The organism is Avibacterium sp. 20-126, assembly GCF_044358625.1.
Taxonomy (GTDB): Bacteria; Pseudomonadota; Gammaproteobacteria; order Enterobacterales; family Pasteurellaceae; genus Avibacterium.
The window spans coordinates 2,241,453-2,356,795 of record NZ_CP091457.1; the positions used below are offsets into that span (position 1 = coordinate 2,241,453).

General features: G+C 39.7%; 111 protein-coding genes, 7 tRNA genes, 1 pseudogene and 1 CRISPR repeat array (2 of these 120 cut by a window edge). Of the genes and pseudogenes, 61 read left to right on the forward strand and 58 right to left on the reverse strand.

Going from position 1 to position 115,343, the window contains the following annotated elements; genetic code table 11:
• The 6 genes from L4F91_RS10600 to yiaK all read right to left on the reverse strand — a co-directional run.
• Positions 1–581 carry the beginning of an FGGY-family carbohydrate kinase gene (locus L4F91_RS10600; RefSeq protein WP_395896390.1) on the reverse strand. It extends 871 nt beyond the left edge of the window, so 581 of the gene's 1,452 nt are visible here — the first part of the coding sequence; its start codon is at positions 579–581; the stop codon falls past the left edge of the window.
• A gap of 123 nt (positions 582–704) precedes the next feature.
• On the reverse strand, positions 705–1,691 hold the full coding sequence (locus L4F91_RS10605; RefSeq protein ID WP_265777602.1) for a TRAP transporter substrate-binding protein: 987 nt from the start codon (positions 1,689–1,691) through the stop codon (positions 705–707).
• Between the two features lie 16 nt (positions 1,692–1,707).
• Positions 1,708–2,988, reverse strand: a complete 1,281-nt coding sequence (locus tag L4F91_RS10610; RefSeq protein ID WP_250351380.1) for a TRAP transporter large permease subunit — start codon at positions 2,986–2,988, stop codon at positions 1,708–1,710.
• Positions 2,985–3,467, reverse strand: a complete 483-nt coding sequence (locus L4F91_RS10615; protein WP_250363905.1) for a TRAP transporter small permease — start codon at positions 3,465–3,467, stop codon at positions 2,985–2,987. The genes L4F91_RS10610 and L4F91_RS10615 overlap by 4 nt, the downstream gene beginning before the upstream one ends.
• 8 nt (positions 3,468–3,475) lie before the next feature.
• Positions 3,476–3,940: a YhcH/YjgK/YiaL family protein gene (locus tag L4F91_RS10620; RefSeq protein WP_395896393.1), complete on the reverse strand. Its 465-nt coding sequence runs from the start codon at positions 3,938–3,940 to the stop codon at positions 3,476–3,478.
• A gap of 23 nt (positions 3,941–3,963) precedes the next feature.
• Positions 3,964–4,962 carry a 3-dehydro-L-gulonate 2-dehydrogenase gene (gene yiaK, locus L4F91_RS10625; protein WP_250351377.1) on the reverse strand — a complete coding sequence of 333 codons (999 nt, stop codon included), beginning with the start codon at positions 4,960–4,962 and terminating at the stop codon, positions 3,964–3,966.
• A 234-nt stretch (positions 4,963–5,196) separates the two neighbouring features.
• Between yiaK and L4F91_RS10630 the strand changes: the two genes are divergently transcribed.
• Entirely contained in the window at positions 5,197–6,012 is an 816-nt protein-coding gene (locus tag L4F91_RS10630; RefSeq protein WP_250351376.1) for an IclR family transcriptional regulator, read from the forward strand.
• Between the two features lie 214 nt (positions 6,013–6,226).
• Here L4F91_RS10630 and L4F91_RS10635 read toward each other — a convergent pair whose 3' ends face one another.
• The 3 genes from L4F91_RS10635 to carA all read right to left on the reverse strand — a co-directional run bounded on the left by L4F91_RS10635 (position 6,227) and on the right by carA (position 12,379).
• On the reverse strand, positions 6,227–7,522 hold the full coding sequence (locus L4F91_RS10635; protein ID WP_265762409.1) for an ammonium transporter: 1,296 nt from the start codon (positions 7,520–7,522) through the stop codon (positions 6,227–6,229).
• Positions 7,523–7,966: 444 nt separating this feature from the next.
• Positions 7,967–11,179, reverse strand: a complete 3,213-nt coding sequence (gene carB / locus L4F91_RS10640; protein WP_395896396.1) for a carbamoyl-phosphate synthase large subunit — start codon at positions 11,177–11,179, stop codon at positions 7,967–7,969.
• A gap of 75 nt (positions 11,180–11,254) precedes the next feature.
• Entirely contained in the window at positions 11,255–12,379 is a 1,125-nt protein-coding gene (carA, locus tag L4F91_RS10645; RefSeq protein ID WP_395896398.1) for a glutamine-hydrolyzing carbamoyl-phosphate synthase small subunit, read from the reverse strand.
• A gap of 312 nt (positions 12,380–12,691) precedes the next feature.
• On the opposite strand from carA, the gene L4F91_RS10650 reads away from it, so the two are divergent.
• Both L4F91_RS10650 and L4F91_RS10655 read left to right on the forward strand, forming a co-directional pair.
• The gene (locus L4F91_RS10650; protein WP_250351372.1) at positions 12,692–13,432 is read left to right on the forward strand and encodes a VacJ family lipoprotein; all 741 of its coding nucleotides are present in this window, start codon (positions 12,692–12,694) and stop codon (positions 13,430–13,432) included.
• A 17-nt stretch (positions 13,433–13,449) separates the two neighbouring features.
• Entirely contained in the window at positions 13,450–13,944 is a 495-nt protein-coding gene (locus tag L4F91_RS10655) for a YfbU family protein (RefSeq protein ID WP_395896400.1), read from the forward strand.
• A gap of 314 nt (positions 13,945–14,258) precedes the next feature.
• Here the strand turns inward: L4F91_RS10655 and asnA are convergent, their stop codons facing one another.
• On the reverse strand, positions 14,259–15,251 hold the full coding sequence (gene asnA, locus L4F91_RS10660) for an aspartate--ammonia ligase (RefSeq protein WP_250351370.1): 993 nt from the start codon (positions 15,249–15,251) through the stop codon (positions 14,259–14,261).
• A 160-nt stretch (positions 15,252–15,411) separates the two neighbouring features.
• Between asnA and asnC the strand changes: the two genes are divergently transcribed.
• The 5 genes from asnC (at position 15,412) to L4F91_RS10685 (ending at position 18,782) form a co-directional block, all read left to right on the forward strand.
• Positions 15,412–15,864 carry a transcriptional regulator AsnC gene (asnC, locus tag L4F91_RS10665; RefSeq protein WP_250351369.1) on the forward strand — a complete coding sequence of 151 codons (453 nt, stop codon included), beginning with the start codon at positions 15,412–15,414 and terminating at the stop codon, positions 15,862–15,864.
• A 32-nt stretch (positions 15,865–15,896) separates the two neighbouring features.
• The gene (udp, locus tag L4F91_RS10670) at positions 15,897–16,655 is read left to right on the forward strand and encodes a uridine phosphorylase (protein WP_265778555.1); all 759 of its coding nucleotides are present in this window, start codon (positions 15,897–15,899) and stop codon (positions 16,653–16,655) included.
• A 402-nt stretch (positions 16,656–17,057) separates the two neighbouring features.
• The gene (locus tag L4F91_RS10675) at positions 17,058–18,161 is read left to right on the forward strand and encodes a transglutaminase-like domain-containing protein (protein ID WP_395896404.1); all 1,104 of its coding nucleotides are present in this window, start codon (positions 17,058–17,060) and stop codon (positions 18,159–18,161) included.
• Positions 18,136–18,513, forward strand: a complete 378-nt coding sequence (locus L4F91_RS10680) for a mercuric transporter MerT family protein (protein WP_265762412.1) — start codon at positions 18,136–18,138, stop codon at positions 18,511–18,513. Before L4F91_RS10675 ends, L4F91_RS10680 begins: the two co-directional genes overlap by 26 nt.
• Positions 18,510–18,782, forward strand: a complete 273-nt coding sequence (locus L4F91_RS10685) for a heavy-metal-associated domain-containing protein (RefSeq protein WP_395896407.1) — start codon at positions 18,510–18,512, stop codon at positions 18,780–18,782. Before L4F91_RS10680 ends, L4F91_RS10685 begins: the two co-directional genes overlap by 4 nt.
• A gap of 96 nt (positions 18,783–18,878) precedes the next feature.
• On the opposite strand, the gene L4F91_RS10690 is transcribed toward L4F91_RS10685, so the two are convergent.
• On the reverse strand, positions 18,879–20,378 hold the full coding sequence (locus L4F91_RS10690) for a helicase HerA-like C-terminal domain-containing protein (RefSeq protein ID WP_395896409.1): 1,500 nt from the start codon (positions 20,376–20,378) through the stop codon (positions 18,879–18,881).
• A gap of 177 nt (positions 20,379–20,555) precedes the next feature.
• Here L4F91_RS10690 and L4F91_RS10695 point away from each other — a divergent pair, with 177 nt between their 5' ends.
• From L4F91_RS10695 to dtd, 3 genes are read left to right on the forward strand one after another with little or no spacing between them, the layout of a single operon-like run.
• Positions 20,556–21,053, forward strand: coding sequence for a YchJ family protein (locus L4F91_RS10695; RefSeq protein WP_250351364.1), 498 nt, complete (start codon positions 20,556–20,558; stop codon positions 21,051–21,053).
• The gene (locus L4F91_RS10700; RefSeq protein WP_395896411.1) at positions 21,029–21,892 is read left to right on the forward strand and encodes a virulence factor BrkB family protein; all 864 of its coding nucleotides are present in this window, start codon (positions 21,029–21,031) and stop codon (positions 21,890–21,892) included. The genes L4F91_RS10695 and L4F91_RS10700 overlap by 25 nt, the downstream gene beginning before the upstream one ends.
• Entirely contained in the window at positions 21,892–22,326 is a 435-nt protein-coding gene (gene dtd / locus L4F91_RS10705) for a D-aminoacyl-tRNA deacylase (RefSeq protein ID WP_395896413.1), read from the forward strand. Before L4F91_RS10700 ends, dtd begins: the two co-directional genes overlap by 1 nt.
• Positions 22,327–22,720: 394 nt before the next feature.
• Here the strand turns inward: dtd and tuf are convergent, their stop codons facing one another.
• From tuf to L4F91_RS10730, 5 genes are all read right to left on the reverse strand, one after another.
• A complete protein-coding gene (gene tuf, locus L4F91_RS10710) occupies positions 22,721–23,905 on the reverse strand; it encodes an elongation factor Tu (protein ID WP_046097610.1) in 1,185 nt (394 codons plus the stop codon).
• 102 nt (positions 23,906–24,007) lie between these two features.
• Positions 24,008–24,083, reverse strand: a tRNA-Thr gene (locus tag L4F91_RS10715).
• Positions 24,084–24,087: 4 nt separating this feature from the next.
• Positions 24,088–24,162: transfer RNA gene (locus L4F91_RS10720), tRNA-Gly, on the reverse strand.
• A gap of 41 nt (positions 24,163–24,203) precedes the next feature.
• A tRNA-Tyr gene (locus L4F91_RS10725) sits at positions 24,204–24,288 on the reverse strand.
• 34 nt (positions 24,289–24,322) lie between these two features.
• A tRNA-Thr gene (locus L4F91_RS10730) sits at positions 24,323–24,398 on the reverse strand.
• 215 nt (positions 24,399–24,613) lie between these two features.
• On the opposite strand from L4F91_RS10730, the gene coaA reads away from it, so the two are divergent.
• On the forward strand, positions 24,614–25,567 hold the full coding sequence (coaA, locus tag L4F91_RS10735; RefSeq protein WP_250351361.1) for a type I pantothenate kinase: 954 nt from the start codon (positions 24,614–24,616) through the stop codon (positions 25,565–25,567).
• 63 nt (positions 25,568–25,630) lie between these two features.
• On the opposite strand, the gene gltS is transcribed toward coaA, so the two are convergent.
• Positions 25,631–26,839: a sodium/glutamate symporter gene (gene gltS, locus L4F91_RS10740; protein WP_250351360.1), complete on the reverse strand. Its 1,209-nt coding sequence runs from the start codon at positions 26,837–26,839 to the stop codon at positions 25,631–25,633.
• Between the two features lie 232 nt (positions 26,840–27,071).
• On the opposite strand from gltS, the gene L4F91_RS10745 reads away from it, so the two are divergent.
• Positions 27,072–27,221 carry an IS630 transposase-related protein gene (locus tag L4F91_RS10745; protein WP_395896416.1) on the forward strand — a complete coding sequence of 50 codons (150 nt, stop codon included), beginning with the start codon at positions 27,072–27,074 and terminating at the stop codon, positions 27,219–27,221.
• Between the two features lie 474 nt (positions 27,222–27,695).
• Positions 27,696–28,624: direct repeats of the CRISPR family, unit length 28 nt; unit sequence TTTCTAAGCCATCTATGCGATGGATAAC.
• Positions 28,625–28,772: 148 nt separating this feature from the next.
• On the opposite strand, the gene cas6f is transcribed toward L4F91_RS10745, so the two are convergent.
• The 6 genes and pseudogenes from cas6f to L4F91_RS10775 all read right to left on the reverse strand — a co-directional run bounded on the left by cas6f (position 28,773) and on the right by L4F91_RS10775 (position 35,605).
• The gene (cas6f, locus tag L4F91_RS10750) at positions 28,773–29,369 is read right to left on the reverse strand and encodes a type I-F CRISPR-associated endoribonuclease Cas6/Csy4 (RefSeq protein ID WP_265762419.1); all 597 of its coding nucleotides are present in this window, start codon (positions 29,367–29,369) and stop codon (positions 28,773–28,775) included.
• Between the two features lie 10 nt (positions 29,370–29,379).
• Positions 29,380–30,393, reverse strand: a complete 1,014-nt coding sequence (gene cas5fv, locus L4F91_RS10755) for a type I-Fv CRISPR-associated protein Cas5fv (RefSeq protein ID WP_250363893.1) — start codon at positions 30,391–30,393, stop codon at positions 29,380–29,382.
• Positions 30,394–30,403: 10 nt separating this feature from the next.
• Positions 30,404–31,369: a type I-Fv CRISPR-associated protein Cas7fv gene (gene cas7fv / locus L4F91_RS10760; RefSeq protein WP_395896419.1), complete on the reverse strand. Its 966-nt coding sequence runs from the start codon at positions 31,367–31,369 to the stop codon at positions 30,404–30,406.
• A 29-nt stretch (positions 31,370–31,398) separates the two neighbouring features.
• Complete coding sequence (gene cas3 / locus L4F91_RS10765) at positions 31,399–34,053, reverse strand: CRISPR-associated helicase Cas3' (RefSeq protein WP_395896421.1); 2,655 nt, start codon at positions 34,051–34,053, stop codon at positions 31,399–31,401.
• A gap of 139 nt (positions 34,054–34,192) precedes the next feature.
• Positions 34,193–34,429: pseudogene (locus L4F91_RS10770) on the reverse strand (subtype I-F CRISPR-associated endonuclease Cas1); the annotation flags it as partial.
• 234 nt (positions 34,430–34,663) lie between these two features.
• Complete coding sequence (locus L4F91_RS10775; protein ID WP_250363884.1) at positions 34,664–35,605, reverse strand: GlxA family transcriptional regulator; 942 nt, start codon at positions 35,603–35,605, stop codon at positions 34,664–34,666.
• 182 nt (positions 35,606–35,787) lie between these two features.
• Here L4F91_RS10775 and L4F91_RS10780 point away from each other — a divergent pair, with 182 nt between their 5' ends.
• The 9 genes from L4F91_RS10780 (at position 35,788) to L4F91_RS10820 (ending at position 43,719) form a co-directional block, all read left to right on the forward strand.
• Positions 35,788–36,639 (forward strand): MBL fold metallo-hydrolase, encoded by an 852-nt coding sequence (locus L4F91_RS10780; RefSeq protein WP_250363883.1) that lies wholly within the window; start codon positions 35,788–35,790, stop codon positions 36,637–36,639.
• A 326-nt stretch (positions 36,640–36,965) separates the two neighbouring features.
• Complete coding sequence (locus L4F91_RS10785; protein WP_395896423.1) at positions 36,966–38,834, forward strand: monovalent cation:proton antiporter-2 (CPA2) family protein; 1,869 nt, start codon at positions 36,966–36,968, stop codon at positions 38,832–38,834.
• 211 nt (positions 38,835–39,045) lie between these two features.
• Positions 39,046–39,591, forward strand: a complete 546-nt coding sequence (locus L4F91_RS10790; protein ID WP_250351333.1) for a PTS glucitol/sorbitol transporter subunit IIC — start codon at positions 39,046–39,048, stop codon at positions 39,589–39,591.
• A 15-nt stretch (positions 39,592–39,606) separates the two neighbouring features.
• Positions 39,607–40,590 (forward strand): PTS glucitol/sorbitol transporter subunit IIB, encoded by a 984-nt coding sequence (locus L4F91_RS10795; protein ID WP_395896426.1) that lies wholly within the window; start codon positions 39,607–39,609, stop codon positions 40,588–40,590.
• Between the two features lie 57 nt (positions 40,591–40,647).
• Positions 40,648–41,013: a PTS glucitol/sorbitol transporter subunit IIA gene (srlB, locus tag L4F91_RS10800; RefSeq protein WP_395896428.1), complete on the forward strand. Its 366-nt coding sequence runs from the start codon at positions 40,648–40,650 to the stop codon at positions 41,011–41,013.
• An 11-nt stretch (positions 41,014–41,024) separates the two neighbouring features.
• Positions 41,025–41,807, forward strand: a complete 783-nt coding sequence (srlD, locus tag L4F91_RS10805) for a sorbitol-6-phosphate dehydrogenase (RefSeq protein ID WP_395896430.1) — start codon at positions 41,025–41,027, stop codon at positions 41,805–41,807.
• A gap of 42 nt (positions 41,808–41,849) precedes the next feature.
• Positions 41,850–42,518: a transaldolase family protein gene (locus tag L4F91_RS10810; RefSeq protein WP_395896431.1), complete on the forward strand. Its 669-nt coding sequence runs from the start codon at positions 41,850–41,852 to the stop codon at positions 42,516–42,518.
• A gap of 53 nt (positions 42,519–42,571) precedes the next feature.
• Positions 42,572–42,925: a transcriptional regulator GutM gene (gene gutM, locus L4F91_RS10815; protein ID WP_250351338.1), complete on the forward strand. Its 354-nt coding sequence runs from the start codon at positions 42,572–42,574 to the stop codon at positions 42,923–42,925.
• Positions 42,926–42,945: 20 nt separating this feature from the next.
• Positions 42,946–43,719 carry a DNA-binding transcriptional repressor gene (locus L4F91_RS10820; RefSeq protein WP_395896433.1) on the forward strand — a complete coding sequence of 258 codons (774 nt, stop codon included), beginning with the start codon at positions 42,946–42,948 and terminating at the stop codon, positions 43,717–43,719.
• A gap of 38 nt (positions 43,720–43,757) precedes the next feature.
• Here L4F91_RS10820 and L4F91_RS10825 read toward each other — a convergent pair whose 3' ends face one another.
• Positions 43,758–44,162, reverse strand: a complete 405-nt coding sequence (locus tag L4F91_RS10825) for a copper chaperone PCu(A)C (RefSeq protein WP_395896435.1) — start codon at positions 44,160–44,162, stop codon at positions 43,758–43,760.
• A gap of 159 nt (positions 44,163–44,321) precedes the next feature.
• On the opposite strand from L4F91_RS10825, the gene hflD reads away from it, so the two are divergent.
• From hflD to L4F91_RS10865, 8 genes are all read left to right on the forward strand, one after another.
• Complete coding sequence (hflD, locus tag L4F91_RS10830; protein WP_250351341.1) at positions 44,322–44,933, forward strand: high frequency lysogenization protein HflD; 612 nt, start codon at positions 44,322–44,324, stop codon at positions 44,931–44,933.
• Between the two features lie 12 nt (positions 44,934–44,945).
• A complete protein-coding gene (gene purB / locus L4F91_RS10835; protein ID WP_395896437.1) occupies positions 44,946–46,313 on the forward strand; it encodes an adenylosuccinate lyase in 1,368 nt (455 codons plus the stop codon).
• Between the two features lie 166 nt (positions 46,314–46,479).
• Positions 46,480–47,598, forward strand: a complete 1,119-nt coding sequence (mutY, locus tag L4F91_RS10840; RefSeq protein WP_395896439.1) for an A/G-specific adenine glycosylase — start codon at positions 46,480–46,482, stop codon at positions 47,596–47,598.
• The gene (locus L4F91_RS10845; RefSeq protein WP_395896441.1) at positions 47,598–47,879 is read left to right on the forward strand and encodes an oxidative damage protection protein; all 282 of its coding nucleotides are present in this window, start codon (positions 47,598–47,600) and stop codon (positions 47,877–47,879) included. Before mutY ends, L4F91_RS10845 begins: the two co-directional genes overlap by 1 nt.
• Entirely contained in the window at positions 47,876–48,949 is a 1,074-nt protein-coding gene (gene mltC / locus L4F91_RS10850; protein ID WP_395896443.1) for a membrane-bound lytic murein transglycosylase MltC, read from the forward strand. The genes L4F91_RS10845 and mltC overlap by 4 nt, the downstream gene beginning before the upstream one ends.
• A 156-nt stretch (positions 48,950–49,105) precedes the next feature.
• Positions 49,106–49,181 (forward strand) — tRNA-Phe (locus tag L4F91_RS10855).
• 4 nt (positions 49,182–49,185) lie between these two features.
• Positions 49,186–49,261, forward strand: a tRNA-Asn gene (locus tag L4F91_RS10860).
• 152 nt (positions 49,262–49,413) lie between these two features.
• Positions 49,414–49,490 (forward strand) — tRNA-Arg (locus L4F91_RS10865).
• A gap of 122 nt (positions 49,491–49,612) precedes the next feature.
• On the opposite strand, the gene L4F91_RS10870 is transcribed toward L4F91_RS10865, so the two are convergent.
• A complete protein-coding gene (locus L4F91_RS10870) occupies positions 49,613–50,215 on the reverse strand; it encodes a YajG family lipoprotein (RefSeq protein ID WP_395896445.1) in 603 nt (200 codons plus the stop codon).
• A gap of 147 nt (positions 50,216–50,362) precedes the next feature.
• Here L4F91_RS10870 and L4F91_RS10875 point away from each other — a divergent pair, with 147 nt between their 5' ends.
• The 14 genes from L4F91_RS10875 to L4F91_RS10940 all read left to right on the forward strand — a co-directional run bounded on the left by L4F91_RS10875 (position 50,363) and on the right by L4F91_RS10940 (position 64,625).
• Positions 50,363–50,674, forward strand: coding sequence for a BolA family protein (locus L4F91_RS10875; RefSeq protein WP_395896447.1), 312 nt, complete (start codon positions 50,363–50,365; stop codon positions 50,672–50,674).
• A gap of 380 nt (positions 50,675–51,054) precedes the next feature.
• Positions 51,055–52,395, forward strand: coding sequence for a Na(+)-translocating NADH-quinone reductase subunit A (locus tag L4F91_RS10880; RefSeq protein ID WP_395896449.1), 1,341 nt, complete (start codon positions 51,055–51,057; stop codon positions 52,393–52,395).
• Positions 52,396–52,397: 2 nt separating this feature from the next.
• Positions 52,398–53,636 carry an NADH:ubiquinone reductase (Na(+)-transporting) subunit B gene (locus L4F91_RS10885; protein ID WP_250363872.1) on the forward strand — a complete coding sequence of 413 codons (1,239 nt, stop codon included), beginning with the start codon at positions 52,398–52,400 and terminating at the stop codon, positions 53,634–53,636.
• Positions 53,629–54,405, forward strand: a complete 777-nt coding sequence (locus L4F91_RS10890; RefSeq protein ID WP_395896452.1) for a Na(+)-translocating NADH-quinone reductase subunit C — start codon at positions 53,629–53,631, stop codon at positions 54,403–54,405. Before L4F91_RS10885 ends, L4F91_RS10890 begins: the two co-directional genes overlap by 8 nt.
• Positions 54,405–55,028, forward strand: a complete 624-nt coding sequence (locus L4F91_RS10895; RefSeq protein ID WP_250351351.1) for an NADH:ubiquinone reductase (Na(+)-transporting) subunit D — start codon at positions 54,405–54,407, stop codon at positions 55,026–55,028. Before L4F91_RS10890 ends, L4F91_RS10895 begins: the two co-directional genes overlap by 1 nt.
• Before the next feature lie 3 nt (positions 55,029–55,031).
• On the forward strand, positions 55,032–55,628 hold the full coding sequence (gene nqrE / locus L4F91_RS10900) for an NADH:ubiquinone reductase (Na(+)-transporting) subunit E (protein ID WP_250351352.1): 597 nt from the start codon (positions 55,032–55,034) through the stop codon (positions 55,626–55,628).
• 14 nt (positions 55,629–55,642) lie between these two features.
• Entirely contained in the window at positions 55,643–56,866 is a 1,224-nt protein-coding gene (gene nqrF / locus L4F91_RS10905) for an NADH:ubiquinone reductase (Na(+)-transporting) subunit F (protein ID WP_250351353.1), read from the forward strand.
• A 121-nt stretch (positions 56,867–56,987) separates the two neighbouring features.
• Positions 56,988–57,995 carry an FAD:protein FMN transferase gene (locus L4F91_RS10910; protein WP_395897899.1) on the forward strand — a complete coding sequence of 336 codons (1,008 nt, stop codon included), beginning with the start codon at positions 56,988–56,990 and terminating at the stop codon, positions 57,993–57,995.
• Between the two features lie 9 nt (positions 57,996–58,004).
• Entirely contained in the window at positions 58,005–58,253 is a 249-nt protein-coding gene (nqrM, locus tag L4F91_RS10915) for a (Na+)-NQR maturation NqrM (RefSeq protein WP_250351355.1), read from the forward strand.
• A gap of 50 nt (positions 58,254–58,303) precedes the next feature.
• Complete coding sequence (gene mnmA, locus L4F91_RS10920) at positions 58,304–59,455, forward strand: tRNA 2-thiouridine(34) synthase MnmA (RefSeq protein WP_395897901.1); 1,152 nt, start codon at positions 58,304–58,306, stop codon at positions 59,453–59,455.
• 92 nt (positions 59,456–59,547) lie between these two features.
• Positions 59,548–60,831 (forward strand): lipid IV(A) 3-deoxy-D-manno-octulosonic acid transferase, encoded by a 1,284-nt coding sequence (waaA, locus tag L4F91_RS10925; protein WP_395896455.1) that lies wholly within the window; start codon positions 59,548–59,550, stop codon positions 60,829–60,831.
• 47 nt (positions 60,832–60,878) lie between these two features.
• Positions 60,879–61,370 (forward strand): pantetheine-phosphate adenylyltransferase, encoded by a 492-nt coding sequence (coaD, locus tag L4F91_RS10930; RefSeq protein ID WP_395896457.1) that lies wholly within the window; start codon positions 60,879–60,881, stop codon positions 61,368–61,370.
• Positions 61,371–61,541: 171 nt separating this feature from the next.
• Complete coding sequence (locus tag L4F91_RS10935; RefSeq protein WP_395896459.1) at positions 61,542–63,005, forward strand: sodium:solute symporter; 1,464 nt, start codon at positions 61,542–61,544, stop codon at positions 63,003–63,005.
• Positions 63,006–63,143: 138 nt separating this feature from the next.
• Entirely contained in the window at positions 63,144–64,625 is a 1,482-nt protein-coding gene (locus L4F91_RS10940) for a sulfatase-like hydrolase/transferase (RefSeq protein ID WP_395896461.1), read from the forward strand.
• Positions 64,626–64,693: 68 nt separating this feature from the next.
• Here the strand turns inward: L4F91_RS10940 and L4F91_RS10945 are convergent, their stop codons facing one another.
• Together L4F91_RS10945 and tpiA are read right to left on the reverse strand one after the other, a co-directional pair.
• Complete coding sequence (locus L4F91_RS10945) at positions 64,694–65,644, reverse strand: ROK family protein (RefSeq protein ID WP_395896463.1); 951 nt, start codon at positions 65,642–65,644, stop codon at positions 64,694–64,696.
• Positions 65,645–65,877: 233 nt separating this feature from the next.
• Positions 65,878–66,645 carry a triose-phosphate isomerase gene (gene tpiA / locus L4F91_RS10950; protein WP_395896465.1) on the reverse strand — a complete coding sequence of 256 codons (768 nt, stop codon included), beginning with the start codon at positions 66,643–66,645 and terminating at the stop codon, positions 65,878–65,880.
• Between the two features lie 167 nt (positions 66,646–66,812).
• On the opposite strand from tpiA, the gene L4F91_RS10955 reads away from it, so the two are divergent.
• Together L4F91_RS10955 and L4F91_RS10960 are read left to right on the forward strand one after the other, a co-directional pair.
• Positions 66,813–67,247 (forward strand): GNAT family N-acetyltransferase, encoded by a 435-nt coding sequence (locus L4F91_RS10955; RefSeq protein WP_250351303.1) that lies wholly within the window; start codon positions 66,813–66,815, stop codon positions 67,245–67,247.
• A gap of 48 nt (positions 67,248–67,295) precedes the next feature.
• Entirely contained in the window at positions 67,296–67,676 is a 381-nt protein-coding gene (locus tag L4F91_RS10960; RefSeq protein WP_250351302.1) for a hypothetical protein, read from the forward strand.
• A 68-nt stretch (positions 67,677–67,744) separates the two neighbouring features.
• Here L4F91_RS10960 and L4F91_RS10965 read toward each other — a convergent pair whose 3' ends face one another.
• From L4F91_RS10965 to L4F91_RS10980, 4 genes are read right to left on the reverse strand one after another with little or no spacing between them, the layout of a single operon-like run.
• Positions 67,745–68,587, reverse strand: a complete 843-nt coding sequence (locus tag L4F91_RS10965) for a cysteine ABC transporter substrate-binding protein (protein WP_395896467.1) — start codon at positions 68,585–68,587, stop codon at positions 67,745–67,747.
• Positions 68,571–69,335 carry an amino acid ABC transporter ATP-binding protein gene (locus L4F91_RS10970; RefSeq protein ID WP_250351300.1) on the reverse strand — a complete coding sequence of 255 codons (765 nt, stop codon included), beginning with the start codon at positions 69,333–69,335 and terminating at the stop codon, positions 68,571–68,573. Before L4F91_RS10970 ends, L4F91_RS10965 begins: the two co-directional genes overlap by 17 nt.
• Positions 69,336–69,347: 12 nt before the next feature.
• Entirely contained in the window at positions 69,348–70,016 is a 669-nt protein-coding gene (locus tag L4F91_RS10975) for an amino acid ABC transporter permease (protein ID WP_250351299.1), read from the reverse strand.
• Entirely contained in the window at positions 70,016–70,678 is a 663-nt protein-coding gene (locus L4F91_RS10980; RefSeq protein WP_265762445.1) for an amino acid ABC transporter permease, read from the reverse strand. Before L4F91_RS10980 ends, L4F91_RS10975 begins: the two co-directional genes overlap by 1 nt.
• Positions 70,679–71,068: 390 nt before the next feature.
• Between L4F91_RS10980 and L4F91_RS10985 the strand changes: the two genes are divergently transcribed.
• On the forward strand, positions 71,069–74,389 hold the full coding sequence (locus L4F91_RS10985; RefSeq protein ID WP_395896470.1) for a polysaccharide lyase 8 family protein: 3,321 nt from the start codon (positions 71,069–71,071) through the stop codon (positions 74,387–74,389).
• Between the two features lie 15 nt (positions 74,390–74,404).
• Here the strand turns inward: L4F91_RS10985 and yggU are convergent, their stop codons facing one another.
• From yggU to srmB, 7 genes are all read right to left on the reverse strand, one after another.
• Entirely contained in the window at positions 74,405–74,716 is a 312-nt protein-coding gene (yggU, locus tag L4F91_RS10990) for a DUF167 family protein YggU (RefSeq protein ID WP_395897903.1), read from the reverse strand.
• Positions 74,716–75,279 (reverse strand): YggT family protein, encoded by a 564-nt coding sequence (locus tag L4F91_RS10995; protein ID WP_250351296.1) that lies wholly within the window; start codon positions 75,277–75,279, stop codon positions 74,716–74,718. Before L4F91_RS10995 ends, yggU begins: the two co-directional genes overlap by 1 nt.
• Before the next feature lie 17 nt (positions 75,280–75,296).
• Positions 75,297–76,244 carry a magnesium/cobalt transporter CorA gene (gene corA / locus L4F91_RS11000; protein WP_250351295.1) on the reverse strand — a complete coding sequence of 316 codons (948 nt, stop codon included), beginning with the start codon at positions 76,242–76,244 and terminating at the stop codon, positions 75,297–75,299.
• A gap of 245 nt (positions 76,245–76,489) precedes the next feature.
• Complete coding sequence (locus tag L4F91_RS11005) at positions 76,490–76,618, reverse strand: hypothetical protein (RefSeq protein ID WP_395896473.1); 129 nt, start codon at positions 76,616–76,618, stop codon at positions 76,490–76,492.
• The gene (locus tag L4F91_RS11010; RefSeq protein ID WP_395896475.1) at positions 76,594–76,815 is read right to left on the reverse strand and encodes a sulfurtransferase TusA family protein; all 222 of its coding nucleotides are present in this window, start codon (positions 76,813–76,815) and stop codon (positions 76,594–76,596) included. Before L4F91_RS11010 ends, L4F91_RS11005 begins: the two co-directional genes overlap by 25 nt.
• 27 nt (positions 76,816–76,842) lie before the next feature.
• Positions 76,843–77,898, reverse strand: coding sequence for a YeeE/YedE thiosulfate transporter family protein (locus L4F91_RS11015; RefSeq protein WP_395896477.1), 1,056 nt, complete (start codon positions 77,896–77,898; stop codon positions 76,843–76,845).
• 170 nt (positions 77,899–78,068) lie between these two features.
• Positions 78,069–79,388 carry an ATP-dependent RNA helicase SrmB gene (gene srmB, locus L4F91_RS11020; RefSeq protein ID WP_395896479.1) on the reverse strand — a complete coding sequence of 440 codons (1,320 nt, stop codon included), beginning with the start codon at positions 79,386–79,388 and terminating at the stop codon, positions 78,069–78,071.
• Positions 79,389–79,469: 81 nt separating this feature from the next.
• On the opposite strand from srmB, the gene L4F91_RS11025 reads away from it, so the two are divergent.
• The gene (locus tag L4F91_RS11025; RefSeq protein WP_395896481.1) at positions 79,470–80,183 is read left to right on the forward strand and encodes a tRNA1(Val) (adenine(37)-N6)-methyltransferase; all 714 of its coding nucleotides are present in this window, start codon (positions 79,470–79,472) and stop codon (positions 80,181–80,183) included.
• Between the two features lie 91 nt (positions 80,184–80,274).
• Here the strand turns inward: L4F91_RS11025 and L4F91_RS11030 are convergent, their stop codons facing one another.
• The 3 genes from L4F91_RS11030 to L4F91_RS11040 are packed head-to-tail and all read right to left on the reverse strand — an operon-like array spanning position 80,275 to position 82,904.
• On the reverse strand, positions 80,275–81,192 hold the full coding sequence (locus L4F91_RS11030) for a Dyp-type peroxidase (RefSeq protein WP_250351289.1): 918 nt from the start codon (positions 81,190–81,192) through the stop codon (positions 80,275–80,277).
• 44 nt (positions 81,193–81,236) lie between these two features.
• A complete protein-coding gene (locus tag L4F91_RS11035; protein WP_395896483.1) occupies positions 81,237–82,079 on the reverse strand; it encodes a hypothetical protein in 843 nt (280 codons plus the stop codon).
• A gap of 12 nt (positions 82,080–82,091) precedes the next feature.
• Positions 82,092–82,904, reverse strand: coding sequence for a Cof-type HAD-IIB family hydrolase (locus L4F91_RS11040; RefSeq protein ID WP_395896485.1), 813 nt, complete (start codon positions 82,902–82,904; stop codon positions 82,092–82,094).
• A 141-nt stretch (positions 82,905–83,045) separates the two neighbouring features.
• Between L4F91_RS11040 and L4F91_RS11045 the strand changes: the two genes are divergently transcribed.
• Together L4F91_RS11045 and nfuA are read left to right on the forward strand one after the other, a co-directional pair.
• The gene (locus L4F91_RS11045) at positions 83,046–83,738 is read left to right on the forward strand and encodes an amidophosphoribosyltransferase (protein ID WP_395897905.1); all 693 of its coding nucleotides are present in this window, start codon (positions 83,046–83,048) and stop codon (positions 83,736–83,738) included.
• 105 nt (positions 83,739–83,843) lie between these two features.
• Positions 83,844–84,428: a Fe-S biogenesis protein NfuA gene (nfuA, locus tag L4F91_RS11050; RefSeq protein WP_250351286.1), complete on the forward strand. Its 585-nt coding sequence runs from the start codon at positions 83,844–83,846 to the stop codon at positions 84,426–84,428.
• Between the two features lie 47 nt (positions 84,429–84,475).
• On the opposite strand, the gene trmL is transcribed toward nfuA, so the two are convergent.
• The 7 genes from trmL to uspA form a co-directional block, all read right to left on the reverse strand.
• Positions 84,476–84,955: a tRNA (uridine(34)/cytosine(34)/5-carboxymethylaminomethyluridine(34)-2'-O)-methyltransferase TrmL gene (gene trmL, locus L4F91_RS11055; protein WP_250351623.1), complete on the reverse strand. Its 480-nt coding sequence runs from the start codon at positions 84,953–84,955 to the stop codon at positions 84,476–84,478.
• Positions 84,956–85,070: 115 nt separating this feature from the next.
• Positions 85,071–86,372 (reverse strand): branched-chain amino acid transport system II carrier protein, encoded by a 1,302-nt coding sequence (brnQ, locus tag L4F91_RS11060; protein ID WP_250351285.1) that lies wholly within the window; start codon positions 86,370–86,372, stop codon positions 85,071–85,073.
• 266 nt (positions 86,373–86,638) lie between these two features.
• The gene (gene galU / locus L4F91_RS11065; protein WP_250363826.1) at positions 86,639–87,526 is read right to left on the reverse strand and encodes a UTP--glucose-1-phosphate uridylyltransferase GalU; all 888 of its coding nucleotides are present in this window, start codon (positions 87,524–87,526) and stop codon (positions 86,639–86,641) included.
• Positions 87,527–87,665: 139 nt separating this feature from the next.
• Positions 87,666–89,030, reverse strand: coding sequence for a phosphomannomutase CpsG (locus tag L4F91_RS11070; RefSeq protein ID WP_265778501.1), 1,365 nt, complete (start codon positions 89,028–89,030; stop codon positions 87,666–87,668).
• 22 nt (positions 89,031–89,052) lie between these two features.
• Positions 89,053–89,235 carry a carbon storage regulator CsrA gene (gene csrA, locus L4F91_RS11075; protein WP_103854347.1) on the reverse strand — a complete coding sequence of 61 codons (183 nt, stop codon included), beginning with the start codon at positions 89,233–89,235 and terminating at the stop codon, positions 89,053–89,055.
• 149 nt (positions 89,236–89,384) lie between these two features.
• On the reverse strand, positions 89,385–92,009 hold the full coding sequence (alaS, locus tag L4F91_RS11080; RefSeq protein WP_395896489.1) for an alanine--tRNA ligase: 2,625 nt from the start codon (positions 92,007–92,009) through the stop codon (positions 89,385–89,387).
• 177 nt (positions 92,010–92,186) lie between these two features.
• On the reverse strand, positions 92,187–92,612 hold the full coding sequence (uspA, locus tag L4F91_RS11085) for a universal stress protein UspA (RefSeq protein WP_250351281.1): 426 nt from the start codon (positions 92,610–92,612) through the stop codon (positions 92,187–92,189).
• Positions 92,613–92,834: 222 nt separating this feature from the next.
• On the opposite strand from uspA, the gene mazG reads away from it, so the two are divergent.
• Complete coding sequence (gene mazG / locus L4F91_RS11090; RefSeq protein ID WP_395896491.1) at positions 92,835–93,626, forward strand: nucleoside triphosphate pyrophosphohydrolase; 792 nt, start codon at positions 92,835–92,837, stop codon at positions 93,624–93,626.
• Between the two features lie 139 nt (positions 93,627–93,765).
• Here the strand turns inward: mazG and L4F91_RS11095 are convergent, their stop codons facing one another.
• From L4F91_RS11095 to recX, 6 genes are all read right to left on the reverse strand, one after another.
• A complete protein-coding gene (locus L4F91_RS11095) occupies positions 93,766–94,398 on the reverse strand; it encodes a tellurite resistance TerB family protein (protein WP_395896493.1) in 633 nt (210 codons plus the stop codon).
• 156 nt (positions 94,399–94,554) lie between these two features.
• The gene (gene ilvC, locus L4F91_RS11100; RefSeq protein WP_395896495.1) at positions 94,555–96,036 is read right to left on the reverse strand and encodes a ketol-acid reductoisomerase; all 1,482 of its coding nucleotides are present in this window, start codon (positions 96,034–96,036) and stop codon (positions 94,555–94,557) included.
• A 546-nt stretch (positions 96,037–96,582) separates the two neighbouring features.
• Positions 96,583–96,921, reverse strand: a complete 339-nt coding sequence (locus L4F91_RS11105) for a YggL family protein (RefSeq protein WP_250351277.1) — start codon at positions 96,919–96,921, stop codon at positions 96,583–96,585.
• A gap of 29 nt (positions 96,922–96,950) precedes the next feature.
• Entirely contained in the window at positions 96,951–97,703 is a 753-nt protein-coding gene (trmB, locus tag L4F91_RS11110; protein ID WP_395896497.1) for a tRNA (guanosine(46)-N7)-methyltransferase TrmB, read from the reverse strand.
• A 173-nt stretch (positions 97,704–97,876) separates the two neighbouring features.
• On the reverse strand, positions 97,877–99,592 hold the full coding sequence (proS, locus tag L4F91_RS11115) for a proline--tRNA ligase (RefSeq protein WP_250363822.1): 1,716 nt from the start codon (positions 99,590–99,592) through the stop codon (positions 97,877–97,879).
• 136 nt (positions 99,593–99,728) lie between these two features.
• Entirely contained in the window at positions 99,729–100,187 is a 459-nt protein-coding gene (recX, locus tag L4F91_RS11120; protein ID WP_395896500.1) for a recombination regulator RecX, read from the reverse strand.
• A gap of 307 nt (positions 100,188–100,494) precedes the next feature.
• Between recX and L4F91_RS11125 the strand changes: the two genes are divergently transcribed.
• A complete protein-coding gene (locus L4F91_RS11125) occupies positions 100,495–100,692 on the forward strand; it encodes a hypothetical protein (RefSeq protein WP_395896502.1) in 198 nt (65 codons plus the stop codon).
• 108 nt (positions 100,693–100,800) lie between these two features.
• Here L4F91_RS11125 and recA read toward each other — a convergent pair whose 3' ends face one another.
• Entirely contained in the window at positions 100,801–101,868 is a 1,068-nt protein-coding gene (gene recA / locus L4F91_RS11130) for a recombinase RecA (protein ID WP_250351622.1), read from the reverse strand.
• A 307-nt stretch (positions 101,869–102,175) separates the two neighbouring features.
• Here recA and mutS point away from each other — a divergent pair, with 307 nt between their 5' ends.
• Complete coding sequence (gene mutS / locus L4F91_RS11135; protein ID WP_395896504.1) at positions 102,176–104,749, forward strand: DNA mismatch repair protein MutS; 2,574 nt, start codon at positions 102,176–102,178, stop codon at positions 104,747–104,749.
• 146 nt (positions 104,750–104,895) lie between these two features.
• Here the strand turns inward: mutS and L4F91_RS11140 are convergent, their stop codons facing one another.
• Complete coding sequence (locus L4F91_RS11140; RefSeq protein WP_395896506.1) at positions 104,896–105,447, reverse strand: TIGR00645 family protein; 552 nt, start codon at positions 105,445–105,447, stop codon at positions 104,896–104,898.
• Between the two features lie 68 nt (positions 105,448–105,515).
• Entirely contained in the window at positions 105,516–107,135 is a 1,620-nt protein-coding gene (gene rmuC, locus L4F91_RS11145) for a DNA recombination protein RmuC (protein WP_395896508.1), read from the reverse strand.
• Between the two features lie 154 nt (positions 107,136–107,289).
• Here rmuC and L4F91_RS11150 point away from each other — a divergent pair, with 154 nt between their 5' ends.
• From L4F91_RS11150 to L4F91_RS11185, 8 genes are all read left to right on the forward strand, one after another.
• Positions 107,290–107,913 carry a Maf family protein gene (locus L4F91_RS11150; protein WP_395896510.1) on the forward strand — a complete coding sequence of 208 codons (624 nt, stop codon included), beginning with the start codon at positions 107,290–107,292 and terminating at the stop codon, positions 107,911–107,913.
• Positions 107,906–108,469: a topoisomerase DNA-binding C4 zinc finger domain-containing protein gene (locus L4F91_RS11155; RefSeq protein ID WP_395896512.1), complete on the forward strand. Its 564-nt coding sequence runs from the start codon at positions 107,906–107,908 to the stop codon at positions 108,467–108,469. Before L4F91_RS11150 ends, L4F91_RS11155 begins: the two co-directional genes overlap by 8 nt.
• Complete coding sequence (locus L4F91_RS11160) at positions 108,462–109,025, forward strand: Sua5/YciO/YrdC/YwlC family protein (protein ID WP_395896514.1); 564 nt, start codon at positions 108,462–108,464, stop codon at positions 109,023–109,025. The genes L4F91_RS11155 and L4F91_RS11160 overlap by 8 nt, the downstream gene beginning before the upstream one ends.
• Before the next feature lie 11 nt (positions 109,026–109,036).
• On the forward strand, positions 109,037–109,840 hold the full coding sequence (aroE, locus tag L4F91_RS11165; RefSeq protein WP_395896516.1) for a shikimate dehydrogenase: 804 nt from the start codon (positions 109,037–109,039) through the stop codon (positions 109,838–109,840).
• Positions 109,841–110,179: 339 nt separating this feature from the next.
• Complete coding sequence (locus L4F91_RS11170) at positions 110,180–111,712, forward strand: sodium-dependent transporter (RefSeq protein ID WP_395896518.1); 1,533 nt, start codon at positions 110,180–110,182, stop codon at positions 111,710–111,712.
• Positions 111,702–111,797, forward strand: coding sequence for a methionine/alanine import family NSS transporter small subunit (locus tag L4F91_RS11175; protein WP_265756063.1), 96 nt, complete (start codon positions 111,702–111,704; stop codon positions 111,795–111,797). The genes L4F91_RS11170 and L4F91_RS11175 overlap by 11 nt, the downstream gene beginning before the upstream one ends.
• Positions 111,798–111,876: 79 nt before the next feature.
• Entirely contained in the window at positions 111,877–112,131 is a 255-nt protein-coding gene (locus L4F91_RS11180) for a helix-turn-helix domain-containing protein (RefSeq protein WP_395896520.1), read from the forward strand.
• Between the two features lie 250 nt (positions 112,132–112,381).
• Positions 112,382–113,800, forward strand: coding sequence for a cytochrome-c peroxidase (locus tag L4F91_RS11185; RefSeq protein ID WP_395896522.1), 1,419 nt, complete (start codon positions 112,382–112,384; stop codon positions 113,798–113,800).
• A gap of 65 nt (positions 113,801–113,865) precedes the next feature.
• Here the strand turns inward: L4F91_RS11185 and L4F91_RS11190 are convergent, their stop codons facing one another.
• Positions 113,866–115,343, reverse strand: the 3' portion of a protein-coding gene (locus tag L4F91_RS11190; protein WP_395896524.1) for an amino acid ABC transporter ATP-binding/permease protein. 181 nt of this gene lie beyond the right edge of the window; only the last 1,478 of its 1,659 coding nucleotides appear in the window; the start codon falls outside the window, past its right edge; the stop codon is at positions 113,866–113,868.

A 115,343-nucleotide genomic window follows, 5' to 3' on the forward strand; every position in this document is an offset into this window, starting at 1 on the left:
AACTGAGGATCATAGTGTTGCGTCTGCATATTGTATAAATTGGATTCTGAAATATTGGTTTCTTCACAAGCCAATTCCCCCGTTAAACAAAAACGCAGGTAATCGTGCGACATCAAGATTGCACCGATATTGTGATAACGCTCAGGTTCATAGTCTTTAAGCCAGCGTAAAATCGAAACAGGGTGTCCGGTCCATAATGTCTGCCGTGTGTGAGGATATAATTTTTCAGGAATCCCAGCTTGTTGCCATTGCCGTACAATTTCTAATGCGCGTTGATCTGAGGAAAGAATGGCTCGTCCAAGCGGGGCATTTTGTTGATCAAGTAAAAAAACACCTTTACCTTGAGCAGAAATGCCAACCCCTTTAATATGTGTCGGGCAGATCTCACTTTGCGTAATGGTCTTTTTGATGACGTTAGCACAAACTTGCCATAAATGCGTCATATCACGCTCCGCATAGCCGGCTTGCTCACTAATGACTGGCACATTTTCTCGTATGCAGGCAAACATTTTGCCCTTTGCATCAAATAATGCGGCTTTGATAAAGGTACCACCGCAATCAATGCCTAAATAGTAATCCATTCTTTCTACTCCAAACTGCAATTCATCAGGCAACCTCTTTTATTCTTCAATCAAAAAGTGGCGGTGTTCTATACAAAATGCGTAAAAATTACACCGCACTTTCTCTAATGATTGACCGATGAATTATTGTGCTAACGCATCAATTTCTTTTACTAAGGTATCGCCGTGTTTATCAATAAACGATTTGCGTACGTCCGCTTCAATCACCGCTTTAAATGGGGTGGTATCGACTTTTTCAATCACTTCTACCCCTGCTTTGCGTAAATTCGCGATAATCTCTTGTTCATTTTTTACATTGAGATCACGCTGATATTGCCCCGCTTCTTTTGCTGCAGAAACAATTGCTTGTTGTAATGCTGGGCTAAGCCCATCAAATTTGGCTTTGTTCATCACAACAATTAATGGCGTATAACCGTGATTGGTTTGGCTTAAATATTTTTGTACTTCATACAATTTTGCTGACCAGAAAATGCCAATGGGATGTTCTTGTGCATCCACCGCACGGGTTTCAAGCGCGGTATAAAGCTCTGAAAGTGGCATTGGAACGGGGTTTGCACCTAATAGGCTAAAGGCTTGAATGTACATTGGATTTTGGTTTGTACGCACTTTCAATCCTTTAATGTCTTCAGGTTTAGTTACGGGGTGTTTAGAATTAGAAAAGGCACGGAATCCGACGTCCCAAAATGCTAAGCCTTTTAATCCTTGTGCTTCAAGATCTTTCAATAACCCTTGCCCAATCTCACCGTCTAGCACTTTATACACGTGTTCACGATCTTTAAAAATAAATGGAATATCAATCACATTTAATTTCGGTTCTAACCCAGTGAAATTTGGTGAACCAGACATTTCAATATCAATAGTGCCGCCGCGTACTGCACTAATCATCGTTTGTGCATTGCCTAAGGTGCTATCTGGAAATAAGCTGAGCTTTAATTCTCCTTTGGTTTTTTCTTTTAACAATTCATTAAATTTTTTCGCGGCAATGTGTTGTGTATCACTACGAGGAGCTTCATAACCAAAACGTAATGTGGTTGCTGCATTAGCGGTTGAAGCTAGCATAAACGCACTGGTTACTAAGGTTGCTAAGGTTTTTAGATTGAATAGTTTCATAGTTCTCTCCTTGGGTTTAAGGTTGCATCCACGAAAGTGGCGTTAAAATTAACGAAGGGACAAAGATGAAAGCAAAGAGCAAAATAATCATCATTAACATATAAGGTAAAATGCCTTTTGCGGCTTCATCAAATGGTAGTTTTGACACGCCCGTAATCACATTTAATACATTACCGACAGGTGGGGTAATTAACCCAATCGACGTATTTAAAATAAATAGCACGCCGAAATACACGGGATCAATGCCCGCTTCTTCAACTAGTGGCATTAACACAGGGGTTAAAATCAACACGGTTGGGGTTAAATCCATTACCATACCCACAATAAATACCACCAGCATAATGACAATCAGCAATAAGGTTGGTGAGTTAATCAAAGGTTCTAATAACTCTGTAATCATTTGAGGCAACTCTGCAACGGTAATTAGCCACCCCGTTACATTCGCAGCTGCCACTAAAAACATTACCACGCCGGTTGTTTTTGCTGCGGAAAATAACACTTTATATAACGCGCTGATCTTTAGTTCGCGATAGATAAATACTGCCACAAACAGGGCATAGAACGTTGCAACTGCCCCGGCTTCTGTTGGGGTGAAGATGCCTAAACGGAATCCCCCAATAATAATGACAGGTAATAACAACGCCCATACACTGTTTTTAAAGGAAATACATAGTTCTTGTTTTGTCGCTTTAGAAAATGTCATTAAATTAAGCCGTTTTGCTTGCCACCACCACAGTGCGGCTAGGCAACAGCCCATTAATACGCCGGGGAAGATACCTGCTAAGAAGAGTTTTGTAATGGATACCCCGCTCGCCACGCCAAACACAATAAACGGAATTGAAGGGGGAATGATCGGGGCAATAATACCCGCCGTACCAATTAATCCCGCAGAACGCCCTAAAGGGTAGCCTGTGGTTTTCATCATTGGTAATAACATTGCTGCCACTGCCGCGGTATCCGCCACCGCCGAGCCGGATAAACTTGCCATAATCATTGCGGCTAAAATAGCAACAAATCCTAGCCCACCACGCTTATGTCCGACCAATTTCATTGGCAAATCAATAATGCGTTTGGACAACCCGCCCTCATTCATAATTTCGCCGGCAAGAATAAAAAAGGGAATAGCCATTAATGAAAAGCTATCTGCACCACTCACAATTTGTTGTGCCAAAATTTGAGCATCAAATAAATCCAAATGGATCATCAAGGCAATCCCACAAATTAAGAGTGAGAAAGCAACGGGAATACCTAAAATAATCGCACCGAGTAAAACAGAAAGGAAAATAATAACGGTCATTGAATGCCCCCTTTCAATAATAAACGAAGGTTTGCAACTAAACGTATGCTTAGCAGTAAGCCAATAAAGACACCAGCAACAACACTTGCTAAGTAGGTAATCCCCTGTGGTAATCCAGAAATGGGTGCATAATTGGTTAAATTAAGCTCAAATTGTGTCCAGCCACCGCGAATAATCAAATAGCAACAGAACAACATAAGTCCGTCAGTCAATAGACTGAGAAGATGACGCTGATAAGCAGAAAGCTTATGGGTTAAAATCGTTACGTGAACGTGTTGATCATCATTAAAGGCTAAAATTGCGCCAAGGAAAGTCAGCCACACAAATAAATAGCGAGAGACTTCCTCGGTGATGTTAATACTACTGTTGAAGCCATAACGTAACACCACATTGAGAAAAACTAAGCACGACATCGTAGCAAGAATGCTCACCACGGTAATGCTGAGTGTTTTTTGAATAAAATTGACAAGAGATTTCATTTTTCACCTCAAATCTCACTGATTGCAATTTTGACGACAACCTTACGAATATTGCTAGATTGCAGATCAATACACGCAGGGCGATGAATGTCTTCAGGAAAGAAAATCGCAAAATTCCCTTTTCGCATAATCAATTCACTTTCATTTTCTGCATCTTGGTAAAACAGGATGTCTCTTTCCGCATTGTACGCTTGTGCAATCTGGTTATTGCCAAGATCTGGTGCAATACCGATACGTTCTTGCCCTGAATGTAGGTATTGCACATCAAGGTAACGACGATGAACTTCGGGCAAAATCTCAGATTTAGGCTTTGTTTCGAGATCTAAAACTTGGGCAAAAATCAACCGCTCTTTAATTTCATAACAGCCCGCAGGCAGGGTGTCAAAATCGGTATTTGTTAGATAAGCCAAGGCAATGTTAATCGCGTCGGGAAACCCATTATTATTTACATTAGAAATATGTCCAAAGTACATCCTGTCACTCCTTCTATTTCAGCTTATAAGGCTTTGAGTTTTGCCCATACCGTATCATCAACGGGAATGCCATTTGCTTTATTCTCCGCTAAAATCGTGGTAAATTCGTGTCCCGGCAGACGTATCGCCACCTCAGGATCAGCACGTTCCGCAGTACGGACATAATCCATAATACGTGTGAGTTTCTCTTCTTTGGTTTTTCCATCAATAAGACGATCTACTTCGATAGCAATAAACACTTGTGAAACACAGTATTCATCATCTTTATCTTCTGTCACGGCAGCGGTGGATAGCCCATTAGAAAGCAAGGTGGCGATCATATCTAGTACGATAGATAATCCCGACCCTTTCCAAAATCCCATTGGTAATAAACGACGATTATTTTCTACTGTGGCAGGATCGCGCGTTAAGTTGCCTTCATCATCAAATCCGGCATCAACAAATGTTTGTCGTCCAGCTAAACGGTGAACTTCTAACATTCCGTAGGAATACATCGAACAAGACATATCTACCATTGTAATTGGCGTAGTTGGGACAGCAACAATCAAAGGATTTGTGCCAATTCGACATTCTTTTGCTCCCCAAGGCGGCATTACTGCCAGTGCATTGGTCCAGCAAATGCCGATATAACCTTTCTCTGCAGCTTGCCAGCCGTAACTTCCTCCGCGCATCCAGTGGTTTGCGTTACGCAATGCCACCACGCCGATACCATATTGATCGGCAATTTCCATTGCACGATCCATCATTTTTTTAGCGGTTAAATTCCCCATTGCCTGATGGGCATCCCACTGTTCAACCGCCCCTAAAGAAAGCACTTTGGTCGGCACGGCTTCTGGCACAATGTCGCCATTTTCTAGTTGTTGAATAAAACGCGGAAAACGATTCACGCCGTGAGAATAAGCCCCCGCCTGCGTGGTATCTGCAAAGGCCGTTGCGCATTCTTCGGCAATCTCTTCACGGACATTACGTGCAAGCAACACGCGTTTAAATTCAGCTTTTAACTCATTATAAGAAACTAACATACTCACCTCTTATTTCATATTGTGAAATTATGTTTCATAAGTTACATTATGGCTATGTAGAAAGTCAATCTTAAAGAGAAAATAAAACCCATTAAAAATCAATATGTTAAAAACATTTTTCTAGAATTGTGATCTACATCTCAATTAATCGAAATAATATTTCACAATGTGAAATAGAAAAGGAAGTAAAAATTCATTATACTTCTGGCTAACAGAAAAGAGAGGAGCAACCTTATGTCAGACGATAAATCCAATGGAAATCAGAGCTTAAGTCGTGGTTTAAGATTACTTGAAATTTTGAGCAATTACCCGAATGGCTGCCCATTAGCAAAATTATCAGAGATTGCGCAGCTCAATAAAAGTACCGTACATAGATTATTACAAGGCTTACAAAGTGAAGGTTATGTACAGCCTACGGCAACCGCTGGCAATTATCGTTTAACTACAAAATGCTTGAGTATTGGGCAAAAAATCTTAATGTCGTTAAATATTATTAATATTGCCGCTCCTTATTTAGAAGCGCTGAATTTAACCTTAGGCGAAACTGTGAATTTTTCTAAACGGGAAAACGACTATGCCATTATGATCTATAAATTAGAACCTACAACAGGAATGCTGAGAACACAGGCCTATATTGGGCAACGTTTACCCCTTTATTGTTCCGCGATGGGTAAACTTTATCTCGCCTATGAAAAAAATAAAGATTATCTGCCACATTATTGGCAAAGCCAAGCCGAAAATATCAAACCACTCACGGCAAATACCGTAACTCATCTTCCTTTAATGGAAAAAGAACTGAATGATATTCGACAAGAGCAATTTGCAATGGATCGTGAAGAAAATGAAATTGGCGTTGTTTGCGTTGCCTGCCCGATTTTTAATTATCAAGGAAATGTGGATTATGCCGTTTCGGTGTCAATGTCGTCTTATAAATTAAAACAATTAGGCATTCCCTATCTGTTGAATGAAATTCAAAAAACAGCGCTGCTTATTTCACAAGAATTAGGGTATAAGCCAGATCACGCTCTGCCACAGCCGAAAAAACAATAGAAAAAAGCACCGCACTTTGATTTGTCCATAAAAGTGAAACCATATCTCAATGGATTAAGGGCTGATAGGGGTGTTTCTGTTAGCTGTATCCCTTGCTAATATTAAGCGTGAATACACGGAAAAGGAAATAAATTATCTCCTCAAGTCAGAAAGGAGAATTTCAACGTTAAACGCATAACAAAAATCAGGAGCTACGCTCCTGATAAATCCCTGATTATTCCAAACGTTCGCCGTGAGAAATCAGATCTAAACCTTGGCGTTCTTCATCTAAGGTGACACGAAGATCCATACATTTATTCATTATCCATAATAGAAGCAGTGAGATAATACTGCTATACACTAAAGTAATAATGACACTTTCAATTTGTAACCAAAGGCTTGCGTTATTATTTCCTGTCACTTCACTCGAAACAAAAATCCCCGTTAAGATTGCTCCAGCAATGCCGCCCATTCCGTGAATACCAAAGGCATCAAGAGAATCATCGTAGCCTAATTTGTATTTCAGTTTGGTAACAGTAAAGAAACAAATTACACTGGTAATCGCACCAATCCATACCGCACTTTGTGGTAGTACAAAGCCAGCAGCAGGGGTTATCCCCACTAATCCTGCTATTGCCCCTGAGGCAAGACCTAATGCAGAGGGCTTATATTTACTGACAACTTCGCAAAGCACCCAAGTTAATGCCCCTACGGCAGCAGAAATTTGTGTGGTTGCAAGCGCCATTCCCGCACGGCTATCTGCGGCTAAGGCAGATCCCGCATTAAAACCGAACCAGCCAACCCATAACATCGCACAACCAATGAGGGTTAAGGTGAGGTTATGCGGCGCCATAACTTCTTTTCCATAGCCATAACGCTTTCCGATGAAAACTGCCGCACATAACCCGGCTACGCCCGCATTGATATGAATGACTGTTCCACCGGCATAATCGAGTACGCCATCTTCAGCCAACCAACCGCCAATCCCCCATACCCAGTGCGCCGTTGGAACATAAACCAGCAATGTCCATAAACCGACAAAAATTAGCACCGCACTAAATTTCATTCGCTCGGCAAATGCCCCTGTCATAATGGCGCCTGCAATGATGGCAAAGGCCATCTGAAATAGCATAAAAACAGACTCTGGAATTGTACTTGCTCCGGGATAGACAGTGAGTTTTTCTTCTGAGGTAAGTACATTTAACCCTTGCAAAAAGAGACGATCAAATCCACCAATAAAGGCATTATTTGGGGTGAAGGCTAGGCTATAACCACATACAAACCAAATTACCGCAATCAAACTACAGGCAGCAAAACTTTGCACCATAACGGATAAAATATTCTTTTTGCGTACCATTCCGGCATAAAATAATGCCAAGCCCGGGATCGTCATAAATAACACTAAAATCGTCGATAGCATCATCCAAGCGGTATCGCCAGTATTGATGACCGAAAAAGGTTGTAGCCAATCAACGGCTTTTGCTGTCAGGGGAAAGCATAAAAGCATTAATAACCCACTATATTTTTTCATTTTAATATCCTCTCATTGCGTTAAATCGCCGTTTTATTGCTTGCTTTTGGAGGGATAAGTTTTTATCACCCTTTCCACAAATGCCATTACCAAACAGGTAAATCATAAATAACAAAATAATGAAAAATAAAGATTCCGTCAAACAAAAAAGAGAAAAAGATGAAAATAAATTAAAAATAGAATGGCGTTTTAATATGAAATCCAATTTTATTTATTTTGTATTCATCTCGTAGATAAAAATTTACTGATGCCATAAAACAGAGGCTTAATTTTATAAGCCGTTTCATTGCAAACTAAGATAAGACTTTCTTAATCCCTATCCTTCACCTTACCCAGATCCCATTGGCTCGTTATACTGTCTTCTCTTATTGCCGCCTTAAAGCACAATAATAGGCACTTTGAGTAAAGTGCCTTATTTTTGAATTTAAACGACCAGTAAATGATTTACTGTCTTTTTAGCTTAGTCTGTAAGGATTGTAAGGAATACACCTCGTAATTTTGCAAATTGCCGATACTTTGCACTAAGGCTTCTGCCGCGGCCAAGGTGGTTTGAATAAAGACTTTTTGTTGCAACGCACTACGACGGATAGAATGGCTATCTTCAATGCTTTCAGGCAAACTACCTACCGTATTAATGATCATCGCAATCTCGCCATTTTTTATTGCATCAACAATATGTGGACGCCCTTCACGAACTTTATTTACCGTTTGGGCAAAAATACCGTTTTCACGTAAGAAATTGGCTGTCCCAAGGGTTGCACATAAGCCATATCCCTGTTCTTGTAATCCTTTCGCAATCGGCAATAAGCGTGGCTTATCCTTGTCATCAACAGAAATAAACACTTTTCCTGTTTTAGCGATTTGTTCGCCCGCGCCAAGCTGAGCTTTAATGAATGCTTCTGCGAATGTTTCGCCCACGCCCATCACTTCTCCTGTTGAACGCATTTCAGGGCCTAAAATGGTATCTACCCCCGGGAATTTTATAAACGGGAACACTGCTTCTTTCACAGAATAAAAGTGCGGTTGAATTTCACCTTGAATTTGTTGAGCTTGCAAACTGATGCCAGCCATTACACGCGCCGCAATTTTGGCTAATGGACGTCCTGTGGCTTTACTCACAAATGGCACAGTACGACTTGCCCGAGGGTTTACTTCTAAGACATAGATCACGCCCTCTTGCACGGCAAATTGAACATTCATTAATCCCACCACATTTAATGCTTTTGCCATCGCTGCAGTTTGCCGGCGGATTTCATCTTGAATCTCTGCACTTAAGGAATAAGGTGGCAGAGAACACGCACTATCTCCACTATGAATCCCCGCTTGTTCAATATGTTGCATAATCCCGCCGATGACCACCTGTTCACCATCACAAATGCAATCCACATCCACTTCAATGGCATTATTTAAGAAATGATCAAGCAGAATTGGGCTATCTTCGGAAACTTGCACCGCTTCACGCATATATTTGTTGAGTTCGTCCACGTTATACACGATTTGCATTGCACGTCCGCCTAGCACATAAGAAGGACGAACCACGAGTGGATAGCCCACTTCATCAGCCAATTTGACTGCTTCTATGGCATTTCTTGCGGTACGGTTATTCGGTTGTTTTAAGCCGAGTTGTTGTAGGATTTGTTGGAAGCGTTCACGATCTTCTGCGGCATCAATACTGTCCGCTGATGTACCAATAATGTTCACGCCATTTTCGGCAAGGGCGTTCGCGAGTTTTAGCGGTGTTTGACCACCATAATGCACAATGACGCCATCAGGCTGTTCAAGGTGAATGATTTCTAACACATCTTCAAGGGTAAGCGGTTCAAAATAAAGGCGATCTGAGGTATCGAAATCGGTAGAAACCGTTTCAGGGTTACAGTTCACCATAATGGTTTCAAAACCGCTTTCACGCAAGGCAAGTGCGGCATGGACACAACAATAGTCAAATTCAATGCCTTGCCCAATTCGGTTTGGTCCACCACCTAAAATCATAATTTTCTTACGATCAGAGGGTTTCGCCTCGCATTCTTCTTCATAAGTAGAATAAAGATAAGCCGTATCCGATTTAAATTCCCCAGCACAGGTATCAACTCGTTTATAGACAGGGTGCAGATTGAATGATTTACGCAAATTTCGCACCGCACTTTCATTACTTTTCACTAATTGGGCAATACGTTTATCTGAAAAACCTTTACGTTTTAAACGGCGAAGCTCTGCATAGTCTAATTGTTCAAGTGTTTTTTGCTCTAAGGCTAATTCTTCTTTCACTAAATCTTGGATCTGTACTAAAAACCAAGGATCAATTTTTGAGTAATGATGTACTTCTTCCAAGCTAAACCCTGCGCCAAAGGCATCGGCAACATAAAGAATGCGGTTAGGCCCGGGGTTACCAAGTTCGGTGCGTATTTTTTCAGGCGCTTCAGACAGCAAATTGAAACCGCAAATACCCGTTTCTAATCCTCGTAACGCTTTTTGCAAGCTTTCTTGGAACGTACGCCCCATTGCCATTACTTCGCCCACGGATTTCATCTGCGTGGTTAAACGATCGTCTGCTTGAGGGAATTTCTCAAAGGCAAAACGTGGCACTTTAGTCACCACATAGTCAATAGACGGTTCAAAAGACGCAGGAATAAGTCCACCGGTGATGTCGTTACGCAATTCATTGAGCGTATAACCCACGGCTAATTTGGCTGCCACTTTTGCAATAGGGAAACCTGTCGCTTTAGACGCCAGTGCAGAAGAACGGCTCACGCGTGGATTCATTTCAATCACAATCATTTCACCATTGGCTGGATTAATGGCAAATTGCACGTTTGAACCGCCTGTATCCACCCCAATTTCACGCAACACAGCAAGGCTGGCATTACGCATAATTTGATATTCTTTATCAGTGAGGGTTTGCGCGGGTGCAACGGTGATAGAATCGCCCGTATGTACGCCCATTGGATCAAAATTTTCAATGGAGCAAACGATAATGCAGTTATCTGCTTTATCACGCACCACTTCCATTTCGTATTCTTTCCAGCCTAACACCGATTGTTCGATGAGTAATTCGTGGGTTGGCGAGGCATCAAATCCGCGTTCGCAAATGGCGACAAATTCATCACGGTTATAGGCGATCCCACCGCCTGAACCGCCCATTGTGAAAGACGGACGAATAAGCGTTGGAAAGCCCACTTCGGCTTGTGCTGCCCAAGCTTCATCGAAAGTATGGCAAACAAATGATTTTGGCGTATTTAAGCCGATTTTTTCCATTGCTTCTTTAAAGCGACCACGATCTTCTGCTTTATCAATAGCATCTTCCGTTGCCCCAATCAGTTCGACAGCGTATTTTTTCAACACGCCATTTTTAGAAAGATCTAAGGCACAATTCAAGGCAGTTTGCCCGCCCATTGTGGGTAAAATCGCATCGGGACGCTCTTTTTCAATAATCTTTTCGACCGTTTGCCAAGTAATTGGCTCAATGTAGGTTACATCTGCCATATCAGGATCAGTCATAATGGTGGCGGGGTTAGAATTGACTAACACCACTTTATAACCCTCTTCACGCAACGCCTTACACGCCTGCGCCCCTGAATAGTCAAATTCACACGCCTGTCCAATCACAATTGGGCCTGCACCGATAATTAATATAGTGTTTATGTCTGTACGTTTTGGCATTTTGGTTTCTCTTATAATCTTTTTTAACGTTGTTTATGGAGTGTTGGTGTAACTTTAGTTACTATGAGGTTATTTCTATTTACTTTGTTCCAATGCAGCCACAAACTTATCAAACAAATACGCCACATCATTTGGACCGGGGCTAGCTTCAGGGTGGCCTTGGAAAGAAAATGCCACTTGGTCTGTTAGCTCAATGCCTTGCACCGAATTATCAAATAAAGAGCGGTGGGTAATTTTCACATTTTTTGGCAAGCTGTGTTCGTCCACTTCAAAGCCGTGATTTTGGCTAGTAATAAAAACTTTTTGTGTTGCTAAATCTTGCACTGGGTGGTTTGCACCGTGATGACCGAATGGCATTTTTTTGGTTTTGCCCCCTACGGCAAGCCCTAATAATTGATGTCCTAAGCAAATACCAAAAATCGGCTTTTTGCTTGCCAATAAGGTTTGAATATTTTGAATCGCATAATCGCAAGGTTCAGGATCGCCGGGGCCGTTGGATAAGAAAATGCCATCAGGCTGATAAGCTAACACTTGCTCCGCGGTTGTGTGAGCGGGTACAACGGTAATTTTACAGCCGCGTTCAGCAAGCATTCGTAAAATATTGTGCTTCACGCCAAAATCATAAGCAACAATATGATATTTCTGTTCAGGCTGTGAATGATAACCTTTACCTAGCACCCATTCTCCCTGTGTCCATTCATAAGGCGCTTGGCAAGTTACCTGTTGGGCAAGATCTTTGCCCGCCATAGAACCGAAACCTTGTGCCAGTGTAAGGGCTTTTTGTTCATCGCTCTCTCCTGCCATAATACAGCCAGCCATCGCCCCTTTATCTCGTAAAAGACGGGTAAGACGACGCGTGTCAATATCGGCAATGGCGACCACATTATTTGCTTTTAGGTAATCGGTAAGGCTTTGATTGGCACGGAAATTACTGTGTAACAAAGGCAAATCACGAATGATTAATCCACTAGCATAGACTTTATTGCTTTCTTGATCTTCATTATTGGTGCCAGTATTGCCAATATGGGGATAGGTCAGGGTAACAATTTGTTGAAAATAGGAAGGATCGGTGAGAATTTCTTGATAACCCGTGATAGCGGTATTAAAAACCACTTCTCCCGTTGTTGAGCCAGACACCCCAATAGATGTGCCGTGGAAAACGCTGCCGTCAGCCAATACTAAAATTGCTGGACTAGACATAAAAAACTCCTTAATTGTAGGTGAACACTTGCAAATGCTCATTAACCGAAATTTAGCGAAAAAAACACCGCACTTTTATTTTGCAGTTGTACTAAATTGCATTGGTGGTTAGCTCACAGGCTAAACGGGCTAATTCTAAAAGACAATAGCACGATATTCAAGCAAATTCGCAAGGAATAAGAAATATATTTATTCATTAATATTGCATAAATAATCAATGTAATGCAAGCAATTTATTTTTCTCTGATTTATTTTGTAGATTTTCACCAAGTTGTTTACAATGTATCTTATTTTTTAGTCACAGGGCATATTATGAAAAAATCCGTTTTCGTCGTCTCACTCGTACTTGGTTCAGCTTTACTCACAGGCTGTGCCACAATCGATCCACAAACGGGAGAACGTAAAGATCCATTGGAAGGATTTAACCGAGCAATGTGGGATTTCAACTATAAGGTTGCCGATCCCTATGTGCTGAAACCAGTTGCCAAAGGTTGGAAAAATTATGTGCCACAGCCTATTAAAACAGGAATTATCAATGTTGCGAATAACCTTGATGAACCAGCCAGTTTTGTAAACCGCTTATTGCAAGGTGAATTTAAAAAAGCAATGGTGCATTTCAATCGCTTCTGGATCAACAGTATTTTCGGTTTAGGCGGTTTAATTGACTGGGCAAGTGCCAGCCCGCCATTACGCGTAGAAGAAAAACGCCGTTTTGGTGATACCTTAGGGGCTTATGGTGTCGAAACAGGTACTTATGTAATGTTGCCGATGTACGGACCGGCAACCCCTCGTCAAGATCTAGGTAATTTAGTGGATACCACTTACCCAATGCTGTCTTTACTAGGTCCTTGGGGATTATTAAAATGGGGTATTCAAGGTATTGATAGTCGCGCAAAAATGCTTGATAAAGACGCATTATTAGAGCAATCGCAAGATCCTTATGTTACTTTCCGCGAAGCCTATTTCCAAAACTTAGAATATCACGTTAAAGACGGCAATGTGGAAACCAAAGGCAATACCCTTTCACAAGATGAACTTAAAGAAATTGATTAATGATAGGAATAAATACTATGGAAATGACCTCAACTCAGCGCTTAATTTTAGCTAATCAATATAAATTAATGGGCTTATTAGATCCAAATAACGCCGTGAAATATGCCCGTTTAGAAACGATTGTAAAAGGGGGATTTGGACTAGAATTGAAAGAATTAGATAAAGAATTTTCTAATCTTTCAGAACAAGAATGCCAAACTGTTCGAGATACGCTTGAAATGTATCACGCTTTACACGTTTCTTATAACAACTTAGGCGACACAACCACCGTAACCCCACACCGCTTACAATTTGCTGGTTATTGTGCTGTGCGTGAGAAAAAATATCTTCACTACTTACGTTTTATCACCACCACAGAAGGGAAATACGCAGAATTTATGCAATGCGAACACGGCTGTGATTCACAAACGCCAATGTGGGACAAATACATTAAAATGCTTGAAGTTTGGCGTAGCTGCCCACACGAATATCATTTAAGTATGGCGGAAATTCAGAAAATTTTGAATGCTTAATTGCCAAAAACCACCGTATAATTAAGTGCGGTGGTTTTTTATAAAGTGTTTGACCTAGCTAAAATAATATACTCAAGCAAAAATTGTATTTTTCACGCACTGATTGCCCAAAATAGCCTAAAACCTATGGTATAAGATAATACTTTTTACTAATACGTTAGTCATTACGCCACTATATTCATTACTGTACCCAGATGTATTCAAGTAAAATTAAAAGGACTTGGTACAACACAGACCCAAGTCCTTAGATTTAATACCCCTAAGTTTTTAACGGCAATTCAAAAAACTTAGATGTTTTCTTCACTTGTAACCTATTAAAGAATATTTTTAAATTCTTCCATTACTGATTTTGGCCACACGCTAGATTGCACTTCACCAATGTGTTTTTTATGTAGCAACAACATTGCTAGGCGAGATTGCCCAATTCCGCCACCAATTGAAAGAGGTAATTTGCCATTGACAAGATCTTGATGCCAATCAAATTTTAAGCGATCTTCATCACCTGTAATGGCAAGTTGTTTGCGTAAAGCCGTTTCATCTACGCGGATTCCCATTGATGACACCTCAAATGCGCGCTCTAGTGTTGGATTCCATACTAAAATATCACCATTTAAGCCTTTGTATTCACCTTCAGAAATCGTTGTCCAGTCATCATAGTCTGGGGCGCGTTTGTCGTGTGGTTTGCCGTCGGATAATTCACCGCCAATTCCAATTAAGAACACAGCGCCGTATTCTTTACAAATAGCATTTTCACGCTCTTTGTCGTTCATTCCCGGATAGCGTTGAACTAAATCTTCACTATGAATGAAGGTAATGTCCTGCGGTAAAAAACGGGTTAAACCAAATTTTTCACTCACTGCGGCTTCTGTTTCTAATATCGCTTGATAAATAGAACGCACGGTTTCTTTTAAATAAGCAAGGTTGCGACGACCTGCGGGGATTACTTTTTCCCAATCCCATTGATCCACATAGACAGAGTGAGTTTGATCGAGGCTATCTTCATCTGGACGTAACGCTTTCATATGTACAAATAACCCTTCACCTTCGGCAAAACCGAAACGCGCAAGGGTATGGCGTTTCCATTTGGCTAAAGAATGAACGACCTCGAAGGTAGCATCTGTGATCTGCTTCACATTTACTTGAACTGCTTTTTCTGTACCTGAAAGATTATCTTGAATACCATTGCCAACTTGGCTTAGGATAGGACCTTGAACTTCTACAAGCCCTAAATGTTCCAAAAGTTTTTGGGTAAAGGTGTTTTTAGCAAAGCTAATTTCTTGTTGTTGTAAAATAAATGATTTTTCCATTGTATGAACCTTATTTATTATTGGTTTTGATTTTCGTTGCATATTATTTAATGATACGGGATCAAAATTCAATACCTATAAACAAAAATAAGATTGAAAATGGTTTTTCCATAAAAAAATAGCTATAATTTTAAATTAAATTTAATTTTGGGAAAAGAAAATGCACAATATTGATAACTTAGATAAACAAATCCTCCGTGTGTTAATCAAAGATGCGCGTACGCCATATGCAGAAATGGCAAAAAATTTTGGGGTAAGCCCCGGAACAATTCACGTTCGTGTCGAAAAAATGCGTCAGGCGGGCATTATTCAAGGGACGAAAATCCGTATTGATCAACGTAAATTAGGCTATGATGTATGCTGCTTCATTGGCATTATTCTTAAAAGTGCGAAAGATTACGATAAAGTCATTGAGAAATTAGAAAAATTTGAAGAAGTGGTGGAGGCTTATTACACCACGGGGAATTATTCTATTTTTATTAAGGTGATGACCCATACCATTGCGGAGCTTCATTCCGTGCTCGCAACCAAAATTCAGTTGATTGATGAAATTCAATCTACCGAAACCTTAATTTCAATGCAAAACCCGATTTTGCGTGATATTACTCCATAACTTATTCATTTATAACAAAAATAGGAGTCATTATGTCTGATGTTTTTCACTTAGGTTTAACCAAAGCAATGTTAGATGGGGCGAAACTTGCCATTGTTCCGGGCGCGCCAGAACGCGTTGAGCGGATTGCTCGTTTATTGGAAAATCCAAAATTTTTAGCGGCAACAAGGGAGTTTACTTCGTGGCTTGGCTATCTTAATGGTAAAGCGGTGGTGGTGTGTTCCACAGGAATTGGTGGCCCTTCTGTTTCCATTGCTGTGGAAGAGTTAGCGCAATTAGGCGTGCGTACTTTCTTACGCATTGGCACAACAGGGGCGATCCAACCACATATTAATGTAGGTGATATTTTGATCACCACCGGCGCGGTGCGCTTAGATGGTGCAAGCCGTCATTTTGCTCCATTGGAATATCCTGCCGTAGCCGACTTCACTTGCACCTCAATGCTTCACAAAGCTGCATTAGAAAATCAGAACGCCAAAGTGCATATCGGTATCACCGCGTCATCCGATACATTCTACCCGGGGCAAGAACGCTACGACACTTACACGGGCAAAATTTACCGCCACTATCAAGGTTCATTAAAACAATGGCAAGAACTCAATGTGATGAACTATGAAATGGAAAGTGCAACCTTATTTACAATGTGTTCAGCCTTAGGGTTGCGTGCGGGAATGGTGGCAGGTGCTATTGTAAACCGTACCCAGCAAGAAATTCCAAACGAGGAAACCATTCACCAAACGGAACAAAACGCCATTGATATTGTGGTGAAAGCCGCCGCATTATTAGTTTAATTAAAAAATAAAGTGCGGTGGAATTTTTACCCATTTTTTACCGCACTTTCTTAAATGACGTATCATAATTATGATGAATTTCAGGCTTTCTTATCTGGTTATTGCCCCACCGTACTCAATAAAAGATTGCAATTTCAGCCATAGATCGTAAAATCCCTTTGTTCGTTGAACAGCTATATCGCAAGTATTGTGTATAGGAAATGATCAAACTGTTTTCAATTCTGGTTTTCATCGTTATACCATTCTTGCCGTTTTCAATTTCTCTTAAGGATTTAAGGAAGGTTAGAAATTTGGCAATTCTTTAACGCAATGCGTTTTCTCTCGCCTAATTCCTATAAGGTAGCCCATTTTTAATCGCGAATGGCATAACCTTGCAATCCCTTTTGTAAACAGGAGTTTTTTATGAAAAAAACGATTTTTACTACCGCACTTTTCGCGGCGGCTACGTTGGCAAATGCCACAACGATGCCAAACCCCAATACCACTACGCATACTTATGAATTCACCCAAACCTATGCGTTGCAAGTTCCCAAAGGCTCATCAGGCACCACCAATTTATGGGTGCCATTGCCTTTTAGCAACGATTATCAAAAAGTAAAATCCATTACATTTGACGGCAATTATCAACAAGCGTACATCACTGAAAATAATCAATATAGTGCAAGTACCTTATTCGCCAGTTGGGCGCCAGATGCCCAAAAACGTGATTTAACAATTACCTTGGTGGTGGAAACGCAAGATCGTGAACCAAAGCAACAAGGGTTACTGAAAGACTATCAAGCCCCACAAAACATAGAATATGGCGTTGATGTGCAACCTTATTTACAGCCAACAAAGCATATTAAAATTGACGGAATCGTAAAAGAATATGCCGATAAAATTGTAGGCAATGAAACCAATCCGCTCAAAAAAGCAGAACGCATTCATCAGTGGATTGTGGCGAATATGGAGCGAGATAATTCGGTGTTAGGCTGCGGTGACGGCGATGTAGAAAAAATCTTAACCACAGGTATATTAAAAGGAAAATGCACAGATATTAATTCTGTATTTGTTGCCTTAGCCCGTGCTTCTGGCATTCCTGCTCGTGAAGTGTTTGGCATCCGTTTAGGTAAAGCCGTGAAAATGGGGAAATATTCTCAGTCTGCGTTTGGCAGTGCCAAAAATAATATAGCCAATGAAAACGGTGGGCAACATTGCCGTGCAGAATTTTACCTTGCCGGCTTTGGTTGGGTGCCTGTTGATTCAGCCGACGTAGCAAAATATCGCCTAACAGAGAAAAAAGACGTGGCGGATACAAATACCCAAGCCGTTTCAGATTATTTATTTGGAAATTGGGAGGGGAATTGGATGGGCTTTAATCACGCACGGGATTTCACCCTTTACCCAACGCCAGAACTCGCACCAATCAACAATTTTGGCTATCCTTATGCCGAAGTGGGTGGCGATCCGTTAAATTCATTTGATGCAAAAGAATTTGGTTATGAATTTATCTCACAACAACGTTAATCCGAAAAACGCCAATACCAAATTTTGGGCGATATGTACCACCGCAGTGAGTGCTGCGGTGGCATCAACACTATGCTGCATTGCTCCGTTATTTTATTTACTCTTCGGCATTTCCAGCACTTGGTTGGTGAGCTTAAATCAGCTTGCATTTTTACAAATTCCAATGCTTGTGATTTCTCTCTTTGCCTTTGGTTATGGCTTTTGGCTATTGAATTTCTCAGGGAAAATCATTTGTAGCAAATATTTATCACGCCGTATGTTACAAATTTTATATTGGTTAATGGCGCTGATTATTCTCTTTTTCTTAACCTATCCTTATGTTTTACCTTATATTTTGGATTATTTAGAATGAAAAAAATATTACTTTTTTTTACCGCACTTAGTTTTTCACTATCAAGTCTTGGCGCAGAACGAAAGGTGACATTGCATATTGAAGAAATGAATTGCCAGCTTTGTGTCTATTTAGTCAATAAAGTATTACGTAATATTGATGGCGTACAATCCACTAAAGCGAATTTTAACTCACGCTCAGTGAATGTGGTTGCAGAGGAGAACGTCAGCGATGAAATGCTGATTCAAGCCATTGATAGCTTGCATTATCACGCAGTAGTACAAAAATAAATCCCCTGTTGCCATCAACTAAAATAGAAAAATGCAATAAAAAAGGCTTAAAACCTTATCATTGGTTTTAAGCCTTTCGCTATGCAATTTAAAACATTATTTCTTTAACGCACCTAAAATTCCGCGCATAATTTGCTTGGTGATTTGGTTACGAATGTTGCGTCCTACGGATTTAGCCACGCCACTAACCACTTGTTCCGTTACGCTCAGTTGCTCGCCACGTTTTTTCTTACCAAACAACATTCTGCTTAAGCTACTCATAAAGCCATTTTCTTCTTCCTCTTGCGCTTGTTCTGCTTGTTTTTGTGCAACAGCGGCAAGATCAGCTCGTTCTTGCAACATTTCAAAAGCCGAAATATTATCCACATAATTATGGTAATAAGGATAAAGATCATCGTCTTTCACCCATTGGCTACGCTGTTCAAGAGAAATCGGTTTAAGCTGGCTTTTCGGTGGATAAATATACGCCACTTCCACGGGGGTTGGCATTCCTTTCTCATCAAGGAAAGACACTAATGCTTGCCCAACACCGAGGGTAGAAATCGTTTCTACCACATTTACATTTGGATTTGTGCGGAAGGTTTCAGCCGCAGATTTAACAGCTTTTTGATCGCGAGGCGTAAAGGCGCGCAAGGCGTGTTGTACACGATTCCCTAACTGTCCTAGCACGGTATCGGGTAAATCTAATGGATTTTGTGTAACAAAATAAATCCCTACCCCTTTAGAACGAATGAGGCGCACCACTTGCTCCACTTTATCCACCAATACGGCTGGCGCGCCATCAAATAATAAATGGGCTTCATCAAAGAACATCACAAATTTAGGTTTCTCTGGATCGCCCACTTCAGGCAATTGCTCAAATAATTCTGCCATCAGCCAAAGTAAAAAGGCGCTGTACATACGAGGGGAGTTAATTAATTTTTCTGAATTCAATACATTAATCACACCACGCCCATCACGAGTTTGTAGCCAGTCATCAAGATTTAATGCGGGTTCACCAAAAAGGTTAGTTGCCCCTTCATTCTCTAATGTGAGTAAGGCACGCTGAATTGCCCCTACGCTAGCGGCTGAAACATTGCCATATTCCACTTGGAAGGTTTTTGCATTTTCTGCCACATATTTGAGCATTGCGCGTAAATCTTTTAGATCAATAAGTAACAACCCTTTATCATCTGCCACACGGAATACCAAATTGAGTAAGCCTTCTTGCGTGGCGTTAAGATTGAGTAAACGAGAAAGTAACAATGGTCCCATTTCTGAAATGGTAGTACGCAATGGAATACCTGTTTCACCAAATACGTCCCAGAAAGAAACGGGATAGCCTTGCAAATAGCTTTCCCCACCTAAATGAAATTGCGCAATTCGTTCTGCTACTTTGCCTTGAAATTCACCCGCTTTAACTAAGCCCGATAAATCGCCTTTGACATCCACTAAAAACACTGGCACACCGTCATCGCTGAATGCTTCTGCCATTTTACGCAAGGTAACGGTTTTTCCCGTTCCAGTTGCGCCCGCGATTAAACCGTGGCGGTTTGCCATTTTGGCGGTTAAACCTAAAACCTCGCCTTGTCCTGTTTGTGCTAATGAATATTGCATATAAGCCTCTAAAATCGATCAAAATGTGGGGGCATAATAAAAAAAAAATAAAGTGCGGTCAAAAATTATCACCAATTTTCTGGATCTGTCGTTTTTATTTTTGACAAATGAAATCATTAAATTGATGTGGTATGCTTAGGCTAATTTGCTAAATCTTTGAAGAATTATTGTTGAAAAATGAACGAAAAAAGCACCGCACTTTGTCCTTGCCAATCGGGTAACACATATCAAGATTGTTGCCAACCATTACATCAACAGCGCAAAATGGCACAAAATGCCGAGCAGCTAATGCGTTCACGTTATGCCGCTTTTGTTCTGCAACAGATTGATTATATTGTGGAAACCACCGTACCAAGCCAACAAAACCTTTTGGACTATCAGGCCTTAAAGCAATGGGCGGCGCAAACACAATGGCTTGGTTTAGAAATCATAAAGCACGAACCTGAATTAGATAAAAAGCACAGTGCGGTGGAATTTAACGCACAATTTGCTAGCCCTGAGGGGAAGCAAATTCATCACGAAAAATCGCTATTTGTCAAAGTAGATGAACGCTGGTATTTTGCTGATCCTACGGTTAGCCTGCCGGCGATGAAACAGCCTTGCATTTGCGGTTCAGGAAAAAAATTTAAACATTGTTGTGGAGTGATGTTATGTCAGTTTTATGGCGAAAACTAAGCCTCTTTCTCAACGTATTTTGGTTACGTTTCAACCAAAATAAACTTACCCAAGCAGCGGGGTATCTCACGTACAGCACGATGTTGGCGCTTGTTCCGCTAATTATGGTGATTTTTTCTATTTTCTCTGCCTTTCCAGTATTTAACGAAGTAACTGGGGAGCTAAAGCACTTTATTTTTACCAACTTTGCGCCTGCTGCCAGTGATACGGTTGGCGAATATATTGACCAATTTGTTGCTAATTCTAAACAAATGAGTGCGGTAGGTATCATCAGTTTAATTGTGGTGGCATTATTACTCATCAATTCGATTGACCGCACCTTAAATAGTATTTGGCACGATGGCAGTGTGCGCCCAACCATTTTTTCATTTGCAATTTATTGGTTAATTCTCACGCTTGGCCCTATCATCATTGCAACCAGTATTGGCGTGAGTACTTATGTAACCAATCTTGCGAGCAATTTTCTCCAATCAGATCTGAGCCTACCCTTTGGCTTAAAAATACTCAGTTTTATCCCCTTTATACTGACGTGGTTTATTTTCACCTTAATTTATAAAATTGTGCCGAATAAATCTGTTAGCATAAAACATTCTGCCGTAGGGGCATTGGTCGCCGCAATTTTCTTTACCTTAGGCAAACAGGCCTTTGCGTGGTATATCACTAACTTTCCTTCTTACCAGCTTATTTATGGTGCAATGGCAACACTGCCCATTATGTTACTGTGGATTCAATTAAGCTGGATTGCCATTTTACTCGGCGCACAACTTGCCGCCGTTCTTGGTGATATGCGTTTATTAAAAAACGGTGAGATTGAATTACAACAAATTGAGGAACAATAATGATCGCATTAATTCAACGCGTAACCCAAGCCAAAGTAGAAATCAATGGCGAAATAACAGGGCAAATTCAACAGGGTTTGCTCGTGTTACTTGGCGTACAAAAAGAAGATGACGAAAACAAAGCAGATCGCTTAATGGAAAAAGTACTGAACTACCGAGTATTCAGCGATGAACAAGGTAAAATGAATTTAAATGTCCAACAAGTGAACGGTGAATTGCTTGTCGTTTCCCAATTCACTCTTGTCGCAGACACACAAAAAGGGCTACGCCCCAGTTTCTCTAATGGTGCTGCCCCACAGAAAGCCGAGCAGCTTTATGATTATTTTGTCCAGAAATGCAGTGAACGCATTTCAACCGCAACGGGAAGATTTGCTGCGGATATGCAAGTTAGCCTGACCAATGATGGCCCTGTGACTTTTTGGCTGGAGATGTAAAGATTACATAAATAGGAAGAGAGATAAAAAAGTGCGGTACTTTTTCGCTAAGTTTTTATGATCTTCATTGAAATAATCAATCAATGGAAGATAACCCATCACTAAATAAAGAATAGATTTAAAGAAAAAGAATATAAAAGAGAAAAATGAATAGAAACATTCAAAGTAAAAAAGAGAAATCATCCTGATTAAGCTATTACTTAAATTTAGTTCTTTAATAAATGACATTTTTAGCTGGCTTTATATCATTCAGCTTCACTTAATTTAGCTTACTATTACTTTTATTTCATCCTTCTTTATAGCCTCATCCTTAAATCAAAAAAAAACAAAAGGGCATCTTTCGATGCCCTCTTTCGCTTTCTGATAGCTTTCTAGTGTTACCTAGCAATAATCATTATTTGATGATTTTCGCTACAACACCCGCACCTACTGTACGGCCACCTTCACGGATCGCAAAGCGTAAACCTTGGTCCATTGCGATTGGGTGAATTAAGCTTACTGTCATTTTGATGTTATCGCCCGGCATTACCATTTCTACACCTTCTGGTAACTCGATTGTTCCTGTTACGTCAGTGGTACGGAAATAGAATTGTGGACGGTAACCTTTGAAGAATGGGGTATGACGTCCACCTTCTTCTTTTGATAACACGTAAACTTCTGATTCAAAGTCGGTGTGTGGCGTGATTGAACCCGGTTTCGCTAATACTTGACCACGTTCGATTTCTTCACGTTTTGTACCACGTAATAATGCACCGATGTTTTCCCCTGCACGACCTTCGTCAAGTAATTTACGGAACATTTCTACACCAGTTACAGTTGTTTTTGCTGTTTCTTTGATACCAACGATTTCTACTTCATCACCTGTGCGGATGATACCACGCTCTACACGGCCTGTTACTACGGTACCACGACCTGAGATTGAGAATACGTCTTCGATTGGTAATAAGAACGGTTGGTCAATCGCACGCTCTGGCTCTGGGATGTAAGTATCTAAGTGGTTTGCTAACTCAAGGATTTTTTCTTCCCATTGTGCATCGCCTTCTAACGCTTTTAATGCTGAACCACGTACGATTGGGGTATCATCACCCGGGAAGTCATATTGAGAAAGAAGTTCACGCACTTCCATTTCAACTAGTTCTAATAACTCTTCGTCATCTACCATATCGCATTTGTTTAAGAATACGATGATGTATGGTACACCTACTTGGCGACCTAATAAGATGTGTTCACGAGTTTGTGGCATTGGACCGTCTGTTGCTGCTACTACTAAGATTGCTCCGTCCATTTGCGCCGCACCTGTAATCATATTTTTTACATAGTCCGCGTGTCCCGGGCAGTCAACGTGTGCGTAGTGGCGAGTTGGGGTATCGTATTCAACGTGTGAGGTGTTGATGGTGATACCACGCGCTTTTTCTTCTGGCGCGTTATCAATTTGGTCAAATGCGCGTGCCGCACCACCGTAGTGTTTTGCTAATACGGTTGTGATCGCTGCTGTTAAAGTTGTTTTACCATGGTCAACGTGGCCGATTGTACCCACGTTTACGTGCGGTTTTGTACGTTCAAATTTTTCTTTAGACATTAAGAGTCCCTCTAGATAAACACGGTTATCGATGGTTCAAAATACCACATTAACCAATTGAATAAGTTTAAGCTATTAATAAGAGAAAGGTGAAATTAAGGCTGGTGCTGATAGGCGGATTTGAACCGCCGACCTCACCCTTACCAAGGGTGCGCTCTACCAACTGAGCTATATCAGCGCTTTGGAGCGGGCAGCGGGAATCGAACCCGCATCATCAGCTTGGAAGGCTGAGGTAATAGCCATTATACGATGCCCGCAGTCCTAAATTCATCTGTCCCATCAGAATTCATCTAAAAAATGGTGGAGGGAGAAGGATTCGAACCTTCGAAGGCTGAGCCGGCAGATTTACAGTCTGCTCCCTTTGGCCGCTCGGGAATCCCTCCGCACTAAATGAATGAACTTGGCTACGCTTGGTTATGGTGCCGACTACCGGAATCGAACTGGTGACCTACTGATTACAAGTCAGTTGCTCTACCTACTGAGCTAAGTCGGCGTCGTAAGCAAGTGAGGCGTATTATAGGGAAATTTTTATTGCTGACAAGCGTTTTTTTGAAAAAAAATTAATTTTTTTTATTGTTCGGCTATTTCTCACTCAAAATGCACAAAATTTATAAAAAAAGTGCCAATTTATTCTAAATTTTACTAATCAGAAGCCAATTTATAGGGTATATTTCTATTCATCATTCTATAAATTATGAAGACAACATTGTGGCCTTTTCTGATTCAACGTTATTAAATGAGCAATTAACGCCTTTTCTTTCTTTTGATCGCCAGCAATGGGCAGAATTACGCAAATCCGTTCCATTAAAACTGACCGAGCAAGATCTCAAACCTTTGTTAGGTTTCAATGAGGATCTTTCATTAAATGAAGTAAGTACCATTTATCTGCCTTTGGCACGTTTAATTAATTACTATATTGAAGAAAATTTACGCCGCCAAACCGTATTAAAACGATTTTTAGCTGGTGATACCCCAAAAGTACCTTATATTATTAGCATTGCAGGCAGTGTCGCGGTGGGGAAAAGCACTTCAGCACGCATTTTGCAATCGCTCCTATCAAACTGGCCGCAAGTGCGTAATGTGGATCTTATCACCACCGACGGCTTTCTTTACCCCTTAGAAAAACTTAAAAAAGACAATCTGTTACAAAAGAAAGGCTTTCCTGTTTCTTATGACACCCAACGCCTAATCCATTTTTTGGCAGAAATAAAATCAGGTAAACGCAATGTAAGCGCACCGATTTATTCTCACTTAACTTACGACATTGTACCTGACCAATTTGATTATGTGGATCAACCTGACATTCTTATTTTGGAAGGATTAAATGTACTACAACGTGGCAATAGCAATACAAATCAAGTTTTTGTTTCTGATTTTGTGGATTTTTCTATTTTTGTTGATGCCGAAGAACACTTATTAAAAGAATGGTACATTCGCCGTTTTCTCAAATTCCGCCAAAGTGCATTTAATAATCCTCATTCTTACTTTAAGCACTATGCCAGCCTTTCCGAACAAGAAGCCATTGCCACCGCGAGTAAAATTTGGGAGGAAATCAACGGCAAAAACCTCCGAGAGAATATTTTACCGACCCGAGAGCGGGCTAATTTAATTTTGACCAAAGGCGCCAATCACGCGGTTGAAAAGATTAAATTGAAAAGATAGATATGAAAAATCGTTGTTAAGTTTGATTAACAACGATTTTTTATTATATCAATCGGCTCCTGTTTAATGGAATATCGCGACCACTTCCACAAAAAGCTTCAGTAAACTCGCATTAAGAATATCAATAAAAAATGCCCCCACCATTGGCACAATCAAAAAAGCTTTGTGAGAAGGCCCATAGTGAGACGTTACCGCCTGCATATTCGCAACAGCAGTTGGCGTTGCCCCTAAACCAAAGCCACAATGCCCCGCACTCAATACCACAGCATCATAATCTTTCCCCATCACTCGGAAAGTAACAAGAATAGCATATAACGCCATTACTGCCACTTGAATGAGCAAGATCACTAAAATTGGCAATGCTAAGCCGACTAATTCCCACAATTTGAGCGACATCAATGCAATGGCTAAAAAAATCGAAAGTCCGACACTTCCCAAAATATCAATGGCCTCTTCCGCCACTTTAAATTTAAACAGATGAGATAAAGAATTACGCACAATCACCCCAGTAAACAAACACCATACAAAAGTTGGAAGTTGAAATGCGGTGCCTTTCGCCAATAAATCTAATTGTTGTCCAATAAACAAACAAATCGATAACATCGTAATTGTTTCAATAATTGAACGCGTATTGACTTTACGGCGATACACCGGTTTTTCAAACGCTTCTTCCACATCATCTAAATTTTCATCTTCAGGAATTTCTTTGCGGTGTAAACGCTTAAGTAAAAAGCTCGCCACCGGCCCGCCGATAACCCCACCAAAAATTAAACCGAAAGTTGCACAAGCCATTGCTAATTCTGTCGCACTTTGAATACCAAAACGTGCTGCCAACGCATCGGCCCAAGCCGCCCCCGTACCGTGTCCTCCGGTTAAGGTCACGGAACTGGCTAACAAACCATAAGCGGGATCTAAGCCTAATGCCATTGCACTGAAAATGCCTACCGTGTTTTGTAATGCAATTAATCCCGCTGCAACAAAAAGGAACATTACTAACGGCATTCCGCCTTTGATTAAGCGAGAAAAATTCGCACTCAAACCGATAGAAGTAAAGAAAGTCAGCATCATTGTACGTTGTAAATCCGTATCAAAACTGAAACTTAATCCCCAGAATTGATGAACGCCTGTTAAAACGATTGCAACTACAAAACCGCCTACAACCGGCTCAGGAATATTATAGTGATTCAATAAACGAACACGTTTGACTAAAAAATACCCCAACAATAAAACTAAACAGGCTAACGCCAATGTTTCATAAGTATCAAAAACCATATCCTTCTCTTTTTATTTCTTTGTCTTCTACTCCTTTAGGAGTAAAAGCATACCCTATGGAAAATCAAAGTGGGTTAATATAGCAAAAAAACCTTTATTAATGTAGGCTCACTGCGTTATTTGCCTGTTTTTCTCATTTCATATTGTTGCCGCAAATTGAATTTTACTCCCTGTAATCGTTCTCACAAATTTTCTTTTTCATCCGCACTTTTCGCAAAAATTCGCGTATATTTTGTACATTGATAACAACCTTCTTAAAGCGGATGTTGAAGATTATCCCAATGATTATCAATGGCAACGAGTACAGCGTTTAGGCAGCAGTCAAAATGCCATTCGATTTGCTTTAACAAGGTTAGGGATAACACGTAAAAAAAGACGTTAACCCATCCTCAAGAAAGTGCTGAGAAACGTGCCTCTTTTGTTAATAAATTTGAATTATTTGAAAAAATGGAAGAAAGATCATTTAGTTAGATCAAAGTGGTTTCAAAATGTAGGACAATAAACCATATGGCAACACTCAAAGAGTGTCAGCCTTGACTGAGTCACGAAAACTGACAACGTAAACATCAGAGTAATGCCATTGAAGCAGTGCTCAATCAACAGCTTTTTGCTGTAGGCTTTATGATTGTGGTATCAATAATGATGTTTTTCATCACTGGTCAAACAGCGATTGCTTCCGCAACTTCGCGGTACTAAAGTCATTGCGATGGATAACTCGGATTTTCACAAACGTTCAGACGCAAAAGCATTGATAAAACCACGGGGCACACGATTCTCTGACTCCCGTCTTACAGCCCTAGCCTTAATCCGATTGAACGCACTTGGGCTTGGAGTTACAGAAGAATAATAATTATGACTTCTAAGCCATCTATGCGATGGATAACGGTTGCACTTCGCGCGGACAAGCACATCGTACTTTCTAAGCCATCTATGCGATGGATAACGATTTTGCCGGCTGGTAGCACGGTGATATAGCTTTCTAAGCCATCTATGCGATGGATAACGCCTTACTCAAAAAGCGCAGCATTCCGTTTTATTTTCTAAGCCATCTATGCGATGGATAACCTGCCCTTGCTTATCTGCCTCACGCCCTATCATTTCTAAGCCATCTATGCGATGGATAACAGTGGCAATATTGTCATTGATTCGCCTGATGTTTTCTAAGCCATCTATGCGATGGATAACATTATGCTGCAAAAACCAAACTTAAATTACGTTTTCTAAGCCATCTATGCGATGGATAACGCTTTGACTAATTCAGATAATGCCCACTCATATTTCTAAGCCATCTATGCGATGGATAACGCCTCCACTTTTTGACGCTCACCGCCACGTTTTTTCTAAGCCATCTATGCGATGGATAACTTTCTAGGTTACAGTTACTGACACAAGTCCAATTTCTAAGCCATCTATGCGATGGATAACTGCCAAGGTGTGCGAGAGATCTTCTCTTATTTTTTCTAAGCCATCTATGCGATGGATAACGTGAAGAAGTGGAAATCGCCATTAAGGAAATCTTTCTAAGCCATCTATGCGATGGATAACGATGACCAAGTAGGCTTATTCCGCAATATGATTTTCTAAGCCATCTATGCGATGGATAACATTATAGCGATGGAGTAATGCAAGATGCTATATTTCTAAGCCATCTATGCGATGGATAACTAAAGCATTTTAATCCACATTTGCCACATGTTTTTCTAAGCCATCTATGCGATGGATAACAAAGGATTAAAAATGTTTGATGTAATGCAAATTTTCTAAGCCATCTATGCGATGGATAACCTTAATTTTATCTAGAAAATTTAGTTATAACAATGTGTTATAGTAAATTTTGTAATTTACCCCATCATTTGTTTATTATTTATAACCTATTGTTTTTAATAAAATTATTAAAACGCCTTTGAAAAAGGGTATTTTAATTTTTAAGATCTCACCAAGAGGGTACCGTGCTGCTTTTATGGCTTAATCCATAGGTACTATAACCCCCCTTTACGGAATTATCTGCTCGTGTTTGCAGAATCACAAGCGGATAAGATTGTGCATTGCTCTCGCTTTTCATTCTGATAAAGGGCGGGTGAAGCTCTGCTCTGCGGTGAGTCTTGCAATGCGTCAGTGCCTCTTCATAGCTGATTTGGTGCCGTTTTGCGTGGGCTTTGGCCTGCTGGTCAATCGGGCGGAAGCGGTAGCGTTTAACCATAACTGGCACCGCATAGTCAGGCACGGCAGCTGGCTTTTTGATGTGGATATAGTCCGTCAATCTTGCCAGCCATTTTTCTACATTCAGCGTTGAAAGAGTGGCTTCATCTGGGGCGATGAGGCGAATTTTATTTCCAAGAGTTGCAAAGTGTTTATTATTTTTCTGCTCGTATTGATAATGAGGAAAACTTACACCAATAGGATTAGTCTTATGCTGATTATAAAGGTCAGCAAAAGCAATATGCAGCTGCTGATACAGTTTTTCCCAAAGAACCCTAATACTATAATCTTCATTATCTATTAAGGTAATCTCTTGATAAAACTTGGTCATCTTATCTCCTTTAAATAAATCGTATCGCTGACACATATGCCAAGCCTTTTTTTCCTAACGGAAAAGGACTAACACCTGCATTCTCTATCATACTTTTAAGTTCTTGAGCTTTATCTATATCAATATCAAGTTTGATGCTAAGTTGCCCACTTGCTTTGGTCAGGGAGTATTTAACCTCCCCTTCACCCTTCTTAAATTCACTTCTTATATAGGGATTGCCGTAAATAATTTTTTTATTTCCCGTTGTGTATTTTTCCATAAAATCTTTGGTCGTATGACCATTTTTAGAGATACCGCTAATACCGCCCCTTGCTGATTTAGCCGTTGCCATATCATATTTTTTTTCCAGCCGTTCAAGCTGTAAATATAAAGCTGAGCAATATAAAGGAAGAATGAGCAATTTACCTGCAGTATTGACTGACTTATACTCTTCTAGAAATTTCTTTTTTAATATTTCTGCTGCTTGCTGGGGTTTTCCTTCAAAAGGTATTGGCTTTTCTTTCTTAAGTAAATCAAGCCTTCCGATGATATGCACGGGATTAAGCGGTATTTCTGCTTTAACCTGAGTATCATTTAAAATAAATTCACACAACTCTTCTACAGAAAGTGCAAGCACACCCCAAAATGCTTGAGAATAATCCGATTGAAAGATGGGATCATTTGATTTAATCATACCAGTAAAGGCATTTTGATCAGTACTACCCTTGATGTTTCGGATATAGACAACTTCTTGGTTGACTGTTTGTATGTTGTCTTCAAAGCTGATTTTATCTTCAAGACTACGAAAATAATAGCAGCCACTTTGCTTTGCCTGATAAAGTTTTCTTTGATCGCCAATCAGGCGGCATAGCACACCCAAAACGGTATTTTGGGTGATTTCTCGCTGATGATAATTCTCCGCTTTCTTTAACTCAGTCATTGAAGCGATAAAATCTCTGCCTTTTTTCGGTAAAGACTCATCGTTACTGCCATTAAGGAAAGAATTTCGCCAACTGGCTTCATAGTCAATCATAATTTCTAACATAGCAATACTCTTATTTGGTCTCTTTCGCTTCAAAATAAATAGCGTATGCTGATGTAGGCTGTGGATTGATTTCTTCAGGACTGCGCTTGATACGCATCATTTTATTGCTATCGTTGTAATCCACTTCAATTTTATCCACATACATATAGCCCTTAGCTTGACGGATAGATAGCTCACGAATCATTTCTAGTGTCGTCTCGACTAAGATGGCAATCGCATCTTGGTTTAACAGAATACCAACTTCCCCTTCTTGATAAATGGTACCCTGACGGACATAATTAGGGTGGAATATGGCTTGAGGGTTGCGATGAGAGTCAGCATTTAGCGTCTTGATAAAATTGGTAATGGCTTGGGCGACTTTCTCTCCCTCAGTTTCTTTAATGACCATGGCACAACGGTCAAATTTTTTATCTAAAGAAATAAATTCCAATTGTTCGATGCTAAGCGATCCATAAGCAATATATTGGGTATCGCCAAAAGTGGTTTTGGAAAAAAACGAAGAACTATCGCGCTCCCCTGCTTGGGCAAATTGCTCAAAATTGCCATTACCCAGCTGATCAATAAAATCTTCAATCAATAGCGGACTGGTACGCTTACATTGGCTTGCGGGTACAACATAACCACGAATTAAGCCTGTAAGAGAAGCCAATAGGGGGAGCAAATCTTTCTCTTTTGCAGAGGCAAAATGTAAGTCATAAGCTTGTTCACGAAAAAGATGGTGGCGGATACAATTCTGGCTGATATAAAGCGGTGTTTCTTTAAAATCGATATCAGTCGCTTCTTTTTTGTATTTATATCCCGTTTCATCTTTTATTCTTCCCGTTAGGTTGCTGTAACCGCGCAGTTTAGGTAAGGTATGATTATCTACAGAACGCCCTTCGTTGCTCAATGTTGTAGGTCCGTTCCAATTGACAACACCATGCCCATAAGCAGTAATTTTAAAATCAACAGATTTAATGCCTTCAATTTTTTTCATTATCTATCTCCTTATTAATAAATGATATTTTATTTTTCATATGCCGACTTTATATTGTCAATATTCATGATGCCAACAGGCTGCTTCGTGGTTTTGACGTAATAAATTGCTAAACTATGAGGGTCTCCCCCAATAGCCCTTAAATCATCAGGGGTATAACTTAAATAGATGGGGGACTCTGGTGAGCGTGCTTGATTGAGTAAGATAAAGTCTTTATAAATTTTTTTACCGCCTTTAATATTGTGATGCTTTTGCTGCATAAAAGCCAATAAGTTCTTACCGCTATCACCATATCCTTCAATACGCTCTCTGTTTTCAGTCAACGAAGCGTCAATTGCTGCTTCTACGTTATCTTCTTCATAAGCGTATTCATTGCAAATATGCGGGTTAAGCTGTTCATCAACAAAACACACTGCCATTTGCACAAAGCGATTATCACCACGCAGTGAATTTTTTGCGATTTTCGGTGCGGTTGGCTGCTTACGTTTTGGTGCAATGCTAATGGGATCTAAAACCTTTTGATTAATAAGCGACACGCTATGTTTTAATAATTTTTCTATATCTTGTTCAATTTCTGATTGTATCTTTTCATTTTGGTAGAAAGAAGCATACAGTGCATAAAGCTCGTTGAGTGAATAGTCTTTTCCCTCATCTAAATTGTTTTTGAGGTAGTTTAGCCAGCAGTAGGCACTACGCCAAGTATGTAATTGGTTTAAGAATTTAGCTGTTTGACTGGTTTGTTTACCGTTCTCACTGCTTTTAGGTATCACGGTGATATAGGGATTGGGGGTGTTATTTTTTCCAAAGCGATCTAACCGACCAAGGCGTTGCAGCCAATTTTCTGCCGTTGTTATTTCAGTCAGCATTTTATTACAACTGATATTCAGTGAGGCTTGTACAATAGGACCGCTTCTTAAAGTTTGATATTTTTTAGAGCCATTTTCTTTAAAATTTTTAAAGGTCTCATCAAACCAATAAGCTTTATCAGTTTTGCTATATTTTGAATGTAAAAGGATATTGTTTTCATCACATTGATGATGAAGAAATCCGTATTGTGCATCTTTAGCAGTATTGGTAATAACAAAGGTTTCTGTTTCATCCTGTTTTCTACTAATAAGCGGATTTGCTTCATTGGCATCATCATAGCTTTCAAAAAGAATTTGATAACGTGATAGATTAAAACTTGGTATAGATACCATTTTATGCTCAGGAATACCAAGAAATTCTTTGATAAAAAAATAATTTGGAGTCGCAGAAATAAGCAGAGTATCACTGTTTGTTCCAGTCGCTTTTTTGGCTTCTATGAGCTCGGCAAATAGAAGATTAAATGCGGGCAGTGTCATTATTTCATGAAATTCATCAAAAATAATATGCTGCTTCATAAAGTTAAAGATGGAAGTAATTTTATTATGAGAAATAATATTATTAACAATTTGATCAATGGTTGTAATAACAATATCACCACTAAAGTAACTGTCTTCTGGGGTATCTGGACTGTCGATAATATTGCCGTTACCTGTCAGAATCTTTTTGTACTCGCCAGTAAAGAGTTCAATTTGGGCATTAGGAAGATAATCAGCTTGGGTTAGGTCATGTACCAAGCCAAGGCACACTTGTACACGTGGACAAATCCAAATAATTTGTTTTGCATCCGTTTTCAATGCCCACTCCAAGGCAATTTTGGTTTTGCCACAGCCAGCTGGGCCTTGTAGCACAGCGATGTTACCTTCTTCGTTAAATAGTGCACGCTTTTTAATTTCTATTAGTTTATTAACAGCTTCACTTTGAGAGAGATTGCGTTGGCTATTTGGAAAACGGCGTTCAAATTGAGTCAAACAACTATGGATATGATCTTTTAATATGGTCTCACTTTCGATATCAATTAAAGTGTCTAAGCTATTTTCAGCAATGCATTCGGCAAGTTCTTCTGCGCTTTGTGCTGAAATAATCCGATCTGCACTAATGACCGCAGTTCGGATTAAATTATTATGTGCGTTTATCTTAACATCTTGGCGGTATTCTTCTAGCTTATCAGCCAAATCATCATAGCTTTTATAAGGCGGTAAGGATATTTGCTGTAAATCGTAGTTTTTCTGCCAATGGATGGGAAAGTATTGACTGCCGATTGACTCCATGTCTTTTAATAATTGTAGTGTCTGCTGATAAAGTGCATTGATACCATCTGGCAGATTTTTATTCAGTATTTTTTCAATGCCTCTTGGCTGTTCAAATAATTTTCCTTCTTTGCGAAATGGCCGTGTGTGATGCCAGTAAACGGTATGCATAATTTGATTTTTTTGACTGTCATTCAATGTTAATGCGTCAGTATTTAAAAGACTTTGGGTTAAAAGCCAAGATATTTCATTATGCCGTGGGTGTTTTTCAAAACTAAATGCACTAAATCCTTTATGACTGGCATCAATATGCTCACCATCTTCAGAAATAATAAACTCATCTCGGCTATCTTCATCTAAAGATTTAATCTTTTCCGTTACCCATCTCTGAAATTTTTGGTCAAGTTTGCCAATATCATGTAACAATCCCGCATAAAAGGCAGCCTCAATCAGTTTAGGCTGTTTTAACCCCATCATTTCCACTAGCTTAGCAGCGAGATAACCTACAGCATAAAGATGGTGGCTGAGTAATTGTCCTTTGGTGTTAGCGTAAGCTTGATTAGCAGACATAGTTATTTTCTCCATAATAACGGGTTGATTGGTGTAATTAACAGGAACAATGCCTAATTCATTAAATTTACGTCTGTTGCCAATAATAAAAAGCAGTTCTGTGGTATGACTGGCGCGGTTGCGGTGTCAGCCAGCTGATTTCCGTGCCTGCAAAGAGCGGAGTGCCGCCACCGCCGCAAAAACCGACCAAAGCACCAGCCTGAGCCAATACACGCATAGCGACTTGTGTGATAGAGGTGCCTGTCCCCAGTAAGATAACGGTTGTATTGGCAATGGGAATATTGTAATAGAGATTGGCGCGCTTGCTATGTAGAATGGTTTTGAGATCGGAAGCATTGAATCCAGATGCCTGATAGGGGCTTAGTGTATGAGGCATAAAGGCTCCTTTTTAATTTTTGACAACCCTATTTTCTGTTAATACTTGTTCTTTATACAACATATTTTGCCGTAACTCACGGAGCTGGCGAAGAATACCGACTAAAACCTTTTGATGTCACTTTAGTCTATCAAAGTGCTAATTTCCCCAAAAAATAGATTAAGACTTTCGCCATTCCATATTTAGCATAGTTATTTTATGATGTACTGCTTTAACGCTCAAATCATTCTCATCTCACCCCAACCCCCTCCGCCACGCTCTCGGGCTTACGCGGTGCTTTTTTCTAAAATGCTGGCGAAAGGCGGTGGCAGAGTGAAAGCCGATTTCGCTTGCAATGTGTTCAATGCCCAAATCCGTACTTTCTAACAGCTCCCGTCCACGCTGAAGACGCTGGGCAATCAGCCACTCGGTCAAAGACACACCTGTGGCTTGGCGAAAATGGCGGGTAAAGGTGCTTCGGCTCATATTCAGACGCCTTGCCAGTGCGTCAATACGGTAATCCTGCTTAAGGTTTTGCTGCATTTGTGCCAGCAGTTCGCTCATGTTTTCGCTTGGGCTTAGGCGGGCGATGGGCTGCTCGATAAATTGTGCCTGTCCGCCTTCACGGTGCGGTGAAACCACCAGTATGCGGGCGATTTGGTTGGCGATTTTCACCCCGTACGTTCTGCGAATGATGGCAAGACAGCAGTCAAGGGCGGCCGCCGTGCCAGCAGAGGTCATCAGGCTACCTTGCTCAATGTAGATGGCTTCAATACTCAGTTTAACGGCAGGAAAACGCTTGGCAAAATCCGCTTCACCCAGCCAATGAGTGGTCGCCTCTTTGCCGTTTAGCAGTCCGCTGTACGCCAACAAATAAGCACCGTAACAAAGCCCTGCAACCAAAGCCCCACGTTGATTGGCTCGGATAAGTGCCTGTTTTAAGGCATCGCTGGGCATTTTTTCAGGCTGCCAGCCAAAGGCAATCACCATATCGGCCTGCTCAAGCAGGCGTAAATCGCCGTCAGCAGGCACATAAATGTCGTTTTCTCCATAACAGCAGTCGGGATTTTCTGCAACAATTTTCAGATGAAACAGTGGCTTATCATCAACATTGAGCGAAAAAACACGGTGCGGTATGGCAAATTGAAAGGGGTTAAAATCAGGATACAGCAGCAGGGCAACAATCGGTGCGGTCATTTTTTTCTCACTTTTTGAGCCAATTCTTTCGGTTTTTGAAAGATTGGTCAATATTTTTGTTTTTCAAGAAGATGGATAATGCTCGTTCTTGAAAAAGATGGCATTTCACCTGCCATTTTGATGATTTTTCACCGCCTAATGCTTTAATTTTCAAGCATGGGCAATCGATTTAAGGAATCACGATGCGTACCAAAACTTTACTTGCCACTGCCCTTTTGGGGGCGTTATTGAGCGTTCAGGCTTACGCCAGCGACAGCTATCAGCATATCCGCAACGCCACCGCAAAAGTCAGCTATGCAGGACAGACGTTTTTGATTGACCCGATGCTTGCCAAAAAAGGGGCGTATGAAGGCTTTGCCAACACGCTAAACAGTCAGCTGCGTAACCCTTTGACCGAACTGCCGATGCCGATGAATGAGGCTTGGCAAGGGGTAACGGCGGTTGTGGTTACCCATACCCATCTTGACCACTGGGACGAGGCAGCACAAAAATATCTGCCTAAAGATTTGCCAATTATCGTGCAAAATCAAGATGATGCGAAACTGATTCGTGAACAGGGATTTAATGATGTGCGGGTGTTAAACGAGACCTTGAAAATTGGCGATGTCAGCCTGCACAAAACAGGCGGTGCTCATGGCACCAAAGAGATGTATGCGGTCGCACCGCTTGGGCAATTGCTGGGCGATGCGATGGGCGTGGTGCTGCGTGCCAAAGACCGTAAGACGCTTTATATCATGGGCGATACGCTCTGGACGGCTGATGTCAATAAGGCACTCATCAAATATAAGCCCGATGTTTTGGTGATGAATACGGGGGCGGCAAGGGTCAATGGCTTTAATGAAGGCATTATCATGGGTAAAGAAGACGTCGCCCACGCCCATCAGTCCATGCCCAAGGCAAAAATCATTGCCGTGCATATGGACGCGGTCAATCACGGTGCGGTGAGCCGTCAAGCAATGCGTGCTTTTGTGCAAAAATCTGGGCTGAAAGATTGGGTTACCGTGCCAGAAGATGGGGAAAGTGTGAAGTTTTAAAATAGGGGCGTTTAAGGGTGAAATAAGGCAAGACGGTTTGACGCAGCAAGTTGAGCCAATACTGCCGTATTTCAAAAGCAAGAACTTCTAATTTTGTACTGATATACTTTGATTTTTTCAAACGAAGGCTATCTGAATATATTTTGATGTTGAGATAGCCTTTTATTATAGATAGATTTTGTGTTGATCATCAAAGGTAAATTTTAATGAATGGGGTAGAAGAAAGAGATCGATAATTTTTGTTTAAAATATCTCGTGATATTTGAAGTAAAACTGATTACTATGCTAAACCTATATTTCTATTTGATTAGGTAAATAAGACCCTTATGACATCACTATTAACTTCCGCTTTTATCTATCTTTTTGCTGCCGTAGTTGCGGTACCCATTTCTAAACGTTTAGGGCTTGGCTCTGTATTGGGATACCTTCTAGCAGGCGTGGCAATTGGCCCTATTCTGGGACTAGTTGGACAAGAAACGGAAAGTATTCAACACGTTGCGGAGTTTGGGGTAGTGATGATGCTCTTTCTAATCGGGTTAGAGCTAGATCCGAAATTGTTATGGAAATTACGCAATAAATTATTCGGATTAGGAAGTTTACAAGTCATTCTGACTGTGGGGGCAATAGCAGGTATTGCACATTTATGTGGATTAAGTTGGTCTATGAGCCTTGCAATGGGTTGTGTACTGGCTGTTTCGTCAACCGCAATTGTATTACAGACCTTAGGAGAGAAACGCTTATTAAATAGTCCCGGTGGACAAAGTAGTTTTTCAGTTTTGCTCTTCCAAGATATTGCGATCATTCCTATTTTAGCATTGCTACCTATTCTGGCTTCCCCTGAATTATTAACGAGTTTACAAAGTGCAGAGCAACATAGCGGAAATTTATTAGAAGGTGTAAATAATTATGTTAAAACCTTAATAACCCTAAGTGTGATTAGCTCTATCGTCTTTGGTGGTTATTTTCTCGCACGGCCTATTTTTCGCTATATTGCTGCCTCAAGAATGCGAGAAATTTTCACTGCATTTGCTCTAGCTTTAGTCATTGGGATTGCCGCAATGATGTCAGCTATTGGGCTTTCTCCTGCTTTAGGCACATTTTTAGCTGGGGTTGTTTTAGCAAACAGTGAATACCGGCACGAATTAGAGAGTAATCTTGAGCCTTTTAAAGGATTGTTATTAGGGCTATTTTTTATTACTGTTGGGGCGGATATTAACTTTCGTCTATTTTTTGATGATTTTGCTGTTATTTTGGCTATTACTTTAAGCTTTATTTTAGTGAAAGCGATCGTACTATGGGGGTTAGGTTTTATTTTTCGGCTTGATCGCCTAAACCGTTATTTATTTGCTTTAAGCCTTGCACCCGCTGGAGAATTTGGCTTTGTCCTACTGTCTTTTAGCCAGCAAAATGGGATCTTACCTCAAGAGCTTACCGATAAACTCTTACTTGCTGTCGCCATTTCAATGTTACTGACCCCTTTCTTATTTATTGCTTATGATAAGTTGATTGTCGCAAGGGCAAGCCATCAACAAAGAGAAAATGATGCCATTGAAGATCAAAATGATGTGATTATCATCGGACATGGTCGTTACGGGCAAATTATTAGTGGAATGTTGATAAGTTGTGGTTATAAGCCAACGGTTATTGATTATGATGCAACCTTAGTAGAAGGGCTTTCACGTTTCGGCTTAAAAACCTATTTTGGAGATGGAGCTCGCTCTGATTTGCTCGAAACAGCAGGTATTGATAAAGCCAGCCTTTTGGTTATCGCCTTAGATGATAAAGAACAAGCAATAAAAATTGCACACTTTGCACATCATTTTTATCCTCATTTACCTATTATTACTCGCGCCTATGATCGTTTGCATGTTTATGATCTATACCGTGCAGGCGCGCGAAATATTGTGCGTGAAACATTTGATTCTGCCATTCGTAGCGGACGCCTTGCACTTGAAGAACTGGGAATGGATAAAGATAAAGCCAAGCAAGTTGCCGAATTTTATTATCATCGCGATCGCCATAGTCTCGCTGAAATGGCGAGTCTTTATGATCCCGAAATGTCGGTTTTTAGCAATGAACGTATGATTGCTCGTGCGAAAGAATTGGAACTCGAAACAAAAGAAATGATGCAAACGCTTCTTCAAGGCGGTGAAGTTGATTGGCAACCCGGAGAGGAAAATCGTTCCGATAAATAATATCTTACTTGTCGCTAATGTTGAAATTAGCGACTTCATTCCCACCTCCACTTCCTTTCTTTATAAAATAAATTTCTTTTATTTTGAAATTTATTTTTAAAAATGAGACCTTTATCACAAAAACATTTTTCAAAATGAAATATTATTACTTTCGATGATTAAGTTATTAATCAGAAACAAATCTAAAAACTTTCATTTTGAGAGGTGTGCAATGGAACTTATTACACATAGCGCGGAATGGTTTATTGGGCTATTCCAAAAAGGGGGTGAAGTTTTTGTTAGTATGGTAACAGGGATTTTACCGTTACTCATTTCTTTACTCGTTGTAATGAATGCGTTGATTAAATTTATTGGTCAACAACGAATAGAACGTCTTGCACAACGAAGTGCAGGTAATCCTATTTCTCGTTATTTAATCCTGCCTGTTTTTGGTACTTTTGTATTTTGTAACCCAATGACATTGAGTTTAGGCAAGTTTTTACCAGAACGTTATAAGCCAAGCTATTATGCGGCAGCATCTTATAGTTGTCACTCAATGAATGGGTTATTCCCTCATATTAATCCCGGGGAACTATTCGTTTACTTAGGAATTGCTAATGGTTTAACTACGCTAGGTTTGCCATTGGGACCATTGGCTGTGAGTTATTTATTAGTGGGTATGGTAACGAATTTCTTTCGAGGCTGGATTACCGATTTTACAACAGCAATCTTTGAAAAGCGTATGGGAATTCAATTAGATCGAGAAGTCCATCTCTAATGGAGGAAACAAATTATGGTAAAAGCACTTTATATTGAAAAAGGTGATAGTGGTTGGGGTGGTCCTTTAACTATTCCGCTAGAAGAAGGAAAAAAAATTCTCTATATGACAGCGGGAACACGTCCCAGTATTGTTGATCACCTTGTGGCATTAACCGGTTGGGATGCGGTTGATGGTTTTAAAGAAGGTGAGCCTGATAATGAACAAATTGGGATCGCAATTATCGATTGTGGCGGAGTATTACGTTGTGGGCTATATCCTAAACGCCGCATTCCAACGATTAATATCCATGCAACAGGGAAATCTGGGCCGCTTGCTGAATTTATCGTTGAAGATATTTATGTTTCAGCGGTAAAAGAAATGAATATTAAATTAATTGACATTGATGCGCCAAATGCCGCTATAGCCCCAAAAAATCCGCATAACCCAATAACAAAAGAGTATGACACATCGAAAAAAATTACTGAGCAAAGTGATGGATTACTTGCCAAAATCGGGATGGGGATGGGATCTGTTGTGGCTGTATTTTTTCAAGCTGGGCGAGACACAATTGATACTGTCTTGAAAACGATCTTGCCATTTATGGCATTTGTTTCCGCGTTAATCGGCATCATTATTGCTTCAGGGTTAGGTGATTGGATTGCGCATGGTTTAACCCCTTTAGCAAATAGTCCTATTGGATTGGTCACGTTAGCATTAATTTGTTCTTTTCCTTTCTTATCGCCCTTCTTAGGACCGGGAGCAGTGATCGCACAGGTTATAGGAGTGTTAGTGGGGGTTCAAATTGGTTTAGGTAATATTCCGCCTCATTTAGCCCTTCCAGCCTTGTTTGCTATTAATGCACAAGCAGCATGTGATTTTATTCCTGTGGGATTATCCCTTGCTGAAGCAAAACAAGATACGGTTCGAGTTGGTGTGCCATCAGTCCTTGTTAGCCGTTTTTTAACGGGCGCGCCAACCGTACTGATTGCTTGGTTTGTATCTGCATTTATTTATTAATTTGTGTAGTAAAAGTGCGGGAAAAATTTACCGCACTTTTAAAAATAAGGAAAAAGAATGACTGTTATTTACCAAACAAAATTTACCAAAATTGGGCAATTTGCACCTGATGCTTTATTAGAGAATATGCTCATTACCTTTAAACAAGATGTGCCATCTGATTTAGAAGATTATTGCTTTGTTCATTGTCATGGCGATCTCTCAGCAGAAGTATGCCGTGGTGATGTATTAATGATCAATGATAACTGTTTTAAAATTACAGCAGTTGGTGAGGTTGCAAATTTTAATTTAAAAGAATTGGGTCATATTACCTTTCGTTTTGATAGCAATCTTAAGGCTGAGTATCCCGGTACGATCCACTTGGCGGGTGAAGTACCAACAGCTATAAAGATTGGTGATATATTAACTATTATTAAAAATTAAGGAGTCGTATTATGGGAAATAAAGTTGCTGTGATTATTGGTGGGGGACAAACCTTAGGGGCTTTTTTGTCTTCTGGGTTGGCGGAAAATGGTTATGCTGTTGCGATTGCTGATTTGAATCAGGCAAATGCAGAAAAAATTGCTCAAGAAATTAATTTAAAAATGTCCTGTAATGTTGCTCGAGGTTTTTATGTAGATGCAACGGATGAGCAAAGTGTTATTAAACTTGCAAATACGGTTGATACTGTATTTGGACGTGTCGATTTATTGGTTTATAGCGCAGGCATAGCAAAAGCCGCACCAATTACTGAGTTTAAGGCGCAAGATTTTGATTTATCCTTACAAGTAAATCTTGTTGGCTATTTCCTTTGTGCAAGAGAATTTTCTAAATTAATGATTAGAGAAGGTATTGCTGGGCGTATCATTCAAATTAATTCTAAATCAGGAAAAGTTGGTAGTAAGCACAATACAGGTTATAGCGCAGCTAAATTTGGTGGCGTTGGCTTAACTCAATCTTTAGCACTAGATCTTGCTGAGTATGGCATTACTGTACATTCTTTAATGTTAGGTAATTTGCTTAAATCTCCTATGTTTCAGTCGTTAATTCCGCAATATGCTGAAAAATTAGGGATTCCGGCGGAAAAAGTTGAACAAACGTATATTGATAAAGTGCCACTGAAACGGGGTTGTGAGTATCAAGATGTATTAAATGTTCTACTGTTTTATGCCAGTGAAAAAGCAGAATATTGTACCGGACAATCCATTAACATTACTGGCGGGCAAGTTATGTTTTAATATCGGGGGCGTAGTGATTACGCCCTATATCAAAGGAGAAAAATGATGGAGTTTTATCTTGATACCGCAGACCCAAAACTTGTTAAGCAATTTATTCATTTGCTTCCTATTGATGGGGTAACGACAAATCCAAGTTTAATCGCACAAGTGGGGCGTCCACTTTCCGATGTATTGAGTGAATTACGCAATATATTAGGAGAAACGCCACATTTATTTGTTCAAGTATTAGCAAGGGATACGAATGAAATTGTTGAGGAAGCATTAAAGTTAAGTGAGAGATATTCTAATTTGGTTATCAAGATTCCAGCAACATTACAAGGCATCGCTGCAATAAAGCAACTTTCTGCTTTACAGATCCCCACACTCGGTACAGCAGTGTACAGTGCGGGGCAAGGGCTGTTAGCGGCTTTATCTGGCGCAAATTATATTGCACCTTATGTTAGCAGAATTGATAATCAAGGAGGAAATGGAATAAAAGTAACAGAAGAATTACAAAAATTATTTACCCTGCATAGCATCAATACAAAGGTAATGGCGGCGAGTTTTAAAACGACAAGACAGGTTGTTGATTGTTTATTAACAGGGTGTCAAGCTGTAACTGTTGCGCCAGAGATTGTACACAAATTTTTGTCAGATCCTGCAGTCTGTGCCGCAATAGCACAGTTTGAAGATGATTGGAAATTAGCATTTAATCAATCTTTCATTGAATAAGTTTTTATAATCAATAAAAAAGATCTACAATAGGGGAAAAATCGATGCACAGTATGATAAATTCACTTATTATTGTTGCCATTATCGCGTGGATATTGCAAATTATATTGGGGTGGTGGCAAATTTCGCAATTTAATAAGGCATTCGAAATATTGTGTAAACAAGGGAATGTGGGAATCGGTCGAACATCTGGTCGTTTTAACCCCAAAGTTGTCATTGCCATTGCTTTTGATCATAACCATTGTGTGGTTAATTCAATTATTTTGAAAGGTGTGAGTGTATTTTCTCGCCCTAAACCAATAACAAATTTAACAGGATTATTGCATAGCGAAATTGACCCAGAAGCCATTTTCCCGAAAGATAAATCAAGTCAAGATGCTTTAAGGGAGGCCATTCGATTGCGATAAATCCTAATAATGGATTTACTATGAAACCCAAAGAAAGACAGCTTGCTATTCTAGACTACTTACATACAAATGGAAAAACGCCTGTTGAGCAACTTGCCAATTATTTTGCCACAACAGGAACAACAATTCGCAAAGATCTCACCGCACTTGAAAAACAGCAGAAAGTTCTCCGTACCTATGGTGGTGTTGTGTTGGCGGGGCAAGAAAAAGCAGCCGACATTGAGTTACCTATGACAAATAAAACCCATATTAACTTATTGCAAAAGAAAAAAATTGCAAAAGCCGCAATTAGTTTTTTGAAAGATGGCGATTCGATTATCATTGATTCAGGGAGTACCGTATTGCAAATGATCCCACACCTAGCGGAATTTAATGACCTGACAATTATGACGAATAGTTTACATATAATGAATAGCTTAGCCACCTTAGAAAAAGCACATCAATTGCTAATGTGTGGTGGAACTTTTCGCGCAAGATCAGCATCCTTACATGGAATTTTAGCCGAATCTACATTTGAAAAATTCTCTTTTGATAAACTATTCATTGGCACGGATGGGCTTGATTTGGAATTAGGATTAACAACATTTAATGAGGTTCATGGCGTAAGTAAAGCAATGACCAACGCAGCGAAACAAATTATTGTCCTTGCTGATTCTTCCAAATTTGGGCGACGTAGCCCAAATATTGTTTGTCCGTTAGAAAAAATTGATGTGATTATCACAGATAATTTGCTTGACGAAAAAACACATAATGCGTTACTTGATAAAGGTATTTCTGTCGTTATCGCTGATTAAAGAACAAGAAAGAAAGAGCGCTTTCTTTCCTCAGGCGATTATTGCACGGCAACTTGCACCTTTACCACTTCCCCATCATCAAAATACAAGGTAAGCGGGAAGGGGCTACCTTGTTTGATTGGGGTGAGTAAATCAAATACCATAATATGTAAGCCGCCACGTTTCAAGCTAATGGTTTGTTTAGCGGGGATTTCTATCCCATCAAGATCGATCATCTTACCATTTTGCATACCGTGTAAGGCTAGTCGAGAAGGTTGCTCACTTTCAAGTAAGGCAAGATGTACTGCCTTATCACCCGTGTTTTGTAATTGCATAAAAATAGCACTAGGCTCACCAGCTTTGTCTGTTGCAAACATTGTTGCCTGAGAAACAAGCATATCCGCTTGACTGATGAGAGGGAAAAGTGCGGTACAAATTAACAAGGATTTTTTTATCCACTGCATTTTTTTCTCCGTTGAAAGGAATAAAGGCTATCGCACTAGTATAGCAAGAATTTGTTTCACTGGGGGAATTTTGCTGCTTAGCTTTCAATAACCTATGAAAAATGCTATATTGCCCACACTTTTTAATATTTCTTTCCACATAATGGTTTTTATCTCCTTATGGCTGATTATTACCCCATCACGCTTGCCTTAGCGGGTGTGTGCCAAGCGGCAAAATTAGTTCAACAATTTGCGCATAATGGTCGTGCAGATTCAGATGCATTCAAGGCGAGTTTAGATTCTTTGTTACAAACTTCACCAGAAAATACCTTAGCCGTTTATGGGGGAAATGAAGCTCATCTTAAGCTTGGGTTACAAATATTAATGGAGCAGTTGAATGGCAGAGATGCGGAGCTAACGCGTTATTGGGTGAGCTTATTGGCGTTAGAAGGGAAGTTAAATAAATCCGCGCAGGCAAAACAACAACTTGCTCAACGTATTGCCTATTTGCCGTCACAACTTAATTTCTATCATCTGCTTGATGAACAGATGATCAGTAATCTAGCAAGTATTTATGTCGATGTAATAAGCCCTCTGGGTAATCGTATTCAAGTATTAGGCTCACCAGATTATTTACAGCAACAAGGCATACAGCACCGTATTCGGGCGTGTTTATTAGCTGGAATTCGTTCAGCAGTACTTTGGCGACAAGTGGGCGGTAAAAAATATCAGCTTCTTTTTTCCCGCAGCAAAATCGCTACAACAGCACAACAAATTTATTCAACCTTTTAGGAGTTTTTTATTATGCAATTAAATGCGCTTACTGCAATATCTCCCCTTGATGGTCGTTATCAGGATAAAACAACGGCATTACGTCATATTTTTAGTGAGTTTGGTTTGCTCAAGTTTCGGGTGGAGGTTGAGGTTCGTTGGTTGCAAAAACTAGCGGCAACAGCACAAATTCAAGAAGTTCCTTCTTTATCAAAAAAAGCAAACGATTACTTAAATCAAATTGTTGCAAATTTCAGTTTAGCAGATGCCGAGCGCATTAAAGAAATTGAGCGAACCACAAATCACGATGTGAAAGCGGTAGAGTATTTTTTGAAAGAAAAAACGACCGCACTTGATGAATTAGCCGCAGTAAGTGAATTTATCCATTTTGCTTGTACCTCCGAGGATATCAACAATCTTTCTCACGCATTAATGTTAAAAACCGCGCGTGAAGAAGTGATTTTACCCGAATGGCAAAAATTGATTGATGAAATTAGTCGATTAGCTCAAGCATATAAGGCGATTCCGTTACTTTCTCGTACACACGGACAGCCAGCCTCCCCTTCTACCGTTGGAAAAGAAATGGCAAATGTGGTATATCGCCTAAAACGTCAATTTGAACAGCTACAACGTATTGATATTCTAGGTAAAATCAATGGTGCTGTGGGGAACTATAATGCGCATTTATCGGCTTATCCTGAACTGGACTGGCACAAATTTAGCGAAGAGTTTGTTACCTCTTTAGGGATTAAATGGAATCCTTATACAACTCAAATTGAGCCTCATGATTATATTGCCGAATTGTTTGATAACATCACACGTTTTAATACCATTATTATCGATTTTGATCGTGATTTATGGGGCTATATCGCATTAAACCATTTCAAACAACGAACAATTGCGGGAGAAATTGGTTCATCAACAATGCCACATAAAGTAAACCCGATTGATTTTGAGAATTCTGAAGGAAATTTAGGACTGGCAAATGCAGTAATGGCGCATTTGGGAGCAAAATTACCGATTTCTCGCTGGCAGCGTGATCTAACTGATTCGACGGTGTTACGTAACCTCGGGGTAGGCTTAGGCTATTGTTTAATTGCGTATGCGGCAACCAGAAAAGGGATCAGTAAATTAGAGGTCAATGAACAACACTTACGTGATGAACTTGATCAAAATTGGGAAGTGCTTGCAGAGCCAATTCAAACGGTAATGCGTCGTTATGGCATTGAAAAACCTTATGAAAAACTGAAAGAATTGACGCGTGGTAAGCGAGTTGATGAGCAAGCTATGCGTGAGTTTATTGAAAAATTAGACATTCCAGTAGCAGAAAAACAACGCTTACAACAACTTACCCCAGCCACCTATATTGGGGCAGCCGTGGCGTTAGTGGAGAAACTTTAATTGCTCAATCATTCATAACCTAAGTGCGGTGGAAAATTAAGAAATTTTCACCGCACTTTTGTTTTAGGCAAATTTTTCTTCTATGGCATTTCCTTCGCAATTCTTTTGCAAGATAAATTTTGCCTATGATACACTTCGTTTTTTCATTCTTTTATCTATTATATTTATGCTATTAGCTCAATCTTCCACCACGTCTCCTTTTGCAAAATCTGTACTTACTTGGTATGAGCAATTTGGACGTAAGCATTTGCCTTGGCAGAAAAATAAAACCCTTTATGGTGTATGGCTGTCAGAGGTGATGTTGCAACAAACCCAAGTTGCCACTGTGATTCCCTATTTTGAACGTTTTATGCAAACTTTTCCCACGATTACTGCGCTGGCGAATGCGCCTCTTGATGAAGTATTACATTTGTGGACAGGTTTAGGTTATTACGCAAGAGCAAGAAATTTGCACCAATCCGCACAATATATTCGAGATCATTATCAAGGTAATTTTCCCACTGAATTTGAGCAAGTGCAGGCATTAAAAGGGATTGGGCGTAGTACTGCGGGGGCGATTTTATCTTCTTGTTTAAATGCCCCTTACCCAATTTTAGATGGTAACGTGAAACGGGTATTATCACGTTATTTTACCGTGCAAGGTTGGGCTGGAGAGAAGAAAGTAGAAAATCAGCTTTGGCAGTTAAGTGCAGAAGTTACACCAAAACAGCGTGTGGCGGATTTTAATCAAGCGATGATGGATATTGGCGCAATGGTTTGTACACGCACAAAACCCAAATGCGAACTTTGTCCTTTAGCTACAAAGTGCGGTGCAAATTTACAACAAAATTGGCAAGCTTATCCAGCTAAAAAGCCGAAAAAAACCTTACCTGGGCGACAAAGTTATTTTTTGATTTGGCAAGAACAGGGAAAAGTTGTCTTAGAACAGCGTGAACAATCAGGATTGTGGGGCGGTTTGTATTGTTTTCCGCAATTTGATAGTAAGCAGGATTTACTGGCGTATTTAGCCCGTCAAAATGTGGCTTTTTACCAAGAATGGCCGGCTTTTCGTCATACGTTTAGCCATTTTCATTTAATGATTCATCCTATTTATGTGAAACAGGAATATCGGGGTGAGGATAGCAATCGCTCTGATTGGAAAAAGGTGGGTGAAAATCACGGGAAGTATGAATCTTCTATACAAAGTGCGGTCAAATATTGGTATGATCCGCAAAATCCAGATCAAATTGGGCTGGCAACACCAGTTAAAAATCTTTTATTACAGTTAGCAAAAGGAAAAGAATAATGGCAAGAACGGTATTTTGTGCCTATTTAAAACAAGACGCAGATGGCTTAGATTTTCAACTCTATCCGGGGGAGTTAGGTAAACGTATTTTTGATCATATCAGTAAACAAGCGTGGGGCGAGTGGATGAAAAAGCAAACTATGCTCGTTAATGAGAAGAAATTAAATATGATGAATGCTGAACATCGTCAATTATTAGAGCAAGAAATGGTGAACTTTTTGTTTGAAGGCAAAGAGGTTCACATTGAAGGTTATGTTCCACCAGCAGAAAAAACACTATGAAAAAATATGTTGTTGCGTTGATTATTCCTTTTTTATTTGCTTGTAGTGGATCAAGCCATAAAAGGATTGATTATGATGAGGCCTTTGCAAAAGATACACAAGGGCTAGATATTTTAACTGGACAATTTTCCCATAATATTGATCAAATTTGGGGCGTTAATGAGTTATTGGTTGCTAGCCGTAAAGATTATGTGAAATATACGGATAGTTATTATACGCGTAGCCACGTGAGTTTTGATGAAGGGAGCATTACGGTTGAAACATTAAGTGATGTAAATCGCTTACATAATGCCATTGTACATACATTATTAATGGGATCTGATGCTAAAGGCATTGATCTATTTGCTTCTGGTGATGTACCGATTAGCTCACGCCCGTTCCTCTTAGGGCAGGTTGTGGATAATTTGGGTGGACAAATTGCGAATGTAACGACAGCAAGTAATTTTGCCAATTATTTATTGCAAAATAAATTACAGACGCGTCGTTTGAGTAATGGCAGAATGGTGCAATTTGTGGTGATTCCAATGATTGCGAATCACGTTGCAGTGCGCGCGCAAAAATATTTACCTATGGTACGTCGTGCTGCAAGACGTTATAACCTTGATGAAAGTTTAATCCTTGGCATTATGCAAACAGAATCAAGTTTTAACCCTTATGCAATTAGCTATGCCAATGCCGTAGGATTAATGCAAGTTGTGCCACATACGGCAGGACGTGATGTATTCCAAATGAAAGGGCGTGGTGGGCAACCATCAAAAAGTTATTTATTTGATCCTGAAAAGAATATTGATACAGGCGCGTCTTATTTATGGTTATTACAAAATAAATATTTAGATGGTATTACCAATCCGACATCTAAACGTTTTGCAATGATCTCAGCTTATAACAGTGGTGCTGGCGCAGTATTACGCGTGTTTCACGAAGATAAAGAGATGGCAATTGAACAGATTAATCGCTTGTATCCTGAGCAAGTGTACCGTATTTTAACGACGGCACATCCTTCTTCACAGGCAAGAAATTATCTCATTAAGGTGGATAAAGCACAAAAGAGTTATCGTGTTAGACGATAAGCATTAAAAGTGGTTTCGTTTTTTTACACAATTTTTGCTGTATTTCTATGCGTTTCGTCTGTTAAATATTCAAACGAATAAAAAAATGTAAAAAAGTTAAAATTAATGATTGACTTACCGCGGTAAAAATCGTTTAATACGCACCACTGATGCGTTGCCTCGATAGCTCAGTCGGTAGAGCAGGGGATTGAAAATCCCCGTGTCGGTGGTTCGATTCCGCCTCGAGGCACCACTATTCCTCCTTAGTTCAGTCGGTAGAACGGTGGACTGTTAATCCATATGTCGCTGGTTCAAGTCCAGCAGGAGGAGCCAAATTCTTAACAGCCGCTAATGAAAATTAGCGGCTTTTTCATATCTAATTCCCCTCTCTTTTCTGATTAAAAATTAACAAAATTAACACCGCACTTTATTTCTCAGTATTTGCTTTTCATCATCACCTATTTATGCGAAACTGAATCGCCAAAGAACGTGTAGCTTAGCAGGATAGAGCAGTCCCCTCCTAAGGGACAGGTCGGCGGTTCGACTCCGCCCACGTTCGCCATTTTAGGTAATAAAAAACCTTGCGTTAGTTTGCAAGGTTTTCTTTTATTGTGGCTTCACTTTGCAATAAGTGAAAACCAGCTAGACTGTGTTATTTTAAAATCAAGCAAGATAGCTATAACATTAATTGGAATAGCGATTAATCGCATTAGAGATGTCTTGATCTTGATAAATACTTTTCACGGTTTCTTGCAAGGCTTGGGTTAGCACCTTCTGGATATTTTCATTGCTGGCTTTGAACGCCCCTTCTTGGGTTCTTGATGAACCAATATTTTTATTAAATTGCCCTTTTGCACCCTGTACTTGAACGCTAAGTTGTACATTTGCTGTGATTTTGTAACGCAAATTGCCCTGATCAATATCGGCATAGAATTTATTGATATTCACAATGACATTGGTGTTGGATTGAGCCGGTGTTGCCGCGATGCGGAAACCTTTGGCATTTAAATCTTGTTTGATGACTTGATCGAAAAGCTCGGTTGGCGTTGGTTTAGCAAAGAGTTTAAATATTTTTTCATTATAAACATAGCTCGATACTTCAGGTTGTTGGCGTACATCGCGGGTTAAAATGTTTAGCACTGCCTGTTGATTTGCGGCATTGAATTGTACACTTGGGCTAGGTGGGGTAAACGTGAGCGTGTTACTGGGCTGAGATTGGCAAGCAGATAATAGCACGGCACTTGAAAATAAGCTGATGAGAGAGAGTTTGGTAAAACGCATAGTCATTTCCTCGCTAACAAAAAAGAAAGGGTTATTCTTGCAAACTTCATTATGAATGTATAGTCTTTGCGCTGGCAAATTTATTCATAACATTTAAGCACAAATAAAACGACCTTACTTTAATGTGCGATTGATCATCAAAAGGAAACGAGAATGAGTACTCAACAAATTTTAACGCAAAAAATTCAGCAAAAATTTGCACCGCACTTTTTACATATCGAAAATGAAAGCCATATGCACAGTTCGGGGCGTGGTGCAGATTCGCATTTTAAAGTGGTGTTAGTGAGTGATGAATTTAATGGGGTGAGAAAGGTCGCGCGCCATCAAATGTTGTATCAGTTATTAGCAGAAGAATTGAAACAGGGTATCCACGCATTAGCCTTACATACTTATACATTAGATGAATGGCACGCGTTGGAACAGCAGTTCCCAAAATCGCCAAATTGTTTAGGTGTCGGGCAATAAACAAGCTACCTCATACGAGGTAAGATTAGCTAACAGGTTTTTGCAAAATTTGATTTTCCACAAGAACAGAGCGGTTTTTTTGCGAAAAAGCAGGAAAAACTGTTTGTCAAAGTGGAATGAAAGTTATTATTTAGTTAAAATGAACTGCTAATTTTTATCAAAATTTTAACGTATATTGCGCGTTTAGTTTTATGCGCGGTATAAAATCTAAACAGAATTTGAGTTTTAAATTTATGTGGTTGGAGTGGATGTTATGACGATGTTTTTTGCATTCATCGTTGATAATTAAGCAAAAATCATTACTCAAGACGAGGTTATCGCATTGCGTTTTATCTTGCGATAGCTATATTTTTAATCTAACGAAAAGTAGTGCATACAATATGATTACGATTAAAAAAGGCTTGGATCTTCCTATTGCTGGGAAGCCAGAACAAGTAATCCATAACGGCAATGCCGTTACTGAAGTTGCCTTGCTTGGCGAAGAGTATGTGGGAATGCGTCCTTCAATGAAGGTACGTGAAGGTGATGTGGTGAAAAAAGGTCAGGTGCTTTTTGAAGATAAAAAGAACCCCGGCGTATTATTCACTGCCCCTGCAAGTGGTACTGTAACTGCGATTAATCGCGGTGCTAAGCGTGTGTTGCAATCAGTAGTGATTCAAATCGAAGGTAATGATCAGGTTACCTTTAACAAATATTCCACCGATGAGCTTAAAAGTTTAACTTCCGAGCAAGTTCGTCAAAACCTACAAGCATCAGGGCTTTGGACAGCACTTCGTACTCGTCCATTCAGTAAAGTGCCTGCTGTTGATGCCGTGCCATCTTCAATTTTTGTTAATGCAATGGATACCAATCCATTAGCGGCTGATCCTGAAGTGGTGTTAAAAGCCCATTGGGAAGATTTCACCAATGGTTTAACCGTATTAAGCCGTTTACACGAAGGCAAATTGCATTTATGTAAAGCGGGCGATAGCAATATCCCAACGGTGGATTTACCAAATTTAGCCGTACACGATTTTGGCGGCCCACACCCAGCGGGCTTAAGTGGTACGCATATTCACTTTATCGATCCGGTTAGCGCAACGAAAACAGTTTGGTATTTGAATTATCAAGATGTGATCGCATTTGGTCGCTTATTTACCACGGGTGAACTTTATAATGGCCGTGTGATCTCATTGGCTGGCCCACAGGTGAAAAATCCGCGTTTAATTCGCACCCAACTTGGTGCTAACTTAGCCCAATTAACTAAAGGCGAATTAAAAGAAGGTGAAAACCGTATTATCTCAGGTTCCGTGTTAAGCGGTCATAAAGCGGAAGGTGCGGTAGATTATTTAGGACGTTATGCGTTACAGGTTTCTGTGATTGCAGAAGGTCGTGAGAAAGAGTTCCTCGGTTGGATTATGCCAGGGGCGAACAAATACTCTATCACCCGTACTGTGTTAGGTCATTTCGGACACAAATTATTCAATTTTACCACCGCACTTAATGGTGGACATCGTGCAATGGTGCCAATTGGTGCTTATGAGCGTGTGATGCCATTAGATATTATCCCGACATTATTATTGCGTGATTTAAGTGCAGGCGATACGGACAGCGCTCAAGCATTAGGTTGCTTAGAGTTAGACGAAGAAGATTTAGCACTTTGTACGTTCGTTTGCCCAGGTAAAAATGATTACGGTCCAATGCTGCGTGCGGCTTTAGATAAGATCGAGAAGGAAGGTTAAAAATGGGTTTAAAACATCTTTTAGAGAAAATGGAACCTGCTTTTTTACCGGGTGGTAAATATGAAAAATGGTATGCACTGTTTGAAGCAACGGCAACCTTTTTATATACCCCCGGTACAGTAACAGCGAAAGCTTCTCACGTCCGTGATGCGTTAGATTCAAAACGTATGATGGTATTAGTGTGGCTGGCGTTATTTCCAGCAATGTTCTACGGTATGTTTAATGTGGGGGCGCAATCTATCCTTGCATTAAACGTCGGCGATTTTGCACAAAACTTAGCACAAAATGTGGCGAATGACTGGCATTTTGCCTTAGCAAACGCACTAGGTTTAGTGTCGCCTGATGCGGGTGTACTTGCTAAAATGGCATTAGGGGCGATTTTCTTCCTACCAATTTATTTAACCGTATTCCTTGTGGGTGGTTTCTGGGAAGTGTTATTCGCCATGGTGCGTAAACACGAAATCAACGAAGGTTTCTTCGTAACCTCTATTTTATTAGCCCTTATCGTTCCGCCAACATTGCCATTATGGCAAGCAGCACTAGCGACCACTTTCGGTGTTGTTGTGGCGAAAGAGGTGTTTGGTGGTGTAGGTAAAAACTTTATGAACCCAGCATTAGCAGGGCGTGCGTTTTTATTCTTTGCTTATCCTGCACAAATCTCAGGGGATTCTGTATGGATCGCCGCTGATGGTTTCTCTGGTGCAACCGCACTTTCACAATGGGCAACCGGCGGTCAAGGAGCATTAAAACAAGTTACCACCGGTCAGCCAATTCAATGGATGGACGCTTTCTTAGGGAATATCCCAGGTTCAATCGGTGAAGTTTCGACCCTTGCATTATTAATTGGGGCAGCGGTGATTGTATTTGCCCGTATTGCTTCGTGGCGTATTATCGCGGGTGTGATGATCGGTATGATTGCCACTTCTACCCTATTCAATGTGATTGGTTCAGAGACAAACCCATTATTCTCAATGCCTTGGCATTGGCACTTAGTGTTAGGTGGTTTTGCGTTAGGTATGTTATTTATGGCAACAGACCCCGTATCCGCCTCATTTACAAATAAAGGGAAATGGTGGTATGGCGCATTAATTGGTGCAATGGCAGTGATTATTCGAGTGGTAAACCCTGCTTATCCAGAAGGAATGATGTTAGCCATCTTATTAGCTAACTTATTTGCCCCAATTTTTGACTATCTGGTTGTTCAAGCAAATATCAAACGTCGGAGAGCGCGCAATGGCTAAGTTTAATAAAGATAGTGTTGGCGGAACAATCCTTGTTGTTGTTCTAGTCAGCTTAGTTTGCTCAATTATCGTAGCAAGTGCGGCAGTAGGTTTAAAACCGACGCAAAATGAGCAAAAATTATTAGATAAACAGAAAAACATTCTCAGTGTGGCAGGGTTACTCCCAGCGAAAGCAAAAGGTGCGGAAATTAAAGCCCTTTATGCAGAAAACATTGAGCCGAAAATTGTGGATCTTGCAACGGGTGATTATGTAAGCGACATCAAAAACTTTGATGCGCGTGTTGCGGTGAAAAATCCAGCTGAAAGTGTCGCAATTAAACCAGAAGATGATAAAGCTGGTATTAAAGTGCGGGCAAAATACGCTGAGGTTTATTTGGTAAAAGATGCACAAGGCAAAACTTCACAAATTGTCTTACCAATTTATGGTACGGGATTATGGTCTGTGATGTATGGTTTTGTATCTGTTGCACCAGATGCAAATACCATTAAAGGGATTACCTACTATGAGCAAGGTGAAACGGCTGGTTTAGGGGGCGAAATTGCTAATCCAAACTGGCAAAAATACTTTGTAGGTAAAAAACTCTTTAATGAACAAAATCAAGTTGCGATTAAAATTGGTAAAGGGGCTTCAGCAGATAAAGAACACGGTATTGATGGTTTATCTGGTGCAACCTTAACAACGAAAGGGGTACAAGGTTCTTTCGATTACTGGTTTGATCGTAATGGCTTTGGTCCATATTTAGATAAACTTAGAGCGGAGGCTAACTAATGGCTAATGCAAATATGAAAAAATTATTGTTATCTCCGATTGTGAGCAATAACCCAATTGCATTGCAAATCTTGGGTATTTGTTCTGCTTTAGCGGTAACAACAAAATTAGAAACCGCGGTGGTAATGGCTATCGCAGTAAGTTTGGTTACGGCATTTTCAAGTTTCTTCATTTCTTGTATCCGTAATTATATTCCAAACAGTATCCGTATTATCGTGCAAATGGCAATTATTGCATCATTAGTAACCCTTGTGGATCAAGTGTTGCAAGCCTATGCTTATGAGTTATCTAAACAGCTTTCCGTATTCGTTGGTTTGATTATCACAAACTGTATCGTAATGGGACGTGCAGAAGCGTTCGCAATGAAAGAACCCCCATTAGCGAGTTTTGTTGATGGCTTAGGTAACGGTATTGGTTACGGGACTATTTTGATTATTGTTGCGTTTTTACGTGAATTAATTGGTTCAGGTAAAATCTTTGGTATGACTGTTTTCCAAACTATCCAAGACGGCGGTTGGTACCAAGCAAACGGGCTTTTCCTTTTAGCACCAAGTGCGTTCTTTATTATCGGCTTCTTAATTTGGGGCTTAAGAACGTGGAAACCAGAACAAGTGGAGAAATAAGCAATGGAACATTATTTAAGTCTCTTTGTTAAGTCCATTTTTATTGAAAATATGGCACTTTCTTTCTTCCTTGGTATGTGTACATTCCTTGCTGTTTCAAAGAAAGTTTCAACCGCGTTTGGTTTAGGGATTGCGGTAATCGTGGTATTGGGGATTGCTGTGCCAGCCAACCAAATTGTTTACACTCACATCTTAAAAGATGGCGCGTTAGTGGAAGGGGTGGATTTAAGTTTCTTACGCTTTATTACCTTTATTGGGGTGATTGCTGCGTTGGTTCAAATCCTAGAAATGGTTTTAGACAAATTTTTCCCCGCACTTTATAACGCATTAGGGATTTTCTTACCGTTAATTACCGTAAACTGTGCGATTTTCGGTGGCGTCTCCTTTATGGTTCAACGTGAATATAATTTTGCGGAATCCGTGGTTTATGGAATTGGTGCGGGTACAGGTTGGATGCTTGCTATCGTTGCACTTGCTGGTTTAACTGAAAAAATGAAATATGCTGATATCCCAGCAGGTTTACGTGGTTTAGGGATTACCTTTATCACGGTAGGTCTAATGGCGCTTGGCTTTATGTCATTTTCAGGTATTCAGTTATAAGAAGGGGATACTAAATGGAAATTATTTTAGGTATTGCAATGTTCACGATTGTGGTTTTAGCTTTAGCAGCAATTATCTTGTTTGCTAAATCTAAGCTAGTAAACTCGGGGGACATTACTATTGAAATTAATCACGATCCAAATAAAGCCATTCATTTACCAGCAGGTGGAAAATTATTAGGCGCATTAGCCAGTAAAGGGATTTTCGTGTCTTCTGCTTGTGGGGGCGGTGGCTCTTGTGGTCAGTGTGTGGTGAAAGTTACAGAAGGTGGCGGAGATATTCTACCTACTGAACTTTCCCATATTTCAAAACGTGAAGCAAAAGAAGGTTATCGCCTTGCTTGTCAGGTTAATGTCAAAACCAATATGCAAATTGAGTTACCTGAAGAAGTGTTTGGCGTGAAAAAATGGGAATGTACCGTTATTTCTAACGATAATAAAGCGACCTTCATTAAAGAGTTAAAATTACAAATTCCTGAAGGGGAAGAAGTCCCATTCCGTGCGGGGGGGTATATCCAAATTGAAGCTGAACCGCATACGGTATATTACAAAGACTTCGATATTCCAAAAGAATACCACGAAGACTGGGATAAATATGACCTATGGCGTTATGTATCAAAAGTGGATGAGCCTATTGTACGTGCTTATTCAATGGCTTCATACCCAGAAGAAAAAGGCATTATTATGCTGAATGTGCGTATTGCAACGCCACCACCACGCAATCCAGATGCACCACCGGGACAAATGTCATCTTACATTTGGTCATTAAAACCGGGTGATAAAGTCACTATCTCTGGTCCGTTTGGTGAATTCTTTGCCAAAGAAACCGATGCTGAAATGGTCTTTATCGGTGGAGGGGCAGGTATGGCACCAATGCGTTCACATATCTTTGACCAATTAAAACGTTTGAAATCTAAACGTAAAATGTCTTTCTGGTATGGGGCGCGTTCTAAACGTGAAATGTTCTATGTGGAAGATTTCGATACCTTACAAGCAGAAAATGACAATTTCCAATGGCACGTGGCACTTTCTGATCCATTGCCTGAAGATAATTGGGATGGTTACACCGGCTTTATCCACAATGTGCTTTATGAAAACTATCTAAAAAATCACGAAGCACCAGAAGATTGTGAATACTATATGTGTGGACCACCAGTGATGAATGCTGCCGTAATCAAAATGCTTAAAGATCTAGGCGTTGAAGATGAAAACATCTTACTAGATGATTTTGGCGGTTGATAACACTGCTTCACGACAAAAAAGAGCGGTCAGATTTCTGACCGCTTTAACCATTTTTAGCCAAACCAAAATGAGTGATTGCCTAATGCGAAGAAAATTAAAATCCGTTTATGCTTGGAGTATGGGAATACTTTTGGCTTGTTGCTTAACCGCCTGCCAAAAAGATCCTGAAATTGTGACCTTAAGTGGGAAAACAATGGGAACAACCTACCATATCAAATACATCACTGAGGAAGGCTCACAATCGGTTGCCGATACACACGAGGGGATTGAACATATTTTAAAAGACGTTAATGATAAAATGTCCACTTATATTCCGACTTCTGAATTAAGTCGCTTTAATCAAAATCGTCAAGTTAATACGCCCATTGAAATTTCAGCCGATCTTGCCAAAGTGATAGGTGAAGCCATTCGCTTAAATAAGGTTACACAAGGTGCATTAGATGTTACCGTAGGCCCCTTGGTGAATTTATGGGGATTTGGCCCCGAAAAACGTGTGGAAAAAGCACCGAGCCAGCAACAACTTGATGAACGCCGCGCGTGGGTTGGCATTGAAAAATTAAAACTCAGTGAAAGTGCGGGTAAATTTTACTTAGAAAAAACTGTGCCAGAACTTTATGTAGATTTATCTTCGATTGCCAAAGGCTTTGGCGTGGATCAAGTGGCGGATTACCTAGAAAGTTTAGGCATTGGCAATTATATGGTAGAAATTGGTGGCGAAATTCGTGCTAAAGGAAATAATAGCGAAAACAAACCTTGGCAGATTGCCATTGAAAAACCTACCTTTGACGGTTCCAGAAGTGTTGAGCAAGTTGTTGGGCTACATAATTTAGCAATGGCAACCTCAGGGGATTATCGCATTTACTTTGAAGAAAATGGCGTGCGTTATTCGCACGAAATTGATCCACAAACTGGGCGTCCAATCCAACATCATTTAGCCTCGATTACCGTATTAGCGCCGTCATCAATGACCGCAGACGGGCTTTCAACAGGGCTATTTGTACTGGGTGAAGCGAAAGCACTGGATATTGCAGAGCAGCAAAAACTTGCCGTTTATTTAATTATTAAAACGGAAAAAGGATTTGAGGTAAAAATGTCTTCTGCATTTAAACAACTCATCAACCAATAAGGGGGAAATATGGAACTCTTTTTTATTACTTTCGGCTTTTTCGTCCTCGTTATTTTTGCTATGTCTATTGGCTATATTATTAAACGTAAATCTATTGCAGGAAGCTGCGGGGGGATCTCCGCGTTGGGATTAAAAAAAGTCTGCGATTGTGATGAGCCTTGCGATAACTTAAAAGCAAAAGTAGAGAAAGGTGAAGTGGACGCATCAGAACTAGAGCGTTTCAACAAAAGCGAAAATAACTTTTACGAAGTCAAATAATGCCCCAATGGGGAAACGAAAGTGCGGTAAAAAAATTAAGCAAAATTATGATGAAATCAAAAACTTACGAACAATATTTTCCAGTACTCAGTGAAGAACAACGTGCAGAAAACAGTAAAATAAAAGTGATTTGTGGTATGTCTGGCGGGGTAGATTCCTCTGTTTCCGCATTTATTCTTCAACAACAAGGCTACCAAGTGGAAGGCTTGTTTATGAAAAATTGGGAAGAGGATGATGATACGGACTACTGCACCGCAGCAGCGGATTTGGCCGACGCACAAGCGGTTTGCGATAAGCTCGGGATCAAATTACATAAAATCAATTTTGCCGCAGAATATTGGGATAATGTTTTTGAACATTTTTTAGCGGAATATAAAGCAGGCCGCACGCCTAACCCTGATATTTTGTGCAACAAAGAAATCAAGTTTAAAGCCTTTTTGGAATATGCGGCAGAAGATTTAGGGGCAGATTATATCGCCACAGGGCATTATGTGCGTCGTCGAGATCACAATGGCAAAGCGCAATTGTTGCGTGGTTTAGATACGAATAAAGATCAAAGTTATTTTCTTTACACCTTGAGTGAACGCCAAGTAGGGCAAAGCTTTTTCCCTGTTGGTGAGCTTGAAAAGCCAGTGGTGCGGGCCATTGCAGAAGATTTAGGCTTGGTTACCGCCAAGAAAAAAGATTCGACTGGCATTTGCTTTATTGGTGAGCGTAAATTTAAAGATTTTCTAGCCCGCTTCTTGCCTGCTCAACCGGGTGATATTAAGACAACGGAAGGCGAGATTATTGGGCGTCATCAAGGCTTAATGTATCATACCTTAGGGCAACGCAAAGGCTTAGGCATTGGTGGGGTGAAAGGTAAAGCAGAAAATGCGTGGTATGTGGTCGAAAAAGATCTCATAAATAACGTGTTAGTGGTGGCTCAGGGGTTAGATAATTCTGCTTTGCTATCCAGTGGCTTAATTGCACAACAGCTACATTGGGTAGATCGCCAGCCGATTCGTGAACCATTGCGTTGCACAGTGAAAACACGCTATCGCCAAACGGATATTCCTTGCCAAATTATCCCAATTAATGATGAGAGCATCGAAGTACGTTTTGATGAACCGCAAATTGCGGTTACACCGGGGCAATCAGCGGTGTTTTATCAAGGTGAAATTTGCCTTGGTGGTGGAATTATTGAACAATCCATAAAATAAAAACGCCGCGAAATTCCACCGCACTTTGTTTCTTGTCTCAATAAAGTGCGGAGAAGTTCTCGGTTTTCTCGCTATTTAATGAAGAAACGGCTATGTGGCACAGAATTTACACCAGCATAATGTATCTTGTTCAACCGCTTATTTGGTTATTTATTTTATTACGTAGCTTCAAAGCGCCCGCTTATCGTCAGCGAATTTTGGAGCGTTATGCCATTTATTCTGCCTCACAAACCCCACCGAAACCGAATGGCGTGTTAATTCACGCGGCATCGGTGGGCGAAGTCATTGCAGCCACGCCATTAGTGAAAGCGATTCAACGTACTTACCCTGATTTAGCCATCACCCTAACCACCGTAACGCCAACGGGATCTGAACGCGTCAAAGCAGCCTTTGGTGAGCAAGTCAGCCATTTTTATTTGCCTTATGATTTACCCGGTGCGATCAAACGCTTTATTGGTTTTATTCAGCCAAAAGCTTGTATTGTGATCGAAACCGAAATTTGGCCGAATTTAATTTATCAACTAGATAAACAGCATATTCCTTTTATTATTGCCAATGCTCGTTTATCTGCCCGATCAGCAAAACGCTATGGCTGGTTGGAAAGCTATATCCAAGCGATCTTAAGTAAAATCAGCTTGATTGCACCGCAAGATAACATCAGCGGTCAGCGTTATCTCAAACTGGGCTATAATCCACAAAAGCTCAAACCCACTGGCAATATCAAATATGATCTCGTATTAAGTGAGAGCTTACTTACAGAAGCAGAAAAGCTCAAAATCCAGTGGAAACAACAACGCCCTATATGGGTGGCGGCGAGTACCCACGAAGGTGAAGAAAGCCTGATTCTGGAAAGTCATCGTTTATTATTACAAGCCTTTCCTGATTTATTGCTGATTCTCGTGCCGCGCCACCCTGAACGCTTTAATCAGGTGGCGGAACAAATTGAAAAGCAGCATTTCACCTTTGTTCGTCGTAGTGAAAATCGCGTGCCACAACCCGATACCCAAGTGGTGCTAGGCGACACGATGGGTGAGCTAATGTTAATGTATGCATTGGCTGATGTTGCCTTTGTGGGAGGCAGTTTAGTGAAACGGGGAGGGCATAATCCACTTGAACCGTTAGCCTTTCAAATCCCCGTGGTGAGTGGCAAATATACCTTTAATTTCCCAGAAGTTTACCGCAAGTTAATGGAAGTTCAGGGCTTTGTTGAAGTGAATAATAATGCTGCCGCAATTGCAAGAGCGGTGGAAATTTTGCTTAATTCCCCCGCCTTGCGTGAACGCACCGGCAAAGCAGGCTACGGCGTATTATTAGAAAATCGCGGTGCTTTACAACGTTTGCTCGATTTACTTCAACCTTATTTAGAAGCCCCATAAACACAGAATTTTGCCTGAACGCCATAGCAGAACTTAAAGGAGAAAAAATGACAACCGTAATTTACCCCGGCACCTTTGATCCCATGACCAACGGGCATTTAGATATTATTGAACGAAGTGCGGTGCTTTTTTCCAAAGTTTTTGTTGCCATTGCCGCCAGCCCGAGCAAAAAACCTTTATTCGATTTAGACACCAGAGTAAAAATTGCACAGCAAGCGGTTGCTCACTTACCCAATGTGGAAGTGTTTGGTTTTGCTGATTTGCTGGCTAAGGTGGTGCAAGAAAAACACATTCACGCCATTATCCGCGGTGTGCGAACCACCACTGATTTTGAATACGAACTGCAACTTGCCAGCCTAAACCGTTTATTGACAAAAAATGAAAATGGGCAAGGCGTAGAAAGTTTATTCTTCCCTCCAAGTGAAAAATGGGCATTTGTGTCTTCTACAATGGTGCGAGAGATTTACTTGCACGGTGGAAATGTGGAGCCTTTTGTGCCTAGAGCGGTTTATCAAATGTTAGAATCATCTTCTCGTTAAAAAGTCGTATTTATACTGCTTATTTTTCTTATAAAAATTCAGATTTGTGATCTATCTCACTCTCTATTTATGATTTTTATCATAAATATTTTTTACTTCTGTTTTTAAACTTACTTGGCAAGATGTAGAAAATAGTCAAATTAAAGTGTTTTCACTTTATATGGAGGGTGTATGCAATTTAACTGGAGTATAGATGGCAGTATTGTTGGACTTTATATTTTATTAAGTCTTGTTGTCGGCATTATTGTGCGTAAATATGTCAAAAATGTGAATGATTTCCTCGTTGCAGGTAGAAATGTAGATTTACACGTAGGGATTGCCTCTTTGGCTGCCACGGAATTTGGCATCATTACCTGTATGGCTGCAGCTCAACTAGGCTATAAATATGGTTTTGCAGGGGCAACGGTGGGATTAATTATGACTATCGTGATGTTCACCGTAGGGAAAACAGGATTCTGTATTGAACCTTTACGTAAAGCAGGTGTGGTAACTATTCCCGAGTTCTTTGAGCATAAGTTTGGTAAAAAAGTGCGGTGGGCTGCTGGTGTCGTTATTGTTCTTGGTGGCTTACTTAATATGGGCGTTTTCTTGCGTACAGGCGGGGAATTTTTAGTTGCGGTAGCAGGACTTAAGCCTGAATATTTAGAAATTACGATGACGATTTTATTACTTGTTGTTGCGTTATATACCATATTGGGCGGTATGCTTTCTGTTTTAGTGACAGATTATATGCAATTTATTTTAATGAGTGTTGGCTTAGTTCTTACCACTTGCACTATTTTTTATCAAATTGGTTGGGATACTTTATTTGATACGGCTATTTCAAATTATGGTATGGGAGGAATTAACCCTTTTGTTAATCCAAATTTAGGTTGGCAATATGTGCTTTACACTGCTTTAGTCTTAACTGCCACCGTGCTAACTTGGCAAACGATGGTTTCACGTGTCCTGTCAGCAAAAGATGAGAAAGTGGCGAAACAAATGTACACCCGTACAAGTTTATTTTATATCGTTCGTTCTTTAATTCCTGTGATGTGGGGTGTTGCCGCTTTAGCATTAGTTAGCTTAGAAAGTGTAGGAGGCAAACCGATTCAAGCGATGCCAACAATGCTATCCATTGTGATTCCAACAGGTATTATCGGTTTGCTTGTTGCGGCTATGTTGGCGGCAGATATGTCTACGAATTCATCATATTTATTAGGTTGGGCAAGTGTTATTTATAATGATGTTTTGATCATTTTCCATCAAAATAAATGGTCCGAACGTAAATCTATTGCCGTGAATCGAGTATTAGTCGCTTTAATTGGTATTTTCTTGCTCTTTTATGGGTTATGGTATCCATTGAAAAGTGATCTTTGGGTCTATATGACCTTAACGGCGACAATCTATTCTGTAGCGGTATCAACATTACTTATTTCAGCTTGTTATTTCAAAAAAGCCAATAACTGGGGGGCGTATGCAACAATTGTGGTCGGTGCATTAACGCCACTTTCATACTTAGTTGCACAGCAAATTCCCGCACTTGAACCGATTGCGAGTCAAGTTGGTCCTTATTATTCAGGTATTGCAGCATTTGTTTTTGCTTGGATTGCAATGATTGTGGGTTCATTGCTAAAAAATGCATTGCGTAAATAGGGGGAAATATGACAGAGATACTCATTTTATTTTGGAAAGGATTAATTCTTTGTGGATTAATTTGGTATGTATGTACTATTTTTATCGTAGGTAAAAAAGGATTTCAAAATATTAAAACAATGTTAGGGGTCAGCAAAGATGAAAAAAACGAATGTTGTAATGATAATCGCTGATGATTTGGGGTATTGGGCATTAGGTTGTTATGGCAATAAAGACGCGATTACCCCAAATATTGATCGTCTTGCTCAGCAAGGAAAAAAATTTGAAAACTTTTTCTGCGTATCACCGGTATGTTCTCCAGCTCGAGCATCTATTTTTACGGGGAGAATACCTTCTCAGCACGGTATTCACGATTGGTTAGAAGAATGGGAAAATGGCGCTACCACAGAACATTATTTAAAAGGGCAATCCACTTTTGTGGATCGATTAAAACAGCACGGATACCACTGTGCAATGAGTGGAAAATGGCATTTAGGAATGGCAGATATGCCACAATGTGGTTTTGATCATTGGTATTCCCATCAGCGTGGTGGTGGTCCTTATTTTAATGCGCCAATGTATCAAGATGGCGTATTCATTGAAGAACCTGAATATATTACGGATAAAATTACCGACTATGGGCTAGACTTTATTGAAAAGGTACATAATGCTGAACAGCCATTTTTTCTTAATTTAAGTTATACCGCACCGCATTCTCCTTGGGATAGAAAAAATCATCCACAGGAAATGCTTGATCTTTATGCTGATTGTCAATTTGAATCTTGCCCACGGGATCCTTATCATCCATGGAAAATTTATGAAACCTTTGAAGGTGATGAAACAGCACGTTTAGAGATATTACGCGGCTATTTTGCAGCATTGACCTCAATGGATTTTAATATTGGACGAATTCTTCATTCGCTTGAAGAAAAAGGAATTTTAGAAAATACACTGATTATTTTTACCAGTGATAATGGTATGAATATGGGGCATCACGGTATTTTTGGTAAAGGCAATGGCACAAGCCCTGTAAATATGTTCGATACCTCTGTAAAAGTGCCGTTTATTCTCTATCACAAAAATCATTTATCCACAGATACCGTAGATAATCTGTTAAGCCATTATGATTTCCGCCATACCTTGTTGGAATATCTCAATATCAATGATGAACAGCAAGCACAGGTGCGCTATCCCGGAAAAAGTTTTACTTCCCTACTGAAGCAAGATTCCTCAAATCCGTTAGAAGAAAATCATCTAGTGATCTTTGATGAATATGGACCAACTAGAATGATCCGTAATCGCTCGTTTAAATATATTCATCGTTATCCTGCTGGGCCTTATGAATTTTATGATCTGCGTAATGATCCTGATGAACGTCATAATCAAATAAACAATCCCAATTATCAACAACAGATCACTGAAATGCGGCGAGAATTAAACAGGTGGTTTAATCAATATATTAATAAGGAAATAGATGGGGCCACCTTGCCTGTTTATGGTGGTGGACAGCGTACGCTTGCGGGAGAATGGGGAGGCTATGCAGAAAACACGTTCAACAAATACACCAGTAAATTTATTTTTTCCGCAGAAGCGGAATTGCAGGAAAAAGCGGATGTAAAGGTGAAAGAAAAAATTCAGTAAACTGATAGCATAAATGCAAAAAATAAAAAGTAGGAAATCATTTCCTACTTTTTTATTGTGTCATAGCACTATTTTATCACCAATGCTGCCGCCCCTTTTACGCCTGCGGAATCAAGTAATTGGCTTGGTTTGATTTGTAAGTTTTGTAAGGAAACGCCTAGGGCATAGTGCGGTAGAAATTTTTGTACTTTTTCAATGATGAACTCGGCGGATTTTGCGACCCCACCAGCGAGGACGATAAGTTCAGGGTTAAAAATATTGATCAGCACGCCTAAACCGTAAGCTAAATATTTTGCAAAATTATCCACCACTTGTAGGGCTAGTTCATCTCCTTTTTTGGCGTATTCAAAAATATGATGTGCTTGAAGGGCATCTAAATCAGTGGAAAAACGCTGAAAAAACTCACCGCACTTCGTTTCAAGTAATAATTTTTTTGCCTCTCTAACTAACCCCGGTGCAGAGGTATAGGTTTCTAAGCAACCTGTTAATCCGCACCCACATTTCATTCCTTGTTCGTTCACCATTATATGCCCAAATTCGCCTGCGCAGCCGCCTGAACCAGACAATACCTTGCCATTTAACAAAATACCTGAAGCAATGCCAGTGCCAATGGGGACAACGATAAGATTCGCAATTCCTTTTCCCGCACCAAATAAATGTTCTCCTAAGGTAATGGCGCGTACATCGTTTTCCACCACCACATTTTTATGAGAGATGTCTTCCATTAATTGTTTGGCATTAAAATCATTTCCCCAAGAAAAGTTAGCCGCAATTTTGACTACCGATTGATTCACTACGGGGCCGGGAATGCCTAAACCAATCCCTTCTAATTGGGTTTCTGAAAGCTGATTTTGTGCAAGCAAAGCCAAAATAGTCTGCCAAATGCGAGAAAAAGTGGTTCTTGCACCTTGCTGAGATAGTGTTGCAATGCTTTGTTCTGCAAGAATATTAAAATGGCTATCTAAAATACCAATTTTTGTGTTTGTACCGCCAATATCCACACCCGCGTAATATTTCATCCTCAACTCCATTTATTTTATAAACCTAAATTTCAACATAACTGATTTACCCAAAACAGACTATGATAAATATCATAGTTATGCAGTGATAGGGATCACAATTTTGCAAACTGGTGTGCGGAATTTGTTTTAAATGCTTAAAGGCTAGGCTTACTCACTGATATGTGGAGGTAAAATTAGGAGATAAAAAAATCTGCCCAAGATGAGCAGATTTGATGAAAAGGAAAATGGAATTAGTTTTTCGCCGCCGCAGCTGCTTTTACAATCACTGCAAAAGCAGGGGCTTTTAGTGAAGCACCACCAACTAATGCGCCATCAATATCTGGCTGAGTAAATAATTCCGCCGCATTGGCATCATTTACTGATCCACCATATTGAATAATCACTTGATCGGCAACAGCTTGTGATTTGGCAGCAATATGCCCACGAATAAAGGCGTGAACCGCTTGTGCTTGTGCAGGCGTTGCTGATTTCCCTGTACCGATCGCCCAAATTGGTTCATAGGCAATCACCGCACCATTAAAGGCTTCTACGCCTAGCGCATTGATCACAGCATCAATTTGGCGAGCGCATACTTCTTCTGTTTTGCCTGCTTCGTTTTCAGCTTCTGATTCCCCAATACATAACACAGGGATTAAACCAGCTTCTTTTAATGCTGCAAATTTTTTCGCAATAAATTCATCACTTTCTTTGTGATAAGTACGGCGTTCAGAATGTCCGATAATAATGTACTTCGCACCAAAATCTTTTAACATTGCGGTTGAAATATCGCCTGTAAATGCACCTTGCACGTTCACATCAACGTTTTGTGCGCCTAACGCAATTTGGCTACCCGCTAACGCCGCTTCCGCTTCCGCTAAATACATCACAGGTGGCGCAATTGCCACATCACAGCCATTCACACCGGCAAGTTCCGCTTTTAAACCTTCAATTAATTCTTTGGTAAATACTTTACTACCATTCAATTTCCAGTTACCCATAACTAAAGGACGACGTGCCATAATTTTTCTCCATAGTAATTAATAAAAAATAACCGCATTACTATATCAAATTTTTTATGTTCTACCGTTGATTTTAGGCAAATTTGAAAAAAATTTTTCCGAAAAGATGATTATTTTGTGTTAAAAAGATACAATTCACTGTATAAATTTCACAAAAAATCATCAATATGAAAATATTTAAAGCTGAACAATGGAATCTAGAGCTATTGCTCCCCCTCTTTGAGCAATATCGTCTTTCACAAGGTATGGTGGAAAACCCAGAACGAACCTTAATTTTTCTGACCAATCGAATTCGCTTCAGTGAAAGTATTTTTTTCCTTGCTGTCGATGAACAAAATCAAGCACTGGGTTTTATTCAACTTTACCCGCGTCTTTCTTCGTTACAACTTCAACGTTATTGGCAACTTACCGATATTTTTGTGCAGCAACACGCAAATTCATCAAAAATTTATACCGCACTTATTGCGAAAGCAACGGAGTTTGTTCGTTATACGCAAGCCACTCGACTTATTGTAGAACAACGTAGTCAACAGCATAATTTGTTAGAAATGGCAGGCTTTAAAGTAAACCCAGATAAACAAATTTTTGAACTTCGTTTGTAGGGCAAAGTCTAACAATAGGCTTATCAAAAACACATTTAGGAGTTATTTATGAAAGCGATAAAAACCTTGGCTTCAGCCATTGTCATTGGTTCAGCCATTTTAGCAACGGTACCAAGTTATGCGGCTGATTGTCCCGTTACCAATGTGAAATTTAAAAAGGGCGCGTCTTCAGCCAGTTACAATGGAAAAATTAAAGGCTGGCAATGTCGCACTTATGCGTTTTATGCCAAAGCAGGGCAAACCTTAACCTTTAACTTAAACACAAAAGGCGCAGCGGAAGCGATTATTTATGGTAACGATGATTTTGTACAAAATGAACCTTATACGCTACCAAAAACAGGACGTTATGAAGTCCGCGTACTCCAGCCTAAAGCTCAATCCATTAAAAATTTAACTTCACGTTATAAAGTGAATATTCAAATCAAATAAGAGGATTTATGGAACGAAAAAGTGCGGTGAAAACATACCGCACTTTTTGTTATTCTTCAGGTTTAAGCTTAATAAGCTACTAAGATTTCTTTTTCACTGATGGTATCACCATAAACAGACAACAAGGTTTTATCATAAGCTTGTTTTAAAATGCCTTCTTTGCTTAATTTCTCGATTTCCTGATCTAGCCACGCACGCAATGCGCTGTCCCCTTTTTTCACTGCAGGCGCAATAACATCTTGATCACCCAGGTTTTTTATCCCAACGGTAAAGCCCGGATTTTCTTTTGCCCAAGCAAAGAGCAAGGTGTTATCGTGGGCAAGTGCATCGCCACGTCCATCTCTTAAAGCGTCAAAAGTTTCTGTATTTTGTTCAAATTTTAATAATTTGATATTGGGGTAATTTTTGCTGAAGTAAGCATCTGCCGTTGTGCCTTTATTGACTAACAAGGTTTTGCCTGCTAATTGATTGATGTCAGTGATAACCGCGCCATCTTTTGATACCACGCCCAACGCGACTTGCATATAAGGTTTGGCGAAATCCACCGCTTCTTTTCGGGCTGGGGTAACGGTAAAGTTGGCGAGAATAATATCTACTTTGTTAGACTGTAAATATTCCACGCGATTTGCCGCTTCCACTAAAACATATTGCACTTTGTTTTCATCACCAAGCAAATCTTTTCCAATAGCTTTAGCAATTTCTACATCAAAACCTTGGCTTTTACCTTGATTATCTACATAGCCAAAAGGCGGTTTATCACTAAAAACGCCAATGCGTATGCTATCAGCTTTCTGTAACTGCTGAAGACGATTTTGTGCGTTATTACTTTCGTTGTCATTACACGCCGTTAAGCTAACTGCAAGCAATGTGGTGGCAAAAAGTGCGGTGATTTTTTTAAATGTTTTCTGCATAGTCTATTCCTCTTGGTTCATAGTTTAAGATGTTTAAAAAGGCTTTTGCCCGATCGGAAGTCGGGTTAGTGAAAAATAAGTCTGGCGTGTTTTCCTCCACAATTTTTCCTGCATCCATAAAAATAATGCGATCAGCCACTTGGCGAGCAAACGCCATTTCGTGCGTAACAATGAGCATTGTCATTCCTTCTTTAGCAAGTGCTAAAATCACATCTAACACTTCACGCACCATTTCGGGATCAAGGGCTGCGGTAACTTCATCAAACAACATAATTTCTGGGTTCATACATAAAGAACGTACAATCGCGATACGCTGTTTTTGCCCACCAGAAAGCTCACGCGGATAGGCATTTTTGCGATCTTGCAACCCTACTCGTTTAAGTAATTCATCAGCCTGCTTTTCTACTTCCGTACGCAAGCGTTTCTGAACTTTTATTGGCCCAAGCAAAATATTGTCAATCACTGAAAGATGAGAAAATAATTCATAGTTTTGAAAAACCATTCCAATATGCTGGCGCGCTTTTACCCAAGGCACGTGTTTGCCTAATACACCTTGATCTTGCAAGGTAATTTCGCCACTTTGAATGGATTCCAGCCCATTAATGCAACGTAGTAAGGTGCTTTTTCCGCAGCCTGAAGGCCCAAGCAACACCACAACTTCGCCCTTTTTTATAGCTAAATTAATTCCTTGAAGTGCGGTAGTTTTTTCATATTTTTTTATCAGTTGTTTTATTTCTAATAATGCCATTTTGATTTCCTTTTACTGTTCCCAATGATTTTCCATATAGCGAGAAAATCGAGATAAGGGATAACAAATTGCGAAATATAAAAGAAAAATAAGTCCATAAATCCAAAATGCAGCAGAAGGATCAGTAAATAAGGAGGTTTCGATAATTTGTTGCCCTACTTTTACTACATCTAACACGCCAATTAACATTGCTAATGAACTGGTTTTAATCATTCGGGTAAATAAATTAATTGCACTTGGTGTAACCCGTTTTAAACTTTGCGGAAGCAATACATATAGGAAGGTTTGTGTTGCGTTCAATCCTAGGGCATAAGCAGATTCTCTTTGATGTTTTTCAATAGAACTTAATGCCCCACGCATTAAATCGCCCATTTCAGCAGTTCCCCAAAAAATAAATACTAAAATACATACTGCCATTCCATTTAAATGAATATTGAACCACTTAGCTAAACCAAAATACGCAATAAATAACCAAACTAATAAAGGAATAATTCGCACTATTTCCAAATATAAACGACAAACTCCTCGTATTATTTTTTGCTGGCTTGTCATTGCAATGCCAAGTAATATGCCTAAAACGCAAGAAAATAATACGGAAAGAAATGCAATTTCTGCGGTTACGGCTAAACCATTTAATAACCGTTGAAGGTTATTTCCATCTAATAAAATAGCTAATCCCATTAAATCCTCCCATATTTAGCGTAACGGCTACGTTTTTCTAAATAATGAATAAAAAATGAAACTGGCAATAAGATAATGAGATAAAAGGTGACTAATAAAAATAATGCTTCGTTCGTTTTATAATCTAAGCCAATTAACTCTTTTGCCATAAACATTAATTCTGCAATGGCAATCGCACTGGCAATAGAGGTTTCTTTCATTAAAAAAAGACAGTTTGCCCCAATCGCAGGCAGTGAAAGGCTTAAGGCTTGCGGCGTGATGACATAAATAAAAGCTTGTGTGGGTGTTAATCCTAAGCTCAAAGCCGATTCAACTTGCCCTTTTGGAACACTTTCAATCCCCGCTCGAATCGCCTCAGCCATATAGCTTCCCCCAAGAAAACTTAAGCCCACAATGGCGCAAGTAAATCCCTCTAACTTAATTCCCAATTTGGATAATCCAAAATAAAGGAAGAAAAGCTGGATCAACAATGGGGTATTACGAGAAAGTTCAATATAGACTTTAGCGAAGGAATGCAAAAAACGAACGTTATAGCTGGTTACCACAGCACACAAAAACCCAATAAGGAGAGAACACACAATACTCAAAAACGATAGCTGTAAAGTGATAATGCTGGCATCAATAAATTTTGGAATATTGTCAAAAACATACTGCCAATTCATTTTTCTTCCCTATTGAAGTCATAAACGAGCAATCATTCTAAACAATAAAATTGCTGATTGAAAAAGAATAAAAATTTATTGGTTAGATTCTTTAGTTATATAAAAAGTGCGGTGAAAACATACCGCACTTTTGTTTCGTAGAACAAATCCTCTGTTGCTCAATTCCTCAATATCATCCTTCATTAACTTTCACGACCGTTTAGTGTGCCATTCAATAATCATATCTTTGTAATGTATTATTCTCTTATATTTGATATCTGATACACAAAAATAAAAAAGCGTTTTATTTTTATTGTGATCTTGTTCATATTTTCAAAACAGAGAAATTGAGTTCTCTTTTTCATCCGCGTAGCATAACGTGCATTACTACTATTAGTTAAGGAGAAAAAAATGCCTCAATTTCGTTTATCAAAAGTGATGTGTATGCTAGCTCCCGTGATGTTAGCTGCCATTCCAACTTTCCCAGTCCAAGCTGTAACAAATTCTGTTTTAACCGTAGAACAGGGCAAAACACAAAATGCCTATAATCAAATCTTGCAAAACTGGAAAACTCACCTTACAGGGATATCAGTAGATACCACAAATAATATGGCTAGCAATGCACAACAGGCATTATTAAATAACGACACGTTTGATTTTAGTGAACAAAAAACAGCTGGCGCAAAAATTCGCTCAACAGTGAATACAATCAGAGATTTAGCCGTAGGCTATAATAAATCTGGTTCACAATTTTACCAAAACCAAGAGACTAAACAGTTAATTATTTCTTCTTTGGAAAAAATTCATACGGGCGGTTATCAAGTCGGCGGTAAAGAATATGGTAACTGGTGGCACTGGGAAATTGGTATTCCCAAATCGTTAAACGATGTCTTAATTTTGATGAACGATGACATACCAGCTGATTTGAAAGAAAAATTAATCGCTGCGACAACGTATTTCCAACCAGATCCAACAAAAAGTGGCGCAAATGCTGAAGCGGCGAAATATTCCACATCAAAATATGAAAGAACAAGTACAGGTGGAAACCGCACGGATACTTCAACCGTATCACTGGCACGCGGTTTATTAACTCATAATAATGAGGAAGTTCAACAGGCTATTCAAGCAATTTATGATGTGGGCGAGCTTAAAAATGGAATCAGAGATACAGATGATGCAACATTAAATGATGGATTTTATGCTGATGGTTCATTTATTCAACACTCTTCTGTGGCTTACAATGGCACTTATGCCTCTGTCTTAATTGAAGGATTAGGACTTTTTGCTTATATGCTTAAAGATTCACCAAGCTTTGTTTTTAGTGATCCCAAAATGGATAATATTTATGAGTCACTTCTTAAAGGATATAGCTGGTTATTAGTAAATGGAGGAATGAATGACGCTGTAAATGGACGTGCCATAACACGAGAAAATAGTAGTGATATTACCCGTGCAAAACGCTTTATTAGTGATATTTCCTTATTAATTGATAGTGCGCCAGAAAAATACAAACCAGCATTACAAGGACTATTAAAACGCACGCTACTTGAACAGCATTATTCTATTGAGGATGCGCCAAACAATACAGTGCGGAATATTTTAAAAAATATCCTTGATAACCCAAATATTAAACCAACCGAAACCATTGGGGTAAAACGCTTTTCTTTTATGGATCGTGCTGTGCAAAAAAGTCCTAAGGGAACAGTGATTATTGCAATGCATTCTAATCGGACTGCTGCCTATGAAAGTATGAATGGTGAGAACCTTCAAGGTTGGTACACTGGTGATGGAATGACCTATATTTATGATAACCAACGTACCGATTCATTTACAAATTATTGGCATAATGTCGATACCTATATGCTACCGGGAACGACCGAAAGCACCGCTATTCGGAAAGATGGCTCTAAGCAACGTCGATATTTAAAAGATCGTAGTAGTAAAACCTTTGTAGGTGGTGTAGATAATGGTATTAAGGCAGATGGTTCACAAGGCAATGCCACTAAAGCCATTATTGCAATGGATTTCACGTCTTATAATGATAAGACGACTGCGAAAAAATCTTGGGTTCTGCTAGGTGATATGGTACTCGCGCTAGGCTCAAATATTGCTAGCACAGATAAAGGTGAAGTATTAACAACAATTGATAATAGAGTCATCAATGGCAAGCAAACTTTATCTCAGGTTGGTGATACCATTTCTTTTACCGATCCTGCCACGCAACAAACTATCAGTTATAAAATCCTTGATAAGCAGCAACCCTATACGGCTATTGAGAAGGGTAAAGATGGTTCAACAGAATTTGCTAAAATTTGGTTAAACCACGGAACAAAACCAAAAGAGGCGAGTTATGCTTACCTCATTATGCCGGGTTATCGTGCAGATGAAGCAAACCATTTTGATACAAATTCAATCCAAATTCTACGACAAAATGCCCAACAACACGCTGTAAAATCTGGCAATAGTCTATTTATTAATTTCTTCGAAGCTGGGGAAGTTGATGGTTTATCTGTTAATAAACCGCTTTCTGTTATCAAAACAGAAGAAAATGGGCGATTAGATGTGTATGTTGCTGATCCAACTTTGACACTTAATGATGAAATTAATTTGTCAGTACTTGGTAAATATATCTTACAAGTTGGTAATGATGTCACCGCCACAATTTTAGGAGAAAAAACAGAATTTACCTTTAAACTTGATGATCACCAAAAATATTTCTCAGCTATTGAGGAAAGCCAGTATAAGGAAAATAACTCCGTAGAACCCCCAAAAACAGAAACCACATCTGAAAATTCTGAAGATAATCCAGCGGTAACATCAAATAACAATACGGATACACTCTCGGATACATCAGACAATGCCGTTGAATCTAATGTGGATAAGGATGATAAAGGCAGCACAACGCCTACACCAACTCAAATTGAGGATAATCATACTGTAACCTTAGAAGAAACGGTGGAATCTAATGATGAAGAAGAAAATCTTACCACTCAAACATCCTCTGAACAGGTTGCGTTTAGCCAAGATTATCTTGATAAATATGCAAAAACCCTAAGAAATCTAACCGATGTAGATGTTTCTATCATTGATAACTTCAACTATGATCATTATTTCACAGCGACATTAAGTGAAAGCAATAAACAGGGGTTAGGTGGAAAATTCCAAACAGGGTTTAACCAATCCTTGAATGATCATACAAAAGTCGGGACGTTTGCAGAATATCGTTATAATGATATTCATCAGTTAGGTATTGGTGCTAACGCGAAATGGTATGATTTTTCTAGCTTTATTCGTTATCGTCACGTTTTTGATAGCACTGTACACGCAGATTATCTCGACCTTTATCTTGGTTATGATAAAACCTTTGCTATTAGCCAATTTACCATTCAACCACGCGTTGGTGTGCTAGGTTCTTATCTACTAGATAGCAAACTGCCAGATAATGGCAAACTCGCCCATCATTTTGCTGTTCAAACACAGCTATCAAGTAAATTTAGCTACCATATTGGTGGCATAGCACTTTACCTTGAGCCAATTTGGAAAGTAAACTTAGATGAACCATATCGTCTTCAATTAAATGGACAAGAATACAAACTCACTCGTTCAAAACAAGAATGGATAGGCAAACTCGGAATTGCCAAAAATATTGGTAATTACACCTTTGATTTCAGTGTACAAACTAACAACCATCAAGAACGCAAGATGATAGCAACCTTTAATTATCAATTCTAAAAAATAAAAATGCTCTCACGAATTGAGAGCATTTTTCTTATCCAATAATGCCAAAACCTGTTCAGGAATAATTTTGGGTGCAGGAATAAAAATTTGTTTATGGCGGTTGAGTTCGCCTTTTTCGATAATAATACTGCTTTTGGGGACTTTAAACAGTTTGCTTAGGAATTTAACCAAATATGCGTTGGCTTGCCCATCAATGGGCGGAGCGGTAAGGGTAATTTTTAGTTCGTTGTCGTGTAAGCCAACAAGTTGGTCTTTACTTGCTTTCGGTTGCAGAAAAATCCGCAACCGAATTCCTTTTTCTGTTTGTTCGACGGCATTCATTAAGCAAGTTGCCATAAGATAGGGGCAATATCGTACATAACACGGTTGGCATAAAATAACAAAAATGCCAACAACATTGGGGAAAAATCAATCATTCCTGTATTCGGTAAAATACGGCGAATAGGATTAAGCAAAGGCTCAGTCAGTTGATAAAGGGTATATTGCAATGGATTTTGCCCACGATTAAACCAGCTCAAAATGGCTTGGATAAATAACACATAAATCACCGCTTCCCCGAGTGTGCGTAAGGTATGTAGCAAGCCAATAAAAAGATAAGCTTGTGGGCTTGCCGCAAGTTCTGCCGAACCCAATAAATCAATCAAAGGGTATTTTATTGTACCTAAAATAATACATAGCACTAATGCTGCGGTATTTAATCCTTTAACCGTAGGAAGAAATTTTTGTAAAGGCGCAACCACTGGTTGTGTAAATTTGACTAAGGTTTGCGAAAAAGGATTATAAAAATCCACACGGCTATATTGAAACCAAGTACGTAAAATTAAGACGAAACTAAACACATTAATTAATGTATAAACTAAAAATTGAAGGGAATTTAAACCCATTATTTCCTCCTTAAAAATTATAACCAGCCTTTACGTTTAAAATAAATATAAGGCGTAAGCGCGGCGACGATCATTAAGCCAATTGCCATTGGATAGCCATATTTTAAATGCAATTCTGGCATAAATTCAAAATTCATTCCATAAGTTGATGCGACAAGTGTTGCAGGTAAAAACATTACCGAAACAACTGAGAAGAATTTCATAATCTTATTCTGTTCAATATTGATATAACCCATTGCCGCTTGCATTAAGAAATTCACTTTTTGGAATAAGGATTCATTATGCGGTTGAAGAGATTCAATATCGCGTAAAATATCACGCGCCTGTTCTAACTGATTGGCGGGTAAACGTGTTTTGCGCACTAAAAAGCTCAATGCACGTTGCGTATCCATCAAACATAAGCGCACTTTGGAACTGGCATCTTCTTGTTCCGTTAAGGTTGCCAATGCCTCATCAAACGCCTCACCTTGTTTTCCTTCTAAGATAACACGGCTTAATTTTTCTAAATCCGCATAGACGTTTTCAATAACATCAGCAAGTTGCTCAATTTTTGTCTCAAATAAATCTAATAACACTTCATAAGCATTACATTCAATTAAACGCTGGCTACGTGAACGCATTCGATATAAACGGAAAGCAGGAAGTTCACGATCACGCAGGGTGAATAAGCGCCCATCACGCAAGGTGAACGCCACGCTAGCCAAGTCAGCGTAATCATTTTCATCTTCACAATAGAAAAACGAGTGCAAATGTAAGCCATCTTCATCTTCAAAAAAACGTGCTGATGCCTCAATATCTTCCAATTCGAGGAAGGATGCCAAACTTTGTCCTAAACCTTGTTGCAACATTTCACGTTCTTCACCTGAGGGTTCGAGTAAATCAATCCAAATGGCAGCATTAAGATTTTCATCACCGTCATCTAGTCGAATTAAACGTGCATTTTCTAGTGCAAAAGCATTAATCATTTTGTCATACTCCTTGAGGGATTATGAACAAACCCGATGAACAAAAGAAAACTAAATAATCAGCACAAAAGTGCGGTGCAAAATTTTTGATTATTTAATTAAAGATACCTAATAATTGAGGTAATGAAACTTACCTGCGAAATCTCGCCGATAAGTGGAGGACGAGATTTAGATCAACGATGAATTGGGTATCGACTATGACTGTCCAAAGTGTGTGTCCTCTTGTTGCTAAATCGTGCGGAATGTTACGCTTCAATGGGGTGTTCGTCAAGAGGATCTGTGGGAAAAGAAAGCGATAAAAAGTGCGGTGCAAAAATTCTGATTTTTTCCACCGCACTTAAAAGAAAGGCTATTTCACCACGGTGATTATCCATCTCGCATCGCCAATTTGGTCAAAATGGGTCACTTCATAGCCTTCTTCTGCCGCCCAGTTGGGAATGGCCTCTGTGGCTTGCGTGCAATCAAATTCAATTTCGATGCCATCACCTGCGTTTAATTTTGCCATTGCGGCTTTTGCTTCTTCTAATGGGAATGGGCAGACCAGCCCCGCGGTTTCTAATTTTACGATCATCTTAATTTCCTTCTATGTGAATAAATCTTATGCTGCAGCGTTCGCTAACGCCAATCTGCGCGGACGAATAAATAAAACGTGTGCCATTGTCCATACGCCAAGAATCGTGAAAGCAAGGGCAATCCAGCCTTTAGAACTCATCACTGCTGTGGCTGTTAAACCGTTTCCAATGGTGCAACCGCCTGCCAATGATGCCCCCACGCCCATCGCAAATCCACCAATCACACTGTGGTAAAGAGTTTTCGTGTCGGGTAAGCGCCATCTAAACTCACGGCTACCTTTCGCGGCAAGATAAGAACCAATAAAAATCCCGATCACCAAAAACACGCCCCAATTTAACCGCTTTTCATCGCCCGTTACTAAAAAATGAATAAGATTTGCAGAAGGTGTTGTGATCCCCAAGCCACCAGTGCGTCCCGTGCTTTCACTGGCAGGCCAAGCAACCAGTGCAATAATGCCAATAGCCATCGCTGCTACAAAAGGGTGATAGCGCTTTTCAAACAACCAATGGCGTAACCCTTGATATTTTTGTGGCAATGTTGCCACTTTATTTTTAGGGCGTTTGCTCAATGTTTGGTATAAACCAAATACTACGGCGATTGCCAATAATCCAACCAACCACCACACGGAGATCCCTAGTTGGGCTGCAAGATTATCATTCATTCTGGTATAGCTAGTTAGCGTGTTTTTGAATTCCACCAACACACCATATTTCATCATTGCAGCACTTAGCATATACATTGCCAACGCCAACCAGCTTCCGATTAATCCTTCACCTGCACGATACCACGTCCCCGTTGCACAACCGCTAGCAAGTACAATACCAATACCGAATAGATAAGAGCCAAAAACCGTGCCAACCAAAGAAAAATCTTCATAAGGCGATGAAATATAACCCAATTCTACAAGTGTCAGCACCCCCACGCTTTGAATTAAAATCGCCAGTAAAAAGGCATAAAACATTTTGTTATTTTTCGCCGTGTACATATCACGAAAACCACCCGTCATACAAAAACGCGTACGCTGCAATACAAAGCCAAAAATAACACCGAGAATTCCTCCCGAAAAAATCGTCCAAAGCATAAACTTCTCCTCTCATTTCTTCATTAAGTGTAGGTATTATGCGAGAAATTTTTTATGGCTAGCCAATAATTAATTGAGAATAGATATTTCTTTTAGTTATAAGAAATCGGTTTGCAAATTTTTGTATCGAATAGAAAATAATGGGAAGTAAGTAGAAATAAAGGAGAGGGCTATCCCTCTCCTCCGCTTGGCTGGCGGCGTTTGCCGATATTTTTCGTATCTTTATGGCGAAGTTTGGTTTTTTTCTGTTGTGCCGATTTTTTCTTTTCTGCATGTTTTTGTTTAATACGTGCTTTTTGTTTTTTGCTGACACTTTTTATTTCACCATCTTTCGGGGCTTTAGTGCGAGGTTCTAACCCTTCAATAAGGCGTGGTTTGAGTAGCTCTTCAGTATAACGTTTAATTTTGCCAAGTAGCTTATAATCGTGGGCTTCAACAAAAGACACGGCGACGCCTTTTTTACCTGCTCGAGCGGTGCGGCCAATACGGTGCAAATAGGTGTCTGCACTGTAAGGCAAATCCATATTCATCACGTGGCTGATGTCATCAATATCAATACCGCGTGCGGCAACATCGGTGGCAACTAGCACGGTAACTACGCCATTTTTGAGTTTATCAATGGCATTATTGCGTTGCGTTTGCGCCATTTCCCCTTCTAAATAGGTGCTACGAATGCCGCGTTTACGCAAGGTATCAGAAAGCTCACGCACGGTTTCACGGCGACGAACGAAAATAATGCCTTTACTCACTTTTTCTTGTTCAATAAAACGGGCAAGCAATTTTACTTTGTGTTCATCGCTATCTGCGTGATAGTACCACTGTTGAATCTTTTTGCGTTCACGGCGACTTGGTTCAGCATCAATCTGTACGGGATCATTGAGTAATCGTCCCGCAAAATCCCTCAATAGTTCACCTTCTAAAGTGGCTGAGAAGAGCAAAGTTTGTTTGCGCCAGCGCGTTTCCGCCGCAATTTTTTCCGCATCTTGCCCAAAGCCCATTTGCAACATTCGATCCGCTTCGTCAAAAATCAGTATTTCTACGGAACGGCAATCAAAATTTTCTTCTTGAATATATTGCAATAAACGTCCGGGAGTGGCGACGACCAAATCTTGATTATCATTAAACACCTCACCGTGATTTTGATAAGCGACGCCACCGGTGATCGTAGTGATATCAAGAGAGGTAAATTGTGCCAATTGCTCCGCCTGTTCTGCCACTTGCATCGCTAATTCGCGGGTTGGCGTGAGAACCAACACCCTTGGCGTGCCAGGTTTACGACGTGGATTATCAAGCAAATGTTGCAATGCAGGTAATAAAAAAGCGGCAGTTTTTCCTGTGCCAGTTGGTGCTGAACCTAGCACATCTCGTTCTGCCATCGCTGCTGGAATGCTTTCTAACTGAATGGCAGTAGGGCGTTGATAGCCTTTTTTTGCTAAGGCTTTTAATAATTCAGGGGCGAGATCCAATTGTTCAAATTGTGCTAAGTTCATATTTCTTGTTACTATTAAGGAAAATTATCGCGAATTATACCGCACTTTGCGTTTAAAGTGCGGTCAATTTTTAGGAAGTTTATGACAAAGGAAAATCAGGGCTTTACCTTTAAACAATTTCACGTAAATCATCATCGCTGTGCGATGAAAGTCGGAACAGATGGCATTTTGCTTGGGGCTTGGGCAGATATCCAAGAGGCTCAGACGCTGTTAGATCTTGGCACAGGCACAGGGTTGATCGCCTTAATGTTAGCCCAGCGTACCGCGCAACATTGCCAGATTAGTGCCGTTGAGCGTGATCGCGCAGCCGCAGAGCAGGCAAAAGAAAATATTGAACATTCCCCTTGGGCGAAAAAAATGACCTTATATCATACAGATATTGCAACATTCGCACAAAATCCCCCACATCTTTTTGATTTGATCGTAGCCAATCCGCCCTATTTTTCCCCAGCACAAGATTGCAAAACACCCCAACGTAATCTTGCTCGCTATACACTTGAACAGAGCCATAATGATTGGCTAAATATCGCAGCACAATGCTTGAATGAACAGGGCAAAATCCAATTTATTCTTCCTTATGACGCAGGAAAAATCTTGCGAAAAAGCACCGCACTTTACTGTACAGAACAATGTGATGTGATCACCAAAATCGGCAAGCCCGCGCAACGCCTGTTGCTCACTTTCCGCAAACACCCCGCGCCAATGCAACATTCCCAACTGATTATTTATGACGAAAATAATCAATATCACCCTGATTTTGTGGAATTGACGAAGGCGTTTTATTTGAAGTTTTGAGAAAAATGGTAATGTGGTGTTAGAGAATGATATTCCTCTTCAAGAATAAACAAAAAGCCACACTAGGTGGCTTTTGGTTATTTGATGAAAATTACTCCGCAAATTCATCTAACATATCTAACGTTGGGACGAAGAAAAGTGTTCCTGTGCGGGTGCGGCTGAAATCAAGCAAGCGGTCATAATTACCAGCGGGGTTACCAATAAACATATTGTTTAGCATTGCTTGTACTGTGGTAAAGGTATTCGCGTAAGCAATAAAATAGGTTCCCACCTCGCCGTTTGCGGAGAATGGCATATTGTCGCGAATGACTTTGCGATCATCGCCCACATTGGCTAATGCGCTGTGGCTGTTGCTTGGCTTGCTATCATCGTCCATTTCAATGTCATCGGCTTTAGAACGACCGAATACTTTTTCTTGCTCATTTACAGGTAATGCACGCCACGCTTGCATATCGTGTACATATTTTTGTACGAACAAATAACTACCGCCTTGGTAAGCGGGATCTTCTTCACCGATGGTACCGAATAATATGCGTTCTTCTGGATCGTGCGGGTTTTCTGTGCCGTCCACAAAACCGAGAATACTACGCCCGTCCCAATAACGAAACCCTTGAATATCGACCACACATTTTGCCACGTCGCGCAACACATCTGCGATATTTTGTGCAATATCAAAGCAATAACTTGGCTGATCGCAACGGATATGAAAATGTAAATCACCACGCGTTGCCACTGCAGTGTATTTTGATCCCTTTATTGGTTCAAAAGGGGCAAGTTCTTTCGGTAATGGTTTAGGTAAATCAAGGCGTAGCCACGCATCGTGTCCAATGCCCATCACCACGCTGGCTTTCGCATCGGGAAAACGTGTTTTTGCTGTATTATTTAAGTTACCCACTAAACCACAAAGCTGTTGGAATGCGGGTTTAATATCGAGGTTATCGTGAAAATTCCACACCATAAAAATGGTATTTTTATTTGGTTCATCAAGAACATTTTGTAAAGTCGCCATACTATTTCCTTCGTTAGAGGCACTTTAATAAGTGCGGTTGTTTTTTATTCCGTTTTTAAATATTGCAAGCCATTCACTTGCATCATTTTGCCTGCTGGCGCACCAATTGCATTTGGTAAGTTATGAATAAGTGAATTGGCAAAATCGCCAGTATATAATTTTGCCCCTTGGTGAGTAAGATTAGACTGGCAATCAATATATACTTTGCCGCCCATTTTACGCCATAAATAGCAAAAACCGTAATCTTCAGAAAGATAGCGGTGAGTCTGTGGATCAATCATTACATCAAAAAAACGATAATGTAGCCCTAAATCTTGATAGCCAATGCTATCTGGCACATATTGTAATTCGGGATAATACGCGATCATTTTCTCAAAGACTTCACGTTTTATGCACATAAATCCTGTTGGGGCTTCATCCATTTCCATAAAACCATCAGGTAAAATTTCTAATTGCACTTTATCGCCTTCTACACGTCCTGTATTTACCGTGTATCTTGTGCTGGCAGATTCAAATTCTTGCTTTGTCATTCCAGCAGGAATTTCACTTGGAAATTGTTCGTATTTTAGGGGATAAACTCCCGCGGCAATATCATAGTCCGAAAGTAGTAAACGCAAAGCCGCCTCAACAGAAAAGCCAATATCGGAGTCAATCCAAAATAAATGTGTCCACTGTTTATTCGCTAAAAATTCTGCGACAGCATTATTTCTTGCTCGTGTAATTAAACTTTCGCCACGCTGTAAAGAAATCTGTAAGTGCAAACCAAGGTTTGCTGCTGAGCTTGTTAAATTAAGTAATGAAATCACATAATTATGAAAATATTTCCCGTCGTGGCTTGGCGTCATAATAACGGGACGCATTGTTTTTAGGGCATCAAGATTTAGCATTGGTTCTCCTTATTATTCAATCAAACCAGATTTTACAAGAAAATTATATATACCGTCTTGTTCAATATGATCGGTAACGTGATTGGCGACGGCTTTTAAGGTATCGTGTCCGTTTCCCATTGCTACGCCAACGCCAACTGCACTGAGCATTTCGAGATCATTTAAGCCGTCTCCAAATGCCATAACATTTTCCATCGAAAAGCCAAGATGACGGGCAATCGCTTCTATTCCTCTCGCTTTTGAGCCTTCCGCATCAAAAATATCGACAGAATTTTCGTGCCAACGCACGGTTTTGAGATCGTCCAAAATATGTGCCTGCGCGACGAGTTCATCTTTGTCTTCTGCATAAAATGCTAACACTTGGTACACATCATTTTGTTGATAATAGGTTTTATCCACTTGATAATCTGTGGTGATTGGATCAAGGGCGTGTTTTAACATTGGCGTCATTTCAGAAACACGAATTTTATCATTAGAAACAAACGCATAGGCAATATGATGAAGATCAAAGAAATTCACTAGCCGTTGCACTTTTTCTGTTGGAATAGGGTGTTTTTCAATCACTTCTTCATTATGTACAGCAAATTGTCCGTTGGTTGTGACGAAAGTGTGAATCCCTTCTTGCACTACCATTTCATTAATTTTAGCGGGGAAACTGCAACGTGCGCGCCCTGTTGCTATGCCGACTAAAATCCCGTTCGCGTGCAATTTTTGAATGGCAAGTCTGCCACTTTCTGGAAAATGGACTTTATTTTTTACAAATAAGGTTTCATCAATATCAAAAAAAACGGCTTTAATTTGCTTGCGATAGTTAGGTACGGTCATTTTTATCCTCTTTTACTAAATTTTGAGCAAATTTTACCATTTTTTGCGATCAAGATCGGAAAATTGATCAGAAAAAGTGTTTTTCTTAGAAAAATCAATTATAGTGGGTTCAACCAAAAGAGAAGTGCGGTGGAAAAATTGGTGAATTTTTTCGGTTTTCGTTGTGTCTTATGCCATCAAGTTTTATCGCAAGAGAAACAGGGTATATGCACAACTTGCAATAAAGCAATGAAACGTTACGTCTATTGTGGTTGTTGCGGAATGCCAACGCCAAGTTACGTTAAACATTGTGGACATTGCACAGCAACTCCTCCTCGCTGGGATCAAATCGTTATGGTTAGCAAATATGATCCACCTTTATCGAAATTAATTCAGCAATTTAAATTCCACCATCTCTTTTGGTTAGACAATACCCTAGCACGCTTGCTTTTATTAGCGGTTTATGAGGCAAGACGACAACATTCCCTTCACTTTCCAGAAGCCATTTTTCCTGTGCCACTGCACCATTTTCGCCAGTGGAAACGAGGCTATAATCAGGCTGATTTAATCGCCAAGCGTTTAGCAAAATGGTTAGCTATTCCTTGTCATTCATCATTTATTCAGCGCGTAAAACACACGCCTCCTCAGCTTGGTTTAAACGCCAAAGCGCGTAAACAAAATTTAAAACACGCCTTTAGGTTTGAAAACCAAACATTCAATTACCGCTCTATTGCATTGGTTGATGATGTGATCACCACTGGCTCAACCTTAAATGAAATCGCTCAACATTTTCGTCAATTAGGCGTAGAGAATATTCAAGTTTGGGGATTAGCACGGGCTTTCCACACCGAGTAGTATCTTGTGTATAGAAAATACCGAATAAAAGAAAAGGTGGAAAAAAAATCTATCTAGGGGTATGATGCCTGACTATCTAGCTCAAGTATTACTGAGGAATAAATAATGCAACAAATTACGATTTCTGATGCGGCACAAGCTCATTTTCGCCGTTTATTAGATCAACAAGAAGAAGGCACGAATATTCGTATTTTTGTGGTTAATCCGGGAACACCAAGCGCGGAATGTGGGGTGTCTTACTGCCCGCCAAACAGTGTAGAAGCTACCGATACCGAAATGAAATACGATACCTTTTCCGCCTTTGTTGATGAGGTGAGCTTACCGTTTTTGGAAGACGCTGAAATTGATTATGTGACAGAAGAATTAGGCTCTCAGCTTACGCTCAAAGCACCCAATGCGAAAATGCGTAAAGTCGCAGATGATGCGCCTTTAATTGAGCGTGTAGAATACGTCATTCAAACCCAAATTAATCCGCAACTGGCAGGACACGGTGGGCATATTACGCTGATTGATTTAACCGAAGAGGGCTATGCTATTTTACAATTTGGCGGCGGTTGTAATGGTTGTTCAATGGTTGATGTTACCCTTAAAGATGGGGTTGAAAAACAATTAGTCAGTTTGTTCCCTGATGAATTGAAAGGCGCTAAAGATGTAACCGAGCATCAACGCGGTGAGCATTCTTATTATTAATCGTAAAACAAATAAAAAGGCACGAATTATTTCGTGCCTTTTTGTTATCATTCGGGATCAAAATTGATCGCCCCAGAATAATTAAGTTGCCGCCACGCTTCATAAACCGCTACCGCAACAGAATTAGATAAATTCATACTGCGGCTATTTTCTGTCATTGGAATGCGAATTTTTTGTTCCATTGGCATTTCATCTAAAATTGCCATTGGAATACCACGGGTCTCTGGCCCAAACATTAAATAATCCCCAGCTTGAAACGAAACTTGGCTATGTGCCAAACGCCCTTTGGTTGTCATTGCAAATAAGCGTTTAGGCTGTTCTGTGGCAAGAAAATCCGCAAAGGTTTTGTGCTTTTTAATTTCGGCAAATTCGTGATAATCCAAGCCAGAACGGCGCAAACGTTTATCGTCCCAAGTAAAGCCAAGTGGCTCAATTAAATGCAAACGAAATCCCGTGTTCGCACATAGGCGAATAATATTTCCTGTATTTTGGGGAATTTCTGGCTCATATAAGACAATATCTAGCATCATTTTTTTCTCTTTCAATTTCCGTGTGCGAATTTTACCGCTGAATAATGAAAGATCAAAATAATAAAAAAAGCACCGCACTTTAATATAAAGCCCTCACAAGAAGGGCTTAATGTTAGGCAGAAACGTTTTTTGTTTTAAATAGCGTGCAGAGCATCATCATTGCTAAGGTTGGCAATAACCACGTTAGGCCTTCCTGATGGAGCGGTATATGCGCTAATAGGTTCTGAATAAAGTGCGGTAATAATTCCATATTTTTTAGGCTATCGGTTACGCTAAATAAGGCGGTAATTCCCATAATAAAGTTGTACCCTGTGCGAGTAATGCCTAACTTATGACGTAATAACTGCATTACAACCAGCATAATGGCGATAGGATAAATTAATAACAATGCTGGAATGGTAACGCGTAATAACGTGTTCAATCCTGTTTCAGAAATAATAATGGTACAAATGGTAAATAGCACCACGAAGAAGGTGTAATTTAAACGAGGATGGAATTTTGAAAAATAATCCGCACAAGCACTGGTGACGCCGACAAGGGTTGTTAAGTTCGCTAACAGCACGATAGCACTCATAATCCAAGATCCTTCACGCCCAAATAACGCATTCACATATTGCGCAAACAGTTGTCCACCATTGGTTGATGTTTGAGCCACTTGTTCACCCGTCGCGCCTAAATAGAAGAGACATAAGTAAAGTAAACTCAATAACACCACTGAGACAGCGCCCGCCGTCAGGGTATAACGTAAAATCGCACGTTTATTTGAAACCCCTTTCACCGCTAATGCCCGTGCCACAATGCCGCCAAATGCCATTGCGGAAAGCACGTCCATTGTTTGATAGCCACCAATCAACCCCGTTGCAATCGCAGAATGATCTTTATAAGCCTGACTTGGTTCAACAATATCTGAAAGTGGTGCATTCACCACTTCAAACCCAACAATGGTTAATAGAACCAGTAATGCAGGCGCCATAAATTTCCCAATACTAGAAATCATTGTACTGCGCCCTAGCATAAAACTCATTCCGATTAAGTTAAATACCGTCACAAAAATAATATGGGAATACTCACCAGACAATAAATTCAAGGGCTGCCACGCCATTTCATAGGCAACATTTGTAACTCTTGGCATTGCAAAGGTTGATCCAATGACTAAATATAAAATCGTCCAGAACGCCACCTGAGCCCACTTAGGTAAATCGAGGGAAAGTTCTTCCCCACAGCCTTTTAAGGTTACGACAATTAAGGTAATAAAAGGCATAAGCACGCCTGTTAATAGAAACCCTAACGCCCCCCAAAACCACAGACTTCCAGCATAATATCCTTCCATTGGTGGAAAAATAATATTCCCAGCACCTAAGAAGAGAGAAAAAATCATCATTCCCAAAATCGCAACATCTTTTCCAGATAACATTTTATTAACCTCTTAAAACTTAGCATTTAATATTATATTAATAAATAATCAAAATGATTTTCCACTAGAAAATGGAAAAGTTATAGAGTTTTATGATTTTATTGTCAAGCGAGAGAGGAGATTTCTCAGGAATTCGCGTGGAGAATATTAAAATCACTTAGAAATAAGGGGGAAATTTTGACAAAATTTAAAAATTTATCTTTTATACAAGAAAAATAAAAAAAGGAATGATGTTTAACCCTCATTCCTTTACTGAATAAAAACGATCAAAGCGTTTTAACAAATTGCTTCAAATAAGCACTAAATTCACTGCCCAGTTTAGGATGATTTACGCCATATTCCACAAAAGCTTGCATATAGCCTAATTTATCACCACAATCGAAATTCCCCCCAGTCTGATGAAAGGCTTCAACCTCTTCTTTTTCAATTAACATATCGATGGCATCTGTTAATTGAATTTCATCACCCACCCCAATAGGGGTTTTAGCTAATAAATCCCAAATGCTCGCTGAGAAAACATAACGTCCCACCACAGCTAGATTAGAAGGAGCATCTTCCACCGCGGGTTTTTCTACGATTCGTTTAATCTTTGCACTTTCACCCGGGTTAAACTGCACACCTTGGCAATCTACGATACCATAGCTACTAATATCCTGTTCAGAAACTGGCTCAACTAAAATTTGGCTCGCATTGGTTTCTTTAAAACGTTTGATCATTGCTGCCAGATTTTCTTTGCGTTGATCTGCACTGAAATCACTTAATAACACATCAGGTAACACGACCGCAAAAGGGGCATCCCCTACCACTGGACGTGCGCATAATACGGCGTGTCCTAAACCTTTGGCGTTACCTTGACGAACGTGCATAATGGTAACATCTTTCGGGCAAATGGAACGGACTTCTTCTAATAACTGGCGTTTTACCCGTTTTTCCAGCATTGTTTCCAGCTCAAAAGAGGTGTCAAAGTGGTTTTCAATCGCATTTTTAGAAGAGTGGGTAACCAGGACAATTTCTTTTATCCCCGCTGCGGCACACTCATTCACTACATATTGGATCAAGGGTTTATCCACTAACGTCAGCATTTCTTTAGGGATGGCTTTTGTCGCAGGTAACATTCGCGTACCAAGACCTGCAACAGGAATAATGACTTTCATTGGTTTTCCTTTTCTAAAATTTCTAAAAAAACAACCGCACTTTAATAATAGGGTTGTTGTGAAAATAGCAAAGCGGCTATCTCAGATAGCCACGTTGATATGCGACACCGTAAACCAAAGAGCGGTGCTTTTTTACATATTATTGACGTAATAACGCCAGAATTTCTTCGGTTTTTTCTGTCATTAATTGCTTATCACCACGAGTTTCAAGGTTTAAGCGTACGACTGGCTCCGTGTTTGAGGTACGCAAATTGAAACGCCAAGTAGGATATTCAATACTAATACCATCAATTTCATTGACTGAAATAGCATCTTTTTCATAGGCCGCTCGTACACGTGCAATCGCCGCCTTAGCATCCGTCAGTTTGCTATTAATTTCGCCCGGTGATGGGAAAGTATTAATGCTTTCGTTCACTAATTCACCAAGAGACTTGCCTGTGGTACAAACTAATTCCATTACGAGTAACCAAGGGATCATTCCACTGTCGCAATAGAAGAAATCACGGAAATAGTGATGCGCGCTCATTTCCCCACCATAAATAGCATCAACAGCACGCATTTTTTCTTTAATGAAAGAATGGCCAGATTTAGACAATACTGCCTCACCGCCATTTTCTTCCACTAATTTGATGGTATTCCAAATCAGGCGTGGATCATAAATGATTTTCGCCCCTTTATTTTTTTGTAAGAAAGCTTGACCAAGCAACCCAACAATGTAGTAACCTTCAATAAAGTGACCTTTTTCATCAAATAAGAAACAACGGTCAAAATCGCCATCAAAAGCAATCCCCATATCTGCGTTATGCGCAAGCACCGCATCAATAGTATCTTGACGATTTTCGTGCAAAATGGGGTTTGGAATCCCATTTGGGAATGTGCCATCTGGATTATTATGCACTTTCACAAATTCCACTGGCACACGTTTTGCTCGGAATTGCGCTTCAATCGCATCAATAACGTGTCCTGCTGCGCCATTTCCTGAATTAATCACCAATTTCATTGGTTTTAAATTATCTAAATTGATATAAGACAATAAATGCTCAACGTAATCACCTAACACGGAAAGTTGCTTATACTCTCCTCGTTTTTCTACAGGTGGAAAATGATTTTCCTCTGCCAAACGTTGAATATCCGCAAGACCAGTATCCGCACTAATTGGACGCGACCCCTCACGCACCAATTTTAAGCCGTTATAATCCATTGGATTATGGCTTGCGGTAACTTCAATTCCGCCATCGGCTTTAAGAAAAGAAGTGGCGAAGTAAACTTCCTCAGTTCCCGTTTCACCCAAATCAATGACGTTCACGCCAGAATCTAATAAGCCATTTGTGACGGCACTTTTTAATTCTTTACTGGTTAAACGCACATCACCACCAACAACGATAGTTTTAGGCTTTAAAAACTGTCCAAATGCTCGACCAATGCGATAGACAATATCCACATTCAATTCATCGCCTAAACGACCACGAATATCATACGCTTTAAAACAAGTTAATTTACCCATAACATCCACTTCCTTTTCCTAATTAAGATGATTGCTCATCTTTTGCTTCTCTAATACGTTGGTAAATTTCTTCTCGATAGACAGATACTTCTTTTGGTGCATTCACACCAACTTTAATCTGATTACCACGAACACTTAATATCGTAATAGAAATCTCATCACCAATGAGTAAGCTTTCGCCAACTTTTCTGGTTAAGATTAGCATACAACCTCCTCATTTCCTTTCTTCGACATCCCTATCGATCATTTACCCCTTATATCCTAGGGTACATCGCCCCAAAATATTACCGTACTTACGCTCACAACGTGACGACTGAAATGCAAAGTTGTGAGCTACGACACAAAATTTTTATTTTATAAGTGAGAATTTAGCCATTCAGAACAAACAGCAAGGGCTTTTTCCGCATTTTCAGGCTGTGAGCCACCAGCCATTGCCATATCTGGACGACCGCCGCCTTTACCGCCTACTTGTTGTGCCATTAGATTAACTAACTCACCCGCTTTTACTTTTGCAGTTAAATCCGCTGTTACACCAACAACTAAATTGACTTTACCGTCAAAGACAGAAACAAAGGCAATCACGGCTGAACCGAGTTGATTTTTTAAATCATCAACCATCACACGCAGTGATTTTGTTTCCATACCGTCGAGTTGCTGTAATACCACAGAAACGCCATTAATTTTCACCGCACTTTTTGCAATATCCGATCCAGCTTGCATTGCCGCTTTTTCTTTTAATTGCTGCAATTCTTTTTCCGCTTTTTTCGCTTTATCTTGCAATTGGTGAATTTTATCCGTCAGTGAGGAAACATCAGATTTCAATAAATCTGCACTTTGATTTAACACACCAAGCTGTTGGTGAAGCCAATCAATCGCAGTTTCTCCCGTTACGGCTTCAATACGGCGAATTCCTGCCGCAATTGCACTTTCACTGATGATTTTGAATAACCCAATTTCACCTGTATATTGGGCGTGAATTCCGCCACAAAGTTCAATAGAAAAATCGCCCATTGTCAAAACACGCACTTGTTCGGCGTATTTTTCGCCAAATAATGCCATTGCGCCTTTTGCTTTCGCAGCCTCTAGGTCCATAATGTCAGTTTGAATAGGGTGATTCGCACGCACTTGCTGATTGACTAATTTTTCCACTTCAAACAATTGTGCTTTAGAAATGGCTTCAGGTTGCGCAAAGTCAAAGCGTAATAAATTGTCTGACACTAATGAGCCTTTTTGTGCAACGTGGTTACCCAACACTTGGCGTAATGCGGCGTGTAATAAATGAGTGGCACTGTGGTTTAAGGAAATTTGTTTACGACGTGCTACATCCACCACGGCATTTACCGATTGTCCAACACTTAACGTGCCTTCGGCTAATTCACCGATATGCCCAAACACTTGACCATATTTTTGCGTGTCTGTGACGTTAAATAAGACATTTTGCCCTTCTAAACGCCCTGTATCCCCCACTTGACCGCCAGATTCTGCATAAAATGGCGTATTTTCTAAAATGACTACCGCACGTTGTCCTGCGCTAATTTGTTCTACAGATTTTCCCTCACAGAAAAGTGCGGTGATTTTTGCGAGACTTTCTGATTCGCTATAACCTTCAAACGCCGTTGAACCGTCCACACGGATAACGTTGTTATAATCCATACCAAACTGACTTGCCGACTGCGCACGTTGGCGTTGTGCTTCCATTTCACGTTCAAAGCCCGCTTCATCAATCACGATATTGCGTTCACGGCACACATCTGCGGTAAGATCCAATGGGAAACCAAAGGTATCATAAAGTTTGAAGGCAACTTCACCAGAAAGCACGTTATCTTTCACTTGGCTTAACGCCTCATCTAATAACGCTAAGCCACGCTCTAAGGTGCGCGCAAATTGTTCTTCTTCTAAGCGTAAGATTTTTTCGATATGTGATTGATTTTCTTTAATCTCTTTACCTGCTTCAGCCATTACCTCTGCAAGGGTTGGCACAAGTTTGTAGAAAAAAGCGTCTTTCGCACCAAGCAAATGCCCGTGGCGCACTGCTCGGCGAATAATACGACGTAGCACATAGCCTCGCCCTTCATTAGAAGGCAACACGCCGTCTGCAATTAAATAAGCACAAGAGCGAATGTGATCGGCGATGACACGCAAGGATTTATTGGTTAAATCTTTCTCCCCCGTTAATTCTGCCGCTTTTGCAATCAATACTTTGAAAATATCAATATCATAGTTGGAATTAACGTGTTGTAATACCGCCGTAATACGCTCTAACCCCATTCCTGTATCCACTGACGGTTTTGGCAATTTCTCCATCGTGCCATCTGCTTGGCGGTTAAACTGCATAAATACGATATTCCAGATTTCAATATAGCGATCGCCATCTTCTTCTGGTGAACCCGGTGGACCTCCCCAAATGTGATCACCGTGATCGTAAAAAATTTCTGTACAAGGACCACAAGGACCTGTATCACCCATTTGCCAGAAGTTATCCGAAGCATAAGGTGCGCCTTTGTTATCGCCGATACGAATAATACGCTCTGCTGGCACGCCTACTTGTTTATGCCAAATATCATAGGCTTCATCATCGGTTTCATATACGGTTACCCACAGTTTTTCTTTTGGTAAGCCTAACCACGCGCTTGAAGTTAAATATTCCCAAGCAAAAGTGATCGCATCTTGTTTGAAATAATCGCCAAAGCTGAAATTACCTAACATTTCAAAAAACGTATGATGGCGCGCGGTATAACCCACATTTTCTAAATCATTATGTTTTCCACCTGCACGCACACAACGTTGAGCGGTGGTTGCACGGGTATAAGCGCGTTTATCTAAACCAAGAAAGACATCTTTAAATTGGTTCATTCCTGCATTGGTGAATAATAATGTGGGATCATTTTCTGGAACCAGTGAACTACTTGGGACAATTTGATGCCCTTTACTATGAAAAAAATCAAGAAATGATTTTCTAATTTCTGCGGTTGTTTTCATTAAATTGCCTTATTTTATCTTCATTAAATTCGTTACGAATCTTGCTATTTTGGCACATTTTTAACATTTAGAAAAAACTTTTTTCAATTCCCAAAATAAAAAGGATCTGCACTTTTTCCGATGATGTTTTTCATCGCCAAAGTACAGATCACAAATCAGAATAAATCAGCTAAATCGCTATTCTTCGCGTAATGGAACAACTAACATATCAACATTAATTGTGTTCATCACTTGACGAGTGGAAGACATCAATTTACTCCAAAAATCTTGGTGATGACCTGTCACCAATAAATCCACATCATATTTATCAATGGCATCCGCTAAAACCTGCCCTAAATCACCACTACCACTTAGTTTCTCTGAAACTGGATAGCTAGATTGCTCCGCTAATTGAACTAAGGCTTGATGGGTTTCGGTGGAAATACGATCCTGCATTGAAGACATATTCACATCAATTAACCCCGTATAAAGATCAGAGAAGTTTACATCAACGTGGATAATGGATAACTTCGCCTCATTACGTTTGGCAACGCCTGCCGCTTTTTCCACCAAGAATGCACTTTCTTCAGAAAGATCAACAGCAACTAAAATGTGTTTATACATAACTAACTCCTTATTATCTTAGAGGTTAATCAATTTCTTTTGGTGTAATACTAGCACTAGTCAAATAAAAAAAATTTGCACTTGATCACGTTTTAGAAAAAACATTTATTTTTATTTGTAAAAAAATCGCAATTCGCCATAAATTTTTACTTAAGCCCACTAAACATTGTGCTATTATCGCCCCATTTCTTGCGTGCCAACCCTGATAAATAAAGGATAAAAATGAACTATTCTATTCAAGATTTTGTACAACTCATTGCCAAATTGCGTGATCCAAATGGAGGTTGCCCTTGGGATCTTGAACAAACCTATCAAACAATGATCCCGCACTTATTAGAAGAAAGCTATGAAGTGGTGGAAGCAATCGAACAACAAAATACGGACAATTTACGCGAAGAACTCGGCGATTTATTGCTCCAAGTGGTCTTTTTCAGCCAACTTGCCAAAGAAGATAATTTGTTCACCTTTGATGAGGTTATCAATGAGGTGGCAGAAAAAATTTTGCGTCGCCATCCACACGTTTTCGGTGAAGCAAAAGCACACAACGAGCAAGAAGCCCTGCGTCATTGGAATACAATCAAAGCACAAGAAAATAAAAACAAAGCCTACCAATCCATTTTGGATAATGTTCCCCAATCCTTCCCCGCCTTAATGCGCGCAGAAAAATTACAGAAACGCTGTGCAAAAGTCGGCTTTGATTGGGATAACATCCAACCTGTTATGGCTAAAGTGCAAGAAGAACTGCAAGAGGTACAAACTGAACTTGCTCGTCCACAACAAGAACAAGCAAAAATTGAAGAAGAAATAGGTGATTTACTTTTTGCTGTGGTGAATTTAAGCCGCCATCTGCATTGCTCCCCAGAAGAAGCCTTACGCAAAGCGAATCAAAAATTTGAACGTCGTTTTCGTCAAGTAGAAACGCGTGTCAAACAACAAGGTAAATCGTTGCAAAGCAGCACACTAACAGAACTCGACCTATTGTGGGACGATGTGAAAAAACAAGAAAATTGCTAAAAAAGCACCGCACTTCAATCTCTCTTCTACACTACGAGAAAAGAGGGAATATGATTTCTTCATTGTATCTATCCGACGACAAACAAAAACGGTGTGTTGTTAAACGCACCGTTTGATTTAAAAGCGACCTTTGATGCAATTAGAAACCCGCTTGTTTCTCTAATTGTTCAACTAAAGCATCATCAAGATTTAATGCTGTGGCAAGATTGGCTAGAAAGATAATTTCTTTACGATCTAACTCACCGCACACGACACGGGCAGCCAAATAGACTTGTGAAGCTAATGCGGTATCGTTGCCGACTTGTTGAGCGATCTGAGCAATAGAAATCGGTTGGCTGATTTGTTGTTCTAACCAATGATACCCCTCGGGATCATTCCCTGCCTCAGTAATGATGACTTGTTTTTCTTCATCAGTAATAGCACCATCAGCTGCCGCAGCGGCAATCATTGTTTGTAAAATTAATTGTCCTGAAGTCGCCTTTTCTGCGGTATCGACAAAGGTTTCTTCGCTAAGTGCGGTAGAATTTTGCGAATTTTTTTGTTGATATTGTTGATAAGCCTGATATGCCAAGCTACCAAGTGCAGCAAGAGAGCCTAACTTGGTCAGACTTGCCCCACCATTACGTCCTAAAATCATAGAAAGCAATCCAATTGCTGCAGCACCGCCGCCCGCTTTAGTAATTTTGTCAGCGGTGGAATTACCATTCATTGTTTTACCTAGTTGATCTTTAGCAACGTTAAATACTTGATTTAAAATTTGGTTAAAATCCATAAGAACTTCCTCAATAGTTATTTCCTTAATATGGCAATTTATTTAGCAATTAGTTCATTTTATTTTGCCACCTAGTAAAGTGCGGTGCATTTTTATAACATTTTTTATCAACAAAAAAGCCAGCAATTATGCTGGCTTTCTAGTTCAAGCAACGACTTATCCTTGTGAAGAAATGCGTTTCATATCTGTCATATAACCACGCAATTCTTGACCGATTAACTCAATTGGGTGGTTGCGGATTGCATCATTCACATCACGTAAGGTGATATTGTCAATTTCTACGGTTGGGGTTGGTTCACCCAAATCACCACGTTGTAAATGTTGCATTACTGTTTTCGCTAAAATTGGTGCTGCAACATTGGCAAAGAGGTAGTTACCATATTCTGCTGTATCTGAAATAACCACATTCATTTCATATAAGCGTTTACGTGCAATGGTGTTTGCGATTAATGGTAATTCGTGTAAGGACTCATAATAAGCAGATTCTTCAAAGATGCCTGCTGAAACCATCGTATCGAACGCCAACTCCACACCTGCTTTTACCATTGCAACCATTAATACACCGTTATCAAAATATTCTTGTTCGCTGATTTTGATTCCTTCTGCTTTTGGTGCATTTTCAAAGGCGGTTTTTCCTGTTTCTTCACGCCATTTTAATAAATTAGCATCACCATTTGCCCAATCTTCCATCATCACACGGGAAAATTCACCGCTGATAATATCGTCCATATGTTTCTTGAATAAGAAATCCAACTCTTGTTTAATTTCTTCTGCAAGTTCAAAGGCACGTAATTTCGCGCTGTTGGATAGACGATCCATCATAAGTGTGATACCACCTTGTTTTAAGGCTTCGGTGATGGTTTCCCAGCCATATTGCACTAATTTCCCAGCATAAGCAGGATCTTTACCGTCAGCCACTAATTTGTCATAACAAAGAATTGACCCCGCTTGTAACATACCGCAAAGGATGGTTTGTTCTCCCATTAAATCAGATTTCACTTCTGCGACAAAGGAAGATTCTAATACACCGGCACGATGTCCACCTGTCGCCGCAGCCCAAGCTTTTGCGATCGCCATACCTTCACCTTTTGGATCGTTTTCAGGGTGAACGGCAATAAGCGTTGGTACGCCAAAACCACGTTTATATTCTTCACGCACTTCAGTTCCCGGACATTTAGGCGCAACCATCACAACGGTAATGTCTGGACGAATTTGCTCGCCCACTTCAACAATGTTTAACCCGTGAGAATACCCTAGTGCCGCACCTTCTTTCATTAATCCCATCACATCGGCGATCACTTTACTATGCTGTTTATCAGGCGTTAAATTAATCACCAAATCGGCACTTGGAATCAGTTCTTGGTAAGTCCCAACATTAAACCCATTTTCAGTGGCACGTTGAAAAGACGCACGTTTTTCTGCAACGGCTTCTGGGCGTAACGCATAACTGATATCTAAACCAGAATCCCGCATATTTAACCCTTGATTTAAGCCTTGCGCACCGCACCCGACGATAACAATTTTCTTACCTTTTAAGAAATTCGCTTCATCAGAAAATTCTTCGCGATCCATAAAACGACAACGACCTAATTGATCTAATTGTTGGCGTAAGTTTAATGTATTGAAATAATTAGCCATTTTGTATCCTTATGTTGAGATATTGTGTTTGTTACTTATTGTGGTGGAATTATACCGTTTCTTTACATTGCGTAAATTGATATTATTAAAATTAAATATTGCATATTTTGCAACAAAAAATCTAGCATAGTCTTTATAAAAGAGGGTAATCCAATAAAAAATAACAGCAAATAAATATGTATATTTATGGCTTGAAGTAAAAACATTATTACAAAGGCTATAACTCGGCAACTAAACCAAAGATACAATCAAACTTAAATACCGAAAGATTATCAGCAAGCAGGCTCAAAACGTTGGCGTTATTGAGTTCCAGTTTTTTAATAATGGGCTAAATAGGCAATTTAAGCCCCTTTCTCATACAATAGTGCTGACTAGGGGGCTTACTTAAAAGTATAAGGTAGATAATATTATTTTGGTGATAGTGATGAATTTAATAAGCCGTATAACATTAAGGGGAGAAATCATCCTCCCCTAAATCAAAATATATCTGCAACGGGATTACATACGCTTATTAACAACAAAAAATAAACTTTGTTTATAATCCCATTATTTTGCTGGATATTCCCACCAAATATCAAACAGTTCGCTAATTTCAATTTGCTGTAATCCATTGGTTTCTAACCAGTTTTTCACTAACTCGCGGTGATTTTCATCACATTTTCCAATTTTTTCTAAACAGACTAAACCTTCCCAATGCAAATAACCACTACCTTCATAAGCTAAGCCATTTGGGCGAATCACTTCGTTGATAAAACGATCAACAACCTCGTCAATTGTATCAATTGGCGTATTTTCAGGAAATTGCCAGTTTACTAAAAAGCCTAATTCTTGGAATTCGGCAAGGTGCATTTTTTTGCGTTGTCTTCTGTTACGTTGAATTGCCATTGTTTTCTCCTCGTATTATTTGAGTGATATTATTCAGTTTTAATAAAATATAAATCCCATACACCGTGTCCTAAGCGGTGACCGCGCTGTTCAAACTTCGTCAGCGGACGGCTTTCTGGGCGTGGAATATAATCATTGGTGGCAGACGTATTGCGTAACTGCGGATTATTTTGCAACACGTCTAACATTTGTTCTGCATAGTTTTCCCAGTCTGTTGCCATATGAATAAAGCCTTGACTAACAAGCTTTTGGCAAACTGTTTGCACAAAATTTGGCTGTACAATACGGCGTTTGTGATGCTTAGCTTTATGCCAAGGATCAGGGAAAAAGAGCTGTAAACCAGCAAGGCTACTGTCTGCAATGCAATCGCGTAAAATTTCTGTGGCATCGTGGCAAATAACACGTAAATTTTTCACGTTTTTTTCCACCGCATAAGCAATGCAAGCCCCCACGCCGGGAGTATGCACTTCAATACCGAGATAATTTTTATCTGGATGTTGTTCCGCCATTTCAACAAGGGATTTTCCCATCCCAAAGCCAATTTCTAAAATAACGGGCTTATCATTGCCATAAATATGTTTAAAATCAAAAGGTTCTGTTTGATGTGCTAAACCATAAGTTGGCCAATTCTCATTCATCATATTACGTTGAAAATCACTTAATCGTCCTGTACGCAATACAAAACTACGCACTTTACGTTTGTAGCGTCCATCTGCGGTAAATTCAGCGGTTTCAACGGTTTTGCGTTTTTGATCCGCAAAGCTGGTTTGTTGTTCAGTCATTAAAAATCTACTACTCAATATCGTTTACAAAATGAGCTAATCTCATTTTTACGAGGGCTATTCTATGTTTTAGGGCAAAATCGCGCAAGGAAAAAGTGCGGTCGGAATATTATGCAAATTTTAATGTTGCCCCTATAAAAAATTGGGCGACTTTTGCCGCCCAATCCCGTTATTTAGTATTTGATTTGTTGTTTCACAAATTCGACTAATTGATCTTTGTTGATCATCTGTTTTTCACCTGTTCGGCGATTTTTGTATTCTATTTCACCATTCTGCAGGTTTTTCTCACCAATCACTAACATATGCGGTACACCAATGAGTTCCATATCTGCAAACATTACACCCGGGCGTTCTTTACGATCATCAAAAATCACTTCAATTCCTTCAGCAAGTAAAGTGCGGTACAAATTTTCTGCAAATTCTTGCACGCTTTCTGATTTGTGCATATTCATTGGGACGATAGCAACGGTAAACGGTGCAATGGCATCTGTTGGCCAAATAATTCCACGCTCATCGTGGCTTTGTTCAATCGCAGCAGCAACCACACGGCTCACGCCAATGCCGTAACAGCCCATAATCATCGTTTGTGGGCGACCGTCTTCGCCTTGTACAGTGGCTTTCATTGCTTCAGAATATTTTGTACCCAGTTGGAAAATATGCCCTACTTCAATACCACGTTTGATTAATAATGACCCTTTACCATCTGGGCTAGGATCACCTTCTACTACATTGCGCAAATCTGCAATTTCTGGCATTGGCACATCACGTTCCCAGTTGATATTAAAATAATGTTTGCCATCAATATTTGCGCCAGCTGAGAAATCACTCATTAATGCCACACTACGATCAATAATGGCTGGGATCGGTAAATTTACAGGCCCAAGAGAACCAACACTTGCACCAATTTTCGCTTTAATATCAGCTTCATCAGCAAATTCGAGAGGATCAGCCACTTGTGCTAATTTTTGTGCTTTGATTTCGTTCAAATTGTGATCGCCACGGATAATTAACGCAATCAATGGTTGAGCGTCATTTGCACCTTTGACAATCAGCGTTTTCACGGTTTTTTCTATTGGCACATTAAATTGCTCAACAAGTTCATTGATTGTTTTGGCATTAGGCGTATCAATTAATTCCATTGCTAATGTTGGAACGGCTCGTTCACCTTGAGCGACTGCTTCTGCGAGTTCAATATTCGCTGCAAAATCAGATTCTGTAGAAAACACGATATCATCTTCGCCACTTTGTGCTAGCACTTGGAATTCGTGCGAGGCACTCCCACCGATAGAACCCGTATCCGCCTGAACAGCACGGAAATCTAAACCTAAACGGGTAAAAATGTTGCTGTAAGTTTGGTACATCACCTCATAGGTTTCTTGCAAACTTTCTTTTGTTGTGTGGAAAGAATAGGCATCTTTCATTAAAAATTCGCGACCGCGCATTACCCCAAAACGTGGACGCACTTCATCACGGAATTTGGTTTGAATTTGGTATAAATTAAGCGGAAGTTGTTTATAAGAACTCACTTCACGGCGAACTAAATCCGTAATCACTTCTTCGTGGGTTGGGCCAAGGACGAAATCACGTTGCCCACGATCCTGAAAGCGTAATAATTCTGGGCCATATTGTTCCCAACGTTGGGATTCTTGCCATAATTCAGCGGGTTGAACAACGGGCATTTCTACTTCAATTGCACCACTTTTATTCATTTCTTCACGTACAATATTTTCCACTTTTTTGAGTACGCGCAACCCTGTTGGTAGCCAGTTATAAAGCCCTGAAGCTAAAGGGCGTACCATTCCAGCACGTAGCATTAATTGATGGCTTACCACCTGTGCATCATTTGGGGTTTCTTTTAAAGTAGCAAATAAATATCGACTCGCTCGCATTGTTGTTTCCTATATTCATTATTTAAGAAAAAATTGGCGTTAGTTTATCATTGAGTGAGGTTCACTCAAAGAAGAAAGGGCTATTTGTGCAAATATTTTGTAGCAAAGGAAAGGCGCTGAGTCAATCTTATTTCTTTCAGTAAAAATCGTCTTCTCCCGCACCGACTAAATCAGCAAATTCTTCACGTTGAAAACCGTGTGAAAGCATATAACGCCAGATTTTTTGTTTCATTTTAAAATCTTGTTGTTGGGCGTACTGAGGAAATTTTTTGCGTAAAACAATCTGTGCAATCTCAGGCCAATTAATCTCCGTTTCAGCAAGGACATCATTTAACGTCTCTGATGAAATCCCTTTTAATTGAGTAAGCTCTTGCTTAATGCGGTTTAATCCATAGCCTTTTTGTGATCGGTAATGTAAATAATTTTCTGTAAAACGGCGATCACTTTGCCAATTTTTTTCCTGACAAAAAGCCAAAGCCTGTTCAATTTCCTCTTCACTGAAGGCTTTTTCTTGCATTTTACAACGTAATTCATATTCGCTATATTCACGACGAGCAAGTAAGTTCACCACATAATTTAACGCCAATGAAGTCATTTTTCCTCGCTTTATTATTAATATGTTAAATAAAGTTATTGATTTTACTAAAATTAATGAGGCGGAACAAATACTAGCAAAAAACAAGGGGCTTTATAATAATAAAAGTTTTAAAGCAAAATTTAAGGATGCCCAAAATATAATAAAATACGAACTTGACAAATTGAGGAAAACCGGATTAACAAGCCGAAGACTAGAATATCTGTGGGAAATGAATTATAATCGCCCAGATCGCGACCGCATAGAAAACGCACCGAGCATCATCTGCATAGATGATTATAATGAATAAAAACAGATAGGGGGAATTATGTTTGCTGTACTTTTTGCCGGTTTACCATTAATAATTTTTATTTTATCGTTGTTAATTGTTCCTAAGGTCGTAATTATTTTAGTCGTAATTCAGTTATTTTTTTTGTTTTTGTTGGGAGTACATAAGCCCGAATATTGGGAGGCTCAAGCAAATTTTAAAAAGATTTATAGGGATTTAAAAAATGGTAAAAAATAAAGATCTGAAAGGGGAATGTTATGAAAAACGAAGATATAGGTCAATTATATTTAGAAAAAGTGCGGTCAAAAATTACCGCACTTTTTTAATATTACTTAATCGAAAGGTTTAAAATTCAGAATCTATTTCTGCCATCTCTGCATTTTGATCGGCTTCAATATCTGCAATGAGTGATTTATCTGGATTAGCTAAAAGCTCTTCACGTAATTTATTTTCTAATTCTTGAGCTTGTTCAGGGTGTTCTGCTAACCATTTCATCGCATTCGCTTTGCCTTGACCAATTTTTTCACCGTTATAAGAGAACCAAGCGCCCGCTTTATCAACTAATTTGTGTTTTACACCTAATTCAATTAATTCACCGTTGCGTGAAATTCCTTCACCATAAAGGATTTGGAAATCCACTTGACGGAATGGTGGCGCCACTTTATTTTTCACCACTTTGACACGTGTTTCATTACCGATGATTTCATCACCATCTTTTACTGCACCTACTCGACGAATATCTAGACGCACAGAAGAATAGAATTTTAATGCGTTACCACCCGTAGTGGTTTCTGGGTTACCAAACATTACACCAATTTTCATACGAATTTGGTTGATAAAAATCACCAAACAGTTTGAGTTTTTGATTTGCCCCGTTAGTTTACGCAAGGCTTGCGACATTAAGCGCGCTTGTAAACCAACGTGTGCATCGCCCATATCTCCTTCAATTTCTGCTTTTGGTGTAAGTGCAGCGACAGAGTCCACAATCACCACTTCAATCGCACCAGAACGAACCAAGGCATCACAAATTTCTAATGCTTCTTCACCATTATCTGGTTGAGAAACGAGCAATTCTTTTACATCAACCCCGAGTTTTGCCGCATAGATAGGATCTAACGCGTGTTCTGCATCAATGAAAGCACAGGTCTTACCCAATTTTTGTGCTTGTGCAATAACAGAAAGGGTTAATGTGGTTTTTCCTGAAGATTCTGGCCCATAAATTTCTACGATACGCCCCATTGGCAAACCACCAATACCTAAGGCGATATCTAAACCAAGAGATCCTGTAGAAATAGATTCAATATCTAATTCTTGGGTTTCACCCAATTTCATAATAGACCCTTTACCAAATTGCTTTTCAATTTGACCAAGTGCAGCCGCAAGCGCTTTTTGTTTTTCTTCTTGAGTGGTAATTTGTGGTTTCTCGCTTTTTTTCGCTTTCTCTTCTTTAGCCATTTTGCTTATCCTTATAAATTCATCATCAGAATTGCTGCATAATATAGCTGTATTGATATACAGTATCAAGTAAAATTTTGATCTTTTTTCTATTTTGTGAGGTGTATTCCAAATAAGACTTTTTATACAGCAACCTAATGAGGTTAAAGGCATGAAAAAAATAAAGCGAATTAATTGCTGGCAGTAAAATAATTCGTACAGTATCAAATAAGAAAAATTTCGTTATAATTTGCTCAAATTGAAAATAACAGATTGAGTAAACCTGATGACTAATTTTGAACAACACACCCCAATGATGCAGCAATATTTACGCTTAAAGGCGGAAAACCCAGAGATTTTGTTGTTTTACCGAATGGGGGATTTTTATGAATTATTTTATGATGATGCTAAAAAAGCGGCGGCATTGTTGGATATTTCCTTAACTAAACGTGGGCAGTCAGCAGGGCAACCGATTCCAATGGCAGGCGTACCCTATCACGCGGTGGAAGGTTATTTAGCAAAATTAGTTCAGCTAGGCGAAAGTGTGGCGATTTGTGAGCAAGTTGGCGATCCTACCATAGCAAAAGGGCCGGTAGAACGTCAAATTGTACGCATTGTTACCCCCGGAACAATCAGTGATGAAGCATTACTACCTGAACGTCAGGATAATCTGATTGCCGCTGTTTATCAGGAAAAAGACAAGTTTGGGTTGGCAACATTAGATATGACCTCAGGACGTTTTCAGTTAAGTGAGCCAGCAAGTAAAGAGAGCTTACAAGCAGAATTACAACGTATTCAACCTGTTGAACTCTTATATTGTGAAGATTTTGAGGCATTTCACTTAATTGAAAATATGAAAGGCTTACGCCGTCGCCCTGTTTGGGAATTTGAATTAAAAACCGCAATTGAACAACTCAATCGTCAATTTGGTACGCAAGATTTGCGCGCGTTTGGCGTAGAAAAAGCGGTGCTTGGACTTTGTTCAGCGGGCTGTTTATTACAATATGCAAAAGAGACCCAACGAACCGCGTTACCTCATATTCAAAGTCTGAGTTTACTGCAAAATACCGATAATATTCAGTTAGATGCCGCAACAAGAAGAAACCTAGAGCTTACGCAAAATCTTGCTGGTGGCACAGAACATACATTAGCTTCTGTATTAGATAAATGCGTAACACCAATGGGTAGTCGTTTGTTGAAGCGTTGGATTCACCAACCCATTCGTGATCGTGAAAAATTAACCTTACGCCAACAGACCATTAGCCAAATTTTACAGCAAAATTTAATCGCAGAATTTCAACCGCACTTACAACAAGTCGGGGATATGGAACGTATTTTAGCACGCGTGGCATTGCGTTCAGCACGACCAAGAGATCTCACTCGTTTACGTACGGCATTGGCACAAATTCCCGCCATTCAACATTATCTTAATCAACAAAACTGTCCGCAATTTACCGCATTTTCTCAACAGATTGCCGACTTTTCACCACAATTAGATTTATTAGAACGCGCGATTATTGAAAATCCGCCTTTATTAATTCGCGATGGTGGCGTGATTGCGGAAGGATTTAATGCAGAGCTTGATGAATGGCGCGCCCTTTCTGACGGTGCAACCCGTTATTTGGAAGAACTGGAACAACGAGAACGAGAAACTACTGGGATTGATAGCCTGAAAATTGGCTTTAATGCCGTACACGGCTACTATATTCAAATTCCTCAAGGGCAAGCACACAAAGCCCCCATTCATTATGTACGCCGTCAAACTTTAAAAAATGCGGAACGTTACATTATTCCCGAATTAAAAACCTATGAAGATAAAGTACTGAAGGCAAAAGGGGCTTCCCTTGCTCTGGAAAAGCAACTTTATGAGCAAATTTTTGATGAATTATTACCGCACTTAGGTGCATTGCAGTTGGCGAGCCTTGCTTTAGCAGAGCTAGATGTGCTCACCAACTTGGCTGAAAGAGCGGAAACCCTAAACTATGTTGCCCCCACTTTTAGTGATGAAATCGGCGTGAATATCGAAAATGGTCGCCACCCTGTGGTGGAGCAGGTATCAAAAAGCCCTTTTATTGCAAACCCAGTAAATCTGAGTGCTAATCGCCATTTATTGATCATAACAGGGCCGAATATGGGGGGAAAAAGTACCTATATGCGTCAAACCGCATTGATTGCATTAATGGCTTATATAGGCTCTTTCGTGCCAGCAGAAAGTGCGGTGATTGGACCGCTTGACCGCATTTTCACGCGTATTGGTGCTTCAGATGATCTTGCATCAGGGCGTTCAACCTTTATGGTTGAAATGACAGAAATGGCAAATATTTTGCACCAAGCCACCGCAAACAGCTTAGTACTTATTGATGAAATTGGACGCGGCACATCCACCTATGATGGACTTTCTCTTGCGTGGGCTTGTGCGGAATGGCTGGCACAAAAAGTCCGTTCACTCACCTTATTTGCCACCCATTATTTTGAGCTTACCGTCTTGCCTGAGCAGTTAAAAGGGATCGCCAATGTGCATTTAGATGCGGTGGAACATAACGACACCATCGCCTTTATGCACGCAGTGCAAGAAGGAGCGGCAAGTAAAAGTTACGGCTTAGCGGTGGCCGCACTGGCAGGTGTTCCCAAAGCCGTAATAAAATTAGCGAAGCAAAAATTAACCCAATTAGAAAAATTATCAGAAAATACACCGCACTTAACCAATCCGATAAATCAGCAATTACAAGGCGAATTGCATTTGATAGACGAAGAGGAAAATCAAAGTGCGGTGCTAAAAATGTTAGAAAATCTCGATCCTGATGAAATGACACCAAAACAAGCCTTAGCCTATTTGTATCAATTAAAGAAAATGGTCTAATACACATTTCGCTAGCGCAGCATCGCCACAAGAAAAAGAAAGGGGCGTTCTTCCACGCCCCTGATTTAAATGCTTAAACTTAAACGCCCTACCTATTTTTTGCTCATCGCCTTAGCAGGTTGCAAGCCCCAGCAAAAAAGGAAAAATTAATGATTTTTATGGCTGGTGCTATACAGAATTTTATCGGTATAAGCCATTGCGATGGCAGAAACCAAAAAGCCTAAATGGAGCAATAATTGCCACTTCATCGTTTCTTCTGGCATATTTGCTGCATTGACGAAAGTTTGTAGCATATGAATAGAGGAAATACTGATAATTGACATAGAAAGTTTTACTTTCAACACGGAAGCATTAACGTGGCTTAGCCATTCAGGCTCATCAGGATGCCCTTCTGTGTGTAGCTTAGAAACGAAAATTTCATAACCGCCTACGATCACCATAACCAATAAATTCGCAATCATTACCACATCAATTAAATTTAACACGGAAAGCATAATGGCGTTGGAATCTAGCTCTTGCAAATTTGAGATAAGTTCCCATAGCGATTTCATAAATTTATAGGCATAAATCCCTTGTACGACAATTAAGCCGAGATAAATGGGTAATTGTAACCAGCGGCTAGCAAAAATAATTTGGCTAAATATGACGGGGGTTCTATATTTTACCGATTCTTTTGATGTCATAGATTGATGTTCCATCTGTGTTTACTCTTCGTTCCTTCATCATTTTATGTGGGCGATGAAATTACCTGTTTTTTACCAAAATATCAATGATTTTCGGGTTTAATCTGATCCGCTGAAATTGCGCTGAGTTTCGCTAAATCAAGATCATTGTGTAATAGCTCAACCTGTGGCATCACTTTGTTAGCTTTGGCAGAGAAATCTTTAAATCGCTCAATTTTTCCCGCTAAACCTTGTTGCCCAGCAAAGGCGGTAACGGCGTGATTATAATGCCCGCTTACCGTTGCCAAGCTATTTCCCAATTTAGCAAGACGTTCTGCCACCAAGCACATTTGGTTATAAATATCCCCCGCCTTACCACTGATTTCTCGTGCTTCCGCATTACCTCGTTCAATCCGCCATAAATTTGCAACAGTGCGTAAAATCGGCATTAAGGTGGTGTGAGAAACTAAAATGACATTTTTTTCATAGGCATAATTAAACAAATTGCTATCCTGTTTCATTGCCTCAATGTAAGCTGGCTCAACCGCAATAAACATCAGCACAAAATTAGGGCTATGCACGCCAATTAAATTGCTGTAATCCTTGCGTGATAGCTCATCAATATGATTTTTGATCGCCTTGTGGTGTTCACGCAAAAATTGCTGTTGGCTTTGCTCATTGTCCGCACTGACCGCATTTTCATAGGCAACAAGGGACATTTTGCTATCAATAATTAAATGTTTGTTATCAGGTAAATACACCACAAAATCAGGATAATTCGATTTGCCTTCTGCATTGCGGAAATGATCTTGTGCTTTATAGTGATCATTTTCTACCAAGCCCGCTAATTGCAAGGCGCGTTCAAGCTGAATTTCCCCCCAATTGCCTAGCGTTTTCTTTTCCCCTTTTAAAGCAGAAGTGAGATTATTCGCCTCTTGCGACATCGTAAGTCCCACATCTAACACTTTTTTAATTTCACTTTCAAGGCTGGCATTGCCCTTTAAGGATTCCGAATGAATTTCATTTACGCGTTTTTGGAAACCTTCAATTTGCTCACGGAATGGCTTTAACAACGCATCAAGGCTGGCTTGATTGGTTTGATCGAACTTTTGGCTTTTTTCTTCCAAAATACGATTCGCCAAATTTTGAAATTCAACGCTAAGTTGCTGTTTTGTTTTAACAAAATCTTCCTGTTGTTGAGTAAAATGTTTTTCTTTTTCCGCTAACGTGGTTTTGAGTTCAGTAAATTGTTGTAAAAGTGCGGTGGATTTTTCGTTTAAATCGGCATACTCCTGCTGCTTGCTTTTTAATTCTGCACGACTTTGATTTAACTGATGTTGTAAGCTATGCACTTGTGCAGTGGCGATACCAAATTGCTCTTTAAGGCTTGTGATTTTCTCTGCAATATTTCCGTGGCGAGCTTGTTCTTCGTCCAATTCTTGTTGTAAATATTGGATTTTTTCATCACGTTCATTCAGTCGTGTTTGCAACCCTTCCGCGCGTGTTTGCGCTTTCACGCTGTCCTGCTCAAGCTGGTAACGCAGTTGCGACAAGGCTTCATACTTTTCCAATAACAGGTTAAAATCATTGACGTTTTTATTCAGTTCTTGGGCAAGTTGTTGCTTATCTCGTTGATATTTAGTGCTAATAAAAAACAGCACCAAGGATAAAATAAGCAATAGGACGGTTATCCCAAGCCATTGAGATTGTGTAAATTCGATCATTATTTTTCCTAAAAATTAACAAAATTTTCCCCGCGCTTTTTTCTTCGTTCAAATTAAGATCATCAATCAAACAAAGTGCGGTAGATTTTTCAGATGAAATCTTTACAGAACTATAATAAAGTATAATGCAATTTTTGTTTAATCAGCGGAAAAAATGTCAAAACAACCTCAACTTTATCTTGCCTCGCAAAGCCCTCGCCGTTTACAACTGTTACAACAGTTGGGGCTGGAAGTGGAAATCTTTAATGCGGATATTGATGAAACCCCAAATGCCGATGAACTGCCTGCGGATTATGTACGCAGAATGGCGCAAGAGAAAAATCACGCCGCACGCCAACAACTTGAAAAACGTGCTAATTTTGTACCGCACTTACCTATTTTATCCGCAGATACTAGCGTGGTTTGCGATGGGGAAATTTTAGGCAAGCCACAAGATGAAGCCCAAGCGGTACAAATGCTTAGCTTGCTTTCAGGTAAAACGCACCAAGTGCTAACTGCTGTGTGTGTCAGTTTGCCTAATCAAATCCATAGCCTTGTACAAACTAGCCAAGTTACCTTTAGCCCATTGACTAAGCAAGATATTTTGGCTTATATCGCCACTGGTGAGCCAATGGATAAAGCGGGGGCTTATGGGATTCAAGGGCTAGGTGGACTATTTATTTCGCGTATTGATGGCAGTTTTAGCGGTGTGATGGGGTTGCCCGTGTTTGAAACCGCCCAATTGCTTCGCCAAGTTGGGATAAGTTTATTCGCATCAAGTGAGAAATGTGATGAGTAAAAGCCTATTTCAAGCCAGCAAACACGACGAACATTGCCCACAATGTGGTTCGCTATTACAAATTAAAAAAGGCAAAAAAGGGTTATTTTTAGGTTGCAGTGCCTACCCACAATGCGATTTTATCAAGCCTTTACACCCCACTCACGAAACAAAAGTCTTGAAAGAATTAGACCAACATTGTCCAAAGTGCGGTCATTTTTTACAATTAAAACAAGGGCAATTTGGTATGTTCATCGGGTGTAGTGATTATCCGCAATGTGATTATATCGTTCACGAAGAGCTTGAACCCGAACAAGAGCATCTGCCTTGTCCTGCTTGTGGAAAGGGTAGCCTTGTGCCACGACGCGGACGCCAAGGCAAGGTGTTTTATGGCTGTAATCAGTTTCCAAAATGTAAATTTACCCTTGCCAGCCAACCCTATGCAGTGCCTTGTCCTCAATGTGGTTATCCGATAAGTACGCTGAAAAAAGAAGAAAAAACCGACCGCACTTTGCGTCGCATTTGGTTATGTGCCAACAAAGCGTGTCGTCATCAATTTGAAACAGACAATGAATAACGAACAGAATATCGCTCAACTCGTTGAGCTATTAAAACAAAATGAAGTCATCGCCTACCCCACTGAAGCGGTGTTTGGCTTGGGCTGTAATCCTCTCAGTGAAAGTGCGGTGCAAAAATTATTGCTTTTAAAACAGCGTCCTGTGGAAAAAGGGTTGATTTTAATCGCACCGCAGTTAGATTTTCTGCTGCCTTTTATTGATGAACGTAAGATTAATGAAACGCACTGGCAACGCTTGAATGCCCATTATGATCACCCAACCACGTGGGTGGTACCGGCAAAGCCAACAACACCGAAATTTCTCACGGGACAATTTTCTACCATTGCCGTTCGTATTAGCGATCACCCTGCGGTAAAACAGCTCTGCGAACAAGCGGGCTTTGCACTCACCTCCACCAGTGCCAATTTAACCGGATTACCGCCTTGTCGCACCTATCAAGCCGTGAAAGCCCAATTTGGTGAACACTTTCCTGTGTTAGAAATGGCGGTGGGAAACGCAACGAACCCTTCAGAAATACGCGATCTGTTTACACAACAACTTTTCCGTCAAGGTTAATAAGGATTTTTATGGATAAATATGCTGTTTGGGGAAATCCCATTGCTCAAAGCAAATCACCGCAAATTCACCAAATTTTTGCCCAACAAACTCAGCAAACATTAGACTATGTGGCAATGCTCGGTGATGAACAACACTTTGAACAACAACTCCTCGGCTTTTTTGCTGAAGGGGCAAAAGGTTGCAATATCACTGCCCCATTCAAAGAGCGCGCATTTCAATTGGCGGATCAACATAGTGAACGTTGTTTGCTCGCCACTGCCTGTAATACGCTGAAAAAATTACCCGACGGTACACTTTATGCTGACAACACAGACGGTGCAGGCTTGGTGAGCGATTTACAACGCTTAGGCTGGCTCAAACCGCAACAATCAGTACTCATTTTAGGCGCAGGTGGCGCAACCAAAGGCGTACTCTTCCCCCTATTACAAGCAAAACAAAATATTTTGCTGGCTAACCGCACCTTAGCTAAAGCAACGGAATTAGCGGAAAAATTCAACGCCTACGGCAATATTCAAGGTTGTACCCTTACTGATATTCCCGTGCAAAAATTTGATCTTATTATCAATGCCACTTCTTTAGGCTTACAAGGTCAAACCGTAGCCATTGCTCCAACCATTTTGCAACAAGCAGGTGCGGTGTATGATATGCAATACAGCAAAGGCGAAGACACGCCCTTTATTGCTCTTGCTAAACAGCAAGGTGTACAACATTATAGCGATGGCTTTGGAATGCTTGTTGGTCAAGCTGCCCACGCCTTTTATTTATGGCGAGGGGTAATGCCCGACATAACGCCCTTGCTAAAATGCCTTTAATCCGATTAAACCGAATAAAATACCTCGCTAAATAGGCGAGGTTTGTTTTTATGGCGGAAAGATAAAGAAAAGTGCGGTCATTTTTTATAAAATTTTTTGAATTTTTCTACTAGTTTTTTATTCGGCAATATGTTGCCATTTTTAGCACGATTATTTATCAATCCACCCAAATAAGTATATCAAACTAAAAACAAACAGATTTACAAAACAAAAAACTAGTTTAGTTCAAAAATAACGATATAAATATCCAATTTTGCGTATTTTTTGCTATTGACTAAAATTGATATTCCGCTATATTCCTAGCCTTTACATTTCTTTAACGTTTAATCAGGTGGTACTATGACACAGTCAGCAAAACGCGAAACCTTTTCAGGAAGCCGCGCATTTATTCTTGCTGCTATCGGTTCTGCTGTAGGGTTAGGAAACATTTGGCGTTTTCCTTATACTACATACGAAAACGGTGGTGGTGCATTCATCATTCCTTATCTTGTTGCCCTTTTAACTGCGGGTATTCCACTCTTATTCCTTGATTATGCTATTGGACATCGCCATCGTGGTGGTGCGCCGTTATCCTATCGTCGTTTTAACCGCCATTTTGAAACCTTTGGTTGGTGGCAAGTTATGGTGAATGTAATCATCGGGATTTACTATGCCGTAGTATTAGGTTGGGCAGCAAGCTATACCTATTTTTCCTTGAACGCGGCTTGGGGCGATCAACCTATTGACTTTTTCTTGCACGACTTTCTAAAAATGGGTGATATCTCCCAAGGGGTCAGCTTTGAATTTGTAGAGATAGTCGTCGGTCCATTAATTGCCGTTTGGCTTGTTGCCCTTGGTGTCTTAGCGCTTGGGGTGCAAAAAGGGATCGCAAAAACCTCATCAATTTTAATGCCTTTATTAGTGGTGATGTTTATTATTCTTGTTGTTTCCTCGCTATTTTTACCCGGTGCGGCAAAAGGATTAGATGCCCTCTTTACGCCAAATTGGTCAAAACTTTCTGACCCAAGTGTGTGGATTGCGGCCTATGGGCAAATCTTCTTCTCCCTATCAATCTGTTTCGGCATTATGATTACCTATGCCTCTTATTTGAAAAAAGAATCGGATCTAACCGGGAATGGGCTAGTTGTTGGCTTTGCAAACAGTAGTTTTGAACTATTAGCTGGAATTGGGGTATTTGCAGCGCTAGGCTTTATGGCAACCGCATCAGGACAAGAAGTGAGTGAAGTGGCGAAAGGGGGAATTGGTTTAGCCTTTTTTGCCTTCCCAACGATTATCAATAAAGCTCCATTTGGTGAAGTATTAGGGGTATTATTCTTTGCCTCCCTCACCTTTGCTGCATTAACCTCTTTCATTTCTGTTATTGAAGTGATTATTTCTGCTATCCAAGATAAATTGCGTATGCGCAGAGCAAAAGCAACTTTTATTGTTGGTCTGCCAATGATGGTGATTTCAGTGATCTTATTTGGCACAACAACAGGTTTACCAATGCTTGATGTGCTAGATAAATTTGTCAATTACTTTGGTATTGTTGCTGTTGCATTTGTTTCATTAGTCGCCATTGTAACAAATGAAAAATTAGGGCTTTTACAAAAACACTTAAATGCCACCTCTTCCTTTCAGGTTGGTTTTTTCTGGCGTTTATGTATTGTTTTAACCACAGGTATCTTAGCATTTATGCTATTAAGTGAAGGTGCAAAAGTCTTTACAAACGGCTACGAAGGCTACCCATCTTGGTTTGTGAATACCTTCGGTTGGGGAATGGCAGTTGCCCTTGTTGTCATTTCATTCCTTCTTTCACGATTAAAATGGAAAGATGAAGAATTATTCAATCTTAAAGAACACGGCAAAGGAGAACAATCAAATGAGCAATAGTGCAATTATTATGATGGTCATCGCTTTAGTCATCATTTGGGGAGGATTACTTTTCTCCATAAAAAGATTACCTAAAGAAAAATAAAAAATACGCATAAAAAAATAGCCACAAATAATGTGGCTATTTTTAACAATTATTTCACCTCAAACCTAAAATAGGTGCAATGAAAAAATTACGAACCTCAATTCACTCAGAGGAACAACAATTCCTTCGCCAATTATTTATTTCTCAACGAAAATCACTGGGGTTATCACAACGTGCCTTAGCAGAGCGTTTAGGCGTGATCTATTCTTTGATTGGGAAAATTGAGACAGGGGATCGCCGTCTTGATGTTATAGAATTTATGGATTACTGCTTTGCTTTGGAACTTGATCCTAATGCGGTATTGCAACAAATGAAAGCAAAATTTTATTTATAACTAAAGTGCGGTCGTTTTTTTGGCTTTTTTATCTTCCCACTATTTAGACTAAAAATAATGCAGGGTGTCTATACTATACTTTATTATTTTAATAATCAAACAATTATAAATAACCACACAAAAATTATACCTATTAAATCTATAGAATTTACCAATGAAATTTATTGATTTCTATCAATATTCCTTTCTTAATAATTGTTAATACTGTGCGAGATGTTTCCTAACTTACTATTCTATAAAGGAGAATCTTATGAAACCTCAATCGTGGTTATTTACATTTATTGGTGCAAGTGTCGCCACTTACCTAGGGACGGTGGCATATATCCACCATTTTGATAAACAAGAAACACAACGGCGTTTGCAAGAAAGTCAAACGACTGATCAACAGCAACGTGCCGTTGAAACAGTGTTATATAATAATGGCTGTCAATATTGCCATAGCAGCAACACTAATATGCCATTTTATGCTAAATTACCTATCGCTAGCAGTTTAATGGAAAAAGACATTCAACAAGGACAAGCTCATTTTTTGTTGGATAACATCACAGATTACCTCAATCAACCTCAACGCATTTCTGCCGCAGCGTTAGCTAAACTTGAAAGTGTCATTCAAAATAACGAAATGCCTATTCATTCTTTCAAAATAGTACATTGGGGATCCGGTTTAAATGAACAAGAGAAAACAACCTTGCTTGATTGGATTCATAAAGTTCGTCAAGAATACCAGCTTCCTGCAAATACCTCTGGCACATCAGCCGAACGCTTCGTACAACCTGTACCACAAAATGTGCCAGTTAATCCTGCCAAAGTTGATTTGGGTAATACCCTTTATCATAGTACCTCATTATCAGGTGACGGTACCATTGCTTGTGCCACTTGTCACGGTTTGAATACCGGCGGGGTGGATAATCTTGCCACTTCTACTGGAATTAAAGGGCAGAAAGGAGGAATTAATGCACCTACTGTCTATAACGCAGCTTTCAATGTTGTTCAATTCTGGGATGGGCGTGCTGCAAACTTAGCAGAACAAGCAGGAGGACCGCCTTTAAACCCCGTAGAAATGGGGGCAGAAAATTGGCAACAAATTGTTAATAATCTCAATAAAGATGAAGCACTCAAACAAGCTTTTGAAAAAATTTACCCTGAAGGCTTTAACGAAAAAACGATTACAGATGCCATTGCAGAATTTGAGAAAACCTTAATTACCCCAAATAGCCCTTTCGATCACTATTTACAAGGTGATGAAAGTGCCTTAACTGCAACACAGAAAAACGGTTATGCCTTATTCCACCAATATAAATGTGATACCTGTCATACTGGCATTAATTTAGGTGGTCAATCTTATGAACTGATGGGTGTGAGAGCAGATTATTTTGCTGACCGTAATAAACCATTAACAGAAGCCGATGACGGTCGCTTCGCACAAACAAAAAATCCTTATGATAAACACCGTTTTAAAGTACCAACATTACGTAATATTGCGCTTACTGCCCCTTATTTCCACGATGCAAACGCACAAGATTTAACCCAAGCTGTGGAAATGATGTTGAAATATCAACGTGGCGTAAGTTTGTCAAAAGAACAAGTTAGCGATATTGTTGATTTCTTATATAGCCTAACGGGAGAATACCAAGGCAAACCGTTAACAAACGATAATATGAAAAAATAATCTTCAGTTAAATAGCAAAATATAAAATGGGCAATCATTGCCCATTTTATAAAAAGAAACAAAACTTAAGAAATTCGTCCATTTGCAATCTCAATGACTTTATCACAAATAGCCATTGTAGAGGCTCGATGGCTCACCAGAATAATCAGTTTGTCTTTTTTGACGTTTAATAATGTGTGTAAAATCATCGCTTCATTTAAACTATCCAAATTACTTGTTGGCTCATCAAGCAAAATGATTGGCGCATTATGTAAAAAAGCTCGAGCAATACCGATACGTTGTTTTTCACCATCAGATAAACTGCTCCCAAGTTCTGAAACCTTTGTTTCATATCCCTGTGGTAACCCCATAATAAAATCATGAATCGCGGCTTTTTTTGCTGCATTAATGACCTCTTCTCGGCTTGCATTTCGCTTAGCAAGCAAAATATTTTCATAAATACTTTGGTTAAAAATGTAGGTTTGTTGTGTGATATAAGCAATATTATCACGCAATGCCTGAGTATTAAGTGCGGTCAGATTTTTTCCATTAATTTGAATTATGCCTTTTTGAGGATCATAAAACCTCATTATTAATTTTAGTAAGGTGCTTTTTCCACTTCCACTTCGTCCATGAATGCCTAAAATTTGTCCCTTATTTAAACTAAATTCAATATTTGATAATATCACTTCATTTTCATAACAAAATTCAATATTTTTTCCACTTAATTGTTCGATATTATTTAAATCTAGCCCTGTTTTTACTTCCTCTAAATAAGGCTGTTCTGACAATAATGTGAGAACACGTTCTCCACTTGCAAGTGTTTGTAATAAATTATTTGATAAATTACTTAATGCAATTACAGGTCCATAACTAGACATTAATAAAATAACTGCAATTAATAATTCACTAAAATCTATTTTATGAAGATACCAAAGCAATATTCCGACAAACAAAATAGTAAGATTAAATAAAGATACCGCGATATCAGTATAACAACGTACTTTAGCTTCTTGTTGTTTAATTTTAAAAAAAGCTTGATCAATAGCTTTACTTCGCTGATTTATTGCATTCAATCTTGTAGTAGCTTGGTTAAAAAGTTGAATTTCTTTCATTCCTTGCAAACTATCAAGAAAATAGTCGTTCATTTCCCCTACCAATTCTCGATATTGACGTCCTTCTTCTCTTGCCATTTTAGTGGTTAAAATTGGCAAGATAACACCGATGGTACAATAAGCTAAAAACGCTATTAGCATAAACCAAAAGGAAATATGCCAAAAAATAGACAATAATATACTTGATGTAATGAATGCTATCATAATAGGAGCGATAGTATGGGCATAAAAAACTTCGAGTAACTCAATATCGTTGGTAACAAGCGAAAGTAATTGACCCGATTGTTTATTTTGTAACTTAACAAAGGCTAATTTACGTAGCGCACTAAATACCTTATCTCTTAATAAAGCAAGTAATTTAAAAGCTATATAATGCCCCGACATTTGTTCCAAATAACGTAAAATACCTCGTGCCACGGCTAAAACTAAAAGTGCGGTAAGAATTTGGC

What these genes read in the sequence shown, in the direction of transcription:
- L4F91_RS10605 (WP_265777602.1), bottom strand. Translation starts at nt 1,691, where the DNA reads ATGAAACTATTCAATCTAAAAACCTTAGCAACCTTAGTAACCAGTGCG.
- L4F91_RS10610 (WP_250351380.1), bottom strand. Translation starts at nt 2,988, where the DNA reads ATGACCGTTATTATTTTCCTTTCTGTTTTACTCGGTGCGATTATTTTA.
- L4F91_RS10615 (WP_250363905.1), bottom strand. Translation starts at nt 3,467, where the DNA reads ATGAAATCTCTTGTCAATTTTATTCAAAAAACACTCAGCATTACCGTG.
- L4F91_RS10620 (WP_395896393.1), bottom strand. Translation starts at nt 3,940, where the DNA reads ATGTACTTTGGACATATTTCTAATGTAAATAATAATGGGTTTCCCGAC.
- yiaK (WP_250351377.1), bottom strand. Translation starts at nt 4,962, where the DNA reads ATGTTAGTTTCTTATAATGAGTTAAAAGCTGAATTTAAACGCGTGTTG.
- L4F91_RS10630 (WP_250351376.1), top strand. Translation starts at nt 5,197, where the DNA reads ATGTCAGACGATAAATCCAATGGAAATCAGAGCTTAAGTCGTGGTTTA.
- L4F91_RS10635 (WP_265762409.1), bottom strand. Translation starts at nt 7,522, where the DNA reads ATGAAAAAATATAGTGGGTTATTAATGCTTTTATGCTTTCCCCTGACA.
- carB (WP_395896396.1), bottom strand. Translation starts at nt 11,179, where the DNA reads ATGCCAAAACGTACAGACATAAACACTATATTAATTATCGGTGCAGGC.
- carA (WP_395896398.1), bottom strand. Translation starts at nt 12,379, where the DNA reads ATGTCTAGTCCAGCAATTTTAGTATTGGCTGACGGCAGCGTTTTCCAC.
- L4F91_RS10650 (WP_250351372.1), top strand. Translation starts at nt 12,692, where the DNA reads ATGAAAAAATCCGTTTTCGTCGTCTCACTCGTACTTGGTTCAGCTTTA.
- L4F91_RS10655 (WP_395896400.1), top strand. Translation starts at nt 13,450, where the DNA reads ATGGAAATGACCTCAACTCAGCGCTTAATTTTAGCTAATCAATATAAA.
- asnA (WP_250351370.1), bottom strand. Translation starts at nt 15,251, where the DNA reads ATGGAAAAATCATTTATTTTACAACAACAAGAAATTAGCTTTGCTAAA.
- asnC (WP_250351369.1), top strand. Translation starts at nt 15,412, where the DNA reads ATGCACAATATTGATAACTTAGATAAACAAATCCTCCGTGTGTTAATC.
- udp (WP_265778555.1), top strand. Translation starts at nt 15,897, where the DNA reads ATGTCTGATGTTTTTCACTTAGGTTTAACCAAAGCAATGTTAGATGGG.
- L4F91_RS10675 (WP_395896404.1), top strand. Translation starts at nt 17,058, where the DNA reads ATGAAAAAAACGATTTTTACTACCGCACTTTTCGCGGCGGCTACGTTG.
- L4F91_RS10680 (WP_265762412.1), top strand. Translation starts at nt 18,136, where the DNA reads ATGAATTTATCTCACAACAACGTTAATCCGAAAAACGCCAATACCAAA.
- L4F91_RS10685 (WP_395896407.1), top strand. Translation starts at nt 18,510, where the DNA reads ATGAAAAAAATATTACTTTTTTTTACCGCACTTAGTTTTTCACTATCA.
- L4F91_RS10690 (WP_395896409.1), bottom strand. Translation starts at nt 20,378, where the DNA reads ATGCAATATTCATTAGCACAAACAGGACAAGGCGAGGTTTTAGGTTTA.
- L4F91_RS10695 (WP_250351364.1), top strand. Translation starts at nt 20,556, where the DNA reads ATGAACGAAAAAAGCACCGCACTTTGTCCTTGCCAATCGGGTAACACA.
- L4F91_RS10700 (WP_395896411.1), top strand. Translation starts at nt 21,029, where the DNA reads ATGTCAGTTTTATGGCGAAAACTAAGCCTCTTTCTCAACGTATTTTGG.
- dtd (WP_395896413.1), top strand. Translation starts at nt 21,892, where the DNA reads ATGATCGCATTAATTCAACGCGTAACCCAAGCCAAAGTAGAAATCAAT.
- tuf (WP_046097610.1), bottom strand. Translation starts at nt 23,905, where the DNA reads ATGTCTAAAGAAAAATTTGAACGTACAAAACCGCACGTAAACGTGGGT.
- gltS (WP_250351360.1), bottom strand. Translation starts at nt 26,839, where the DNA reads ATGGTTTTTGATACTTATGAAACATTGGCGTTAGCCTGTTTAGTTTTA.
- cas6f (WP_265762419.1), bottom strand. Translation starts at nt 29,369, where the DNA reads ATGACCAAGTTTTATCAAGAGATTACCTTAATAGATAATGAAGATTAT.
- cas5fv (WP_250363893.1), bottom strand. Translation starts at nt 30,393, where the DNA reads ATGTTAGAAATTATGATTGACTATGAAGCCAGTTGGCGAAATTCTTTC.
- cas7fv (WP_395896419.1), bottom strand. Translation starts at nt 31,369, where the DNA reads ATGAAAAAAATTGAAGGCATTAAATCTGTTGATTTTAAAATTACTGCT.
- cas3 (WP_395896421.1), bottom strand. Translation starts at nt 34,053, where the DNA reads ATGTCTGCTAATCAAGCTTACGCTAACACCAAAGGACAATTACTCAGC.
- L4F91_RS10775 (WP_250363884.1), bottom strand. Translation starts at nt 35,605, where the DNA reads ATGACCGCACCGATTGTTGCCCTGCTGCTGTATCCTGATTTTAACCCC.
- L4F91_RS10780 (WP_250363883.1), top strand. Translation starts at nt 35,788, where the DNA reads ATGCGTACCAAAACTTTACTTGCCACTGCCCTTTTGGGGGCGTTATTG.
- L4F91_RS10785 (WP_395896423.1), top strand. Translation starts at nt 36,966, where the DNA reads ATGACATCACTATTAACTTCCGCTTTTATCTATCTTTTTGCTGCCGTA.
- L4F91_RS10790 (WP_250351333.1), top strand. Translation starts at nt 39,046, where the DNA reads ATGGAACTTATTACACATAGCGCGGAATGGTTTATTGGGCTATTCCAA.
- L4F91_RS10795 (WP_395896426.1), top strand. Translation starts at nt 39,607, where the DNA reads ATGGTAAAAGCACTTTATATTGAAAAAGGTGATAGTGGTTGGGGTGGT.
- srlB (WP_395896428.1), top strand. Translation starts at nt 40,648, where the DNA reads ATGACTGTTATTTACCAAACAAAATTTACCAAAATTGGGCAATTTGCA.
- srlD (WP_395896430.1), top strand. Translation starts at nt 41,025, where the DNA reads ATGGGAAATAAAGTTGCTGTGATTATTGGTGGGGGACAAACCTTAGGG.
- L4F91_RS10810 (WP_395896431.1), top strand. Translation starts at nt 41,850, where the DNA reads ATGATGGAGTTTTATCTTGATACCGCAGACCCAAAACTTGTTAAGCAA.
- gutM (WP_250351338.1), top strand. Translation starts at nt 42,572, where the DNA reads ATGATAAATTCACTTATTATTGTTGCCATTATCGCGTGGATATTGCAA.
- L4F91_RS10820 (WP_395896433.1), top strand. Translation starts at nt 42,946, where the DNA reads ATGAAACCCAAAGAAAGACAGCTTGCTATTCTAGACTACTTACATACA.
- L4F91_RS10825 (WP_395896435.1), bottom strand. Translation starts at nt 44,162, where the DNA reads ATGCAGTGGATAAAAAAATCCTTGTTAATTTGTACCGCACTTTTCCCT.
- hflD (WP_250351341.1), top strand. Translation starts at nt 44,322, where the DNA reads ATGGCTGATTATTACCCCATCACGCTTGCCTTAGCGGGTGTGTGCCAA.
- purB (WP_395896437.1), top strand. Translation starts at nt 44,946, where the DNA reads ATGCAATTAAATGCGCTTACTGCAATATCTCCCCTTGATGGTCGTTAT.
- mutY (WP_395896439.1), top strand. Translation starts at nt 46,480, where the DNA reads ATGCTATTAGCTCAATCTTCCACCACGTCTCCTTTTGCAAAATCTGTA.
- L4F91_RS10845 (WP_395896441.1), top strand. Translation starts at nt 47,598, where the DNA reads ATGGCAAGAACGGTATTTTGTGCCTATTTAAAACAAGACGCAGATGGC.
- mltC (WP_395896443.1), top strand. Translation starts at nt 47,876, where the DNA reads ATGAAAAAATATGTTGTTGCGTTGATTATTCCTTTTTTATTTGCTTGT.
- L4F91_RS10870 (WP_395896445.1), bottom strand. Translation starts at nt 50,215, where the DNA reads ATGACTATGCGTTTTACCAAACTCTCTCTCATCAGCTTATTTTCAAGT.
- L4F91_RS10875 (WP_395896447.1), top strand. Translation starts at nt 50,363, where the DNA reads ATGAGTACTCAACAAATTTTAACGCAAAAAATTCAGCAAAAATTTGCA.
- L4F91_RS10880 (WP_395896449.1), top strand. Translation starts at nt 51,055, where the DNA reads ATGATTACGATTAAAAAAGGCTTGGATCTTCCTATTGCTGGGAAGCCA.
- L4F91_RS10885 (WP_250363872.1), top strand. Translation starts at nt 52,398, where the DNA reads ATGGGTTTAAAACATCTTTTAGAGAAAATGGAACCTGCTTTTTTACCG.
- L4F91_RS10890 (WP_395896452.1), top strand. Translation starts at nt 53,629, where the DNA reads ATGGCTAAGTTTAATAAAGATAGTGTTGGCGGAACAATCCTTGTTGTT.
- L4F91_RS10895 (WP_250351351.1), top strand. Translation starts at nt 54,405, where the DNA reads ATGGCTAATGCAAATATGAAAAAATTATTGTTATCTCCGATTGTGAGC.
- nqrE (WP_250351352.1), top strand. Translation starts at nt 55,032, where the DNA reads ATGGAACATTATTTAAGTCTCTTTGTTAAGTCCATTTTTATTGAAAAT.
- nqrF (WP_250351353.1), top strand. Translation starts at nt 55,643, where the DNA reads ATGGAAATTATTTTAGGTATTGCAATGTTCACGATTGTGGTTTTAGCT.
- L4F91_RS10910 (WP_395897899.1), top strand. Translation starts at nt 56,988, where the DNA reads ATGGGAATACTTTTGGCTTGTTGCTTAACCGCCTGCCAAAAAGATCCT.
- nqrM (WP_250351355.1), top strand. Translation starts at nt 58,005, where the DNA reads ATGGAACTCTTTTTTATTACTTTCGGCTTTTTCGTCCTCGTTATTTTT.
- mnmA (WP_395897901.1), top strand. Translation starts at nt 58,304, where the DNA reads ATGAAATCAAAAACTTACGAACAATATTTTCCAGTACTCAGTGAAGAA.
- waaA (WP_395896455.1), top strand. Translation starts at nt 59,548, where the DNA reads ATGTGGCACAGAATTTACACCAGCATAATGTATCTTGTTCAACCGCTT.
- coaD (WP_395896457.1), top strand. Translation starts at nt 60,879, where the DNA reads ATGACAACCGTAATTTACCCCGGCACCTTTGATCCCATGACCAACGGG.
- L4F91_RS10935 (WP_395896459.1), top strand. Translation starts at nt 61,542, where the DNA reads ATGCAATTTAACTGGAGTATAGATGGCAGTATTGTTGGACTTTATATT.
- L4F91_RS10940 (WP_395896461.1), top strand. Translation starts at nt 63,144, where the DNA reads ATGAAAAAAACGAATGTTGTAATGATAATCGCTGATGATTTGGGGTAT.
- L4F91_RS10945 (WP_395896463.1), bottom strand. Translation starts at nt 65,644, where the DNA reads ATGAAATATTACGCGGGTGTGGATATTGGCGGTACAAACACAAAAATT.
- tpiA (WP_395896465.1), bottom strand. Translation starts at nt 66,645, where the DNA reads ATGGCACGTCGTCCTTTAGTTATGGGTAACTGGAAATTGAATGGTAGT.
- L4F91_RS10955 (WP_250351303.1), top strand. Translation starts at nt 66,813, where the DNA reads ATGAAAATATTTAAAGCTGAACAATGGAATCTAGAGCTATTGCTCCCC.
- L4F91_RS10960 (WP_250351302.1), top strand. Translation starts at nt 67,296, where the DNA reads ATGAAAGCGATAAAAACCTTGGCTTCAGCCATTGTCATTGGTTCAGCC.
- L4F91_RS10965 (WP_395896467.1), bottom strand. Translation starts at nt 68,587, where the DNA reads ATGCAGAAAACATTTAAAAAAATCACCGCACTTTTTGCCACCACATTG.
- L4F91_RS10970 (WP_250351300.1), bottom strand. Translation starts at nt 69,335, where the DNA reads ATGGCATTATTAGAAATAAAACAACTGATAAAAAAATATGAAAAAACT.
- L4F91_RS10975 (WP_250351299.1), bottom strand. Translation starts at nt 70,016, where the DNA reads ATGGGATTAGCTATTTTATTAGATGGAAATAACCTTCAACGGTTATTA.
- L4F91_RS10980 (WP_265762445.1), bottom strand. Translation starts at nt 70,678, where the DNA reads ATGAATTGGCAGTATGTTTTTGACAATATTCCAAAATTTATTGATGCC.
- L4F91_RS10985 (WP_395896470.1), top strand. Translation starts at nt 71,069, where the DNA reads ATGCCTCAATTTCGTTTATCAAAAGTGATGTGTATGCTAGCTCCCGTG.
- yggU (WP_395897903.1), bottom strand. Translation starts at nt 74,716, where the DNA reads ATGAATGCCGTCGAACAAACAGAAAAAGGAATTCGGTTGCGGATTTTT.
- L4F91_RS10995 (WP_250351296.1), bottom strand. Translation starts at nt 75,279, where the DNA reads ATGGGTTTAAATTCCCTTCAATTTTTAGTTTATACATTAATTAATGTG.
- corA (WP_250351295.1), bottom strand. Translation starts at nt 76,244, where the DNA reads ATGATTAATGCTTTTGCACTAGAAAATGCACGTTTAATTCGACTAGAT.
- L4F91_RS11005 (WP_395896473.1), bottom strand. Translation starts at nt 76,618, where the DNA reads ATGGATAATCACCGTGGTGAAATAGCCTTTCTTTTAAGTGCGGTGGAA.
- L4F91_RS11010 (WP_395896475.1), bottom strand. Translation starts at nt 76,815, where the DNA reads ATGATCGTAAAATTAGAAACCGCGGGGCTGGTCTGCCCATTCCCATTA.
- L4F91_RS11015 (WP_395896477.1), bottom strand. Translation starts at nt 77,898, where the DNA reads ATGCTTTGGACGATTTTTTCGGGAGGAATTCTCGGTGTTATTTTTGGC.
- srmB (WP_395896479.1), bottom strand. Translation starts at nt 79,388, where the DNA reads ATGAACTTAGCACAATTTGAACAATTGGATCTCGCCCCTGAATTATTA.
- L4F91_RS11025 (WP_395896481.1), top strand. Translation starts at nt 79,470, where the DNA reads ATGACAAAGGAAAATCAGGGCTTTACCTTTAAACAATTTCACGTAAAT.
- L4F91_RS11030 (WP_250351289.1), bottom strand. Translation starts at nt 81,192, where the DNA reads ATGGCGACTTTACAAAATGTTCTTGATGAACCAAATAAAAATACCATT.
- L4F91_RS11035 (WP_395896483.1), bottom strand. Translation starts at nt 82,079, where the DNA reads ATGCTAAATCTTGATGCCCTAAAAACAATGCGTCCCGTTATTATGACG.
- L4F91_RS11040 (WP_395896485.1), bottom strand. Translation starts at nt 82,904, where the DNA reads ATGACCGTACCTAACTATCGCAAGCAAATTAAAGCCGTTTTTTTTGAT.
- nfuA (WP_250351286.1), top strand. Translation starts at nt 83,844, where the DNA reads ATGCAACAAATTACGATTTCTGATGCGGCACAAGCTCATTTTCGCCGT.
- trmL (WP_250351623.1), bottom strand. Translation starts at nt 84,955, where the DNA reads ATGCTAGATATTGTCTTATATGAGCCAGAAATTCCCCAAAATACAGGA.
- brnQ (WP_250351285.1), bottom strand. Translation starts at nt 86,372, where the DNA reads ATGTTATCTGGAAAAGATGTTGCGATTTTGGGAATGATGATTTTTTCT.
- galU (WP_250363826.1), bottom strand. Translation starts at nt 87,526, where the DNA reads ATGAAAGTCATTATTCCTGTTGCAGGTCTTGGTACGCGAATGTTACCT.
- L4F91_RS11070 (WP_265778501.1), bottom strand. Translation starts at nt 89,030, where the DNA reads ATGGGTAAATTAACTTGTTTTAAAGCGTATGATATTCGTGGTCGTTTA.
- csrA (WP_103854347.1), bottom strand. Translation starts at nt 89,235, where the DNA reads ATGCTAATCTTAACCAGAAAAGTTGGCGAAAGCTTACTCATTGGTGAT.
- alaS (WP_395896489.1), bottom strand. Translation starts at nt 92,009, where the DNA reads ATGAAAACAACCGCAGAAATTAGAAAATCATTTCTTGATTTTTTTCAT.
- uspA (WP_250351281.1), bottom strand. Translation starts at nt 92,612, where the DNA reads ATGTATAAACACATTTTAGTTGCTGTTGATCTTTCTGAAGAAAGTGCA.
- mazG (WP_395896491.1), top strand. Translation starts at nt 92,835, where the DNA reads ATGAACTATTCTATTCAAGATTTTGTACAACTCATTGCCAAATTGCGT.
- L4F91_RS11095 (WP_395896493.1), bottom strand. Translation starts at nt 94,398, where the DNA reads ATGGATTTTAACCAAATTTTAAATCAAGTATTTAACGTTGCTAAAGAT.
- ilvC (WP_395896495.1), bottom strand. Translation starts at nt 96,036, where the DNA reads ATGGCTAATTATTTCAATACATTAAACTTACGCCAACAATTAGATCAA.
- L4F91_RS11105 (WP_250351277.1), bottom strand. Translation starts at nt 96,921, where the DNA reads ATGGCAATTCAACGTAACAGAAGACAACGCAAAAAAATGCACCTTGCC.
- trmB (WP_395896497.1), bottom strand. Translation starts at nt 97,703, where the DNA reads ATGACTGAACAACAAACCAGCTTTGCGGATCAAAAACGCAAAACCGTT.
- proS (WP_250363822.1), bottom strand. Translation starts at nt 99,592, where the DNA reads ATGCGAGCGAGTCGATATTTATTTGCTACTTTAAAAGAAACCCCAAAT.
- recX (WP_395896500.1), bottom strand. Translation starts at nt 100,187, where the DNA reads ATGACTTCATTGGCGTTAAATTATGTGGTGAACTTACTTGCTCGTCGT.
- L4F91_RS11125 (WP_395896502.1), top strand. Translation starts at nt 100,495, where the DNA reads ATGTTTGCTGTACTTTTTGCCGGTTTACCATTAATAATTTTTATTTTA.
- mutS (WP_395896504.1), top strand. Translation starts at nt 102,176, where the DNA reads ATGACTAATTTTGAACAACACACCCCAATGATGCAGCAATATTTACGC.
- L4F91_RS11140 (WP_395896506.1), bottom strand. Translation starts at nt 105,447, where the DNA reads ATGGAACATCAATCTATGACATCAAAAGAATCGGTAAAATATAGAACC.
- rmuC (WP_395896508.1), bottom strand. Translation starts at nt 107,135, where the DNA reads ATGATCGAATTTACACAATCTCAATGGCTTGGGATAACCGTCCTATTG.
- L4F91_RS11150 (WP_395896510.1), top strand. Translation starts at nt 107,290, where the DNA reads ATGTCAAAACAACCTCAACTTTATCTTGCCTCGCAAAGCCCTCGCCGT.
- L4F91_RS11155 (WP_395896512.1), top strand. Translation starts at nt 107,906, where the DNA reads ATGAGTAAAAGCCTATTTCAAGCCAGCAAACACGACGAACATTGCCCA.
- L4F91_RS11160 (WP_395896514.1), top strand. Translation starts at nt 108,462, where the DNA reads ATGAATAACGAACAGAATATCGCTCAACTCGTTGAGCTATTAAAACAA.
- aroE (WP_395896516.1), top strand. Translation starts at nt 109,037, where the DNA reads ATGGATAAATATGCTGTTTGGGGAAATCCCATTGCTCAAAGCAAATCA.
- L4F91_RS11170 (WP_395896518.1), top strand. Translation starts at nt 110,180, where the DNA reads ATGACACAGTCAGCAAAACGCGAAACCTTTTCAGGAAGCCGCGCATTT.
- L4F91_RS11175 (WP_265756063.1), top strand. Translation starts at nt 111,702, where the DNA reads ATGAGCAATAGTGCAATTATTATGATGGTCATCGCTTTAGTCATCATT.
- L4F91_RS11180 (WP_395896520.1), top strand. Translation starts at nt 111,877, where the DNA reads ATGAAAAAATTACGAACCTCAATTCACTCAGAGGAACAACAATTCCTT.
- L4F91_RS11185 (WP_395896522.1), top strand. Translation starts at nt 112,382, where the DNA reads ATGAAACCTCAATCGTGGTTATTTACATTTATTGGTGCAAGTGTCGCC.